The following is a 115,343-nucleotide window of genomic DNA, read 5'->3' as shown; positions in this document are numbered from 1 at the left end:
GATCGCCCAACGCGAATTGAAACTCGGAATTGCCAGCGGGCGCGGTTACCGGGCGCCAAACATCAATGTGCAGGTATCCGACAAGGACGGCAATTTCTCGTATTCCCTCGGTGCATTTTATTTTCACAATGACTTTGATGTGACATCTTCGGGAGCGGAATTTGGCACCGATTCGGCCGGTGTGCAGAACCTGTTTCGCGCCACGACCAATCACAGCAAGGGGCACTATGACGGCACTGGACTTTCTCCGCGGCTGAACTGGACACTGGCCAATGGCGATACGCTGACGTCACAGTCATTTCTCAATTTCAGCCGTTCGGTGAACAACGGCGACCGTCGCTATCTGGTGATGGAAGGTGTGCCGGTTCCATATCCGATCAGCCTGACCCGAAGCGCGAACGAAGACACGCTCCTGCGCAGTGACCTCAACTGGGTGCACAAGCTGGCTGAAGGCGCCAAACTGGACATGAAATTCGGCGTCACCGGCAGCGAGCGAAAAATCGATTTTCTTCAGCAGGGCTACACCGTCGCGAACCTGCAAAACCTCGACAGCAGCGTGCTTTCCAACGCGAAGGACAACGGCGCGACTTTCACCGGGAAATACTCCACGCCGATTGTCGAAGGCCATTCGCTGGTGGCGGGCTGGGACACTGGAATCACCAAGCGCACGGAGATCCGCGATCAGCGCGACAGGCCACTGCCCGGCGTCATTCCGGTCGTCAGTTATGAAGACTTTGCCGCCGACGTGATGCGCGCGGCGTTTTTCGCGCAGGACGAATGGAATGTGACGAAGGACTGGTCGGTCTACGTTGGCCTGCGCTGGGAAACACTGGATACCAGGAGCACAGGCAACACTTTCAGCGAAGTCCACAACCGCTCGAGTGTCGCGAGCCCGCTGTTCCAGACACTTTGGAAATTCCCGGACAAATCCGGCCGGCAGGTACGCTTCGCGCTGACGCGCACCTACAAAGCGCCCGCCACTGCGAGCCTGATCCCGCGCCGCTTCACGTCCACCAACAATGGCCCGACCGATCCGGACTACCAGGGCAATCCCGACCTGAAGCCCGAACTCGCGACCGGCATCGACGTCGCCTACGAGCATTTCTGGGGACAGGGCGCGACGATGAGCATCAGTGGCGCGTTGCGGCGGATCACCGATTTCAACCGGCGCGGGCTTGTTCTTATCAACGACCGCTGGGTATCCACGCCGATCAACGACGGCACCGCGCAAACCCGCAGCCTGGAATTCGACGCCAAGTTCCCCGTGCAATCGCTGTACAAAACCGCGCCACCCATCGACTTCCGGCTGAACCTCAATCGCAACTGGTCCACCGTGGATTCGGTGCCAGGGCCGAACAACCGGCTTGACCAGCAAACGCCTTTCAGCGCCACCGTCGGCCTCGACTATCGCATGAAGGGTGGTGAAGTGACTGCCGGCGGCAGTTACAGTTTCAAGAGCGGCGGGCCGGTGCGAATTTCAGCGAATCAGGGCCGATACCTTACGGCAAGGCGCGAACTCGATGTGTATGGACTGTGGAAATTCACCCCCAAAACCCAGTTCCGCCTGACGCTGGCCAATGTGTTGCGGCAGGACTATTCGAATGAATCGAGTTACTTTGATGCATTCGGCAGCCTGCGCCGCACCAACACGTATCCGTCCAGCATGCATGTGCGCGGGAATCTGGAGTTGAAGTTTTGAACGCCTTTTTAAATGGGCGTGGCAATCACATATTACGAAATAGCGGCATGAACGACAGACTCACCGAAAGCGTCTCAGGCCGGTTCTTGAGCTTGACAATGCCCTTGCCGGTGTCATCGCGCGCGATGGACGCAATCGCTTTCAGGTTCACGATCGTGGCGCGATGGATCTGTTTAAAGATGGCGGGGTCGAGCACATCGAGCAACTCGCGCAACGGCTTGCGCACCAGCGCCTCGCCCTGCGCGGTCATCACCACCGTATATTTATTGTCCGACTGAAAATACGCCACGTCATCAACCATGATGAGGCGCGTTTCCTTTCCGGCGCTCGCGGTAATCCACACCAGAGGTGGCACGGTGGTGGTGCGCGGCAGCGTCGCGGTCAGTTGCTTCACCAATGCGGCGAGTTCATTCGCGTCGGGTGCGGCGCGCGCTTTCAAGCGTTGCACAGTACTCGCCAGCCGTTCGCGCGAAATCGGCTTGAGCAGATAATCCGCCGCGCCTTTTTCGAATGCGTCGATCGCGTACTGGTTGTAGGCGGTCACAAACACGATTTGGGTTTTCGGGCTGGCTTCGGCCATCGCCGCTGCCACTTCGAGGCCGGTAAGACCCGGCATGCGAATATCGAGAAAAGCCACATCGGGTTGCTGGGCAGCAATCGCCTCCAGCGCGGCGCCGCCATCCTCGCACTCGGCGACGATATCGAGTTCGGGCCAGGTTTCGCGAAGCAACGCTGTCAGTGACTGGCGCAGCAGCTCCTCGTCTTCGGCAATCACACACTTAAGCATTTTTGGCTCCTTGCACAACTTGCGCGGGTACGGTGATCGTTGCGGCCACGCCGCATGGAAAATTTGCCGCGATGGCGAAACTCGCCGCGGCTCCGTAGGCCAGCTGGAGTCGTTCGCGGACATTCTTCAGGCCGATGCCGGTGCCGCCGCCCTCGGCGCTGAAACCGCGCCCATCATCGGCCACGGTCACGGCGACGCTGCCTTCATTTTCGCGCGCCAGTATCCAGATGGTGCCGCCGCCGGATTTTGGCTCCAGGCCATGCTTGATGGCGTTTTCGACCAGGGTTTGCAGCATCATTGGCGGGAATGGCACGGTCAGCATCGGCGCGGGCACTTCTATTTGCAAATTCAGGCGCGCGCCCATGCGAATTTTGAGTATGTCGAGATACGCGCGCACCCGCTCAAGTTCTTCACCGAGCGTCGAAGGCTCATCACCGGTGCGCGGCAGCGAATGACGCAGGTAGACGATCAGGTTGCCGAGCATCTCATCGGCGCGCGCCGGATCGCAGCGCGTCAGGACTTGTGCACTGGCCAGCGTGTTGTACAGGAAGTGTGGCTCCACTTGCGCATGCAATAAACTCAGCCTGGCGACCGCCAGTTCCTTTTCCGTGACGGTCTGTTTCGCCACGGCACGATCGTCGCAGCAGCGTTCAGAAACACGACGAGCCATTGCACGCGTAATCGCCTCGGCATTTTCAAGGTTGGTGCCGTCATCGACGAGGAACCAGTCAATCCACGCGGCGCCTTCCGGTTCGCATATCAGCGTGACGCTGCTGGCGCCATCGGCGGGTTTGATGGTCGCCAGGATCTGGTTGCGCCGGGCGCCGCTCCAGCTAAACAGGTCGTATACGATCTTGTTGGTGTAGGGATTGAGGCGTTTCACTTTTGCGCGCAATTGCAGGCTGTCGCGCGCCGCTTCGATATTTTCGGAACGCGGCAATTCGCGAATGGTGGCGTCAAGCATCCTGAATGCCTCATCGGCCTCGAAGGGGATTTCAATTTGCCGGCGCTGCCGATTGGCCACCGTACCGGCATCGATGTTCCCGGCAATCAGCCGCACACGCCGCAAGTGCGAAAACGCGCAAGTGACCTGCCAGGCGATGGTCAGTAACGCGGCGAGCACGAAGGGCCAGGTGGGGCGCCCGCGATTGCCGCCCTTGAGCGCCAGCCAAACAATCAGCACCAGCACGAACGCCAATGCCCAGGCAAGGGCGATGCGGGCAACAAAATAAAGACTGGTTTTCATTGTGGATGGGAATGTGGTGGAATTGAGCGAACCAATAGCAGGCGGCTGTTGCCGAGTATTCCATCTTCCGACGAAGTCGGGGGCGGGAGACGAAGTGCCCGGGTAACGGTGCGAAATGGTCCCGATGATGGCGATCTCCGTCCCGGCATGTTGAATTTATGCCGTTTGATTGCCCGTAACGAAACTTGCCAGACTGGCCGACAAACTCCTTTATCCATGCGGCTTTCCGCGCACAAATGGCTGGAAAGGCTCGCCAAATGGCGTTTTACATCCCCGGGAACGGGGAGGTATCAATTGCCCGGCGCCTTGCTGATTTTCCGGCTGAGCGCGGCAAATCCGGAATCGGGAGAATTGGGCGCGATAAGTGAGGCGAGTACCGTCAGTTGCCGCTGCGCCTTGGCCTGCTCGCCGCTGCGCCAATAGGCAATGGCCAGATAGCGGTGGACTTCGTCGAATCCCGTGGTGAGTGCCTCCGCGCGTTCCAGGGCGCTGACGGCGTCGACGTATTTCGCGCCTTGCAGGTAGTCGATGCCGCGGCCCAGCCAGTAGTAGGGGTTTTTTTCCTGGCGTGCCTGCAGCAGGTTGGCGTATTTAAGTCCTTCGTCCTCCCGTCCCTGCGCGACCAGCAACTGATGCATGGAACGCACGGGGGTATCGTCAGTTCCATCAAGCGCGATCGCGTGCAGCAGCAATTGCTCGGCGCTGTCGGCAATGCCCTTCCGTTTATAGAGTTGCGCAAGGTTGCTGTAGCTCGACGCATAGTGTTCATCTGCCTGTATTGCCGCCTTGAACCACGCATACGCCGGCACAAGATTGTCCCGCGCAAAATAATCCGCCGCGACGTTGTTGTAATAGCGGGCGAGAACACTCTCGTCCGACAAGGCGAATCCCGCCCGCAGCCAGCCGGTCTGGGGCTCAAAATCAATCACCACGTTGCCGGAAGTCATGGTGCCATTCTTCAGATGCAGACGCGCCTCATTCTTGATCAATACGTTGACGTGGCGCTCGACAAAATCAACGTTGCCGTGCCGGTTGAAATACTGGGGAACGCGGACTTCCTGCAATTGCGCCGGAAGATTCAGTGCCTTGGCGATGGAATAGGCGAGTACGCTAAGCGAGAGGCAATTACCGCGCCGGGCACGCCATGTTTCCGCCGCGATCGTGGACTCGTTGCCGGCATACGGGAAAGCATTGAGCCCGGGCCCAAACAAGAGCGAAATCAGGTAGTCCACACGCTTTTGCGTGCTGGCGTCCTTCATGCCGGACGCCTCAAGCGCGGAAAGTAGTCCGGCGTCGAGCGCGAACAATTCGCGTATCCCCACCGGAACCGGCGCCGCATCGTAGTGGAATTCCTGATCGCGCCAAAGGATATGTGCCGGCACGGCGACGATGCGCACGGACGGCGCGGATGCGCATCCTGCGAGGATCAGCACACCGATGACCGTCAGCGTTCTAAGCGTTGCAAGCGCTCCAAGCATTCCGACACTCCCACGATTTCAAAAGCCGGGTAATACAATGCTAGCCGTTTTTGTTGGATATGATCGTTGCGAAATCGTTCAGACGCTTCGCAACGCCCCGGATAAACAGATTGTTGCAACCCCCCGCTTCGGCGATACTTGCGCGTCCAATATCGCATAAAAAAGGGGAGACACCATGCTGCAACAAGGCCTGATCATGGATTGCCAGCTACTGATTTCGTCAGTCATTCAGCATGCCGAACAGCAGCATGGTGACGTGGAAATCGTCTCCCGCGAAACCCACGGACCGCTGTTTCGATACACCTACGCCGACTGTGCCCGGCGTTCACGCCAACTGGCGAACGCGTTGCGCGAATTGGGGTTGCAGGCGGGCGATTGCATCGCGACCCTGGCCTGGAGCAACCATCGGCATCTCGAAGCCTATTTCGCCGTGTCGGGCAGCGGCATGGTGATCCATACCTGCAATCCGCGCCTGCACCCGGCGCAATTGGCCTACATCATCAACCACGCCGACGATCGCGCCGTCATGTTTGACACGACCTTCGCGCCGTTGATCAAAGGGCTGGCGCCACTTTGCCCGAAGGTCACGTCTTGGATCTGCTTGTCCGATCAATCGGGCCTGCCCGATCAGGACGGGATTCCCGGCTTGCTGTTCTACGACGATCTCATCGCCGCGCAAGATGACAAATATGTCTGGCCCGAATTTGACGAACGCAGCGCCGCCGCACTTTGCTATACGTCGGGAACGACAGGCAATCCCAAGGGCGTGCTGTATTCGCATCGCGCACTGATCCTCAGCGGCATGGCGATCACCATGCCGCGCGGCATGTCGCTATGTCCGGGCGAAACCGTGCTGCCGGTGGTGCCGATGTTTCACATCAACGCGTGGTGCATTCCCTACGGCGCGGCGATGAGTGGCGCCAAACTGGTGCTGCCGGGGCCGCGCCTGGATGGCAAGAGCCTGTATGAATTGATCGAGGTGGAAGGCGTCACCGTTAGCGCCGGCGTGCCAACCATCTGGCACGCGCTGGCGCTGTATCTTGAACAAAGCGGCAACCGATTCTCGACCATGCGGCGAACAGTGGTGGGCGGCTCTGCGATGCCGGTCGCGCTGCTGACGAAATTTGTCGAGGAATTCAATGTCGAGGTGCGATGCGGGTGGGGCATGACCGAAACCGCGGCCGCCGCCACCATCAGCAGCCTCACCCCCGCGCAAAAGCTGCTGGACCGCGACGCGCAACACCGCATCAGCGCCCGCTCCGGCAAATCCGCATTTGGCATCGAACTGAAGATTATCGATGACGGCGGCCACACGCTGCCGCGCGATGGAAAATCGGCAGGCGAGTTATGCGTGCGGGGCTTGTGGGTTTTATCTGGCTACTACAAGTCGGAAGTGTCACCGCTGAAAGACGGGTGGTTTCCAACGGGCGACATCGCCTCTATCAGTGCCGACGGCGACGTGCAGATAACCGACCGGGCAAAGGACGTCATCAAGACCGGCGGCGAATGGATCAGTTCAATCGACGTCGAAAACGCCGCCATGGCGCATCCCGCGGTGGCCATGGCCGCCGTCATCGGCGTGAAACACCCGAAGTGGGATGAACGCCCGCTGATATTCATCGTGCGCAAGCCCGGGCAGGCACTGGAGAAGGACGAAGTGCTGTCCTTCCTTTCCGGTCGCATGGCGAAGTGGTGGGTGCCGGACGATGTGGTGTTTCTGGAAACCTTACCAATGAGCGGGACCGGGAAGGTGCTGAAAATGGATCTGCGCAAGCAGTACGGCGGCGCCTTTAGCTAATTCCCGGGCGAATTGAGGACGTTTCACGCACGAGGGTTGACCCAGATCAAAGGTACCGGGCCGAAGGTGGCTAGCATCTACCCTCGGAGGCCTCAATGTTTGATCAACCCATAAAATACGTCATGGAGCAGAAGAAATTTCTCACTGCTCCGCCCGAGACAACCGTCAGCCGCGCCGCGCAGCAAATGGCAGAAAAGAATGTCGGTGCCGTGCTGGTCGTCGAAAACGGCAACCTTGTCGGCATTTTTTCCGAACGCGATGCCGTTTTTCGCGTGATGGCGAAGGGTCTCGACGCCGTCACCACTCGTCTGATCGATGTCATGACCGCCTCGCCCAAAACCCTGGATGCGGCAAAGACATACGGCCATGCCCTGTTGCTGATGCAGGAAAACGGCTTTCGTCATGTGCCGGTCATGGACAACGGCCGGCTGGTCGGCATCGTCTCCTCGCGCAATGCCATGGATCCCGACATCGAAGATTTCATCTCGGAAGAGCGGCGGCGGGAACACCACCGGTAGAATTCTCCGGCCAGTTTTTTTCGCAGGCCGTTTGCCGTTCGCGGTGCACTTGTCCAACCTCTCCGTGCGTATTTGCCACGCCTCGCCATACCTCGCCACGCGTTGACAAGCGCGGCGAATGGCGCCGATCATCAATCCTATTTCCCTGCAGGGCGATACACGCGTTGAAAGCGCGCGTTGTCCACGACACCGTAGTCGCCGGGTGCATATTGCAATAGCCAGTCGTTCGGTTGCCCGCAAAGCAGATCCCCGCCTTCGCTGCGCGCAATCGAAAATGCGGTCGGTAGCTGCCTGGCCAGCACCGTCGCCGCCTGTGCCCGATACGGCCCATCCTGCCCTGCCCCGGCCGGTAAGACCGGCACATACCGGAGATCGAACCGGTCGCGCGAAACACTCCAGCAATCGCCGGTCGATCCGGTAATCAACGCATCACCGCGCCGATAGCGATTCGGACCCACGCGACTCTGTATCTCGCCGTCCTGCGAGGCAAAGACGACTTGCACGACTTCGTCTTTGACGAACACGGATGCAGCAGGGTCATTGGATAAATCGATGTTGGAAAGGAGCTGCATACGGTGCCTGAAATGAAATCACGATTGCATCAAGAACATGGCGACATCCAAACCATTTCAATCGTCATTCTCGCGCAGGCGGGAATGACGCCTTTGAAACTACCGCTTCGAGCTATCCAGCAATTCCCACAGATATTTCTTCCAGATCTCCGCCCGCGTATGGGTGCCATGCCCAAAGGTTTCCTCCGACGCCGGCAAAAGCACGAAGCGCCCCTTCTTCACGCGCTTGATTTCGCGCTCGGCGATGCCGAGTTCCGGCGGATTGATGAAGTCATCGGCGGAATTGATATGCATGACGGCGGCGCGAATGTTCTCCAGCTTCGGCGCGGGATCGTAATGGCGCGACGCACTGACGGCATAAAGCATGTCGTTGGCATCGATGCCGGCGGCCGTGCGCGCGACCGCTTCGTCGGTGAACTTGTCGGCGGCCTCGCGTGTCGAGTAGTTCTTTTGCATCTGGATCGGCGCAGCGCCGACCAGAATCAGGAAGTTCGCGATGGATTTCACCGCCGCGCGGGGCGGCGTCGCGTAATCGCCGCCCTTCCATTCCGGATCATCGCGAATGGCATTGATCAGCATCTTGCGCCAGACGCGATTGCGCCCGGCCAGTTCGACCGGCAGGCACGCCAGCGGCATCAGCGCATCGACGAAATCGGGCCAGGCCTCGCCCCACATCCAGGCGTGCATGCAGCCCATCGAGGTACCGAGAATCAGCCGCAGATGATTCACGCCCAGCCCTTCCTCCAGCAGCCGCTTCTGCGCGACCACCATGTCTTCGTAGTCGTATTGCGGGAACTTCGTGCGCAGACCGTCGCTCGGCTTGCTCGACTTGCCGTGGCCGAGCCCGTCGGGAAGGATCAGGTAATAGCGCGTTGCATCGAGCAATTGCCCCGGCCCGAACAGCACGTTGGCGAAAATCGGCCGGATCAGGCTCTGCCCGGAGCCGCCGGTGCCGTGCAACAGCAGGACCGCGTTGGTCACCTGGCCGCTGGCATCGCGGACGGGATTGCCAAAGGTGGTGTAGTGGAGCTTTACTTCCGGCAGCACTTCGCCGGATTTGAAGCGGAAATCGCGGGCGATATAGTCGCCCTGTTTGGAGGGCGGCATTTCGGTGGCGGATTGTGCGTGGCCTTGTGCAATGAACAGAGAAAGAAACGTTGCGGCGCAAACGACGTAGCGCGTGACGTAGCGCGGGGCGAGGTGCGCCAGGCAGGTCCTCGATATTTTCATGTGATGCTCCCAATTCCATTCATGTATATCCTTCGTTTTCACAAAACGCCAGCATTGGCGGGCCTTCCAGGACGAAATATCGCCACAGGCCCCACCAGTGCTTGCGTTTCACTTCCTGCCAATCGTGTCCTGCACCCTCGGCCGTCCCCTCGCCGCCGGTGCCGCGCGCCGATCCGAGAGGCCGGAAATCTCCTCGCGAAACCGCGTATCCCCCAGCGCCCACCCCTTGTGCGTGCAATCGCGGATGGACGCGAGCACGTCCGCCTCAATCTCGCCGCGGAACAGTTCACGATAGGCGACCTTGCGTGCCGCCGTATCCCGGCCAAGCTTCAGATACTCATCGTGTTCGATCAGCCAGTTCAGATTCGCGCCATCCTCGCCATAGGCATATTTGCGGTGGCTGGACCACGGATAGTCGCGCGGATGCGAAACCATACCTGCGCGCACGGGGTTCTGTTCGATGTAGCCCATCACCCGCAGGAAATAGTGTTCGGTATCCACCACCGTGGCGCGATAGCGTCCCGCCCACAGCGTGCCGCTGCGGCGGTAAGTGAAATTAAAATACTGCGCGTACTTGCGGCCGGCCGACTGGAAAGTCTTGCTGATACTGTCTTCGTACGTGGGCGTGGCCAGCAGGTGAATGTGGTTGGGCATCCACACATACGCGTGGACCGCCAGCCCGCATCGCCCCGCCGCCTCCACCAGCGCATCGCGAAAAAATTGATAGTCGGCCTCCGCGGCAAAGATGACTTGGCGGTTGTTGCCGCGCTGGATGATGTGTTGGGGCTGGCCGGGAAGAACGTAGCGGGGGAGGCGGGCCATGAGGAGTCTCGCAAAAATAGAGTTCACAGTTTAGCATGAATTAAATGGTGTCTGACCCCATTTAATTTGCCCCTCATTGAACCTTACTTTTGGCGATTAGCCACATTCCCCCCTCTTTTGCCCATAGCCAAATTGAAAAAGCCGCCGTTTCCAATACTTTTCGTGTTTCGCCTTCGAACGATTTTCCTGATTTTGCCAACTCCAGTTCTTTGTGAAGTACCCTTCGAGCCGGTTGTTGCTCCGCTGCAAAAAGCCGGTTCATCGACATTTTCTTGCCTACATTCTGAGTCCCTCCAAGAGACTTCATTGTCGCAACAACGAAGCGCGAATCCAGGTAAGCCCATAGTTGTTCTTCGCATTCAGCTCACCACACAGCGTTCCAACTAAGTACTTCTCGTTGCGAAACTGTACAGAGACGGGCCCATGCGGCGACTATCGCGCCTCTTTTGAATCTCAAATGCCCTCTGGTCCCCAAATGGGTTGCAGCCACGACACAGGGCAAACACGACAGACGCCTTGACGATAACTGAAATGATAAAAGGGGTCACCCATTTAAAAGATAAATGGGGCAGACACCAGCTACCACCATCACCAATCCGATGCCACGCTCGCGCACTCATTGTCATCCCTCCAATCATGCCCTCACCCCGCCCGACTCTCCAGCGCGGCCCGCCCCGCCGGTGTCGCCATCACCACGATGACATCGCCCGGCTGCACGCTCCGGTCCGGTGCCGGATTGAACACCGTATCCCGGCCGCCGGTCCTCAACGCCAGCACGATGTATTCATGGCTCGGCGGCGCGAAATTCTCGATGCTGCCGGACGCATTCGCCCCCACCGTGACCTGCTCGACGCGCACGTTGTCATCCGACCGCAGCATTTCATCCAGGAACGACACCACCTGCGGACGGATCATGCTGGAGACGATGCGCATGCCGCCGGTGAAATCCGGCGAGACGATCGCATCCGCGCCGACCCGCTCCATCTTGGAAAAATAGTTCACCTCATGGCAACGCGCCACCACGCGGCAGGCGGGATTCAGTTGTTTCGATGAGAGCGTAATGACGAGGTTGCGGCTGTCATCGCCAGTCACCGCGAATACGCCCGCCGCGCGCCGGATGCCGGCTTGTTCGAGCATTTCGTCTTCGGTGCCATCGCCGAGGATATACATCGCTTCCGCGTGCCGCTGCCCGTGCGCGGCGATCTGCGCGGGATCGATATCCACGACCACGTACGGCCGCTCGGTCTTATCCAGTTCATGGGCGACGTTGGCGCCGACCCGTCCCGCGCCGCAGACGATGTAATGCCCTGAAAGTTGTCCGATGCGTTTTAACATTTTGCGTCTCCGTAGCGCCTGATTTAATTCGCCTGCAACGATGAACGCCGTCAACGTTGAAAAGATATAGGTGGTGACGCCAATGCCGGCAAAGGCAATCACCATCGTGAAAATGCGCGCGCCCGGCTTAGCGGCCATGTCGATGATTTCGCCATAGCCGATGGTGGCGATGGTGATGAACGTCATGTACAGCGCGTCCACGATGGTGGTGTTCGCGCCGCCGATCACCAGATAGCCTGCGGTGCCCGCCACCAGCACGACAATCAGGGCGACCATCGGCCACAGGAATCGGCGGTAGACGTGCGTGATGATCAGGTCGGGCATGTGGCGTCAGTCATGTTGAAGGATACAAATCCATGGAAACGTTTCTCAAAACTCCAGCATTGGCGCGGATTATCAGCCATTTTCGCCCCAAACGCCGCGCCAGTGCTTGCGTTTAATGGCCTGCAACACCTGCTAACCTCATTTCCGTTCGCCCTGAGGTATCGAAGGGCATTCCGGACGTATATGAACCAATGACTTACATTGAGTGTGCTTCGATACGCGCAGCGTACCCTGTCCTGAGCATGTCGAAGGATCAGCACGAACGGGAGTTAGTAAAGGTTCCCGCGACGCCTCAATCGCATCGCACAAATTAATCACCTCGTCGCAACCCACTGCGCGCCCTCCAGCAGCACCCGCACCGCACCGCTCACCACCAGCGCGACACTCACTGACAGCGCGACGGAGAATAACGCATCGCGGCGGCCAATCGTTTTGTTCATCACGGCAAAAGTGGAAACGCACGGAATGTAGAACGTCAGGAACAGCAGCAGCGTCATGATCTGCACCCAATCGAGCACGGTGCCAACCTCGAACGTGCCGAGCGCCTGGTAAATCATCAGCAATGACAATTCCTTGCGCAGGACGCCGAACAGGATCGGCACGCCCAGCACCACCGGCAGTCCCAGCCACCAGCCCGTGACGGGTGTGAGCACGGCGTTGATAACGCGGTCCGCGCCGATGTGGTTCAGCAGCGCCAGCACCACGCTGCCGCCGACCAGCAACGGCGCAACGATGGTGAGGACATCGCTGGTGCGCTCCCAGGTTTCACGCAGCAGCGTACGCAGGCGCGGCAGTGCATAGGGCGGAATTTCCTGTATCTGCCCCGGGCCGAGTTCGCGATGATGGCGCGCCATGATCCGCCCCATCACCGCGATCAGGACGATGGTCAGCGCGAAGATGGCAAACACGCCGATGGCACCAAGGTATTTCCCCGCCAGCGCGAGAATGATCGCGGAGCGCGCGGAGCACGGCACGAAGGTGATCAGCGCGGAGGCGATGACGCGTTCGCGGCCGGTGGTGGCTTTCGCAACGCTGGAAATAGCCGGGACATTGCAACCGAGGCCGGTGAGGAACGTGACGGCCACGCCGCCATGCAAGCCGATGTGGTGGAACGCGCGGTCAACCACAAAGGCGATCCGCTGCATGATGCCGCACTCTTCGAGCGCAACCAGCAACAGCACCAGCGGAATCATGTACGGCACGACAATGCCGGTAAGCCCGATCAGCCCATCGACCACGGCGCGCCCGACGATGCCGCTGGTTGAATCCGGCTGCCATCCGGCCAGCGCATCGGTGAGCCGCGCGGTGGTCATCTGGTCCAGCCAGCCGCTGACTTCGAACACCACGAACAGCACCGCCGCAAACACCGCAAGCGAGCCGATCAGACCCCACTGCGGGTGCAGGAACAGCTCATCCAGCCAGTAGCGCCAGCCGCGCCCCTCGTGCGGCGCGCCGATGCGCGTGCCGCCTTCCGACAGCGTGGCCGCGCGGTGATGGCGATCCGCTTGCAGTTCCTCCGCGAGCTGCCGCGGCAGCGAATCCGAAGCGGCCGTGCGCAATCGCAGCAGGTCCGGCATTTTTTCCGGGAAATGATGGCGCAGTTCATCTTCGAAATATTGATTGCCCGCGGCAAACTGCATCAGGAGAAAAGCGTGCGGTACGCGGAACGCCGCGGCGATCGCAGGATGTTCGAGCGCCCCGGCAAGCGGTTCGAGGCTCCGCAGAATGTGTTTGCCCGGCAATTGCGGCAACGGTTGCAGCGCATCACGATGCACATTGACCGCGGCCTTGAACAGCGCAGCAATGCCGTGCCCCATGGTGGCAACGGTCGAGAGCACCGGCATGCCCAGCAACGCACCGAGCGCCTTGACGTTGATGTGCAGCCCCTTCTCCCAGGCCTGGTCGGTCATGTTCAATGCGATCACCATCGGCCGCCCCAATTTGCTCAATTCCAGCGTGAGCACCAGATCGCGCTCAAGGCGCGTGGCATCGACCACCTGGATCAGCACGTCCGGCGGCGCGAACGGCGCGGGCGGCTCGCCGGACTCATGCGAAGACACCAATGGGCGCTCATCGCCCCAAAGCAGGTATTTCAGCGCGGCCACATCGTCCTGTGCCAGATCAAGCAGCGACGGAATGCTCGGCAGATCGATCAGGCTTGCCTCGTCGAGCCCGATCTGCACCGTGCATTCGCCATAGGTGCGCTGGGTGCCCGCAAGTTTGCCGGTCGTCGGCGCGGTGCTGGCCACCGCATTGAAAAGTGTGCTCTTTCCGGCGTTGGGCATGCCGACCAATGCGATGCGCAACCGCCGCGCGCCGCGAAACAGCGGGGTGCGCAACGCGACGGTGGCAGGCGGTTTGGATGCTTTGGGGGAATTGGGGGAATTCGGCGACTTCACCCCGTCATTCTTGCCTACAGGGAAGCGCGCCGCAAGGGCAATCGATGGCGCGCTGCCGGACGCGCCCCCGATGAAAATCTACAGCGCCTTGATCGACCCGGAACCTTCTACCGTCCGGCTGACATTCGCCGGCGAGCCGGCATAGCGCACGTCACCCGAACCATATACGCGGGCAATCAGTTTCTCTTTCGCATGCACTACCGCGTCGCCCGAGGCCATGATCTTCACACCGGCCTCGCGCGCGACCAGCTTGCCGGTACGCACGTCCCCGCTGCCCATGATTTCAACATCGACCTTGTCCGTGTTGCCGGCCGCGGAGATATCACCGGACCCGTTCACCGAAATCTTCACCCATGAGGACTGCAGCGATGGCAGGCGGATGTCGCCCGAGCCCTGAATGCTGGCGTCCACCAATTTGCTGTCGATGGCATCGACGCTGATATCGCCGGAACCCTCGATGCCGATCTTTACCTGATCGGCACGAATCGATTTCAATTTCACGTCACCCGAGCCGGCAATCGAGATATCAAGCTTGTCACTCTTGAATTGGTCACCGAACACGTCGCCCGACCCCTTGATGGTGATGGCGTTGAGCGTTTTGACCGTGAGGCGCACCTTGATCGCATTCCTGGTCGAGAACCCGTGCGAATTGTCGCCCTCGATAATCAGCTCATCGCCCGCGACGCGCGTCGTCATTAGCGGCAGCAGGTTATCGTCGGCGGAAATGGTAAGTGATTCGGCTGGTCCTTGCGAAAGGGTGACCGTTGCCGGCAGCGCCAGCACCAGCCGTGAAAAGTTCGCGACCGCGCGCGACTCCTGTTTTACCACGCCGGAACCCTTGGTCTGGTTACCGCCGTAGTTCACATTATTGCCAAAACTCCAGTTGAACGAGAAATGACCGGACTTGGCGTCCGACCCCTCACCCGCGCCCGCCGTGGCGGCAAATGCCCCGCAAAACATCGCTGCGGCGAAGGCTGCGACCAATGGGCGGCTGCCCGATAACCGTGTGAATGTGTTCATCGTAATCTCCTGGAGTGAATGAGTTCATTCTAGGAACGTGGAACGGCAAGGGAAGCCTCAGGCGATGGAATGCAGAACGCTGGGGGTGAATGGGGCGAATGACGGATAAACCACTCGCTAACGCCTAAGCTCAAACATCATCGTTGCCGGGCAGCTTTCGTCGAGCAACACACTGCGCTTCAGATTGGCGACACGGTAAGTGCAGACCCATTCAAACTTGCCCTTGTCACTAATCGAGCGCTGGGAATTGAAAAGCGTGCCTTCCGCCACGCCGGCGGCAGACGCGGCGGTGGCAGGCGGCGGGGGCGTTGGCGTTGTGACCGGCGCGGCAGGCGTCGCGGAAGGGGGAGTGGGGGATGTTTGCGCGGATACGCCGTGGACAAACAGGCCGACCAGCAGCGTGGCGGAAATATTGTTGATTTTCATGGATTCTCCTGATTTCGCACGATTATTGGATGGCGGACGATGAATTGGCAGACGTTCGTTTGCGTCGCGGCGGACAATTTCCAAATACTTCCTGCCTACTTGTCGAATTGCAGCATACCCGAGGCCTCGCGCATCGGCCACACATGTAAACCCGAAGGCAACAAAAAAAGTCGACTACTATTTGGCCCGCGAGCGCCCGCCCCGGTTATCCTGTCGCACCTTCACCGAGACACCCCTGCCAAAAAATGACCGCTACCGCCCCCACCACCACTCCCATCCCAAACTCACCCCAGGAAGCGCGACTCTGGCGTGACGACGGCTGGACTGCCCGTGTGATCAAGAATGAGGATGATGATGGCTGGGCCGTGGAGATGATCAAGGACGGCGAACCCGAACCGGCGCTGGTTGGACCGTGGACGATGGGGCGCGACAAGAAAAATCCAAAGCCGCTCGACGCCAACGCCTTCCACACGCTGGTCAAGACCGCGTACGAAGTTCGGCGCCGTCATGAACAGCATCTGCATGCAACCTTGCACAAGAAAGTCGTCGTCCCCGTGGCGGGCACGACGATGACCGTCACGCTGGACATCACGCCGGACGAGGAGAATCCTTATGCCCTGCTGACCGCGCGGGAGGCTCGCAACCGCGAGGATCCACCGCTCGCACAGGTGCGAGTGGCGGCGTCATTCAAGCTGACGGAGGCAACTGCGACGGCGTGGATTGAAGACGGTTTTCGGCGACCGGAGTGATTAGGGAACAATCGTTGCGGCGGCAAATGAAGTAACTTGCCGCGTCATTTCGGTACAGCCTGTCGCGTTGACCACCGGCGTCCCGCCCTGCGCCCTACTCCGCCGCCATCGTATCGTTGATGTGACGCGCGGCATATTCTCCTGCGCGAATGGCCGGCTGACCTGTTGAAATTGTCCGCAGGTCCTGCGGTCGCGAGATACCGAATCCCTGCGCAAAATCCACACCGATCCCGCGCAATACTTCAAGCGTACGTTCATCTTCCACACATTCGGCAATCGTGCTTACGCCGATCGCCTGCGCAACCCGGTGAATGGCCTTGACCCGCGCCAGATCGACGGCGCTTCGCAGGACATTCAAAATCAGACTGCCATCGATCTTCAGGAAATTCACCGGCACCTGCCTGAGCAGATCGAATGAAATTCGATTGCCGTTGAAGCCGCAGATGGCACAACTGCACCCTTCCGGCTGCAACTGGGCGACAAACCGGCTCGCATCAGCCGAGCGACTCAAAATATCGTTCTCCTGGAGCTCAAAGCAAAGCAGCGAACCGGGCAGGCCAAAATCGCGCAGCGCTTTCTTGACGAACGCCGGAAACTCGTGGTCCGCCAGCGTTTGCGGCGAAATGTTGATGCTGTACATCGCTTGTTGCCGGGTCGCGTCAGCGCGTATCCAGCCGAGTACATGGCGAACCACCCACCGGTCCAGGTCCGGGAGCATGCCGTACTTTTCGGCGACGGGCAGGAATGAACCGGGCGGCAGCATGTTTTCCTCTTCCACCTTCAGCCGCAGCAGGATCTCCCGGAACGGCAACGCGCTTCGGCCTGTCGTGACAGGCACGATCGCCTGGAAGAACAGGCAAAACTCGTCGTGCGCAAGCGCATGCTGCAGCAAAACGGCGTCGTCGTCATGCTCGGGCGCCAGTTCGACGATGCGATCAGACAGCGGCGCGGGCGACAACACGACCGGCATTTCGATGGTCGGCATCGGGAAAGGCGGCAACGCAAAGTCCTGCGGCCCGGTAATGTCAGTCGACAACAGGAAAACCCCCACCACCTGACCGGTTTCATTGAATTGCGGCAGGCACTGCATCAGTAGCCGGAAGGTTTCGCCCGCCGTGGATTTATGCAAACGCTCGCGATGCGCCATGCTGCCGTCAAATGCGCGTGACAGATCGCCCTCCAGTTCACCGTAGACGACATTGCCGACAACTTCGCGCAAGTGGCGGCCATCAATGTGGCTGACCGCCGCGCCCAACCCATGGCGGAAAGCGCGATTGTGGTACTTGAGTTGGTGTTGATCATCGACATAGGCGAGCATCGCGGGCAGCGATTCATGCAGGTAAGTGATGTTGTCCGCCACGCCCGCCAGATCCTGCTCGGCACGGGTGCGCAGGCGGGCTTCATTGGCCAGGTTTTGACGCGCCTGTGACAGCTGTGCATTGCGCCGCGCGATCATCCACTCGGCATGGATGGAGCGGCTGGCGAGCGACAGGACGGCTGCGCCCAGGACGCCGCTGAAAAACGTAAACCATTGCCATTCCAGCAACGTGAAGTACATGGTGAAGAGCACCATCGCGACCAGCAGCAGCGCGCCAATGGCGCCTGCATACGGCGCAATCCGGCGAAAAACCCAGCGCATTTTCCCCCGGCGAGCAGGCGCGTCTGGTGCCGGCTTCAAAGCGGATCCGCCGCTCGCGAAGTACGCGAAAGGGCCGCCGCGGGCAAGCCAGCTCATGCGGTGAACTCCAAAATCATGGCTTTGAGCCATTCATTCATGCTGCATCGCCATCATGGCACCTTCATGGAGAAATCGCGCGGTCATGCAAGCGGTCATATACGCGGTCATGCAAACCCGGCGGGACTACGGGGCGGCTATACACATTGTTCGTCCGGCACGACGCCAATCCCATCGGGCAATCCCTTAGTCCCTTCCGCGAAAAGCCTGATAGTGGCCACGGAAAAACCGGTGGTCGTTTGGCTTGACCAGCCTATGAACGTTGCCCACGTCAGTTCTCCGCGCATCGTCTTTGGACTGGTAACCATACGTTCGCCAACATGTCCGATTTCCACCGGTTCGAACGCCAGGGTTCGCACCTCGACATCCGCGCGCGCCAATTCGGCTGGCTCCATATTCGACGCGTAGCGCGACCGGCGTGCGTCGCATGCCCGATAGTCTGCCCCGAGTCGGTTACGCGAGCACCTGGTCCAGCGATCTCGCGAGCTTGTCGATGATCTCGTCAAGCTCGGCCTCATTCACAATATATGGCGGGGCCAACATGACGTGGTCACCGCTAACGCCATCCACCGTGCCACCCATGGGATAGCACATGAGGCCGTTGTTCATCGCCTGCTGCTTCAGACGCGCATGAATTCGGCGCTTCGGGTCGAACGGTGCCTTGGTAGCGCGGTCTTCCACTAATTCGAGCGCCTGAAACAGGCCGCGCCCGCGAATATTGCCGACATGCGGGTGATTGGCAAAGCGTTGCTGCAAGCGCTGCACGAGCGTCTGCCCGCGTGCCCGCACCTGCGCAAGCAGGCCGCGTTCCTGGATCGTACGCTGCACCGCGAGCGCCGCGGCGCAACCGGTGGCGTGACCGGTGTAGGTATGGCCGTGCTGGAAGAATCCCGTGCCATTGACCACGGCGTCGTAGATGCGCCCACTTGCCAGCAGCGCGCCAATCGGCTGGTAGCCGGCGCCCAGCCCCTTGCCGATGCAGATCAGGTCCGGCGCGACGCCTTCCGGTTCACAGGCAAACAGCGTTCCGCAGCGGCCCATGCCACACATGACTTCATCGAGAATCAGCAACACGCCATATTTGTCGCACACCTCGCGAACGCCCTTGAAGTATCCGGGCACCGGCGTCACGCAGCCTGCCGTGGCCCCGCCGACGGTCTCGGCAACGAACGCGATGACCTTGCCTTCGCCGAGGCGCTGAATTTCCGCTTCAAGTTCGCGCACCAGCCGCTGCCCGTACTGCACTTCGTTTTCGGACGGTAGCTGATCGCGATAGGTGTAGCAAGGGGCGACGTGAGAAACCTCGACCAGCAGCGGCTCGAATTGCTGTCGCCGCCACAGGTTACCGCCGGTGGCGAGCGCGCCGAGCGTGTTGCCGTGATAGCTTTGCCGGCGCGCGATGACATGCTGGCGCTGCGGTTGGCCGATCTCGGTAAAGTACTGGCGCGCCAGTTTCAGCGCCGACTCGATGGCCTCCGATCCGCTGCTGCAAAAGTACGCACGTTCAATGCCCGGCGGCGCCTTGGCGATCAGTTCATCGGCCAGCGTTTCCATCGGCTGGTTGGTGAAGAAAGAAGTGTGCGCAAAGGCGAGCTGGTCCACCTGCGCCTTGATCGCAGCCACCACGCTGGCGTCGCTATGACCGAGACAGGAAACCGCGGCGCCACCCGACGCATCGAGATAACGCTTGCCGCTGGCGTCGACGATGTAGCAGCCATCACCCCTGACGGCGACCGGATAGTCCTGCTTGGGATTGCGGTGGAAGACGTGTGCCATTTTCCGTTTTGATTCTCATTGGTTAATTGACAGCCTGCCACCGCGCGACGCAGCCTCAAGCCGATGGCAATCCTCTAGCACCGACGCGCCTTTCCAGCCATAAACGCCTGGAAAGTCCCGTCAAATGGCGATCTACGCTTGATTATGCCGGGGAGCAATCTTCCGTGGCGTCGTTTTCGACTATTCCTTCAGATCATCCTGCAACGTAACCGGAGCAATGTTTTGTCAATGCGTGGCGGTGGGTTCAAATTGATCGGCAAACAAGTATAAATAGCGGCGGGCGCAATCTCCAAGCGACTTGCAACCCGTCCCCGATCCCGATTCGCAAATCCGCCAATCGGACGACTAACGCCCTTCCGCAACGCCATCCCGCCTGGGATCGGCCGCACCAATCCAGCCGCCCAGCCCATCACTCGCGCCACCCACCCCGCCCGCCACGCCAGCATTGTCGCGGCGCATCAAAAATCCCAGACCACTGGTCATCGGCAACACATCGACGTCATGCCCCTTGGCCGCGAGTGTCGCCGACTGAGACGCCACCGCAGTATCTTTTTCCAGTTGCAGCTTGCCGCGTATCGCCGTGGAGACATGACCCCGCGCCAGCGCCTCCGCAGGTGTGCGCTGATTGGCCAGCATCTCCACCAGGCTGGCACTGATGTAATCGACAATCTGACCACCACCTGCCGACCCGCCGACAATAAACGGCTTGCCGGATCGGTCAAACACAATGGTGGGCGCCATCGATGTCACGGGACGCTTGCCCGCCTGCATGCGGTTGGGCGCGGCCTGGCCCGCGCGCGGTGCGGCGGAGAAATTGGTCATCGCGTTATTCAGCACGAAACCATCGACCATCAGGCGCGAGCCGAAATTGAGATTGATCGTCGTCGTCATGCTCAGCGCATTGCCCGCCGCATCCACGATGGCAATCTGGCTCGTCGCATCCGCGGTTTCAGGCTGCGATGCCTCGACCGGCATGATCGCAGCAGCCTTCGCTTCCACTACGCCGGCGCTCACGTCCTTGGTCATGCGCGAAGAATCGATTCGCTGCGCACGATCGCGCACATACGCACCCGCAACCAGGGCATCCGCCGGCACGCTCACAAAGCCCGGATCGCCGACGTAGTGCAGTCGATCCGCCTGCGCCAGTCTTCCCGCCTCGGCATAGTAGTGGACAAACGCCGGATCATCGAAATCGAAGCGTGCCGCGCCCGGCGCGGCGGGCTTGCGCGCTTCCAGCATCTGCAACATCTGCAGTACCACCACGCCACCGAACGACGACGGGCCCATCACGCACACCGAATACGCAAGGAACGGCGCGCAAACCGGATCGCGGGGCTCGGCACGATAGGCGGAAAGATCCGCCTCGGTGATCAGCGAATGGCGATATCCACGCTGCGCAGACGCGACCAGCGCCGTGCCGGCGCCCTCTTCCCACAGGCCGGCCGGCCCGCGCGCGGCGATTCGCTTCATCGTGATTGCATACGCAGGATTTGTCACGGTCGCGCCGATCGGCCGCACCTTGCCATCCGCGCCAAAAAAAAGCGGCACCATATCCGGATGTTCGCTTGCGGCGGTCGGTGTGGAAAGAATCTTGTGCATGTACGCGGGCATCGGGAAACCGCTTTGCGCAAGTTCGATCGCCGGCGCGAACAGCGCGGACCATTGAAGCTTGCCGTAGCGTTCATGCACCATCTTCAGCACCGCCAGTGTCCCGGGAACGCCCACCGTGCGACCGCCGCGCTGCACATCTTCGCTTTTCAGTGTGCTGCCATCGACGTCAATCGTCAGCGCAGCCGTGACATTGGACGGCGCGGCGGCCAGACCATCGTAGCTGGTAAGTTTCCCCGCGGCGGCATCCCAATTCATGATGAGCGACCCACCGCCAATGCCGGACGATTGCGCTTCGACCAGACCCAGCACCATCTGCGCCGCGATCGCCGCATCGATCGGGCTGCCGCCCTGATCGAGCATCCTCAGCGCCGCGCGCGTGGCCAGCGGATGCGCGGTGACGACCGCCTGCTTCGCGGGTTGGGTGGCAATTGAACGGGACAATCCTTGGGGCGTCGGCGACAACAATTTGCCGGATGGCGACGGATAAGCGCACGCACCCAGAAGTAAGAGCGTGCCAACTTTCAAGAACGGCCGGCAACAACATGACATGAACGGTTTGATCATGAATCCTCCCAAGGCAAAGCTCCCCCGCATGACGCTACCGGCGATTGACAACGCCATGCGCCATGCCTATCAACGATTCGGCAGGCTCCATAGCCATGCCGCGACCACTGCGCAAAAGGCTGCTGGCACCCACTGAAATGGCGCCGACACGATCCACCATGACCAGGCCGCGCTCAGCACCATCATGACGGTGGCGAATTGTTTCGCGCGCAGTGGCACCGCGCGGTGTTCGCGCCAGTTTCGCACCATCGGCCCATAGCGCGGATGGTGCAGTAGCCAGCGCTCCCAGCGTTCGCTGCCACGCGAAAAACAAAACGCCGCCAGCAACACAAACGGCGTGGTCGGCAACAGCGGCAGGAAGATGCCGATGATACCGAGCAGCAACGCCAGCCAGCCGGCGACCAGCCACAGCGCGCGCTGCGAACGAATGGTCCAGTGATGTTTCACCGGTGCCGACCGGGCAGCAGCCGCGTTAACGTCAAGGTGCCCAGGTTCAGTCGCCACGAAAACTTTTTTCAGTATTGTCCACGCTCAGCTCAACAATGTCGCCGCGAGCCCCATCAACCCCAAGCCCAGCGCCGCCAACGCGTCACCCGCGATGAGTCCCCCGCCCATCAGCGAAGTCGTGCTCATGTCGCTGGGCAGCGCTGATTTGCTTTCGCCATTGCCGCTCCCATTACCGTTGCGGCTTTCCTTGCGCTTGGCAAAGGTATCCACCACGCTGGAGAAAATGCCGCCGGCTGCGAACCACGCCGAAGTCGGCAGGTTGACGAAGCCGCCGAAAGACGATGCGTACGGCGACGGCAGGATCGCGGCGTCGAGCGCGAAATCGGTGGCAAAACCTGCGCGGCTGTTCGCGATCCATTTCTGATAGCGCTCGCTCGCCTTGATCCATTGACGCAACAACTGCGTCACCAGGCCGATGGCGACGCCAAGCCAGATGGCGGTGCGCTGATAAGGCTTGTCGTCGGTCAGGCTGCGCAGCGCGCCGACAAATTTATAGGTCATCGCAGAGGTCCATTTGTCCGGCTGCTGGTCGGCCGCGAGCGTCGTCTGATCAATATTGAGGATCGGATACGCGGACATGAACAGCTTCGCGAACACCACCGCCATGACCGCCCCCATGACGATGCCGGCAACCTGATAACGGAACTGGATGACGCGATTGGTGCCGAGGCGCCAGCCGGTGGAACGATCCTGTTGCATGTCGACGCCGGTAGAAGTGGCGATCAGCAGCACGCTGGCCGCAAGCAGGCCGGCGATGGGATCTTTCAGGCCCAGTGCCGCCATCAGCACGACGGTGACGACAAAGGCAGACGAGATCGGGTTCGAGTCGGTCATGCCGGTGGAAATGCCGTTGACCATCACGAACACAAACACCAGCACCACGGCAAAGATCAGGTAGCCCACCGGGACATTCATCAGCTGAGATCCCACCACGATGATGGTCACGCCCCAGAACGCCACCCAGGCAACCAGGCGGCCCATATGGACCTTCTTCCAGTCTTCTTCCACGATCTTGGGCGCATTCGCGGTCTCACGCGATTGCTTCCAGGCGCGCCACAGGATCTGGCTCACGTCCACCAGCGCCGCGCCCATGATCATGCCGAGCGCGATCAGGAAGGTGATTTTGCGGAACGGCTCGCCCGCTTTCAGCCAGCCGATGGAAATGAAGTACGGAATCAGCGCCCAGCCGGCGAGGCCACCGGCGATGGCGGCGATACCGATGCGCGCGCCGACGATCATGCCCGCACCGAACGTCGAGGTGGAGAGATCGATTGCGCCCAGGAAAGCAGTTTTCGCCGCACCAATGCCGCCGGCAATACCCAGCGCCATGCCACCGAACAGACGCGATACCGATTGCCTCAGCAATACCGGATCGGTCAGCGCCCGCAGAATATTGGCCACAGCGAGGCCAGAGGGAAAGTTAAGCTTCAGGCGATCCACCAGGATCGGTGTGTACAACATGCCGACGCCAACCCCGAACATGCCGATGCTCATCATGTACAGGATCAGCACCCAGGTCGGCGGCTGCGGTAATCCCAGCCATACCATCGCCTGGATGACCACAGCCATTCCGCTCATGCCCGCCACCGAGGCGGCCGTAGTCTGGATGTAGTTGGCGCCGTGCTTGCCCTCGGCGCCATATCCATATGTCACCACCGAGCCCAGGATGCCCGCCAGTACCTGCCCGCCAACAAAGAAACCCAGCGAGAAATTCATGTAAGAGGCCGTCACCCCGCCGAGCGGGCCAAGTATCAGGATGCCGACAATGCCAAGCAGCGCGTAATACTTCCACGTGCCCAACGTCGGCAGCCAGCTCCAGCGGGGAGCGGTTGAGGATGCAGGAGTAGTCGTCATGATTCGCCTTTGTGGGATCGCGCCCGGGGTCAGGCCTGCAATCGGGTGCTGGGGAAACGTGCTGCATTGTAAAGCCCCGCGATGCGAAGTGACCAGCTGCCACTCTTGAATATTCATCGACGGGGTAACATTGAGTAGCACCCACGCGGCTCCTGTCAAAATGCCGGTTCCGTGCGCCTCCGCATTCGGTAGAATCTGAACGCTATCCGCAATTTGCAATTGCCCTGTATCCGTTTTACTGACCCCAACTTGCGTGCGTGCAACGCATGAATATGGCGCACCTCATCCCCGAACTTATTCAAGTGACCCGCGCCACAAAGTACCCGATCCTGCAACGCGTTGGCGCTGCGCTATTCACCTTGCTCGCCATGTGCCCGCCCGGCGTCCATGCAGAGACATGGCCGAGCAAGCCGCTGCGCTGGATCGTCGCCTATCCGGCCGGCGGCGGCTCCGACTTTCTGGCGCGCCAGCTCGCACCGCAATTGGGGAAGCAACTTGGCCAGCCTGTCGTCATCGACAATCGTCCGGGCGCGGCGGGCATGATCGGGACGGACATTGCCGCCAAGGCAGCGCCGGACGGATACACCATCGTCACCGGCGACAACGGCGCCATGGTGTTCCACGGCGCGATGTATAAGAAAGTGCCTTACGATCCGCATGAACTCGCGCCAATCGGCTTGATGGCGCGCTTTCCGCTGATCCTCGCGGTAAATACCGCCTCGGGCTTCAACAGCGCCAGACAGCTGATCGAAGAACTCAGGAAGCGTCCTGGCATGTACAGCTACGCCTCACCCGGCGTCGGCAGTCCGCATCACCTGGCGATGGAGTTGTTCATCGAACGGACGAGGACAACGATTCTGCATATCCCCTACCGCGGCACCGCGCTGGCGGTGCAGGATGTCATCGGCGGTCAGGTGCCGATGATGGTGCTGGATACCGCCGCCGGGCTGCCGCAGATCAAGGGCGGCAACGTCAGGGCGCTCGCCGTGATGTCGAAGGCACGCATTCCGTCGCTGCCCGACGTGCCGACGCTCGACGAGATCGGCCGCGATGCCGGTTTTGATGCAGGATTGAAAGATTTCGAGGTGACCGCATGGCAGGGGCTGTTCGCGCCGAAGGACACGTCACCTGCGATCATCAGCAGGCTGACCGCTGAAATGAACCAGGCCATCAACGCACCGGACATACGCGCGCGGCTGGAAGCATACGGCCTTGAAATCATGCCGACCGACGGGAAAGCGTTGGCATCGTTTATCCAGCGCGAGACGACGTTCTGGCACGCGCTGATCCGGGCGCGGAAACTGTCCGCCGAGTAACTCGCCGGACGGGGAGCTTGCGGCGTCTCGCCATGTCAGCAAACTCAAGAACTGGCGCGGCGCTCAGGGCCTTTTCGGCCTGAAACGCCCGCCAAATGGCGATCCGCGATTCACGGTGGGTGGATTCAACGCACCGGCCCACCGCGATCGCTAACGGGCTCGCCAGAATCGGAATCACAATCGCCGCGATAATCCCTAGCACGGCAAGCGCCAATGAAGCCATCAGTAAAATTCCTGCAAGCCGCCAGAATTTTTGCTGGTGCTGCAGTGCTGCCTCCGTCGATTCCGCAAGTCCATCGGCCATCAGCCGGCCGATGGCGCTCGAACATCTGACGCTCCAACACCCAGAGGATTTGCCTTCTTTAGCTGCCTGCGACTTCAGATCAACCAGCCGGGCCGCACCAGCAACACAACGCCCAGCGCCAGCATCACAAGCCCGCTCAGGAGCTTGAGCCATCGGCCTGTGTGCTCCGTCAGCTTTCGATTGCCCAAGGCTACCACCGCCACCGTGACCATCAGGGTGTCATCGGCAATGTAGCCCAGGATGTACAGCCCCAGGTAGCCGTAGTGCGCCGCCGGGCTCACGCTCTGCTGGGTCAGAACGGCGGTGTAAATGGCGGGCAGCCCCGCCGTGCACAGCAGTTCCATGAAGTTCACCACCACGGCCAGCACGGCCACTGCCAATAGCGAACCTGGGAGCGCCTCGGCGTTGAGCACGGCGCGCACACGCGCATATATGCGTGGCTTGGCGGATTCCGGAATGGAGAACGAGATGCCCTTGCCAAACGCCATGAAATCTTTCACATTGACGGCACCCACCAACAGGGCGAAGGCGGCAAGCACCCAGCGCACCTGAGTGGACAGGCCGACCGCCAGAAAGACATTCAGCCAGGCCGCCATGAACGCGTAGTACACGGCGCCGCTGACCAACACAAAGGTGCCGGCGACCAGCGCCATGCGGCGCCGGTCCTGCAGGCGCACCAGCAGGGATAGCAAGAACAGCAGCACCCACATGGCGCACGGATTGAAGCCGTCCAGCAGGCCCAGCGCCAGCGTGAAAAGCGGCAAGCCCATCTGCGACGCGCTGAGGGTGCCAAAGAGGCGCGTTTCGACCTTGCTCGGCGCCACGGTTTCCTGATCAATCAGGGCCAGGACCACCGGGCCGCTTTCACGGGCGTCGCCAAAACCAACCAGCACCCGCCCCTTGACGACAAACGTCGGAACACCTGGCGGCCCGGTGCCCGCGCTGCGGGACAGCGCCATCAGTTCGTCACGCGCGGAAGGGTCCTTGTCCACCGCCCGCAACACGATGCGCAACTGCGGCCGCTCACGCGCAAGCTGTTCGAGGAACACCTTGGCATCCGCGCAATGCGGGCAGCCGTCGCGCACGTACACCACCAAGGCGACAGACGTCTGGTTGGCGGGCGCATCGGACGGTGTCTGCGCCAAGCCCGGAGAAGACGCGCAGCCCAAAGCCAGCACCGCGGCAAGGGCGCGAAAAACACTGAGAACCCAGTAAATGAAGCCGCTCACAAAGCCACCTTAACGGACAACACGAATACCTTTCATTTTGACGTTAAAGCTGAAGTCGGACGGACCGGTGTTGGCCGAAACGAGTCCCTCAATTGTAAGCCTGCAGCCGACTAACTGCGGATATTCAGGGGTCCCGGAGGCGGGCGATAGACGTTAGCCGTAACCAGCGATGGATCCACCTGCGTGCGCGTTTCGCCTGAGTTGCATTCGCAGGGCTGTCTCGAGGCGGCCTCGCAAATAACGAAGATGAAGGATTGGATAGATGTTGAAGATTAGTTGAACCGCCACGAAGAAGGTTCCGGTGTTGTATTGGCCGGTTATGCCGAGGTAGCCAATGTATGGCGTGAACATGACTGCAGCGTAGAAATGGATTGCTTCGGCGGAAGCGGCCCGCCGATAAAGTCCGTGTAGGTCAGGCGCCTGGGGTGAGAGGTAAACGTTGGTGTTGAGGTAACGAAGGGGAGGGTTGCGAAGGAACGCCCCAAACCGCAGCACCCCAAGCCGCCGATAGATCCTCCCTGTCTGCTCCCAAACGTGAACCTTGTTGAGAGATCTTGGCATTCGAAACATGAAGATCGGCTCTGCGACCTTGGCTAGGCCCATGAAGTAGAACATCAATAGAAGCGCGAGCCATGGTGAGGTGACCCCGATGACTCGCGCAAGCATGACGAAACTGACAGCGAACGCAATCGCGGTCCCAGTGACCGCCAAGACGCGGCGCAATAGCTGCATACGGGCCATCTCTTCGCTAACGACGGAGTAAAAGGAGTCTGGTCATGGTCGCGTCGTGGGGTGTTTCAATTGGAAGTTCAAGCCGAGGAGCCGCACGTGGCCGGATGCAGAACATCAAACGCCGGATGAATAAATAGAAGCAAGAACACGCTGTATTCGTTCTGACGCAAATACCGCCCCCCAAAGACAAAGAAGGCAAAGGACCACTAACATTATTGCGGGAAGGCCAAATTCTTCGGCTTTAAGGACGACTGACGCGAACCCGCCTGAAACGGTGCTCACCGCGATTAGGTAGAAATGACAGACTCCGATAGAGGGTTTCTTGTCAACTGCCTATCCTTTGCCGAGGACGAGTATGACCATTAGTACATCGTGCCGAGATTCAAACGGAAGATCAAGTCGATCGGCTTGTGATGGCCGAAACGAGAGTGTCAATTGCAAGCTCCAATTCGTCAAAGCAAATGAAGTCGCGATTCATTGTGGCCGCCACAGAAATGTAAGCCCTGGAAGCATTGAATTCCCAAGCGTCGGAACCTGGTTTATGGAGCTTACAAGATGCGCCGCAAGCCCGGTAGGCGGCGGCCGATGTCGGCCACAGCGAAGCTGGCAGTAAGTCCGGTAAGTGTGAGAAGCGCGACAAGGGCATAAGTGTTCTGCGGCAAGGTGCGAAAGAGCATCGCCAGAGCGATTATGACTGGGGCGTGCAACACAGTAAACGCCGAAGGAACGGTCGGAAAGCCAGCGCAAGAGTTGGCTTTCGATGTTGCATTTGCGCGAAAACAACGCAAGCAAGCCGAGCGAGAGGCCAACGCCGGCGAGTTGCTCCCACACGGCGTAACCGAAAGACTGCCAGCGCCAACCTCCAAAGAACGCTTCGGGTCCCGCCGCTCTAGAACCGATGATGATGATCGCGAGCAACAGCACCGGACCGCCGAAAAGGGCCAGCCTACCAGCGGTGCGGGCGCACGAGGACGAAGCCAGTGGAAGTAGCCAACCGTGACGTGCTGCGTGCCAGCCTGCCAGAAAGAACGCGATGTATTGCACGAAGAAACACAGCTGCATGTTTAGCACGTTAGTCCCGATGGGCTGCACGAGGCGCATAGCGAATGAACCGAAACCGAGAACAAGCGCGAACAGCAAGAGGAACGCGCCGGTTGGGGCGGTAGCAGGCCGTGGATCATTGGACAAAGGTCGCATCGAGCGCCACGCTGCGAATATCAGACTAAAAAGTAGCAACGCAACTACGAACCAAAGGGGGCCTGTGGAGCCGAGGAATTTCCCCGTGCGAAGATAATTGACGTAAAACGCAGCCGGAGGGCCGAAATTGAAGTTCCACGGATTCAACACCAACAGAATGAAGGGGTGAATCACCAGCATGTAAAGCAATGCTGGAAGTCCGAGACGAAGTAGACGCTCGCGGACGAAGGCACCGACGCCGCGGCGGGCGATTGAGCCATGTGCAAAATAGGCGGAGATGAAGAACAACAGACCCATGAAAAATGACTGGAGATGAGCCTGCCAGAGAATGAACGGCACCTTCGCGGCCAGCGTGGGTTCCTGCGCACTCATGAAGTACCAATCGCCAACATGGCTATAAGTCACGCACGCATGAAGGTTGACGACCAGCACAATCAGCAACGTACGAAGATTGTCGATCCAGGGTAGACGGTCGGAAGAGGCTGGAGTAATGCGGGCACCTTGCGGGATGGTGAATATGGCTAACGTTGCGGGTAACGGGCCGAATACAAGCGGCGAAGCCGGCTGTGGGCGGTCCGGTTGACCCGCCGGTTAGGCCGCACTTTTGATGCGCACTGCATTTGCTTCGGGTTTCCAATCGCGCCTGAGAAGACCGTAGATCCAAGAGTCAGAAACTTCTCCAGCGACGATGCAGTCTTCTCGCCTCATACCTTCTCGCGCGAAGCCGAGCTTCTCAAGTACGCGCGCGGACGCGGCATTACGGGTGTCGAGTTCGGCTTCCACTCGGTTCAGATCGAGTACGTCGTAAGCCCAATGCAACATGGCTCGCACGGCTTCCGTTGCATAGCCTTTGCTCCAGGCGGGTTCGTCTAGGCAGTAGCCGATTCCGAGACTCCGATATACCGGGTTCCAGCGAAAAATGGAGCACCAGCCAATGAACAAGCGCTCCGCGCCGGTCTCTATTGCCAGCCGTGCACCGCTTCCGTCCTCTTCCATCTGTCTGCACGCTGCGATGAAGGCCTGTGCGCGGGCGCGGTCGGTCCAAGGCGGTGCATCCCAATAGCGAAGAACTCGCGGGTTGCTTTGAAGGGCGTAGATCGCCTCCGCGTCGGTCTCCGCAAAAGGACGCAGAAGTAGTCGCGAGGTTTGTAGTGTTGGTGTCCGCAGTGGCATGTATGTGCGGCTAACGATGGTGTAGGAAATGCCTGGTCATGGTTGCATCGTGCCGATATTCAAATCAATTGGGAGATCAAGCTGAAGGACCGGATGTGGCCGAATCCTGCCCGTCGACTGTAAGCCAGCGCTGGAGCCCGAGGAACCTGTCAGGTTTATCAAATCAGACCTTCAATGACTTCATGTTAATTCATTCGACAGACATGAGTCCTGGCCGACAGGCTTCATTGCTACCGTCAAATAATAACCCAGCGTGACGCATGGAACCAGTGCGATCCTTGCACGCCACAAGGAAAGTCTGGCGAGGCATGAAAGCCAATATCTCTCGCGGTCAATGCGCCAATAGCGATCAGCGGTGATACGATTGTTCTTACGGCTCACGGCACGATCGAACGCCGGTCATGCGTGGGCCGTGCATTGGTCGAACGTTGGTTTACCGCCGCGCGCAAACATCGAATCACTCCTGCCACCCCCAATGACTTCTCCGCAAACAACACCCGCTCGACCGAAACCCGACATTGACTTGCCCGAAGTCGAATTGGCCCGGTGCCTGACCTGGCTGCAACTTGGCTGGCGGGACCTGCGGCGGCATCCGGCGATCGGCATCGCGCATGGCCTGGTCATGGCGGTATTCGGCGCGGTCATCTTCGGTTTTGCACGCGATCGCTTCTGGCTACTGGCAGGCGCATTTTCCGGCTTTTTGCTGGTCGCACCGGTACTCGCCACGGGTCTGTACGCCGTCAGCCGCGCACTGGAAAAAAATGAGCCCGCCTCCTTCGCCACCGTGCGCGATGTGTGGGGGTCGGGCGATGGCTGCATGATCCGATTCGGCGTGTTGCTGGCACTGTCCGGCACCGGCTGGGTGCTAACTTCCGCCGCGATGATCACGCTGTGGGCGCCGCATCCCATCAGCGGGCCGGCGGATTTCCTGAAGTACGTCGTGATCAGCGATTCGTGGCTGTTCGAAGCCTGGGTGGTGCTGGGTGGCATTCTGGCCGCGCCGGTATTCGCCTCCAGCGTGATCGCGATGCCGATGCTGCTCGATCGCCATGTCAGCATGCTGACGGCGGTGCTGACGAGTTGGCGGGTCGTGATGACGAATCCGCTGCCAATGGCGGCATGGGCGACTGTGATCATGCTGCTTGCCGCGGTCGGCATGGCGACGGCGTTGCTGGGATTGATCGTGCTGATGCCGCTGCTGGGGCACGCCAGCTGGCACGCGTATCGCGATCTGGTCCGGGACGAAGTCTAGTGTTCAACGTCACGGAAGCGGAGTTCGCGCAGTTCGGCCTGACCTTCGGGCTGGGCGCGTTCATGTTGTACATGCTGTTCATCATCTACAAACTTGCGCAGGATTCGAAAGCCGGCAAGCTTGGCACTTTTGTGTTGTTCCTGGTGCTGGCCTTTGGCATGATCGGCTTCATTGCCAAAGGCGTGATCAAGATGGTGATGGGAATTCAATGACGCCAACCTGATCGCCCCGATGAAACCTTCATTTTCCTGAATGCCGCGGCAGGCGACGATTCCAACTTACCCGGAGAGACACATGCACCAGCTCAGTCGAAACTTTTCTCAGCACCGCGTGGTGTTATTGGCGGCATTGCTCGGCCTCGCGTCGATATTCGCGCCGGCATTACAAGCACAGGCCACCTACCCCAGCCGCCCGATCGTGATGCTGGTCCCGCAGACCGCCGGCGGCACCAATGACATTGTTGGCCGCGTCGTGGGCCAGAAGCTCGCCGAGATCCTTGGCGCGTCGATCGTGGTGGAGAACCGACCCGGCGCGGGCGGCAATATCGGCACGCAGGCAGCCGCCCGTGCACAGAAGGACGGCTACACCCTGCTCATGACCATCAGCAGCAGCCAGGCGATCAACCCGGCACTCTACAAGAATCCGGGCTTTGATCCGGTGAAGGATTTCAAGCCCATCAGCCTCATCGGCGCGGTACCGAACGTGCTGCTGGTGCACCCGTCGTTTCCGGCGAAATCCGTTGCCGAATTATTGGCGTTGGCCAAAGGCAAGCCGAACGAATATCAATATGCTTCGGCCGGCAACGGCACGCTGAATCACCTGCTAGGCGAGATGCTGGGCAGCATGGCCGGCGTGCAATTGCAGCACGTGCCTTACAAAGGCGTCGCACCCGCGCTGAACGATGTGCTGGGTGGCCAGCTGCCGATGCTGTTCGCGAGCCTGCCTTCCGCGCTTTCGCACATCAAGGCCGGCAAGCTGCGCGCGCTGGCGGTGAGCGGTGCTGCGCGCTCGCCTGTACTGCCCGACGTACCGACCATCGCCGAGACCGTCCCAGGCTACAACGGCACACTCTGGATCGGCCTGTTCGCGCCGGCCGGCGTCGCGCAAGACGTGCTGGCCAAGTTGCAGGATGGCATGGGCAAGGCGCTCGCCACCAAGGATCTGCGCGACAAACTGGAGCAACTGGGCGTGGAACTGGCGGCGCCCGCGGACAAACCTGTTACACCCGAGCAGTTTGCGGCGATCCTGAATGACGACATCATCAAGTGGGCGCGTATCGTAAAAACTTCCGGCGCCTCGGTCGACTGAAGCATGCTGTCCGATATCCGAATGAAAACGCTCGCCTGTTTGCTTGTTTTCGTCGCCGCAACCGCGCACGCGGAAACGCTCTACAAAGTCGTCGGGCCTGACGGGCGCATCACGTACACGGATCGGCCGCCTGCCGACGGCAAATCAACGACCACACTTCGTATCGTGGACGCACCCTCCTCGCCATTGCCGCCATCAGTATTGAAGTATCAGGCGGAATTGCAGAAGAGCATGCAGAACCGCCTGGCGCAGATGAAGAAAATGGATTCATCCGATACGCCGGTACTTTTCAGCGCGAACTGGTGCGGCTATTGCAAGCAGGCGAAAACGTATTTGCAATCCAGGGGAATAAGTTATCAGGAGATCGACATCGATACCCCTGACGGCGGTCGCGCATATTTTGAGGCAGGTGGCCGGCAAGGTGTGCCACTAATCGTGGCCGGCGGCAGGCGACAACAAGGATTTTCCGCGGGGTCCTATGACAGCTTCTTTGGCGCAAAGAAATAGCGGTAACGCCGCCTGACAATGAATCAAGTGAACAAGGGAAAGGGTGGAACGAATCGGCGTTTGACGGTGTGTCAATGGTGCATTGCTGCCTTGGGCATGCTTGGTACTTTCGCGACCGCGATGGTCGAAGCGGCAGCGACATTGCCGGAAGCTGAAATCCGCGCCTCCCGTATCGTCCACTACGCTCCCGGCAGCCTTCCGGATAAACCCGCCGGCATATTCACCGGCGTCGACATGATGAACCTCTTCATCGTGGTCGAGACGGGCGCCCATCATGTGACCGTGCTCGACGGCGGCAAGCTTGAACCGGTCCATCGCTTTCAGAGCCGCCTTGCGCTGCAGGGCGCGCCGCGATTCACGCCGAACGGTCGCTACGCGTACTTTGCGTCGCGTGATGGCTGGATCACGAAGTTCGACATCTGGAATCTGAAAGCAGTCGCCGAAATTCGAGCCGGTATTGAAACGTCTGACCTCGCCATCTCGCGCGACGGAAAGTTTCTCGCGATCGCCAACGACCTGCCGCACATACTGGTACTGCTGGATGCGGAACTGAACGTGCTCAAGGTACATTCCGTCAAGGCCAAGGACGGCAAAGCGAGCTCCCGCGTTTCAGCCGTTTACGATGCGGGACCACGCCGGAGCTTTGTCGCCGCGCTCACGGACGTGCCGGAAATTTGGGAGATCAGTTACAACCCCACTGCTGAAGAGTTGCCGATTGGGATGATCCATGATTTTCAATACCGTGAGGGCACGTTCGTTCCTGGTTTTCTGAACCCCCGCCGCACATCGCTTTCAGAACCGTTGAATGATTTTTTCTTTGCACGGGAATTCAGCGAATTAATGGGCGCCAGCCGCGCCACCGGACGGGTACAGGTCGTCAATCTCGATGTACGCAAAAAAATCGCCGGGGTGAATCTGCCGGGAATGCCCCATCCTGGCGCCGGCACTTCATGGCAATGGAACGGCAAGACCGTGGCGGCCGTGCCCAACATAAGTGATAGCGCGATCTCCCTCGTCGACGTGGCCCGATGGGAAACGGTCAAATCACTTCCAGTGCCCGGCCCGGGTTTCCTGATTCGCGTGCACGAAAAAATACCTCACGTCTGGGCTTATCCGGCGACGAGCAAGTCAGATGGCAAAATTCTCGTGTTCGATAAACACTCGCTGCAACCGATCGCCGAAATCAACACAGAGCCTGGCAAGACTCTCACGCATGTCGAGTTCAGCCACGATGGAAAGTACGCCTTGGCAAGCCTCGCGGAACGCCGAGCTGACGGCGGCGCGCTAATCGTCTTTGATACCGCCACATTCAAAGAAGTCAAACGCATCCCGATGGACAAACCGGCCGGCGCACACAACGTGCACAACACGATCGGGCGTTCTGACAAGGCTTTACGAGGCGCTGGCAGCAACTGATTGTCTGCTCTCCGTTCTTTGCATTCCCCCTTTTCTTCTTGAAAGAAACACCATGACCCTCGACGCCAATGCCGTCAAAACCCTTTCCGCGGTGACCACCGCAACCATCACCACGCTGCTGCTCAAGAAAGGCCTGCGCAATGTGTGGATGCGCGGCACGCGACCACTAAGGGGCGATCAGCCGCGCCTCGTCGGGCGCGCCTTCACGCTGCGCTTCGTCCCTGCGCGCGAGGATCTGGCGACACCGGCATCCTGGTCCAAGCCAATCTCGACGCGCGCGGCCATTGAAGCCATGCCGGCCGGCTGTATTGCCGTGGTGGATGCGATGGGTGTCACTGACGCAGGTATCTTTGGCGATATTCTGTGCGCGCGCATGCAAAAGCGCGGCGTCACGGCACTCATTACCGATGGCGTGGTGCGCGACGTGGCGGGTGTGCTCGCGACCAATCTTCCCGTGTGGTGCCAAGGCGCCGCGGCACCACCGTCGGTGGCGGGGCTCACGTTCGTGAACTGGCAGGAGCCGATCGGCTGCGGCGGCGTGGCGGTATTTCCCGACGACGTTGTGGTCGCCGATGCGGACGGCGCAGTGCTGATTCCGGCTGCACTGCTTGATGAAATTGTTGCCGCGGCGCCGGAGCAGGAGCGCCTGGAAAACTGGATCATGCAGGAAGTCGGGAATGGGGCCGCGCTACCGGGCCTGTATCCGCCCAATGCCGAAAACCTGGCGCGTTATGAAGCAACCAAATAGTCAGCGAGTAAGTTGGAACGATGTGGTTTCAAATAGATAAGGCAACAAGATTTGTGACAATATGAAAATTGCATCTCAATTACATTCGAGGAAAAGCAAATGAAAAAAACGCTACTCGTCGCGGTCGCGGCCGCGCTTGGCTTGACAGCCTGTGCGTCGCACCATTCCCACGGAATGAAGTCAGATCCGGCCAGCCCCCGCGTCTCCATCCTTGGCGGAAAGCAAATCGTCGTCGATCAGGAGCCGCTGTTTTTTGCAAAGGGCATACAGAACGTCAGGATCAATTGGCAATTGCCGCCTGATTCGAAATACACGTTTCCAAAAGATGGCATTGTGGTCAACGACGCGCGCGATGAGATTGCCGATTGCCGTCCCGAGAAGAATGGGCTTGCGTTTTCCTGTCTAAACAGGCACTCCAAGCCGGGAAAATTCAAGTACACCATCAAGGTGGACGGCTCGCCAGCGGTACCGCCGCTGGATCCGATCATCATCAACGACTAGTCCCGTTGGGCGGCCCGCCAGACATCAGGCGTCAGGCGTTGGCCGCCAGAAACCCGTGCGCTTTGCCCATCGCCTCCTCATAGTCAAACGCGCGGCCCGTTGTCTCGGCCGTGGCAAAGTCCACGTCTGTCATTGCCTGCCGCGTCCGCGCAATCCGCGGCGCCAGGAAAGCCTCGTCGGCAGGGTCGCGGCGAAGCCCCGTATCTGCCGCCAGCGCCTCTGCCGCGCCATAGTATTGCGCCGCCAATGCCCACTCCGTGCGCAACGCGGCGAGCCCCGCAGACACTTCCAGCACACTTTGCCCCATTCGCCTGGAACCGATTTCGTGAGCGATTGCCAGCGCCTCAAGCAACATCGGCGCTGCCACGTCAGCTGACCCGCGATCGATTGATACCATCGCAAGGTTGAGGAGGCCAATGGCAATGCTTTCGCGATCCTCAAGTTCACGGGCTAGCGCCAGGCTTTTCTCGTACAGTGGTTCCGCGGTATCAAGTTCACCGCCTACCCGAAGCATTTGCGCCAGCATGTTCAGTGCACCCGCAATTTCACGTTTATTCCCCAACTCGCTCGCCATGGCGAGCGCCTCCTGCAAATGGATCCGCGCCGCGATCATGTCCCCTTGTCCCATGCACGCCATTCCCAGCGGCTGCAATGCCACGGCGATCCTGCGCTTGTCATCGATCTCGCGCGCAATAGCCAGGCTTTCCTCCAGATACCGCTGCGCCTCGGCATAACGGCCCAACACGATGTCAAACTGCCCCGCGTCAAAGAGTCCGCGGCAACGCGCCAGGTTTCTTTGCTCCGCACCTGGCCGCGAGATCGCCTCTACCGTCATCTGCTGTCCCAGACCAAGGAAACCACGCGTAATCCAGTAGGGCCTGAGCGCCCACACCAGGCTCAATCCCAGAGTAGCGCCCATTTCCGCACGATCCGCCCACGCATGCGCGGACAAGAGATTTTCGCGCTCAAGGTCGAGCCGCGCGAGCCACTTGCCTTGTTCCGGCCCCGCAAGGGCGGGCCGCGCCCTTTCGGCAAGATCCGAGTAGAACCTGAAATGTCGCATGCGCGCGGCACTTTCCCCACCCGATTCGTGTAGCCGCCCCAGCGCATATTGGCGCACAGTTTCCAGCAGTCGATAACGTTCGCCAGTGGCGTCCATAACCACCAGCGATTTTTCGACCAGGTGAATCAGGATGTCGAGTACGGCCGATTCTTCAATGCTGTCTCCCGCGCCCACCGCTTCCGCGGCGTCCAGCGTCCAGCCACCCGCGAAGACCGAAAGGCGCTGGAGCAAGATCCGCTCCGGCTCCAGAAGCAGGTCATAGCTCCAGTCGATTGACGCGCGCAGGGTTTGCTGACGCGGCATGCTGGTCTTGTCTCCCCCGGTGAGCAATCCGAATCGGTCGCTCAGGCGCGTCGCGATCTTATCAACGGAGAGCGCGCTTACCCGCGCGGCAGCAAGCTCAATGGCCAAAGGGATGCCATCGAGACGGCGGCAGATATCCGCTATCGCCGTCACGTTCTGGCGCGTCATTTTGAATGCCGGCTGAGCAGCCACCGCGCGGTCCATAAAAAGTCGCACCGCACCGTACTGCATGAATGCGTCGAGTTGGATGGCCCCGGTGGGCGCGTTGCCGGCGCCCGGGAGAGGGTCGGGAACAGCCAGCGAGGGCACAGGATAGGTTGTCTCGCCCATCACATGCAGGTGTTCGCGGCTGGACGCCAGGATCTGCAGGCCGCGTCCCGATCGCAGCAGTTTTTTTGCGAGGTCGGCGCAGGCCTGCACCAGATGTTCGCAGTTGTCGAGGATGAGCAGCAGTTGCCGGTCCCTGACAAATCTTTCCAACGCCTCCAGCACGGGACGCCCGGCGACTTCCTTCACACCAAGCACTGATGCCACCGCCTGCGGCACCAGCCGTTCGTCGCCCAGAGGCGCCAGTTCCACGAACCACACGCCATCCGGGTAGTCCTCCGTCACTTCGGCCGCGACCTGCAACGACAGCCGCGTCTTGCCGGTCCCGCCCATGCTGGTCAAGGTCACCAACCGCGTGGTGCCCAACAGCTCCGTAAGCTCACTGATTTCTCGCTCGCGCCCGACAAAGCTGTTGAGTTGCGCCGGCAGATTGTGCATGCGCAACGCCTGCGCAGGAGAGAGTGACTCCCCTGTATCGCCGTCCAGCTTGAGCGTGAACCGATATCCACGACCGGGAATGGTGGCAAGCGCATGGGCGCCGAGCAACTTGCGCAGCGTGGAGACCTGGACCTGGAGATTATTTTCCTCGACAACGAGGCCGGGCCAAACGAGTTCGAGCAACTCATCCTTGCTGACCACGCGTTCACGGCGCGCGATCAGCGCCAGCAGCAAATCAAAGGCGCGGGCGCCGACGCTGACGGGCTGGCCATCGACAAGTATCCGGCGTTCGGCGGGCCGGATCTCAACCTGACCGAACCGATAGTTGTGTGGCAAGTGTGCTCCAGGGACCAAGTGTCGTCGCACCGCCGACGCAACGGGCTTTCCGACAGCCAAATTCTAGCCGTTTCAGAACGTTTAAGGGCCGCTTAAGGACTGAACGCCCCCTTCTGGCAGACAGTACACACATCGCCCGGGCAGCCCTGATTTGCTCAGGCACAAGAGAAGGAGACGCAGCATGAACATGACACTCGAAAGCGATCAACGGCCTCATTTGACTGGCATTCCATGGTTTCAAAAGACGCGGCCCGGTGTTCGTACGAACCGGGCAGTCACGCCGCTGCACTCGTCCGGGAACCCGCATTCATCCCCGGCGGACACTGCCTCAGCTTCGATCATAGCCAGTCCGAAGGTGGCAGCCGCGCCAGACAAAGCCGTCGAACCGCGTCTCAATCGTGAAGCCGGCATCGACGCCGATGACGAGATCCCTCTCAAGGAAATCGCCTGCCTGTCCATCGTCGTTACGGCGCTCATTCTTTTCGCCGCCATTGCATTGTCCGGCTGCAACTGGGACGAACGCAAGATCGTGGTGGTATCCGCAGGCGACCGTGTTGTACCCATCGTGGCGACGGTCGACCGGCGCTGAGCGCGGGGACTTTTCGACGCGAGCCCTAACCCTTCTAACTCCCTAACCCTTCGCGTCAAACTGTCCGGCGTTCTTACCTTTGAAGGGCGCATAAAACGCCTTGATGACTTGCATGTCGGCATCGATGTCGCCGGTGGGGTGAAACACCGGCCCGAGTCCTGACAGCTTCCGGTGGTAGTCCATGTAGGCCATGACGATCGGCACGTTGGCGCCCAATGCAATGTAGTAAAAACCGGTCTTCCAGTAGCGCTCCTTGCTGCGCGTGCCTTCGGGCGGCACCACCAATTGCAGCGGCCGGTCGGCATTCCGGATCGCCTCGGCCGAGGCGGCGACCAGATTCGTCGAGCGTTCCCGATCGACAGGAATACCCCCCAGCCACATCATCAGGCCACGAAACGGCGGCGAAAATATCGATTGTTTGCCCATCCAGTAAACATGCAATCGCAACTCGAACGCAACCATCAACGTGAACGGCAGATCCCAGTTGCTGGTATGCGGCGCCGCAATCAAAACGCACTTGCCAACGCCCGGCGGAAGTGCGCCGGTCACTTTCCAGCCGCCAAGTTTCAGAAAGGTAACTGAAAACCAGCGCAGGACTGTGTTGATGACGGGCGTATCAAAGATAGTGGTGTGCATATTTGGCGCATCAATCGCTAAGCTTTGGCGCTCGCGGATTTTCTTGTAAGTTGAATGGCGACTATAAACCTGCGAGCATCGCAGTGATTCCGCTCGCCTTCTGGTTCATGTGTCAACCACGGTCGATGGACGCAAACTCAAGAACTGGCGCGGAATTTGAGCCATTTTAGCCCCGGAAAGCCCGTCAAATGGCGATCCGCAACTTTGGCCGACGTTGAACGCACAATTTCACCCAAACGACCGCCGCCGCAGATATTGCGCGCCTACCGCAGGACATATTCCGCGTTTGTCCATTTACACGATCTGACGGTAGAGCGCCACGTACTTCGCCGCACTGGTTTGCCAACCAAAGGATTGCCGCATGGCACGGGTGGCAACCGCATTCCATTCTCCCGCACTCGCGTACAAGGCAAATGTGCGGCGCATGGCGCCGGCAAATCCCTGTGGGGAAAACTCCTCAAATACAAAGCCGTTCGCGTTCTGTGCACGCAATCCCTCCGTTGTGCAGTCGATCACCGTATCCGCGAGGCCGCCCACGCGATGCACCAGCGGCAGGCTGCCATATTTGAGGCCATACATCTGCGTTAGCCCGCAGGGTTCAAAGCGCGACGGCACCACTGTCACATCGGTCGCGGCAAAGATGCGGTGAGCCAACGCTTCGTCGTAGCCCAGGCGCACCGCCACCGATTGAGGATGGCGGCCGGCCTGTTCACGCAAGGCAAATTCCAATCCACCTTCACCACTGCCCAGCACCACCAATTGGCCGCCGCTTGCGATCAACTCGTCGATCGCGGCGATCACCAAATGCAGGCCCTTTTGTTCCGTCAACCGGCTCACTACCCCAAACAACGGGGCACGGCTCGTAATGGCCAACCCCATTTCCTGTTGCAGTGCCGCCTTGCAGCGCGCCTTGCCGGCATTATCGGTGGCGGTGTATTTGCGGGGAATTTGCTTGTCGGTGGCCGGGTTCCACACCGCCTCATCCACCGCGTTTAGAATACCCGACAGCACAGCGCTTCGCGCGCGCAACAAGCCGTCGAGTCCGCAACCCTGTTCCGGCGTTTGAATCTCCTTTGCGTAGGTGGGGCTGACCGTAGTGATGCGGTCGGCATAGACGAGCCCCGCCTTCATGAATGAAATCTGTCCGTAATATTCCAGCCCATCCATCGCAAAGGCCGCGTCCGGCAGGCCGAGCTCAGCGAAGTGCTGCCCCGGAAACACGCCTTGGTAGGCGAGGTTGTGCACGGTATAGAGGCTGGCCACGCGCTTCGGTTGCCGCTCACGCGAGAAGGCCAGGTAAGCCGGCGCCAGCGCGGCGTGCCAGTCGTGGCTGTGCACCACTTGCGGATGCCATTGCGTATCAACGCCCTGCCCCAATTGCCCCGCCATCCAGCCCAGCAACGCAAAGCGCCGGTAGTTATCAGCGTACGGTTGGCGCTGCGCGTCTTCATACGGGCTACCCGGGCGCGCGTATAACCCCGGCGCGTCGATCACATAGGCTTGCAGACCGAGAGCATTCAGGCGGCCCTTCTGCAGCACCACCGATTCCCCCCACGGCGTGACGAGTTGCGCGAGCGCGGTTATGTCCTTCAGGTCCTGCAATATCGGCGGAAAACCCGGCAACAGCAAACGCACTTCACAGCCTGCCGCGGTCAGGGCGAGCGGCAAGGCACCGGCAATATCCGCCAAGCCGCCAGTCTTGAGTAACGGAAATATTTCGGCGCTGACCTGTAGCACTTTCATTTGACCGGCGCCATCGTCAGTTTTTCCAGCATTCCCCGGGTGATGAGAACCACCCCGTTCTCCGTGCGCTCAAAGCGCTGTGCATCCAGCACGGGATCCTCGCCGACCACCAGTCCCGCTGGCAGCACACAGTTGCGGTCGATCACCACCTGCCGCAAGCGGCAATGGCGATTCACGGTCACATTCGGCAAGAGCACCGCTTGTTCAACGTGGCAGAACGAATGAATACGCACCTCCGAGAACAGCACCGAATGCGCCACGTAAGAGCCCGAGACAATGCAGCCGCCCGAGATCACTGTATTGACGGTGACACCGGTGGCGCCATTGGTATCCGGAACGAACTTTGCCGGGGGAAGCTGGCGCTGGTAAGTCCAGATCGGCCAGTCGGTGTCGTAAATATCCAACTCCGGCGTGGTCGAAGCGAGGTCGAGGTTGGCCGCCCAGAATGCTTCGATGGTGCCCACATCGCGCCAATACGGCGTGGTGGTTTCCACTCGAGATACACAGCTCATGCTGAATGGGTGTGCCAGGACTTTGCCCTCGGACACGCAGCGGGGAATCACATCCTTGCCAAAGTCGTGGCTCGAATCAGGATTCAAAAGATCCTCCTCGAGCACGCGGTAAAGATACTCGGCATCAAACACATAAATGCCCATGCTCGCCAGCGACATTTCGGGCTTGCCGGGCATCGGCGGCGGATCGGCGGGCTTTTCCACAAATGCGGTGATCTGCCGGTGCGGGCCTACCGCCATCACGCCAAAACCACTGGCCTCAGCGCGTGGCACCTCGATGCAGCCGACGGTGCAGCCGGCGCCGCTTTCCACGTGATCCCAGATCATCAACGAGTAATCCATCTTGTAGACGTGATCCCCCGCCAGGATGATGATGTAGTCCGGTTTGCTGGAACGGATGATGTCGAGATTCTGAAACACTGCGTCCGCAGTCCCGCGGTACCAGTGTTCTTCTCCCACGCGCTGCTGGGCGGGGAGCAAGTCCACCATTTCATTGAGTTCAGCCCGCAGAAAACTCCAGCCGCGCTGCAGGTGGCGCAGCAGCGAATGCGACTTGTACTGCGTCAACACCGCCATGCGCCGGATCCCGGAATTCAGGCAATTGGACAGCGCGAAGTCGATGATGCGGAACTTGCCACCGAAGTAGACCGCCGGTTTGGCGCGGCCATTGGTCAATTGCTTCAGACGCGAGCCCCGGCCCCCGGCCAGCACCAGTGCCACGGTGCGCCGCATCAGTTGGTGGACCTGCATGTTCTTGTTGCTGGTATTGCGGTCAACGTTGGCGGGCATGGCCGTTCCTTTTCGAGGGTGGGTTCCGGCATTGCTCATCACGACAAAAATACCGGATCATTCTGTGCCTTACCTTATTTTGACCGCACCGGGGTTGGTTGCGATCTGAGCGAGGTCAAACAAACCGAAAATAGTGACCCCGATATACGCCATATACGCCGTGAATTTCCCGGTTCACCACGGGTCCGTCAGAAGCGACGTCCTCTGCAGATAGCCATCCTTCCGGCTCCGCTTCAGCCTGGTGGCGAACTTCGGAAAGTCGAGTCCATAGTGCTTGTGCATGGCTTTGGCCTGCCCCTCGATCCATCGCCAGCGGGGCTCGAAGGAGGCATTTCTAAATGCAAACACCAGATAATTGCCATCATCTTCGATGGGCAACGCGATGATATTGCCGCCGAACACGTCGGCAATCATCTCAAGATGGGCGTTGCGCTCCGCCTTCGGTCCAACCATGTTTGCCACCATCACTCCCTCCGGGGCGAGCGCATCGCGAACATCCAGATAGAACGCAGGGGTACATACCGAAGCGGAAAATCCGTCGCGATCAAAGGCGTCTATGATCATCACGTCCGCGGGCGCCTGCCCGTCATGCATGCGCAGGTAAAGGGCCGCATCACCGAGCCGGACCGTGAGCCGGGCATCGTCGGGCGGCATCAGAAACTGTTCGCGGAAGGCAAGAATTTGCGGATCGATTTCAAGCACCGTGATGTGCGCAGAGGGCAGGTGACGATGGCAATATTTCGCGAGTGATCCGCCACCCAGACCGAGCATCAGGATGTGCCGCGGCGCATGCACAAACAACAGGAAACTCATCATCTTGCGCGTATAGGCAAACTCCAGCGCGTACGGATCGCTCAGACGCATGCCGCTTTGCGTGAGCTCCCTTGAGAAATACAGCGATCGTGTATCGCTTTCTTCAATCACGAACGGCTTGTCGTAGATGCCGGCCAGAATCCGCGTGGCGAGTTGCTCGCGATCGCAATCTTCCGGCTCGAGTAGACGGATGACACCGCTCTCGCCTGGAAAAGGATTGGGCAGTTCAAGCATCGCGGAAGGCGCAATCCGCGCCGCGCCGTGGCCGCCACGGGACAGGCACCCGCGCATCCATTGGATTCAAACCAGCACCTGCCGCGTATGCGCCAGAAAATGCTGGATTTGCCGGTCGAGGCTCGGATCGATCATTCGCTCGGGCCGCATGCCGCGCGGGCAGGCCAGTCGTGGCGTGCTGCCAAACACCCGGCAGATCAACGGTCGCAATGTGTAGACATTGCATCCCTGAGCGCCGAGGTGCGGGCAACTGAAATTGGCCAGCGCTGCCGCATGATCGGCATCGCTGATCACGGGCAACTCGAACATCTCCTCGCTGGACGCTGTCACCGGTCCGCAGCAATCATGGCATCCCGGAATGCAGGCAAAGGTTGGAATGCGTTCCCGGAAAAACCGGATTTTCTGCAAGTTTCCAGTCACTGGCACTATTCCCAACGGCACGACAACAATTGGCCCGGCTTACGCGCGGCGGCATGTACCGCGCACGCTGTACGCCATGATTTCTGGATCATCTCCGGAAATGGCGCGACGAAAGTCATATTATCAACTCTGCCGCACGGCGAACGAAAAAGACTGAAACACTGTTTTCCGAAGGTACCGCGCGCGCCACTTCGCTTTCATCCCATGCAAGGCGCAACGCAAACCTCGCGTGGCATCCGCGAAAGCGGTGTGGCGCGGCGCACTGAATTTGGCGGGAACTGCACCATCTTTGTCCCTTGTCAAATACCCGAATCGCTGTTTCTGGCACCGTGAATTTTATGGAACAGGAATTGCCACCGCTCATCCGCGCCCTGCTCGAACCGCGGCGTTATCCACATCTTCCCGACGCGGTGGAGCGGGTTGAACTCGTGCAGACGCATATTTCCTGGGTACTGCTCGCCGGCGACTTTGCCTACAAGATCAAGAAACCGCTGAAACTGCCATTTCTGGACTTCAGCACGCTGGAGCGGCGCCACGACCGTTGCGAGGACGAATTGCGTTTGAACAGTCGCTTTGCCCCCGATATTTATCTGGACGTTGTCAGCATTACCCATACAGTGCAGGACCCGCGAATTAGCGGCCCGGGTACGCCGATTGAATACGCGGTCAGGATGCGGCGTTTTGACGAGGCAGGCAGGCTGGACCGCGTCTGTGCCCGCGGCGAGCTGACCGCCGCGCATCTCTCCGATCTGGCCGACGCGGTGGTTTCCTTTCATGCGGGCGCGTCGATCATGCCGCCGGCGTCACGTTTCGGAATGCCCACCGAAGTGCTGGCACCGGCGCTCGATAATTTCCATGATCTTTCGCGCCTGCTGCGACATGGGCATGTCCAGGCCCGGCTGAATGCGTTGCGCGCGTGGACCGAGGCGCAATTCAAACACCTGTCGCCGTTGATGGAAGCGCGCAAGCGCGCTGGCCGGGTGCGCGAGTGTCACGGCGACCTGCATCTGGCCAATCTCGTCATGATCGGCGGGCGTGTGAGGATGTTCGACTGCCTCGAGTTCAACGAAGATCTGCGCTGCATCGATGTCGCCAGCGAGATTGCCTTCACCTATATCGACCTGCTCGATCACGGTCAGCCGGGGCTGGCCAACTGGTTCGTCGACGAGGTTTTCAGTCGCAATGGCGACTACGAGGCCGTGCACGTCCTGCGGTTTTACGCGGTCTACCGGGCGCTGGTACGCGCGAAGGTTGAGGCCATACGTACCGGGCAGACTCAGGACGATAGTGGTGAAGCGATGACCTCAATGACATATATCGCGCTGGCGGAACAACTGGTCCGCCCACCCCCTGTCAGGCTCATCATCACCCACGGTCTGGCCGGCTGCGGGAAGACCGCCGATTCCAGCCGGTTGCTGCAGAGTGATCTCCATGCATGCACGCTGCGATTGCGATCAGATGTGGAACGTAAGCGACTGTTCGGCCTCGTGGGTACGCATAAGAGCGGCTCGGGCATGGATTCCGGTATTTACTCGCCCGATGCCCACGCCCGCACCTACGCCCACCTGCGTGATCGCGCCGGCATGTTGCTGCGCGCGGGTTGGTCGGTGATCGTGGACGCGGCATTTCTGAAACGCGCCGATCGCGACAGCTTTCACGCCCTTGCCGGCGAGCTCGGTGCAGCCTTCGGCATCCTGGCGCCGCAAGCCACGCCGGCGCTATTGCGAGAGCGTATCCATGCGCGCAGGGATCTTGGCCGCGATGCCTCCGAGGCGACAATTGAAGTGCTTGAGCAACAAATGCGCAGGGTAGAGCTGCTGGATGCGGAAGAGCGAAACCATCTGCTCGCCGGATAGCTTATGCCTCCCGCAGCGCCCGCCCGAAGGATTCCGCCCCCAGGCTGAACGCCTGCGCAAATCCGCCGACGACACGCACGGTCACCGGCGCAATCCTGAATATCGAGAAATCCGCAAACTCAAATATGTCGGCGGATTGCGGAAAGCGGGCGATGTAGGATGCCTTTGCCGCCGCATACTCCGATGATTCCCGGTCGAGTGGCTGCGCATCGCCCTGCACCGTAATGCGTGCCCGGCTTTGCGGCAAGTCCCCGTCCTGCGCGATGATCAGCAGACTCACGCGCGGATGGGCAATCATGTCTTTGGTGTGGGTGGCAAGGCGGCTGACGTGGATGAAAAAATCCGCGCCGCCCGCGTGTTGCGCATAGGGAACCATCGACACAAACGGATCGCCGTCGTGCAAGGTACCGAGCGATGCGATGGTTTGCCCGCGCACCAGATTGCGTAGTGCCTGCACCTGATCTTCATTCATGATGCAAGTTTAGCAGGGAGGGTCGCGCGGAGGCGCAAACAGGTTCGCAAACAGATTTGCGCGCGATTGCACAATGCAATCTGGTTCCCGCTAATGCTCGTCATGCTCCAGCACAAATCCCGCGCCTGAATCCCGTCCCAGTATTTTCACCAGATACGGCATCACGCCCTGCAGCGTTTTATGCAGCGTCCACGGCGGGTTGAGGATGAACAGGCCGCTGCCGCGCATGCCGAATCCATCTTCGGGCGGCGCGCTGACCGAGAGGGAAACATGCAGCCAACTCTTGGCGGGCAGTAATTTCAGTGCCGCCGGCAGGCGCTGGCTATCGATGCGCGACAACTGTGGGTACCACAGGACATATGTGCCGGTGGCAAAGCGCGTCAACGCATCCTTCAGCATCAGCGGAATGGCGCGGTAGTCATCCTTGTCCTCGTAGGAAGGATCGATCAGCACCAGCCCGCGGCGCGGCAACGGTGGCAACAGCGCCTTGAGGCCCGCATAGCCGTCCGTTGGCTGAATGATGGTACGCCGCTCCACGCGGGTGCCCAGCGAACAAAAGTTCTCCTGCAGCAAAGCGCTGTCACTGCTGTGCAGTTCGAACAATCGCAGGCGGTCCTGATCCCGCAGCAGGCGTTGCGCGAACCACGGGGACCCGGGATATGCGTGCAACCCGCCGTCGGCATGGAGTTCCCGGTTGAATGCGCGCACCAGGTCAACGTATTCCGCCAATGCGGCGGGCAAGTCTTTGCGATTCCACAAACGCCCAATGCCGTCAACGTGTTCGGCGAGCTTGGTCGCGTAACCCGTATCGAGCGCGTATACGCCGGCGCCCGCGTGCGTGTCGACATACCAGAACGGCGTCTCCTTCAGGCAAAGGTGCCGAATAAGTTCAACCAGCACGAAATGTTTCAGCACGTCCGCGTGATTGCCGGCGTGGAAGGCGTGGCGGTAGCTCAGCATGTTATTGACGGTAAGCGACGTGGATCGACAGACACAGCAAAACTACGCCTTCCAGTGCGGTGGAACCGTCTTCTCGAAATACGGCAACGATTCAATGCGCTTCATCCATGCGGCCACCTTCGGCGGCGCCAGCGCGAGCAAGTGGTAGCCGGGTATGCGCGTATCAACACGGCCCAGAAAAGCCAGGTAGGGATACAGCGTAAAGTCCGCGCCGCTCAATTTCCCGCCGGCAAGATAATCTTCGTCCAGCCAGCCTTCGATGCGCGCGAGTTCTTCGGTCAGCGCCTGCTTGCTGGCGTCGATGGACGCGACATCGGGAATCTTGCCGGCTGGACCGAACAGCTCGGTAAAGAGCTTGTCGTTGATCGGATCGACATACGCCACCACTTCCGCCGCGCGTCTGCGCGCGATGGCGCGGGCTTGCACGTCGCGCGGCCACAAACGCTCACCGCTGTCGGGATAGCGGTCTTCCAGGTATTCGAGGATGGCGGCCGATTCGTACATGGCGAACCCGTTGTCCACCAGCGCGGGCACTTTCTGCCGTGGATTGATGGCGGTAAATTCAGGCGTCTTCAGGTCCCCGTTATCAAAGGACATGCGCTTCGCTTCATAGGGCAGCTTCTTGTGCTCCAGCGCCAGCCAGACTTTCCACGCGTAAGGCGAACCAGAACCGAAATAGAACGTGATGATGTTGGACATGTGAATTTCCTGAAGAGAATTTGATCCGATTTGAACGATGATACTTTCGCGACATTCGTTTCAAGCCCTTTGCCAGGCGAGCAGCCTGTCGAACGGCGCGAAGCGAACGCGCATTGTGTCCTGAGAACTTGAAGCAGGCAAAGTCATTCACTGGCGCGGCTTCCTGGACATTTTCGGCCTGCGAAGCCCGTGAAATGGCGATCTACGTGTTATGTTTCAGGACGTTGTCCGGGGAATTCGCGTGCGCTTCTACTGAGTCAATTCGGTATGTGCGGTGCCAGTGTCGTGACACTAGCCGGCACTGCCCTGCACCAGTTCAATGCGCCTGCGCAACCGCTGCACGTCGTCGCCCGCCCCCGCCTGCTCGGCGCGCTGCAATTGCACTTTCAGCCACGCCAGTAGTGGTCGCCGCCAGCCCTGCGACGACGCGGCGTCGATCGCCAGCGCAATGACGCTGGGATCCGCACGACCTGTCTTGAATAACACACCCGCCGCCACCAGCCGCGACAGCGGATCAGCAATACCGCTCAATGCCGCAGTATTCGCCACATCGTTCGGCCCGCCCGCCGCGACCGCTCGATGCGACTCGGGGAGCAACGCAATATCTGCCGGCCCCAGTTTGATCCGCAGGTAGTCAGCATAGACTCGTTCGGGCGCAGCCGCATCGGCGCGTAGTGGCTCGAACCCTTCACAGGGGCCGAATACGAGGCTCGCCACCTGAGCCGCGCAATGCGTCAGCTCGACCCGGGCCAACAGGTCAGCGCGCCCGGTGCGTGCGACTTCAGTGCGCGCGCGCGACAATTCCGCGGCCTCGACCCGGGTATTGCCCACAAGATAGGCTGCGATGGCGCGTTCAGTGGATTGCTTCGTGTTGGCCTGCCAATCCGGTGGCGGCGGGTTGCCGGCGCACGCAGCCAGCAATAGCGCAATCGCGCTGCCGGCAAACAGCTTCAAGCAGCGGCCCGGCGAAATGTTCGTCATGGCAGTTTCAACTCGCTGTCGCGCGCGAAAGGCCACTTGCGATTCAGCTCGTTAATCAGGTAATCAACGTGCCGCAAACTGGCGTCGACTTCCGCGCGCAGCACACCGAGGTCGGTGCTGGCGACGCGTGCGTTCGCGCCAACAACCTTTGCATCGTCGAGCAGCGCATCGACACGTTTCAAGCTGGCGCGCGCCTCAACGAGCATCGCGTTGAGCTGCTGGACCGTGCTTTGCGCATCGCGCATCATGCCATCCGCACCGAACACCTGTGTATCGGCCTTCGCGGCCAGTCCATCGAGGCGAGCCAGCAGCGTGTTGGTACGATCCAGCGTTGTGCGCAGCTTGGCGGCTTCCGCGTCACCGCCGAGCAACGCGCCCATCGCGCCGCCGCGTCCATTGAGTTTTTCAGTGAACGTTTTGACGTTGGCGAGGCTCTCGTTGATGGACGAGCCATCGGCCGTCATTGCGTTCAGGTTCTGCAGCAATTGGTGCGCCTCATTCATCAGGCGCGGAATCTCGGCGCTCGCGTCACCGCCCAGAACCATACGCTCCGCGCCATCCGGCAATGGCGGATCATTCAGGATGCCGCTGAAGGCGCGGATATTGGTGCTGCCGACCACGCCGTGCGAGAGCGTGAACACGCTGGACGTACGCAACCAGTGCGCATCTTTCAGCGGCACATCGACGAGGATGCGTGCGTTCCCGTCCGATCCCAGTTCGATGCGGCGCACACGGCCGATCGGAAAACCGGCGAACGTCATGCTCATCCCGACGCTCACGCCCTCCGCATCTTCAGCGATCAGCACCAGCCGCTGCGTGCTCTCGAACGCGCCGCGGGCGTAGCTCAGGTAGAGTGCGGCGCCGCCAATCAGCAGCGCAAGGGTGAGTAACAGGATCGAGGCCTTCAACTCGACGTGTGCGGGCGCCGCAACCGGCGCGGTGTCTGGCGATGGCGGAGGGGATGGTGATGCGCTCATGGCGGAATCAGTGTCAATAATAGCTACTCATCAGTGAAACCACCTCGATCAGCAAAAGTGTGGCGAACAAACGCACCAGGCTATCGAGTTCCGGGCTGCCGTGCACGCCCGCCGTGCTGCGACCGCGAAGATATGCGGCCACCGGGATCAACGAAACCGCAAAACTGAAAAACAGCGTCTTGAGCGCGAAGATCAGCGCCACTGCCGGATTGAATATATGACCCATCGTGCGCGTAAAGCCGGCGAAGGCGCTGAAGGTGGCGCCATAAACCGCGAAATACGCCAGCACCATCGCAATCACGCCGCTGACGGCGGCCAGCATCAGCACCGCAAATACGCCCGCCACCACGCGCGGCAACAGCTCGTGGCGCAGCGGATCATTGCCCGCGCGGCGCAGCGCCTCAACCTCGCCGCGAGCGTGCATCCGCACGAGATCCGCTCCGCTCGGCACGGTGATTCGCAGCGCGACAAACAACGCAGCCGACAGCGGGATCAATTCCAGCACCAGCACCCGCACCATCATCTCGAAGGCGTAATGTGAGAGGCCATAGGCCATCGCGGTGACGATCACGATCCGGATCAGCACCACGCTGATCAGCGCCGACAGAAACGCAAACCACGGCAGGATCGGTGCCGTGCCGAGAACCACATGCCGCGCCAGCAAGGCGCGGTTGCCGCGCCGATAGGTCGATGGCGAAAGTGCCAGCACCAGAATCAGCGCGCCAACCCAGACGACATGCCACCAGCTTGCCGACCAGCGCGCACCACTTCGGCCAATCTGGCCGACACGATCCTGCAGGGAAGGTAGCGTTGTCATGAATAGATGATAAGCGCGCGTCGAAGCGGTGGTCAATGTTGGGTTGCCAAGTCCGATTCGTTGTAGCCAGGAACGAGCCATGACGCAGACGTGGCGAACATGCGTTGTCACTTTGCGAATGACTACCGAAGCCAGATTTTGCTGACATAAAAAGCGCCGTTCGGTACCGGGTGCAAGGCAAAAATGGCGAGATTGGCAATCGCATCGAGATTCAGCAACCTGCGTTTGGGGCCATGCTGCAATTCCTGCAACGGGACCATGATGGTGGTGCGGGTTCTCGCGCCAATAATGATAGAGCGATTGAAGCGATCGTCGTATTCGAAATTGTGCGGTCGATCGTGCACGCGAATGACAAGCTCCATTTCGCTCTCACCGGGATTGATGATATCCACGGCTAGCGCCTGATACCCGCTCCATTTCGGGAACGGCTCGGTGATTTGAAGGCCGGGGTATCGCCCTTTGTCGATGGCGACTTTCAGGACCGGCGCCTCGTTTACATCATTTTGTTGCGCTCCACCGCCTTCGCCGATGCCGGGCAACCTTGTTATGGAAACGTTACCGGCATCGGACGAAACGAAAAACATGCCGAGCGCGGATGGATTTTGCATCATGATCGGAAACCGCGCATCGCGCTCCGCGTAGGCGGCCAGGCACCAGATCAGAGGCCCCAGCGCGACTGCCGTCGCCAATAACGCCACCGACAAAAGCCCCAGCCACAAGCCAAGCGGCTTCGGCACGATTCGACCGCCAAGAATTCCGGCGTGACCGGCGAGGCAAGCTATCGCGCCAACGGCATCGTACATCACGTCCACGACTGACGCGCCTCGATGGGTAAATAGTTGACCGATCTCGGTCACTGCCCCGACCACTACGGCCGCGATGAACGCCGCAAGATACCGAATCCAGGCAGGCCTGGCGAGCAGGCCTTTGCGCTTCGTCAGCAAAGTTAAAACGAGCAACGCAATCAATCCAAACGCCAAAGGGTGCCCGGTCTTGTGCAGCACGTGCATGAATTTCGTGGAACTAGGCAAACCCGCGAACACCACGAGGGCGGCCAGCAGGCCAATCGCGACGGCGACAATAATCGTGAACGCAATGTCTTTGCTTCGGATGTTGTTTTGGCGAAAACTCATGTGCGCGTGGAAAAAGAGCCCGAGCTAGATTTTATCTTCAGGCAACACTACCGCGCAGGGAAACATGGAAGGCAGACTCGAACAAATTCTTCAGGAATCAAAACGCGCTCAATGTGATCGTGAACGGAGGACCCAGTGAATACCGTAGCGGGAGGCGCGATCCGCAATCCACGGCTCATTTCGATTCCAGACAGTACTTTCGCCACGACCGGGCTGAAGCGTGTCATTGAATCCTGAACGCGCAGAACCTGGGCACTGGCCTGCGGCGGTACGACAGAGGCACCAGCCATTCAACTGAGCTACGAATCGCCCAGAGCGCGCTCACGCACTTACCTGAATCTGCCCCTCACAACTTCCGCAGTACCCCGTCCGCTTCCCTCCAGGCTTTTTCCCATTGCGCCTTGACCGTCGCGGCTTCAGTGGACTTGCCTTGGCGGGTGAGCGATTGGGTCAGGCCGCGCAACGCCCAGCCGCTGCCGGGCTGGTCGGCCAGGTCGTCGCGAAAAGCTTGTTCCGCGCCGCCCCAGCGTTTTGCTTCGAGCATCACGTGCCCGAGCAAATTGCGCGAGCCCGCCGCCAGCAGTGGCGGCTCACGATCCTCGATCGCATCCTCCAGATCCACACCCCGTTGCGCGGCACGTTGCGCGGCATCGGCATCGCCCGCGGCCAGCGCCAACTCGGCCTGTTGCCACGTCAGCAAAACGTCGAGCAAGGTCAACGCAAAGCTTTCATCACCCGATGGATTCCGCTCACGTTTCAGGATGGTCACCGCGTTCTCGACAACATCGCCCGCCTCACGCGCCTGCGCGAGCTGGCCGGTGCGCGCCAACGCCACGGCGCGCGCATGCGCATGGACCGCGGTCCCGAAACGCTTGCCCGCGTCCGCGGCAGGCGCGGGCTCGGCCAACACATCTGCCCAGCGTTGCAATCGAATCAACGTCAGCAGCGGCAAGCTGCGATTGTATTCGGCATAGACATGCTTGTCCTCGGCACTGCGTTTCGCCGCGCGCCGGGCAGTCTCCAGCGCCAGTCCGGCGCGCCCATCCATCAAGGCCGCGAACCACAGGAAATGCAGGTTGTGGCCATCCCAGTCCTTGACGACCTTGAACTGCTGGCGCTTGATCAGTTCGGCGAGACTGACTTCGGATTCAAGCGCGCTCTGGTTCACGCGCACCGCATCACCAAAGCGGGCGATGCGCGCGTAGATGTGCGCGGGCATATGCCGCAGGTGTGGCGATTGCGGCGCCAGCACGCCCAGCCGGTCGGCCGCGGCTTCCGCGCGCTGTGGTTGCGGCGAGGCATCGACGGCATGGATCAGGTAATGATTCAGCCCGGTGTGATCCGGCGCGCTCTTCAGCAGCCGCTCGATATGCGCGGTGACCGCGCCGATCTGTCCCGCCGCCACACCGGTCTTGCGATCCCACCAGTCGCCCGGCGTGGCGATCATCGCCGCCTCCGCATACAGCGACGCGATATCCGCATCATCCGGAAAAGCCTTGGCCAGCTCGCGCATGTGCGCGAGATAGGCGAGGTCCAGCGGATCGGGCGCCTTGGTACTTTTCACGCCGCAGATATCGCTCGGCAACGTGGGCACCTCGCGCACCGGCACCCCGAGGCCGGCATAGCGCGCGGTCATCGCTTCGATCAGTCCGCGTTCACGTGGCGTCACGCGCGACATGTGCTCGCGGGCGAGCGCGGCATAGCGCCGCATCTCGGTCTGGTCGCCGCGTTCCGTCGCATTGATATTCGGCCCGAGTTGCCAGGCCACGCCCCACGCGCACATCGCGCACGCCGGGTCGGCGGCCAGCGCGGCCTTGAAAGCGCGCACCGCCTCGTGTTCATTGAATGCATACGCCTGCAACACGCCCTGGTCAAACAGGCGCTGCGCCTCCGGCTTTGACGTGGTGATCGTCTGCGTGGTCTTGCCGAAATTCTCCAGCACCGGCGCCGTGGCGGCCAGGTCCGGCACGATCGGGGTGACACATGAAGCCAGCAACAGCGCGGCGCCAATGCGCAGTACATGCCTCAATGGCAGCACCGTCCGCAATGGCAGGGCCGTCGAACATGAACGGGAAAGGCGGCGCATCGTTTCCTCACTTTCAGGCGACGGCGACTTCGGCTATGCGCGCGGGCGAGGCGCGCCGCGACAGAAGCGCCAGCGGGGGATGATTGGAAGTGCCGATTCTATCCGGGGCCGGTCATCACCGATAGGGTCCCGAAAAAGTTGTCGGCGCGCCCCGGGCGAAAGGGTTTACCGTAAACGATCCGCAGCCTGCCCAGTAGTGGTATTTCGAGCTAGATCCCCTCATTCACTTCCTTTAACTCCCGCAATTTCAGCCAAGAAATGCTCAGTACGTAACCACAATGCAACCCATACTCTTACCGCGCGGCATCAGCATACAATCACACCATCACCAGACTCAGGAGCCACCGATGAACGATCAGTCGACGTTGAGCCACGGCGTACAAACGGAATCCGCCGCACGAACGAACGCAATCCACCCTTCGTCCCGTCACTGGGCAGTGCGTGCCGCCATGGCCCTGGCGCTGGCCGGCACCGTCGCTGCAATACACCCCGCCTTTGCACAGACGCTGCCCTACCCAAATAAACCAATCCGGCTGGTCGTGCCGTTCACGCCCGGCGGCGTAACCGATACGAGCGGCCGGGTGATCGCCGAGCAGCTTTCGAAACGGCTCGGTCAACCCGTCATTGTCGACAACAAGCCCGGCGCCTCGGGCAACATCGGCACGCAGCTCGTCACCACGGCGGACGCGGACGGCTACACGCTGCTGCTTGGCTTCGATGGCACGCTGGTCATCAATCCGCACGTGTTTGAAAAAATCCCGTTCAACACTGAAAAGGACTTCGTCCCGGTGGGCAAGATCGGCGATGCCATTCTCATCCTGGTCGCCAACCCCTCCGTGCCCGTGAAGAACTTGCGCGACGTCATCGCGCTATCGAAAAAAGAGCCCGGCGGATTGTCCTATGGCACATCGGGCACCGGTGGTACGCCGCACATCGCCGGTGAGCTGTTCAAGCAGCGGTCCGGCGCCAACCTGGTTCACATTCCCTACAAAGGCGGCGGGCAGGCGCTGATCGATGTGCTCGGTGGCAGCGTGCCGCTGGTGTACACGGCCGTCGCGGGCGCATTGCAGCACATAAAGTCCGGCAAGCTCACGGCGATTGCCGTATCGAGCATGCAACGATCTTCCGCATTGCCGGATGTGCCGACATTCATCGAAAGCGGTATCGCCGATTTTGAAATCAACTCCTGGGTCGGGTTGCTCGCGCCGGCCAAAACCCCCAAGGCCATCATCGACCGGTTAAGCACCGAACTGAACGCGGTGCTCACGGATCCTGACACGCGCGCGCGGCTCGACGTGCTCGGCATCACCGCCACACCCGGAACACCGGAAAAATTTGGTGCGGAAATCAAGCGTGATCTTGCCCGCTACGGCGAAGTGGTGAAGTCTGCGGGTATCAAGGCCGGCGGGTAGCGAGATCGCCATTGGGCGCGGTGTTTCAGGCTTTTTCCTGCCGGGAGGCTCATGAATGCTGGGATTTTGCGTCGTTATCCCATGAAGAAATCGCCATGGCGCCCGGATCAGTCATCCCGCATTCCAGCGCCGCCAGCCCTACCCGGCTTTCGTTTCACCGTCACGACCGGACTCTTCGTGTTAGCGAATTCGCAAACGTAAGAACGTGCCGGTGAACGTGGGGACGCACGAAGTGGATTGCCGGTGATGAGCGAATACGAGCGCGGCCGTCGTGACCCATTCTTCTCTGTTTAGTGCATTCAGCTCTTTTAGAGGCACTCAATAAGGGAGGTGAACTCCCGTCTTATGCGCAATTTGCCCACCTACCGCCTTTGGCACCATGTTCGCTCAAACGAACCGTATCCGCCATTCAACATCCTATATTCGTGTCTGCCCTCGTTACGCATTTCAAGCGGCGGCCGGGAATTCCATGTATCCCCGGCGATGAAAGTACCGAGCCTGGCACGGTGCAGCTTTAACGGCCTGATGGCCTTGCCGGCCATCAAGTTGCCAGCATATCCATCATCGAATGATGGCAACGCTCGCAAATCCCATGGGTTATTCCGGGAAGCACCGAGCGCTCGAAAAGCTGCAAGTGCGTGATGGCGTCTTCCACTTCCAGCCAGCCGTCTTCGACCTTAACCTTCTTGCACCACCCACAGACAGACAGCAGATCTGCGGAACGGGTCGTGCCAGGGTCGAACAGCGGCTGGCATACCCGGTCTTCCTCTGAAATCGTGCGAACTCGAAACTCGATAATTCGATCTTCGCCTTTGCAAACCTTCATCTGCAGCAGCCGCCGGCAGGTGGGCGAATCGCAGCGCAGGCTGAATTGAATCGCGCGGCCGCCACGCACGCGGCTTAACACATCGCGGTAAATCTGCCGCGTGCTCGGATCGGTGATGAAATCCCACAACGGACGATGAAGAACCGCCTCTGACGTGACTGCCACCCCGGCATTTGCGCCCGCGAATTCGTCGTATTCGCTGTTCACGAAACAGACTTCATCCCGATCATTCAGCCAATAGACGATGTCACCCTTCGTACTCATCTCACCGCCCTTGCGCCGCTCAAGCCGGTGTTGACATACAGCGGGAAACGCATGTCCGTCCACCCGGCACAGGGCGCGCCCGCGATGACGACAATGTCGGGTTTCTGCACTAACACGATACGGATTGTATTTCAAACATGCGGTAAGCAAGCATAGCGGAATCCAGCGCCATGGCGCAATTGGCCGCATGTGCGAATGTGCGCACATGCAATTGCGCGCCTGCTACCCGACATGACTCCTTCGATCGCCACCTAGCCTCCCCAGGCGCCGCCAACGGCAACACCAACTCCCGCTTTTCTGCGCAATGACACCAGATCGCGCCAGCGCTTCAAAAGATAAGAATGCAATGGGGCGCACTTAACACGACATCGATTGTCGCAGCCGGCTGCTGCCCTTCCTGAAGGCTTCTGGCGGGTCCGATTCCCAAATACAAAGGACGCTATTTCCAGTAACCCTGTCCCGATCCATTTTCCGATCCCTATCCGTTGCCATTTCGATCTCGCTCGCGTCGTCGCACGGCGCGCTCGGGGCCTCGGGCGACCTTGATCCGACTTTCGGCGTCAATGGCGTCTCGTCGGTCAACATGGGGCAGGCCGCGCATACGCCAACCGGATTCGTTGCACAGGCGGATGGTCGATACCTGGTCTCCTTCGAGGCGCCGGTTGCCAATGGCGGCGGCGCAATAGGCGGCACCCCTGCAGGCAGCGTGCCCTTCGGCGGTGGCGTGGCCCGATTCAACACGGACCACACACTCGACACCTCATGGGGATATCAGGGCATCGCCGGGCGCGGCACGACGATCAACGGCATCACATTGAGCAACGGGCAACTCCTGACAATCGAGAATGGTGTATTGCCCTCTACTGTTCCGAGTTTGTATAACAGCATCGAATTCCCCTTTGTGACCCGCTACAACGCCGATGGCATTCCGGACCTGGGGTTCGGCAGCGACAGTGGCCGGACATTGCCGGTGCTGACCGACAACAATGCCGGTTATCAACAGCGGTTCAATGCGATCGCAATCGCCCCGGACGGAAAAATCATCGTCGCGGGTAGCGATCAGGGCCAGGTATTTGTCGCGCGATTCCGTGCCGACGGAACGCCGGACGCCGCATTCGGGTCAATCTCCCGCCTCTCAGTGGAGGCTGGATGCGTTTTACCGTTGGAGCGGGCCTAATGCCGCCAATGCGGTCGCCATACAAGCTGATGGAAGAATCGTGGTAGCAGGAAGTTATGGTCCCGATGTTTCCACCACGCGGGCGTTTGTCGCCAGGCTCACCGCCAGCGGCTCCCCTGATCCGGATTTTGCATTCGGCGGCACCCTTTCCTTTCCGACACCCGGTGACCCGAGCGATTGCCGGAGCGTGACGATTGACGCTATCCGGATTGTCGCCGGCTGCACCACCGGCATTACCGGCGGGAAAGACCTGTACATATGGGGTATGACATTGTCCGGCGCCACCGATCCGACCTTTGCGTCCACTCTGATCGACCTTGGCAGCACGCAGGACAAAATGTTCGCCATGTTCAAGCATCCCGATGGACGTTTTATTGCCGCCGGCCGAGGCGGCGCGGGCAATAGTCAGCTGGCGGTGATCGCGGTCGACGCAAATGGTGGCCGCGCAAGCGCTTTCGGCACAAACGGCGTTTTTCTCGCACCCGAATCCGACACGGGTGACGGCGGCGCAATCGGCTGGAACGGAAATGAAATTGTTGCTGTCAGCCGGCGAACCGTGGCCGTCAAAGACGATGCGGTAACTACCGCCCTCTCGATCACAGGCGCGCGCACGTCGGTGACGTACTCGACGTTGTCGTTTTCCTATGGCGACTACATTCGCCCCAAGGTTTTGGCCGATGGCCGAATCCTCGCGATCGGCAATATGTCATTCGGCACAAAAGGCGCGTTTCGTGTTTCGCGATTTCTTCCCGGCGGCTCGCTGGACGCGACCTTTGGAGGCGGCGGGCACACGTCCTTTTTTACCGAAGACAACTGGACATGGGGCGCGCGCGATTTTGTGTTGCAGCCGGACGGCAATATTGTCCTGACCGGCGGATTCGGCGCGCAGCCGCCACTCTCGCCAGAGCAGACGCTCGGTGCAGCGCGAGTATTGGGTAATGGTGGCCTCGATCCCGCATTCAATGCCGGCCCCAGTGCGGGCCAATCGTCCTTTGTCGTTCCGAATACTTTCAATGCCAGCGCCGGTCGTGCCGTGCGATTGCAAGGCGACGGCAAGATACTGCTGGCGTCCCGCTATGTCCCGGCAAGCGCAGCCGGCAGGGAAATGCTCGCGGTACGTTTCAATGCGGACGGGACACGCGACACGGGCTATGGGATCAATGGCTTGGCAACGAGTGCTTTCGTCATTGGAGCGACCCAGTGCCGCGCCATGGACCTCGATGGCAACGGCCGCGCGGTGCTGATGGGCGATGGCGCGGGCGAAGTGAGGTTGACGCGGTTCACCACCAGCGGCACGCTGGATCCGAGTTTCGGGACGGGCGGCATGGCGGCGTTTCCACTCCCTGCCGGGCACAGCCTGCTTTTTGCGTCCGCAATGGGCTTTGTGCTGCCCAACGGAAAAATACTTGCCGTGCTCAACGCAAGCAAAGGCACTGATGGCGAAGTGGGCCTGATGCAGGCGAATGCCAACGGCACACTGGATACCACGTTTGGCAACGGCGGATTCAGTTTTGTGACGGTGTCGGCGGGAACAGCCAACAATGGCAACGCCTTTCATGCGGCCATCGCGCCCAATGGCCGCATTGCCATCGTCGGATTTGGTAGCTTGGGCACCGTGACATACGTGCCCATGCTGGCGCGTTTCATGCCCGATGGCCGACCGGATAGCAGCTTTGGCAGCGGCGGCGTCCGCTTCTATGCGTTGCCAGCCGACAGCTGGCTGATCGGCGTCGCGTTCGCGGCGGACGGCTCGATGATCCTGACGGGGAGCACCAGCGCCGGCGGAAGAATCTTCGCCAACGTCATCAAAACCGTGGCCGACGGCAACGCGATCGGCCCCAACCTGGTGAACGCGTTTTCACGCAAACATCACGCCGGACAGAGCGGAGCGTTCGATCTCAGGCTCGACCCCGTCGCGGGAATCTCCGGCCCCATTTTCGTGGAGCCGCGCGCAAGCGGCATGGGCCATACCATCGTCTTTCGGTTCGACACCACAATTGCTTCCGTTGGATCGACAACGGTTGAAGATGCCAACGGCATATCGTTGGGAAATCCGACGCCAGTTTTTTCCGGTAATGAAGTCAGCATCCTGCTACCGCCGATTGCCGATATGACACGCGCAAAGGTCCGAGCCACCGGCGTCAATGGATTGACCTCTGTCGAGGTCAATGTCGGCTTTCTTTTCGGCGATATCACCGGTTCGCGCAAAATAAATGCGGCCGACATCAGCGCCATAAAACGCCGGATGGGACAGTCGATTACGGCGGGCGATAACTTTGCCTATGACGTCAACACCAACGGCAGCATCGATGGCGTAGATTTGTCGATTGTCAAATGGCGGTCTGGAAAGTTGCTTCCCTTACTTGCGGTTGACTAATGAGGGTAGACCCTGATAGTTCTTGCGTGGTGCCTGCTTTGATCGGCGCATTGATGGTCTTGCCATCGGGCAACGTGAATTTCGTGTGTCCATCGGTCAGGAAGATGGCGACGACGTTCGGATGTTCGTGCATGACGGGTTTTCATTGACGCCGTAGTTGATGTGTAGCACGCGCACTTGGTCGTTCTCGCATTCCACTTTGTCGTGCTTGGCATCGACCTTGATGGGGCTCTCCGCTGTCGCGCAATTCCTCGAATGCGCCGCTACCCCGCGCGATCAATGGTAAAAACATTGTCAGGTGGGTTGGTCGCCTTGCGGTAGTAGTAGGCGCACCACGCTGCGCGGGATTCGCTGCAGGGCGGGATGTACAGCAGCACCTGTCCGCCATCTTTCAGTTCATAACCGCCGCTGGACGAGCGGGCCAGCAAAACCGGATCGCCGGCGCGTTGCATGGCGTCGTTGAAATTGGCGATGTCATGTAGCGCGGCGAGCCACGCGGCCTCTTCGCGGTGGTCGGCCCGCAGGTCTTCGACCGCGCCCGATTGGGAAATGGCCCGGTGCAATTCGGCGAGCTTCGCTTCGGCTTCGCGGTCAAACAGATGATCCGGTTGATCGAAGAGCGTGAAATCGATTTCCGCGAGCTCATCGTGACTGAGCCGCTTCAGCGCCAGAGGAAAGAAACACTTTTCTTCCGTCGCCATGTGCAGATGGTAGGCGTCCAGATAAGTGGTCAGTTGTTCGGCCAATGGTGTGTTGACCGTCGGCAATTGATGCTGCACGACCGCGATGCTGCGCCGCAGGTTCCGCGTGAAATACGCAAGCGTCTCGTGCTCATCGACCAGGTCCCTGAGCGAATCCACGATATCCGGGCAGTTGCTGCGCAATTTCCGGTAGACCAGGTCTTCCTTCGGGTGATGGCATTTCTCGGGATAACTCGACAGATACTGGAAGCAACTCTCCAGCAAACGATAGTTCACCGGCGCGCGGCTGGCCAAATTGGCCGCTTGCCGCTGGATGAGGTCCAGCACCCGGGAAATATTGCGATGCTCCTGCAGCAGGATATTGATGACGTCCGACATGTTGGCCTCCTTTCTTGAACAGTTTTCTGAACTGATTCGGGAATTGTGACTTATATCAAAAGATCGTGGTTAACATTCTGCTCGCGCCAGCGGGGTGGCTCCCGTCTTTGCGGTGTCAATATCCCGGTTTTCCGTGGCCTGCGCTTGCGTTGCCCCGCGCGCCACCGCACGTAACTGCGACTACTTACACGTGATTACGTGCGACAACTACGCCCCATACGGCACCCAGATATTCTTCACCTGTGTGGCCTCGCGAAGGACGTCGTCCACATTCGGCAGCGCGCCGCCCGCCTCCATCACCCACGTGCGTTTCATGTTGGCGGCACTGGCTTTCTGCACGGCGGCCTGGCCTTCTGCAGCACCTGCATACCAGATCGCATCCACGTCGTCGTGTTCGCTCAACGTTTTGGCCAGTTCGTCACGGTCGCCGGTGACGATGTTGATGGTGCCGTGCGGCACGTCGGAGGTTTCCAGCACCTGGTAGAGATCGGTGGCGCTGAGCGGGTGTTTGGGCGAGGGCACGATCACCAGCGCATTGCCCATCGCGAGCGCGGGTGCGGCGAGCGCGGCCAGTGCCAGCAGCGGGTGCTCATCCGGCATGACGATGGCGAGCACGCCCATCGGCTCCGGCATCGCCAGCGTGACGTTGCGTTGCGGCACGCCGTGGATGTGGCCGTCGTATTTGTCGGCCCAGGCGGCGGCGGTGAAGAGCTGCTCGATGGATGCTTCGACTTCCGCGTTGGCCGCGATCGGTGATGCGCCCGTTTGCTGACTGATGCGCTGCGCGAATTCGCCGGCGCGGGCGGCGAGGTTTTCGGCGAGGTAGTAGATGATCTGCGCGCGGTTATGGCCGGTGGATTTGGCCCAGCCATTTGCGGTCGCGCGAGCGGCTTCGACGGCGTTACGGATGTCCTTGCGGTTGCCGGCGCCGACGTCGCCGATTCTGGTTTTGTCCGGCGCGTAGATGGCAAGGGAGAGGCCGCCGGCGGGGCGCGTTTGTTTGCCATTGATGAAGAGTTTGGCGGTGCGGTCGATGGGGGGCAAAGCCGGAAGTGAACGTCCAGCACTGGCGCGCTTCTCCGAGGCTTTTTGGCTGGAGAGGCGCGCGGGCGCTTGGGTTTTGCCTTGTGGCGCGGACTTGCGTTTGACGTATTCGTAGAGCCCTTCCTTGCCTCCTTCCCGCCCGAAACCCGATTCGCGATAACCGCCGAAGCCACTCGCTGCGTCGAATTGATTGGTGCTGTTGATCCAGACGGTGCCGGCCTTTACTTGCGTGGCGAGATCGAGAGCGAGGTTGATGTCCTCACTCCAGATGCTGGCGGCCAAACCATAGCGCGTGTTGTTGGCGAGCTTGACGGCTTCTTCGGGCGTGCGGAAGGTCATCGCGGCAAGCACGGGGCCGAAGATTTCGACTTGCGCGATGGTGGACGCGGGCGAGACGTTGGTGAAGAGTGTGGGCGGATAAAAGCAGCCGCCTTCGGGGCCGCATTTTGTGTGGGCCCAGCTCGGTTGCCACAAGGTCGCGCCTTCATCCGCGCCCTGCTTCACCAGCGCTTCAATTTGTTTCAACTGAACCGGGGCGACGATGGCGCCGATGTCGATGCCTTTGTCCAGCGGATCGCCGACGCGCAGTTTTTCCATGCGCGCGCGGAGTTTCTTGTACATTTTTTCCGCGACACCTTCCTGCACCAGCAGGCGCGAGCCCGCGCAGCACACCTGCCCCTGGTTGAACCAGATCGCGTCGACCACGCCTTCGACGGCGCTGTCGAGATCGGCATCGTCGAACACGATGAAGGGCGATTTGCCGCCAAGTTCGAGCGAGAGTTTCTTGTGCGTGCCGGCGGTGGCTTTGCGGATGATGCGACCGACATCGGTGGAACCAGTGAAGGCGATCTTGTCCACGTCCGGATGCTCAACGAGCGCGGCGCCGGTGCGACCATCGCCGGTGATGATATTGACCACGCCCGGCGGCAGGCCGACGGATGCGCAGATTTCGGCGAACAGCAGCGCGGTGAGCGAGGTGAATTCGGCGGGCTTCAGCACCACCGTGTTGCCCATCGCGATCGCCGGCGCAATTTTCCACGAGAGCATCAGCAGCGGAAAATTCCACGGGATGATCTGGCCGACCACGCCGAGCGATTGGTGATCGGGCAGTGAGTGGTCCATCAGTTGCGCCCAGCCGGCGTGATGATAGAAGTGGCGCGCTACCAGCGGGATATCGATATCGCGCGTCTCGCGGATCGGCTTGCCGTTGTCCATCGTTTCCAGCACGGCGAACAGCCGCGCGTGTTTCTGTATCTGGCGCGCGATCGCGTACAGGTAGCGCGCGCGGATGTGGCCCGGAGTGGCGGACCACGCGGGGTAGGCCTTGCGCGCAGCTTTGACGGCGGCGTTCACGTCGGCCGTGGTGCCTTGCGCGATGCTCGCGAGTTTCTTTCCAGTGGCCGGATTGATGGAGTCGAACCATTCCCTGCCAGAAGGATTCTTCCACTCGTTCCCGATGAAGAGCTGGAATTTCCCGGCGTGTTCGGCGATCCAGTCGAGCGCGGGTTTCGCGGCTTCGGGTGCGAGGCCGTAGGCGAGGGTTTTGGTGAGGTCTGTGACTTTCATTATTTTCCGCTCAATAATTGTTCTTGATCGTTGCACACTGGAAAAAACACGTTTGGAACGTCAAGGCAGTCAATCGACGATGAAAAGTTTGGCGCCAATATCCGTATAGGAACGATGGGACTCTTCGTTATCCGCCACTTGATAGCTCATTCCCGGCTTCAGCAAGAATTTGCGACCGTCTTCCAGTTCGGTATGCAATTCCCCTTCCATGCACAAAAGTACATGGCCCTTCACGCACCAATGATCGGCGAGGTAGCCGGGTGTGTATTCGACCATGCGCACACGGATATTGTTGAATTTCTGCGTGCGCCAGAAGGCTGAACCGCTGAAGCCCTTGTGTTCAGTTCTTTCGATCAAGGACCAATCGGTGGTGCCGAATGGAATGCCTGTCATTTGCATGATGGATGGTTGGCTTAACCGAGCGGTTGGTACTGCATCGACGCATACCGTCCATACGCAAAATGCTCCAACTGCCGCTCGATATCATTGGTCAGCGCCGACGCCCCGAGTCGGAACAGATGCGGCTGCATCCACTCATCCCCCAATTCCTCCTTCATCAATATCAGCCAGTCCAGCGCCTGCTTCGCGGTGCGAATCCCGCCGGCAGGTTTGAAGCCGACTTTCACCCCCGTCTGTTCGTGGTATTGGCGGATCGCGCGCACCATCACCAGTGATCCGGCCAGCGTGGCGTTGGTCGGCTCCTTGCCGGTCGAGGTCTTGATGAAGTCCGATCCGGCCTGCATGCACACGATGCTCGCTCGCATGATGTTCTTCAGTGTGCCGAGTTCGCCGGTGGCGATGATGGCTTTCATGTGCGCGCGGCCGCAGGCTTCGCGGAACGCTTTGACTTCGTCATAGAGCGCGCGCCAGTTGCCATTGAGCACGTGCTCACGCGAAATGACGATATCGATTTCAGCTGGCGCCGTCTTTCACGCTGGCTTTGATCTCTTCAATCTTTTGCGGAAAAGGATTGAGGCCGGCGGGGAAACCGGTGGAAACGGCCGCCACCGGAATACCGGCGCCTTGCAGCGCATCCACGGCGGTCGCGACGAAGTGGTGATATACGCACACGGCGCCAGTGTGCAGCGGCTCGATGATGCCCATGTCGTTCAGCAGTTCAGCGCGAATCGGCTGCCGGGCCTTGGCGCACAGGCGCCGCACGGTGCCAGGCGTGTCGTCGCCACTCAAGGTGGTGAGGTCGATCGTCTTCACGGCATGGATCAGCCACGCGGCCTGGTGCTCTTTTTTGACGGTGCGGCGCGTCGACATGGTGGCGGCGCGCCGTTCCACCGCGCTGCGATTGACGCGCACATCCTTCACGGGGCCGAGATCGAATTTGGTGCCGGGATTGCGCCCTTCTTCTTCAGTCGAATGCGGCGCGCCGGAGACGTTCAGGTGGGTGACTTTGGCCATGGTTCGCGGGTACTCAGGTAAGAAATGAGAAGGAAGGAACGTCCGCAAAATTATACGCTGCAAAGTTGACCGGAGCCCTTGTGTGCCGGCCACTTGGTCATGCCAGGTTGATGTGTAACAGAACGTATCGGGCGCGGCGTATCGGCCCAGTGCAACCGCAAAATAACCTGATGAAGGGATTCCACTGGCTGCCCCAATTAGAGTAAATTGAACGCATGTCTACTCTTCGAATGATTCTTTTCGGGCTGGCGCTGGCATTGGCGGCAGCGCCTTTGCTCTGGTTTGATCTCGACCCGAAGGCAGGTGACAAGCTGCTGCAACTCATGAGCAAGAAAGCGTCTCCGTCGCAAACTCGCTGAGTGCGTTGGTGGCCAGGTGGTTGGCGTGACGCCGAGTTCACCCAACGGTGCATTGGGGCGCTCGCGCATTAATCCTTGCTGCGCCTTGAAACAACTTGAGGCGCGCGATTCTTCCAGTACGCATCGCCTGGATGCACGGCGGGGCAAATTGTTTGCACCTGCCGTACGGCGATTGATGCCCTACTCTTCCGTGCCCACAATCACCTGCTTAATGATCGCAAAACCGAAACCGCGAGATTGCAGGTAGCGTATCTGTTTCGCCTTCGCGCTGGCATCGGCGGGCGGCTCGCGGAACTTGCGTGTCCAGATTGCCCGCGCCTGCGCCAATTCGTTTTCCTTCAGATCGGGCACGACCTCGGCGATGGCTTCTTCCGTGGCGCCTTTGCTGCGCAGCGTCTGCGTGACGCGGCTCACGCCGTATTTGGCGGACAGACGGCGGGCCGCACCTTCCACGTAACGGGCTTCATTGAGAAAGCCCAGCGACACACACCAGTCGGCGGCGCCCTCCACTTCCATTTTCTCGAAACCTGCCGCAACCAACTTCGCGACAAACTCCGCGCGTGACGCATCGCGCCGCGAGAGAAATCCCAACGCGCGGGAAAGGAGTTCCTTGTTTTCCGGTTTGGCCGTTTCGATGATGTACTTTCTTGCCGGCCCGCTATGGGATTTGCCGGCTCATGAATGCTTTCGAAACAGCCGCCAGCCCAGGCTCTGGCAATGCATGCACACCATGCCGGTATGCCACCCTGTGCCATTGCATGCTGTGCAGGCTTGCCATGCATTGCCGGCGAGCACACTGGTCAGCACACCCGAACAAGGCTTGCCGTGGCTGATGCGTTCACAGGGTTGATCGATGGCGCTGAACGTAAAGGAAAACGCGGCGCAACGGGTACAGACCGCCGCCGGTCGTTGGCGCTGCGGATGAAGCATCGGTCGGTGGGCAAGGAAGTCCTGCGGATTGCGGAAAGAATGCGATGCGAGTGATGACGAGGTAGCGGATTGCATGAAGGTCTCCGGAGACGTGTTGCCCTGTCTAGCCGTCTTGTGCCGACCCTCACCTTTCGGGCGCGGCGACATAGGACGGAAATTAGCTTGGGGCAGTGTGATACAGAATAAAAAAGAGCCGCTGATTTCAAGTTACCTTGGTCCGGCGGCCCAACCATCAATTCTTTTGCTGTTACTTCGGCAACGAATACTGAAAATCGTAGAAGTGCTTCTTGTCGACAATGTCAATCTTGAATGAACCCGCGAGCCCTACCAGATCACCTGTAGCCGAATCCGGCACGACAGTAACGGACAACTGCGGCAAGCCGCGCGTCATGACGCCGTTGTGCTGCAACACAAACGACCCTTTGCGCCCGTTGAGTGATCCGTCGACCCGCTCAATGGCAACGTAACCGGCCGAGCCCTTGGTGTCCGTCATGGCGCTCAGCATTTCGCCTTTGCTGTTACCGATGAGATCACCGGAAAAGCGTTTGTCGATGGCCATGCGGCCAAGTTTTTCGTTCGCCGCGGCATCCGCCAGCGATTGCGCGGTCAGCGAGACTTCGAATGTGCCCTTCGCCTGAAAGCTCATCTGCGTAACTCCGGTTTTCCTGGTTTCTTCAAGCTGTTGCGCATGGGCCACGCCCAAAGCGAGCGCTGTCATGGCAAAACAGATCGTGATTCGAACGGCACTATTCATGACGCTTCACTCAATCAGGAGGGTGGCAAGACAGACACGCGCGCGAACGCTATGCGAACTCTGCGCGTGCGCCGCGACGAAGCCGCGCACGCGGGAGGATGATTACTCTTCGACTTCTTCGCTCTCGTCACTGCCGCCGCCGGGGGTGCCGCTCACGCCGACAGCTGCGCGAATCCGGGCTTCAATTTCCTTGGCCATAGCGGGATTTTCTTTCAGAAACTTGCGGGTGTTGTCCTTGCCCTGGCCGATTTTTTCGCCTTTGTAGGCATACCACGCGCCGGATTTATCGACGATCTTGTGGATCACGCCGAGCTCGATAATTTCACCTTCGCGTGAAATGCCTTCGCCATACAGGATGTCGAATTCGGCGATGCGGAACGGCGGCGCGACTTTGTTCTTGACAACTTTCACGCGGGTCTCAGAACCGATCACCTCTTCGCCGTTCTTGATCGCGCCAATGCGGCGGATATCGATACGCACCGAAGCATAGAACTTGAGCGCATTGCCACCGGTGGTGGTTTCGGGGCTGCCAAACATGACGCCGATTTTCATGCGGATCTGGTTGATGAATATGACCAGCGTGTTGGAGCGTTTGATATTGGCAGTGAGCTTGCGCAGCGCTTGCGACATCAGGCGCGCCTGCAGGCCGGGCAACTGGTCACCCATCTCGCCTTCGATTTCGGCGCGCGGCGTGAGCGCCGCGACAGAGTCAATGACCACGATATCGACCGAGCCGGAACGCACCAGCATGTCAGCGATTTCCAGGGCTTGTTCGCCGTTATCCGGTTGCGAGATCAGGAGGTCATTGATGTTCACGCCCAGCTTGGCGGCATATTGTGGGTCGAGCGCATGTTCGGCATCGATAAAGGCAGCCGTGCCACCGGTCTTCTGCATCTCGGCGATGACTTGCAGCGTGAGCGTGGTCTTGCCGGACGATTCCGGCCCGTAAATTTCGCACACGCGACCGCGCGGCAGGCCGCCGATGCCCAACGCGATATCCAGGCCCAGCGAGCCGGTCGATACCGGAATGATGTCGGGGATGACATTGCCGTCGCCCATTTTCATGATCGAACCCTTGCCAAACTGCTTCTCGATTTGTGAAAGCGCGGCCTGCAGGGCTTTGGATTTGTTTTCGTCCATAAAGGATTCTTTCATCATGTTCATGGTTTGCTCCCGGTGGTTGGAAATTCGATGGAGGTGGACTCGAATGACTGTAAATGAATACAGCCTGTATTTCCGTACAGTACCGAAAAGCTAAACCGATTGCAAGTTTTTTTTGGGGGGGTGTGCGACGTTGCGTGATTGCTGGGTGCAACCTGCCGAACGGCGGGTCAACTGAGATTATGCAGCAACTTGCTTAGCGCATGAACGACCGTCTGGTTTCTGACGGCGGTCCGGTCGCCTGAAAAATGGCAAACCTCTGTAATGACAGGCTTTTTTGGGAATTTCCAGGCAAACCAGACCGTGCCGACCGGCTTGTCGGCCATGCCGCCCTCGGGACCGGCAATGCCGGTGACCGCCACGGCAACCTGCGCGCGGGAACGGGAAATGGCGCCATCCGCCATTTCGCGCGCCGTCTCCTGCGACACGGCGCCGTAGTCGACCAATATGTCACGGTGGACGCCCAGCATGGAGGTTTTGGCTTCATAGCTGTAGGTCACGAAGGCACAGTCGAACCACGCCGATGACCCGGGGATGCGGGTGACCGCCTCGGCAATGCCACCGCCAGTGCATGATTCCGCCGTGGTCAGCATCAGGCCGCGGCCTTTCAGCGCGGCGCCTAGCTGGGCGGCAAGCAATGTAATGTCTTTGTCGTTCATGAGTGTTGTGATCAGGCGCCGAAGTGGTGGTGGAGTAGTCCGGTGTGCAAATGTTCGAGTTGTTCGAGTGTTTTCAATTTCACATGCAAATTCGAATGGCGGTGCATGGCGGGAAGATTGGAAAGCGTTGGGAATTTGCGCAAGAACTTGAGATTGCTCGCCTGCCACTTGAGATCATACCCGCCAGTGGAGAAATGAATCAGCAACAGGTCCATGGGTACCGCGAGGCGATAGCCGGCAAAGTGCGCGCGATAGGTGAAATCGATATCGTACCCATGAAAGCCATCGAAGGTCGTCTCGTCATATCGCACCGCTTCCCACACCTCGCGATGCATGCCGATGAAGACGCCGTCGAGTGCGTGGATATGCTCCACCACCGGCGCCTGCATTCCTGCACAGAAATAAAGGTAGCCCTCCTGCCCTGGTGGCCGGTGGATGATCTGGCCATGCACATACGGCACGCCCGCGTGCCCCCAGTCGGCGTTCACCAGTTTGCTGGCCCCCGCGACACCGGCCAAGTCGCACGACGCGAGATGACGCAACAGCCGTTCACCGAAATCGGCGTGCACAATATCGATGTCGTCGTGGCAAAAGATCAGTATTTCTCCCGTGGCCCTGGCCGCGCCGCGGTTATAGGCTTCACAAAGCGATTTCGCGTCATGGATACCAATCAATTCAAATTGATGACGCATAAACTGCCCGCTGAGCTGGCGTTCGATGTTGGCGAAATACGCCGGACGGTTACTACAGACGATGGCGGAGACTTTGCACCGCTTCTCCACGAAAGCAATCGGCTCTTTCCATGCGGCAGCGATTCGTGGATTCGCGCGAGACCACGCCATGCAGGCACGCGCCATCTCGCGCTTGGCGAGTTCCCAATGCGGGCGGCATTTCATCAGCGGTTGCAGCAGCGCAAGCGCGTCGTCATGCCGCCCGGAATCGAGCGCGGCGCGGGATTGCTGTAACGCTGTTTCGCTTCCGGCAAAGCGATCCGGCCGGCCATTCGCCTCGATACGCTGTTCGCACCAAAGTTGCCACGTTTGCTGATACAGGTGCTCAAGATCGCGCGTGAAACTGACGGTATCCAATATCGGACTCGTCCGCATCCGCTGCCGCATCGATGCGCGCAATTCAACCAATCCGCCGATGTCGGCAGCCAGCCGGTTTGCGCGCGCGAGGAAATCCGTTTCGCCGGTCGCGATCAAGTCGGGCAAATTGAGCGTGGTGAGCAAACTGGCCGTTGAACGGGAACAGGACCGCTGCCCCGGAAGCGTCAACACCGGCACGCCTTGCCACAACGCATCAAGCGTCGTGGTTGCCCCAGAAAATGGAAATGGATCAAGCGCGATATCGACTTCGGCAAATGCGGCGCGGTAGTCTGCCACGCTCAGGCGCGCCAGGAACGTCACGCGCGAAGCGTCGCACGCAAGGCCCGCCAACACGCGGGCACGCGCCACGCCCTCGGGAATGCCGGCAACACGCATATGCACGTCAGGCAGAATTTCCAGCAGGCGGCGCCACAATTGGAGCGTGGCGTCGGTGAGCTTTTGCGCATTGTTGAATGAGCCAAACGTGATATGGCCGCGCCGCATCGCCGGCAGGTCCGACACGGGCGGCGCGGCATCGTCTGGCTGCCAGCACCACTGCGCATGCGGCAATCGCAGCAGCGCCTCGCAATGAAACGCTTCACTGCCCGGCGGATCGGCGATGGGATCAGTGATGCGATAGTCCATCGCTTGCAGACCCGTGGTGCAGAGGTAATCCAGCCACGTCATTTGCACGGGCGCGGGCTTGCGCGCAAACACGCCGAGGCGATTGTGGCCGGTGTGCCCGGCGATATCGATGAGGATATCGATGGCGTCTTCGTGAATCTGTGTGGCAACCTGCTGGTCATCGCGGCCGCGCATGATTCGTGCAGTGTCGGCAATGCCAAGGATTTTCAATTTTTCCGGATCCTGCGGATTATTGAAATAGCAGAACACGTCGAACTGCCGGCGATCGTGGCATGCGATAACCGGATCAAGGAACGCCGGCACCGCTGTATGGCAATCCGGCGAGACATAGCCCACGCGCAAGCGCCGCGCCGTCTCCGGTGAATTCACGAGCAACGGCGCATGCGTCGACACAGCTTCAAACCAGTTCGACCACTGGCGGTGTTGATCGAGAATTTGCGAGGGCGTCAGCAATGCATCGACCTTCAATGCGGCCAGGCGGTTGCTGAATACCTGCTGCATCATCGGGTTCAGCTCCAGCGCACGCTGATAGCATGCGAGCGCTTCCACGAGCCGGCCCTGATCCTTGAGAAAATTGCCGAGGTTGTTGAGCAGTTCCGCAGAACCAGGCTGGCGCACCCGCGCGCGCTCAAGCGCGGCAACGGCTTCATCAAGCCGGCCCAGCGCATGCAGCGCGTTGGCCATGTTGATCAGCGCGCTGGGCAATTCCGGTGACATCGACAACGCGGTTTCGAACGCGGCGACTGCCGCTGCGTGTTGCTGCTGAGCGGCCAGCGAATTGCCACGGTTTACGTGGGCGGCAGGTAACGAAGGATTGACCGAGATACTGCGATCAAACAATGCCAGCGCCGCCGCAAAGTGGCCCGTCTGATGCGCGACGACGCCGAGGCCGAGCAACGCCTGTGCATCGCGGGCATCGCATGCCAAGGCATCCCGCAATCGCCGCTCGGCTCCACGCAAATTCCCTGCCTGCAGGAGGGCCATGCCTTCGGCCGAGGCAGAGGTAGATTCAGCAGGAACGGGCGTCGCGCCAGCGGGCGTCTTTATCATGGCGCGTATGTTAACCCGCTCGACGATTCCGATCCGGATTGGCGCGAATTCGAGCGTTCCCGTCAAAAATGCGCTGGTTGGCTTTCAATGACAAGAAAGTGTGGCATTGGCGTCATGCGTACAGCAGTGTTCATACGACTTCTTCCATCAGTTCCGCCCGCAACCACAGCTCAACCCGTACGAATTCCGCCTCCAGCGCGGCGACCTGGGTCAGCGACATCGCCGGGGGCGTGGCCTTGCCCGCGACCTCGATCTCCCGGCACAGGCTACCCAGCCGGGTCGCGCCCACGTAAAGGCTGCTCGGCCGCAGCGTATGCGCCGCCCGGCTGACCGCCGCCACGTCGCCCGCATCCGCCGCCGCCCGTATCGCCTGCACCAGCGGCGGTGCGCTCTTCTGGTAAATCCCGATCAGACGCGCCAGCACCGCGTTGCCGCCCGCCTTGTCCAGCGCACGAATACTGTCCAGCACCCGCCGGTCCAGCCCCTCGACGACGTTCTCGTCGCCCATATTGGCTGCCGCCGTCGTGTTCGTTGCGGCGCCTGCTGTGCCGGTCGCAGCTGACGCCGCATTCGCCGATTGCGGCGCGAGATGGCTTCGGATCGCCGCCTCCAGCTGCTGCTGACCATAAGGCTTGGCGAGGTAGCCATCCATGCCGGCGGCAATACATTGCGCCTCGTCGCCCTCCATGGCGTGCGCGGTCAAGGCGATCACCCGCAAGCGCGGTGCGCCGCTGGCGGCCTCCCGCGCGCGCAGCGCCCGGGTGGCTTCGAAGCCATCCATCTCCGGCATCTGGCAGTCCATCAGCACCACGTCATAGGCATCCTGCGCCATCGCGGCGAGCGCCTCGCGCCCGTTCGCGGCGATCCGGCAGGTGCAGCCCAGCGCCGCCAGCATCTCGATGGCCACCGCCTGATTGACCAGGTTGTCTTCGGCGACCAGTACGTGCAGGGCACGCGGGCCGGGCACCGATGCTCCCGCAGTCGAGGTCGCGGTCGGCACCGAGGACGCCGTCAAGATTGCCGCCGGGCCGGATACGGATGCGTCAATGGCCGTGCAGGCGATCAGGCAGTCGCTCAACTGCGAACGGCTGACCGGCTTGGTCAGCCAGGTGCGCACGCGCAATGCATGCAGGGTCGGCGTGGGCACATCGAGGCCGACCGAGCTCAGCATCAGCAGCTCGACATCCTTGATCGCGGGGTCGCGACGGATGAGTCGCGCCAGTTCCAGTCCGTCCATGCCCGGCATGTGCATGTCGAGGATGGCAATGCGATAGGGGTCGCGGCCGGCAGCCCCGAGGAGGGCGCGCAGCGCTTCCTGCCCGCCGGCGACGCTGTCGGCGCGCAGGCCCAGTCCGGCGAGCTGGCTGCAGAGGATTTCCCGGTTGGTGGCATTGTCGTCGACCACCAGCACCCGCAGGTGATGCAGCGAGGCCGGCCGCGGCGGGGCATAGGGGACGGCGTCCTGTTGCGTGGCAAACGGCACGGTGAACCAGAACGTGGCGCCGTGGCCGAGTTCGCTGGTGACGCCGATTTCGCCGCCGAACAACCCGACCAGCTCCTTGCTGATGGCGAGCCCCAGGCCGGTGCCGCCGTATTTGCGCGTGGTGCTGTTGTCGGCCTGGGAAAAGGCGCTGAACAGCCGTGCCTGGGTGTCGGCATCGATGCCGATGCCGGTGTCGCTGACCTGGAAGCGCAGTACCACGCGCTCGCCCTCGTGCGGCGCCATGGCCGATGCGCACCGCGACTTCTCCCTGCTCGGTGAACTTGATGGCGTTGGTGATGAGGTTGGTGAGGATCTGCCGCAGCCGCCCGCAATCGCCCCGCAGCGCCGGCGGCACGGTTTCGTCCACGTGCAGGATCAGTTCGATCCCCTTGGCCTGGGCCGGCTCGGCGAACAGGCCGACCAGTTCGTCGAGGGTGCGGCGCAGGTCGAAGTCGACATGCTCCAGTTCGAGCTTGCCGGCTTCGATCTTGGAGAAGTCGAGGATGTCGTTGATGATCTTGAGCAGGGCGGTGCCGGACTGGCGCGCGGTGTCGGCGAGGCGCCGCTGGCGTTCGCTCAGTTCGGTGCCGAGCAGCAGCTCGGTCATGCCCAGCACGCCGTTCATCGGCGTGCGGATCTCGTGGCTCATGTTGGCGAGGAACTGGGATTTGGCGCGGTTCGCCGCTTCGGCGGCTTCCTTGGCCTGCAAATACTCCGCCGTACGCGTCTCGACCTTGTGCTCAAGCTCGAGGCGGTTTTCCTGCAGCGCCTGGTCCCGCGCCGTGATTTCGCCTAGCATTTCATTGAATCGATCGACCAGTTCGCCGAGTTCATCGTTGCTGTGCTTGATGACGCGCTGGTTGTAGGTCCTGTCTGACGACAACGCGCGTGCCGATGCCGCGAGTTGCTCAATGGGCATCGTGATTGCGCGTTGCAATCTTGAGGTAAGGACGATGGCGACGCCAAACGCAAGCAGCATGCCGAGGGCCGCCATGGCCAGGCTATCAAGCATACGCCCCCACATTCCGGAGAGATCCGCGCGGATGCCGATGCGGCCGATCGTCTCGTTATCGTATTGAATCGGGCGCGAAACGGTGAGTTCGGAGAGTGACTGCCAATCATCGGCGGTCGATTCACTTGGTGGCGGCGCATTCGCGCCAGCCGGTCCGGCGCCGCGCGACGCGAATGCCGCAACCACGGCGCCGTCAGGACGCTGAATCCAGGCAGCGGTGATTTCCTTGCGCGTATGCAGCGCCGAGAGGTTTTTTTCTGCGGCACGCGAGTCATCGAAGAATATCGCCGCCGCGCAGTTGTTGCCGATCAATTCCGCAAAACTTTCGAGTTGCGTGCCGGCCGCTTTGCGTTGCGTGCGGATCTCGTTGACCGCGAACAAGGCGAAACTCACCAGCAACCCGACGCCGACCGCGGCCATGGTGATGGCCGTGAGCTTGCGCGTAATGGGCAGGTCGCGAAAACGCATTTTCAGTTCCTGCCCTTGCCGCCGCTCACCGAGCGTGCAAGGCTGAGCAACTGCGAGCTGACTTTCAGGTTGACGCGATTGGCCGGCGCAAGATTGATGTCGAACTGGATCCGGCTGTCCGCCACCACCAATCCGATCATTCCGCCGGCATCGGTAAAGCCCTCGATATCGCTAACCGTCAGCACCGGATGCTGCTGCACGGCCTTGAGAAATACCGGTGCCCGACGTTCCTCGGACTCGGACACGAACAACATGTGGCAACCCGAGATCGTCTCGGGCGATACGCCCAGGCGAATGCGCAGGCGTTGTCCCTGCACGAGCTTGCCCTCGATGGCCGCCAGCGCGGAACCGAAAGGATCCTTGCCCGCGACACAGAGCACAAAGCCACCCTCTTGCGATGCCGCGATCGCGGGGTTGCTACTGCCCCAATCGGTGAACTTGGCGAAGTTATAAAGGAAGGCCGCCTTGATCTGGTACTCGGTAGGCTTGTCCGGCTGGGCGCGGACGACCGTAGTCAGCGCTAGCGCCAGCAGCAGGGCCCCAAGCAGAAGGCGAATGGCGTATCTCGACACGGTCAGATTTCCCGATGGCTTAGTGACTTAGAACTGCCATTTCGCATTCAGTTGGGCACTTCGCTGAACCTGAAGCTGTATCGACGCCAAATTGTCGCTTTTGAACTGCGGGAGTTGCTTGTGCAGAAGATTCTGCCCGGTCACTGCCAGTTCCAGGTCCTTGCGCGGCCGCCACGCATAGCGAATATCCAGATCCCAGCGGCCCGGAATATTGGCATACGTAAGGCTGCTGACATAGTGGAGCCACAAATCAAGTCGCTGGCGCTCCGCCACATCGAACTGCGAGCGCAACGAAAACTGATGGCGCGGGCTGTTCCCGGCAATTCTTTCGCCGTCGGAATCGCGCACCGGGTCACCCGTCACGGGCGCTGTCATGCGAAACCACGCATAGCTGGGCTGCAAGCGCCACCATGAGTATGGACGCCAGTCGAGCGCGAGTTCGATGCCACGGGTCTCAGCCGACGCGAGGTTGTCGACCGCGATAGTCGTGACCAGGTATGGCGCAGGCGCGAACTCAAGCCCTGTCGAGACAATGCTCGCGGATCGCAAGCGGCGATAGCGGTTGGCAAACAGGGCGGCGTCAAGCGATAGCCGTGTGCCTAGTTGCGCGCGGTAGCCAAACTCGAGTGAGTCGACATGCTCGGACACCAGCCCCTGCGCCACGTTGGGTACCGAACGGAGCAACATCGGAAACGGCGTCGGGTTTTGCGGCGACAAGGGTGGCGTCACGCTGAGCTGCACAATCGCGTCCGTTTCGCCTCGCGACGGCGTCCGGGTTGCGCGCGAAGCGGCTGTCCAGAGACTGTGCATCGCATCAGGCCGCCAGAACACGCGCACGTTAGCCTGCGGTTCGCTGCCGGAAAAGTTGTTGTGCTCGAACCTCGCGCCGACGGTCAGCCGCAATTTATCCGGGACAATCGTGATCTCATCCTGCACGTAGACACTGGCGAGCCTGAAGGTGCGGCTTGGCACGGCAAAATTGATATAACCGCCGCCCGTCAGGCTGTCACGCGAGTTCCGGACATTCAGGCCCCAGATGATGTCATTGCGTTCGCCCGCATGAAGCCGGTGCTGAAAATCGAAATCGATGGTATTGCGGCGCTCGCCCACGGATCCATCGATATCAAGTTCGGAATGATCAACGAAGGCCTGGAATGTGATCGCGGAACCCTCTTCGAGATTGCGCTCATAGCGCCCAAGAAGATTGGATCCGGAGTTGAATTGGCGAACGGCTTTGTTAAGGCTGTACGGTGCCGTCAAGACCGGCGTGGCCCAGGTATCCCCGCCGCGGCTTTTGCGCGATTCACCTGAAAAGGTGAGGCGCGAGTCATCGCGCAGGCGGCTGTCGATGCGAAATCCGGCGAGGTCCGAGCCCGAGCTATCGTTGGCACGCTCACCGTTCATGTCGACCATCGATGAGCGGTCCACTGCCTTCGCGTAAATCCGGAAGCGCGTCTCATCGCCCATCATGCCACCGTAGCGCGCGGTCAATGCGGCGCGCTCCAACGTGCCGACGCCAGCCGATACCATCGCGCCCTGCGTGTCCTTTGCCTTTTTGGTAATGATGTTGATCACGCCATTGACCGCATTGGCGCCCCACAATGCCGCCCCGGGCCCGCGAATTACCTCGATGCTATCGATATCCTCAAGGTTCATGTCCTGCTCTTCCCACAGGACACCGGAGAACAGCGGCGAATAAATGCTGCGACCGTCCCGCAGCACCAGCAATTTGTTGGCGAAACGCCCGTCGAAACCGCGCACCGTCACTGCCCAGCGATTGCTTGCGAGCCGCCCGACCTGCACGCCAGGCACCATCTGCAAAATCTCCGGTATGGAGGATGCACCGGACCGGCGAATATCGTCGCCGGTGATGACGAACACGGCGGCAGCGGTGTCCGACAGCCGCTGCGCTTTGCGCGATGCCGAAGTTACCTCGATATTCATGAGGTCCTCGAGACTGAGATCCGCGACGTTTCTGGCGGATTCGGCATACGCAGCCAAGCTACCGCACGTCAGTGCTAAACCAATGGAAGCCCTCCACAGACACACGAGGTAATGCGGGAGTATTGAATTGGACATGGTTGCCTGTTCCCTTCGGCGGAGCGTTTTTTAAACTGGCGCGATTGTTGTCGTCGATTGAGCCAAGTAACGGCATTTGACGTGGATTCTTTAGTGTCGCAGTGGTTTTATTGCATGCGTAGCCAGTGCTGCGGGCCGGATAGCCGTACGCAAATCGTAGCGTGCGAACGGGGTTCGCCGTCCAGGGAACAGGACTGGAATTACCCCCTATTTCCCTTTGCCGGCGCCGGTGCGCTGAGTCCGTGGAATGACGCGCGGCGCCCCGGCTATGCAGACTGCGGACACCGGCCGAACGAGCAACTACCTGTATTTGCAATGTTTCACGAACAGTTTTCGCCGGCATGCTTGCCAGTGTTTGCGGGTTTCCGTTTCGCTATCGGCCCGCTCGGGGGCGATGGGGCAAGATCAGGCGCAGTATCGCGGTGGCGTTTGCCGAACGCGGTCACGCTGCCGGATCAACTGGTTCCGGTTGCCGGTACGGCCGGCTGCACGCGATGCCAATAGGTGTACGCCGGCGAAAAACCGAATTTGCGGTAAACCGCGATGGCCGCTTCATTTGCCTGATCAACCTGCAGAAAAGCAGTGGAAGCGCCCTGCTCCAGCCCCCATGCCAGCAGATACGCAACCAGAATTGTCGCGTAACCTTTGTCGCGCGCCTTGCTCGCGGTACGCATGTTGAAAATGCCGAGGTGGCCGGCTTCCAGTCTGGCCATGCCCGTGGACGCGATGCCGTGGCTGGTTTTCAAGGAAAGAAAAACCTGTGGCCCTTTCCACAGTGCCTGTCGCTTCAGATCTTGCGTGTGCAGCGCGGCGCTCACAGCCTTCATGCGATGAATGTCATCAAGTCCTTCATCTTCGCTGCGCTCAAGCAGCTTCGCGCTCTCGGGCAGGTGATAGTCGCCCGGCGGAATCCCCCGCGAGAGATCCTTGGTCATTACCCAGGTTTCGACTTCCCGCGAGTAGCCTCGCTTGGCTAACAATCCATCCAGCTCAGGAGGCGCCAGCGCTTCCGTCAGACGAAACATTGCCGGCTGCCCGTAAGTGCGGTACCACTCCTCGGTACGGTTAATTTTCTCCTCAAGCGGCAGCGTCGACGGCTGCATCGCCGTCGCGCTGTTGGCGCGGCGAGTGTCGGTCGCGGACGCGCGCAATAGCCAGCCATCGTAGAGTGCCTGATGGATCGCGGGAGACGTGTTAAGGGTAAGTTCTTCGAGGCGGCGAGTTAAGACAGCGAGGGCAGCGAGATCAGACATTGCGCAATTCTAATGGCAGGCGACAGGTACCGATTTGATTGAGATCAACCAATGAAACTCCAGTACTGAAGCGGCTCCCGGCTGTTTTTTGCCCTGCAAGGCGCGCCAGTGCTGGGGTTTTGATTTCAAACCCGATGTTTCCGCACGACTCACCTATAGCCGCTTGCCGCTCGCCGAATCGAAGAAATAGTATCTTTCCGGCATCGGCGTGACGGTCAATCGCGCGCCATTGTCATGCTTGATGTACCCATCGGCACGCACCACCACCATGTGCGCGCCCATTTTGCCGTGTATCAGCGAATCCGATCCCAGTGCTTCGGCGCTCTCGACAACCAGTCCCATGCCGTTGGGCCCAAGTTCCAGATGTTCGGGACGAATACCGAACGTGACGGCATCGCCGCTTTTCACTTTATCCTTCACGCGCGCGGGCAGGGGCACACCCAAGCCATCGCCCATTTCGAGCATTCCGCCATTGACCTTACCCGCCAGGAAATTCATCGCCGGAGAACCGATAAATCCCGCGACAAAGATTGACGCGGGGTTGTCGTAAACCTCCATCGGCGCGCCGATCTGCTCGACCAGTCCCGCATTCATCACGATCATGCGGTGCGCGAGGGTCATCGCCTCCACCTGATCGTGGGTGACAAAAATGCTGGTGGTTTTCAATTCACGCGAGAGCTTCTGGATTTCCAGCCGCATCTGCACCCGCAACTTGGCGTCGAGATTCGACAACGGCTCATCGAACAGAAACAGCTTCGGCTGGCGCACTATGGCGCGGCCCATCGCCACGCGCTGCCGCTGGCCGCCGGAAAGCTCACGCGGCTTGCGCTGCAGCAACTCACCCAGTTCCAAAATTTTCGCCGCCTTCTGCACGCGCGCTTCGATATCGTCCTTCGACAGCTTGCGAATCTTCAATCCGTACGCCATGTTTTCGTACACCGACATGTGCGGATACAGCGCGTAATTCTGGAACACCATCGCGATGTCGCGGTCCTTCGGTTCCAGATTGTTGACCAGCTTGCCGCCGATCCATACCTCGCCCGCCGTGATGATCTCCAGCCCGGCGATCATCCGCAGCAACGTGGATTTCCCGCAACCGGAAGGCCCGACGATGACGATGAATTCGCCATCGGCGATTTCGGCATCAACCCCGTGGACCACGGCCAGCTTGCCGTAGGATTTCTTGACGTCTTTGAGAGTGATGTTTGCCATGGACAATCTAAGTCAAATTAGGCCAAGCCGCTGCATCGGCTTGGCGTTCGCCGGGCGTGGCGCATGCGCCACGAATTCCCCGCCTCACCCCCGGACTAAATCCAGGGCGACAGCAGTGATGGGTTAATCGGGTCCCCATGAGAGTCGCCGAGCAGCAGAGCAAACGCGGGGGAAGTCCGCGAGGACTGTCTGAGGGTGAGCGCAAACAAAACCCCTTGCGAGATACCCATTCGAGCCCGAGTTCCGCAGCGGCCCGCGTTTGTGAGCAGCGCAGGGAACCCGAAGGGCGACGAACCTGGGGTCGCCTTTCTTTGGTTACTTTCTTTGGCGAAGCAAAGAAAGTGAGTTGCCGCCGGGCAACCCCCGGCAAATCAATAGGGCGATAGGAAACCGATTCCAAATCCGAAGCCTCCAAAGAACAACACGAACAAAGCAACATTGAATGCGTGACGTCTGCTTGATCTGCCAATACGCACGACAAAATAGCTCGCGCACGCCAAGATCAATGTGCATATCGCACCACTCAGAAAATACTTCCCCATTCGCGCAAGGGCACCTAAATAGAGGCCACCACCCGCCAGAAATGGCACCATGCCGGGACGTCCGATTAGGCGATCACAAAGGCAAAGAAGCTTATTCCAAACCCCCTTCCCCATATCCACTTGTCGCGGATTAACCATCACTATTTTTCCGTCTCCACCAACCCCTTAACAAACCACCTCTGCATCAAAATCACCACCATCGCCGGCGGAATCATCGCCAATATCGCCGTCGCCATCACCAGATTCCATTCCGTCGCCGCATCCCCGCCGGCGATCATGCGCTTGATGCCGATCACCGTCGTGTACATCGATTCCTGCGTGGTGATAAGCAGCGGCCACAGATACTGGTTCCAGCCGTAAATGAACTGGATCACGAACAACGCGGCGATGGATGTCTTCGACAGTGGCAGCACTACGTCGAAGAAGAAACGCATCGGCCCGGCGCCATCCATGCGCGCCGCTTCGGCAAGCTCATCGGGAATGGTGAGAAAAAACTGGCGGAAAAGAAATGTCGCGGTCGCGGAGGCGATCAAAGGCAATGTCAGCCCGACGTAGGAATCGAGGATGCCGAGGTCCGACACGACTTTATAGGTCGGCAGGATACGCACTTCCACGGGCAACATCAGCGTGACGAAAATCATCCAGAAGAAAAAATTCCTGAGTGGGAAGCGGAAGAAGATGATGGCGAAGGCCGAGATGATGGAGATGGCAATTTTGCCGAAGGCAATGACCAGCGCCATGATGAGCGAATTGATCATCATCTGCCCGACCGGCGCCGACGATCCACGGGTGGAACCGCCAGTCAGCACCTGCGAATAATTGGCCCAGAACTGGTCGCCTGGCACGAGTGGCATCGGTACTTTCAGCACCTGCTCCAGCGTCAGCGTCGAGGCGACAAAGGTCACGTAGAGCGGAAAAACGACGATCAGCACGCCGAGCGTGAGCACCGCGTAGTAAAACACCTTCATCCATGGACGGTTCTCGACCATCTAGTACTGCACTTTCTTTTCGATGAAGCGAAACTGGATCACCGACAACGTGATCACGATGATCATCAACACGACGGACTGTGCCGCGGAGCCACCCAGATCACCGCTCTTGAAGCCGTCGTTGTAGACCTTGTAGACGAGGATCTGTGTCGCCGTGGATGGGCCGCCCTGGGTCGTCGCGTCGATCACACCGAACGTATCGAAGAACGCATAGACGATGTTGACCACCAGCAGGAAAAAAGTGGTGGGCGACAAGAGCGGAAATACGATCGTCCAGAATCGGCGGAACGGCGAGGCGCCATCAATGGCCGCGGCTTCCATCAGCGATTTGGGAATCGACTGCAGGCCCGCGAGAAAAAACAGGAAGTTGTAGCTGATCTGCTTCCAGACAGACGCGATCACCACCAGGATCATGGCGTGGTCGCTATCGAGCACGTAATTCCAGGGAACGCCGTTCTGTTTCAGGACATAGGCAATGATGCCGATCGAAGGCGCAAACAGGAAGGCCCACAGCACACCGGCAATGGCGGGCGCCACCGCATAGGGCCAGATCAGCAGCGTCCTGAAAATGAACGAGCCACGCACGATTCTATCTGCTGCCACCGCCAACATCAGCGAAATCGACAACCCGAGCGAAGCTACCAGCAGGCTGAACACCGCCGTGACCTTGAATGAGGCGAGGTACCGCTCATCACTGAAAAGCGCCTTGAAATTCTCGAACCAGACAAATTCAGTTTGGAGTCCGAACGCATCCTGCAACTGCATCGACTGATAGACGGCTTGAAATGCCGGCCAGAAAAAGAATATGACCGTGACGGCGATCTGCGGGGCGACCAGCACATAGGGCAACCATGCGGAGCGGAAGACGACGCGTTTTTCCATCTGACTCAGTGACGGGTGAGGCGTGGCAGGATTAGCGAAACGGGTAACAGGTGCATGCTTTTCACCCGTTACCGGTCATCGTGACGAATTATTGCTTGTTGGCCGCCTGAAACTTGCGCAGTATTTCATTGCCGCGTTTCACCGCCTCGTCGAGCGCGGTTTTGGCGTCTTTCTTGCCGGCGAACACGCCTTCCAATTCCTCTTCAATCACTTCGCGGCCTTGCACGAAGTTGCCAAATCGCAGGCCCTTGGAGTTGGCGGTGGCGGCCTTGTTGTTCAGCGACCTGGTGGCCAAGTCCATGCCGGGATTCTTTTCGTAGAACCCGGATTTCTTCGTCATTTCGGCGGCGGCCAGCGTGATCGGCACATAGCCGGTGCTGGTGTGCCAATCCATCTGCACTTCCGGCCGGGAGAGGAAGGCAAAGTACTTGGCGACGCCTTTGTATGCGTTGTTGGTCTTGCCACCCATCACCCAAAGCGAAGCGCCGCCGATGATGGTATTTTGCGGCGCGCCCTTGACGTCGTCGTGATACGGGATCAGGTTGATGGACCAGTCGAACTTGGCGTTGCGCTTGATATTGGCAATTGCGCTGGTGCTGCCGGTGAACATGGCACATTCGCCGCTGTAGAATTTCGAGTCACCCTGTGTGGTGCGGCCGGCGTAGGTGAACGTGCCTTTTTTCGACATATCACCCAGCATGGTGATGTGCCTCACGTGCAGAGGCGAATTGATCTGGAACTGTGTGTCCAGTCCGCCAATGCCGTTTTCCAGCGTGCCGATCGGCACGTTATGCCAGGCGCTGAAATTTTCGATATGCAGCCATGACGGCCAGCTGGTGGTGTATGGGCAGGCGTGTCCTGAAGCCTTGAGTTTTTCCGCCGTGGCGACAAACTCCTTCCACGTTTTCGGGACTTTCGAGGCATCGATCCCGGCTTTCTTGAAGGCGTCCTTGTTGATGTAGAAAGCGACCGAGGAACTGTTGAACGGGAAAGACAACATATTGCCCTTGCTGTCGGTGTAATAGCCCGCAACGGCCGGCAGATAAGCCTTGGAATCAAATGGTTCGTCGGCGTCCTTCATCAATTGGTACACCGGTTTGACTGCGCCCTTGGCTGCCATCATTGTCGCGGTTCCGACTTCGAACACCTGCAGTATGTGTGGTGCATTGCCGGCACGGAAAGCGGCGATTGCGGCGGTCATGGATTCCGGATAGCTGCCCTTGAACACCGGCACCACCTTGTAATCTTTCTGGGAGGCATTGAACTTCGTCGCCAACTCGCCCACCTTGTCGCCCAGCGCACCAGTCATCGAATGCCACATCTGGATTTCGGCCTGGGCATGGGCAGCGGTCGCCACTACGGCAAGTGTGACACTGGCAATCAGACGCAACGAAGCAGTTCTTAACATGCGGATCTCCTCAAGTTCTTGGTGGATTGTTCAGGGGATGGGAAAGACGGTGCAAAGGCGGAGCAAAGATGCAGTAATGGAGGCCGCTATTGAGATAGGCCAAATGATCGGGAAATAGCGTCAATCGCCAATTTACTTGTTGTTTATTACTGTAACTTTACTCCAACATTCCATTAGTCACGAAATTATCCTCCCGAAAGTGCGGCGACAATGAGGACCTCATCGCGCGGTTTCAGGCGCGCTGCCAGTGATCGCTCCAACTCGGCATTGACGAACAGCTTGATATGCGCGCGAACGCTTTCCTGTTCGTCGATCATGCGAAAGCGGATGCCGGGATGTTGCCGGTCGAGATCATGCAGCAATGCGTCCAGAGTCTGCCCGACGCCTGTCACCTCGCGCACCCCGCCTGTGTACTCGATCAAGGGCGTGGGTAAAGTCACTTTCACAGGGTATATGCCTCTACCGAGTAGATATGCGGCAGGTGCAGCATCAGGCAGTGCCATTGGCTGCCCTCGTCAAAACTCGCCCAGACCTCGCCGCATGTGGTGCCGAAATACAACCCAACTTTCTGTTGCTGGTCGGCACTCATGGCCTGACGTTTGACGGTGAACCACGCGTGTGCGGCGGGTAGTCCCCTGGTTTGACGTTTCCAGGTGGCGCCTGCATCTCGAGAACAATAAACCGCCGGTTTGCCGGCCACCGACATGCGCGGCCAGACAGTTGTGCCGTCCATGGGAAATACCCACAATGTCTTCGCATCACGCGGGTGCAGGGTCATCGGAAATCCAATATCGCCGACCTCTTTGGGCATATGTTCGCCAATGCGCTGCCACCGATTGGCGGCGCGATCCAGCTTGTAAATGCCACAATGGTTTTGCTGGTACACCACATTTTTTACGGAAGGGTGCATGCGCATGCAATGCGGGTCGTGGCCCCACTCGGCGTTCGGGTCCGGCAGAAAGTCCGCCACGCAGCCGCGGTTTAACGGCCTCCACGTTTCACCCCGATCGAAGCTTTCGAACACACCACCCGCGGACATGCCGATCATCAGGTGTTTCGCATCGAACGGATCGACATTGATGGAGTGCAATATTGCCCCATCCGGCGGCGCTTCCTGCGAGCCACCCAGCCATTTTGGTCGGTCTGGATGCAAGTTAAATCCATCGACGCTTTGCCACGTCACCCCATCGTCTCCAGAACGGAACAGTCCGTGCGGCGAGGTACCGGCATACCAGACTTGGGGTTCCGATGAATGTCCCGGCGTGAGCCAGAACACATGCGCCACGGACCAGCCGTAATCGGGCTGTTCGCGCTTCGGAAACGCCGGCGGGGATGCCGCTTCCTTCCACGTCTTGCCGGAATCGGTCGAGCGAAACACAGTTGGCCCCAGGTGCCCTGCTCTTGCCGCCGCCAATATCGTGCCGGTGCGCGGGTTCATCACCGCATGATTGACGATCTGGCCAAGGAAATGCGGCGCATCACCTGTATTACCATTAACGCGCCACTTTTCGCGCTTGCCATCCCCTTCAAGAATGAACAGGCCTTTGCGCGTACCGACCAGCAAAAAAGTGCGTCCCGGTCTGCCGGGTCTGGATGAAGTAGCCATGTCGCCTTCCTCCTCTGTCATGAAGTGTTGCGGAAATTATTTTACGCGCGCACCGCCTGGTATACCGTCGGGTTTGGCATCACTGCCGTGTCACCAATCGTGATTGCCTGCTGCAAGGCGACGACCGCAGCTTCCGCGGCAGCTGTCGTGCTCGCATGGATGAACGCCAGCGGCGCGCCTGCCTTGACCGTCTCGCCCAGTGATACAAAATCGGTGAGTCCGACAGCGAAATCGATGGCATCTTCCGCACGCCGCCGTCCGCCACCAAGACCGACGACGGCCATGCCGAGCGCGCGCGCATCCATGTCGGCAACGATGCCATCGCGCAGCGCCGGTACCGGTACAGTTACCGGCGCCTGCGCAAGATGCTTGTTCGGGTTCGTCACCAAGTCCGCCGGACCACCAAGCGCGGCGACCATGCGTTCAAACACTTCGGTCGCACGACCGTTCTCCAGTACGCGCATCAGCGCCTGTCTGGCGAGCGCATCGCCGGCGAACAAGCCGCAATGCACCAGCAGCTCAACAGAGAGCGCCAACGTAATCTCATGCAGGCGCGTCGGCCGCGATTTTCCTGTGAGATAGTCGATCGCGCAGCGCACCTCGATTGCGTTGCCCGCGCAGGGCGCCAAGGGTTGGCTCATGTCGGTCAACAATGCAGAGGTCGTCACACCGGCACCGTTGCCGACGGCAACAATGCTTTCCGCTAGTGCGACCGATTGTTCAAATGTCGGCATGAATGCGCCGGAGCCGACCTTGACATCCATCACCAGCGCGTCAAGTCCGGCGGATAGTTTTTTGGAAAGGATCGAGGCGGTAATGAGCGGGATCGATTCCACCGTCGCCGTCACGTCCCGGGTCGCGTATATTCGCTTGTCGGCGGGCGCCAGATCGGATGTTTGGCCGATGATCGCCACACCGACATCCTTGACCACCTGCTGAAATTTTTCGATGGGAACACTGGTCTGGTAACCAGGAATGGCATCGAACTTGTCGAGCGTGCCGCCGGTGTGTCCCAGGCCGCGTCCCGAGATCATCGGTACGAATCCGCCGCATGCCGCCAGCATCGGTCCCATCATCAGCGATACCACATCGCCGACGCCACCCGTGGAATGCTTGTCGATCACCGGGCCGGAGAGATTCAACGATTTCCATTCGAGCACCCGGCCGGAATCGCGCATGGCGAGGGTCAAAGCCACCGCCTCATTGCGCGTCATGCCATTGAAGTACGTCGCCATCGTGAAAGCCGCAATCTGGCCTTCCGTGACTGACTCGTCGGTGACGCCGCGAATGAAGTCGCGAATATCTTCCACGGTCAATGCATGGCCGTCGCGCTTTCTGCGGATGAATTCCTGGGGCAGTAGCATGTTCTTCAGTATTTCAAACTGAGGAAGATACCGGCAATCGTCGCACTCATCAGGTTTGACAATGTTGCGGCCGCGACCACACGCAGCCCCAGTCGCGCCACATCGCCACGCAGATGTGGCGCGATGCTACCGAACGCACCGGCCAGGATGGCAATCGACGTGAAGTTGGCAAACCCGCACAGCGCGAAGGAGACAATGGCCAGCGTGCGCGGATCGATGACTGTGAGCCCGGCAGCAATCACCTTGGCCTCCGGTTGCAGATAGGGCGCGAGGCCGACATACGCAACGAACTCGTTCAGGATAAGCTTCTGGCCGATGAGATTGCCCGCAAAGGCCGCGTGATCAGCGGAAACACCGAGCATGTAAGCCAGCGGTGAAAACGCCTTGCCGAGCAAGGTTTCCAGATTCACCCCGCTGAAACCCATCCAGCCGGCAACACCACCCACTGCACCATTCAGCAGGGCAATGAGGCCGATGAACGCGAGCAACATCGCGCCGACGTTGACCGCGATCTTGAGGCCCAGCGCCGCGCCACCGGCCGCGGCTTCAATCACGTTGGCCGGACGCTTTTCTTCAAACTCAAAACGGTCGAATCGAATGTCGGAGGTCTCGGTGCTGGGATAGATGAGTTTGGCAAAGAGCAGCCCACCGGGAATGGCCATGAACGAGGCGGCCACCAGATATTCCACTTTGACGCCGAGCCCGGCGTAGCCCGCCAATGCCGCGCCGGCCACACTCGCCATGCCGCTGGTCATGATTGCAAATAACTCCTGCCGCTTGAGCTGGCTGATGAACGGCTTCGCTGCCGCACCCATCTCGTTCTGCCCAAGGAAAATTGTGGTCACCGCGCAAAAAGATTCGATCTTGGATACGCCCAACAATTTTTGGAAAATCATGCCAAGAATGGTGATGATCCAGCGCATGATGCCCAAGTAATACAGTACGGCGATCAGCGCCGTGACAAAAATAATGGTGGGTAGCACGCGCAACGCGAAGATGAATCCGCCGCCGCCAAATACTTCAAACATCTTGCCGGACACGAGCCCGCCAAACAGGAATTCCGTTCCCTTGAAGCCGAACTCGAGGACGTGGGTCACGCCGCCAGCAATGCCGCCGAGAATGTCCTTGCCGATCGGCACAAACAGCACGAACGCACCGATGGCCATTTGCACGGCGAGCGCGGCCAGCACCGTGCGCCAGCTGATGGCCTTGCGATTGTATGAAAGCAGGAATCCGATCAGCACCAGAATGCCTACACCGATCAGACTGCGGAATGTCTCCGTCATTGTTATTGCTCCTCCACGTTGATGCGGAATATTACAGCAGGGAGGAGTTACGGCATTTGATAGAAAAACTCCAGCACTGGCGCGGCGTTCGAGGCTTTTTTGGCCTGGAAAGCGCGCCAGTGCTGGTGTTTGTAGAATTCAGTTAAGCAAGTCAAGGAAAGGAATTTGCTGGTTTCGCATGCGAAAACAGTCGAAAGAAATTCGCCGTCGTCGCCTCCCCCACTTCCTCCACCGAAATACCCCGCAACTCCGCAATATGTTCCGCCACAAACCTTATATACCCCGGCTGATTCATCTTGCCGCGAAACGGCGTCGGCGCCAAGTACGGCGAATCGGTCTCGATCAGCATCCGGTTCAGAGGTACATGCTTCGCAACCTCTTTCAAATCCTTGGCACTCTTGAAGGTGACGATGCCGGAAAATGAAATATGGAAATTCATCGCCATCGCCGTATCGGCAATTTCCTGGGATTCTGTAAAGCAATGCATCACACCTCCGACCTCGGCGGCGCCCTCTTCCTTCATCAGCTTCAGGGTATCGGTCGATGCATTTCGCGTGTGGATTATGAGGGGCTTGCCGGATTGCTTTGCCGCACGGATATGAATACGAAAGCGCTCGCGCTGCCATTCCAGCGGCTCAGGCAAGCGGTAGTAATCAAGCCCGGTCTCGCCGATGGCAACGACCTTCGGGTGATCGGCCATTTGCAGCAACTCTTGCAGCGTGGCTTCGTGATCGTCCACTTGCTCATCTGGATGCACGCCGGCAGAGCACCACATGTTCTCATGGGCTTCAGCGACAGCACGCACCGCCGGAAAGGTTTTCAGCGTGGTTGAGATGGTCAGCGCATGCGTGACGCGATTTTCCTTCATCAGGCGCAGGACGGCGTCGCGATCCGCGGCGAGTTCAGGAAAATCCAGGTGGCAATGGGAGTCGATGAACATGCCGCCATTATCGCAGCACAATCCTCCGTCGTAGTTGCGCATCATATTTCGACGCATACCGGGAACTTCAGTTTCGCTTGGCGCCCCAGTCGCAAACGACGATCCGCAAGGAAATTTTGCATCGGATGTTCACGGACTCGGGAAAAGGGTTACCCTAATCACACCGTATCGTATTCTATTGCGACCACCCACCCGAAAGGAACGCCAATTGGCCAAACCTAACTACGACTTTGCAAAACGCCAAAAAGAACTCGCCAAAAAAGCGAAAAAAGAAGAAAAACGCCTGCGCAAATTGGCCGCCGGCGAAGCACCGGACGCAGAAGATGCCCCGGAGTCACCCGACGCACCTCCCGACGAAAGCACACCTGCGCCTCAAGCCTAGGGGAAAATCGGCGTTACCGCCGCCCGGTATAATCGAGCCATGAGAAAACTCGACTCCCTCTGCCTTTTTTGCGGCTCCAGTTCCGGGGCCAATCCGGTTTACAAGTCCGCCGCCCACCACTTCGGCAAAACACTTGCCGAACGTGATATTCGCCTGGTTTACGGAGGTGGGAGCGTAGGTTTAATGGGAATCGCCGCCGACGCCTGCATGGCGGCGGGTGGAAAGGTGATCGGCGTTATCCCGAAATTGCTGATGGAAAAGGAAGTCGGTCACAAGGGCATCACCGAAATGCATCTGGTAGCCAATATGCATGAACGCAAAGCCCTGATGACCGAGCTGTCCGACGGCTTCATCGCCCTCCCCGGCGGGTACGGCACACTGGATGAACTGTTCGAAGCGCTTACCTGGCTACAGCTTGGCTACCATCGAAAACCCGTCGGGCTGTTGAATGTGGATGGTTTCTTCAACCATCTCGTCAGCTTCATCGATCATTCGCGTGATGAACGTTTTTTGCGCGATGTGCATCGCGATTCATTGTGCGAGGATGCGGACCTCGGCCAGTTGATCAACAAGCTGCGCGCTTCGGAAGTGCCTGATGCGGGCAAATGGCTCGATCAGGCGAAATTCAATTTGAGCGCGACCTGAACGCGCGGCATTAGAGTGTGGCGGTCGGCCGGTCAGACTTGGCTACCGGCGCCAGGAGCCCTTCAATTTTCTTTTTCAATTCCTTGCCGACGTCATTATCCGGCAGGCGAATGCCGATTCCCTGCGGTCGATTGCCCTGCGCGTGCGGCGGATTGATCCATGCCACGATCCCCGACATGGGAATCTTGGTTGGCTCTTCAAGGAATGTCAGGACCACCAGGATTTCATCTCCGAGTTGATGCGGCTTGGTGGTCTGAAGGAACAGTCCACCGCCCTTCAGCAAGGGCATCCACGCCGCATAGAGCGCGCTCTTTCCCTTCAAATTGAGGGAAATGACGTCTGGTCGCTTGATCGGCGAGACGCTACTGGATCCGGTGGTGGCGCGGTCTGCACTCATTTTGCGATGCTATCGAATGGCATTTGAGTAGGATATTAGCAACTGTTCCAGCAAAAGTCTCGCATTCAGCGGGTGGTGAATGCTACGCCGGGCCTGGCGCAATTGCGACTCATAGCGAAAAAGTGCCGGCAAATTCACCCGCGTCGCGATTCGGGAAAGCGCCGTTTTCTGGTCGCGATGATGCCGCACGTCACCGGTAAATCGCGACAACACCAAATCGCTTACCCATGTCTGCAACCAGGTAAGGACACTCACGGGATCGGCTTTCTCAAACGCCTGCGCGGCAGCGAGATAGTCGGCATTGCTGTCGGACAACACGCGCACGAACGCAATGCGTTCTGCCTGGTAGTTGTTGTCCGCGAACGCAATGGCATCCAGTGGGGCGCCGCCGGCTTGCGCAAGCGCCGTGGGAGCGTCGGCAATTCCTTGCGCCTTCAGCCATTGCAGCGCCGTTGCCTCGTCGGGTGACGGCACCATCAGCCGCTGACATCGGCTCCGGATTGTCGCCAGCAGGCGGCCAATGCGGTCGGTGACTAGCAGAATGACGGTGTGCGGTGGTGGCTCTTCGAGCGTTTTCAGCAATGCATTGGCGGCGGCGGGATTCATCGCCTCGGCCGGGTGCACCAGCAGGACGCGAAATCCGGCGCGGTGTGTCGTCAGCGTCATGAATGCGGCGATATCGCGAATCTGCTCGATCTTGATTTCCTTGCTTTTCTTCTTTTCCTTTGCTTCGGGATCCACTGGTGCGTCGGTGTCAATGTCGTCGTCACTCATTGACTCCGGAAGCAACTCGCGAAAATCCGGGTGATTGCCTTCGCGAAACCAGCCGCAAGCCGGGCATTTTCCACACGCAATGCCGCTTTCCGGCGATTCGCACAACAGCGACTGCGCCATCGCGCGCGCGAATTCGATCTTGCCGATGCCTTGCCTGCCGTAGACCAACATGGCGTGCGGGAGCGTCTCACGGCGTGCCAATAACTCCGTCAATGCCGCGCGATGCCAGGGCAGGATATCGATACTCATGCGGCGGCTTGCGACGCCAGAAGCGCCAAGTATGAAGCGAGTTCTGCCTGGATTTCCACAAGGCCGCGCGCCGAGTCGACGACCTTTATTCTCCCCGGAAATCGTGCTGCCCGTTGCAGGTACGCGCCGCGAACATTCGCGAAAAATTCATTTTGCTCGCGCTCAAACTTGTCGGGGTGGGCGGTGCCTTTTTCCAGGCGCTCGCGCGCGACGTCCAGTGGCGCATCAAAAAGGAAAGTCAGATCCGGTTGCAGATCCCCGTGCACCCATTCCTCAAGTGTCGCCACCCGCACTTCCGAAAGGCCGCGCCCACCGCACTGATAGGCGTAGGTGGAATCGGTGAAGCGGTCGCACACCACCCACGTGCCCTTTTGCAGAAGCGGTGCAATGACCTCCAAAAGCTGCTCGCGTCGCGACGCAAACATCAGCAGTGCTTCGGTATCACCGTGCATTTTTTCATTCAGCAGCAGGGTGCGCAGCTTCTCTCCGAGCGGCGTTCCGCCGGGTTCGCGCGTGGTGTGGGTTGCGTGCCCGAGCGTCTCGATGTGGTCGGCGATAAATTTCAGATGCGACGATTTACCGGCACCGTCAATACCTTCCAGAGTGATGAATTTGCCGGCCATCCAGTTTTTCCGTTGAATCTAGCGTCGCAGCTGGTATTTGGCGACAGCGCGATTGTGTTCGTCCAGCGATCGCGAAAAATAGTGGCTGCCATCGCCCTTCGCAACGAAGTATAGCTTGTCGGATTGTGCAGGTCTGACGGCGGCCAGCAACGAAGCCTGGCCCGGCATCGCAATGGGCGTTGGCGGCAGGCCGTCGCGGGTATAAGTGTTGTATGGTGTATCCGCGGAAAGGTCGCGTTTGCGAATATTGCCGTCGAAGTTCTGGCCCATGCCGTAGATCACGGTCGGATCAGTCTGTAGACGCATCGGAATCTTCAGGCGGTTGGTAAACACGGATCCAATCAGTGGCCGCTCCTCCGCCTTGCCAGTCTCCTTTTCGATGATCGAGGCCATGATCAGCGCCTGGTATGGGCTGCCGTAGGGCAAATTGGCGTCACGTTGCGCCCATGCGTCGGCGAGTTTCTTCTGCATCGCCAGATAGCTTTTCTTGAACAATTCGAGATCGCTGATGCCCGCGGCAAAACGGTAAGTGTCAGGAAAAAACAATCCCTCCGGGTGCCCCTCCGTGGCACCGATCCGTTTCAGCACCTCCGCATCCGGCAAATCTTTCAACGTGACCTTGATATCTTTGGTCGACTCAAGTTGACTGCGCATTTCCGCAAACGTAATACCTTCGACAAAGGTCACGGTGACGGGAATGACGTCACCGTCTATCAGCTTTCGCAGCAGTTCAACCGGCGTAACCGGCTTCTCCAGACGGTAGTTGCCGGCCTGAATACCGGTGGCCTGGGTGATGCGCCCCAGCAACCAAAGGCTCTGCCCATCTGGCAGCAAACCGGCCTCCGCCAGCTGGCGCGAAAGGGCCTTCAAGGATGCGCCGGGGCGGATGGTGAATTCAAACGGTGCAACAGGCAACGGAAGGTGATAGTTGGCAAAAACATACAGCCAGCCCGCTGCAGCAATGGCAGCCGCGAACACGAGCCCAGTGACCACGAGCAAGGAGCGCTTCATCGTTTCCGCACGGCCACGTTCAAGAAAAGCCTAAGCGAATTTCTTGACGACAATTGTGCCGTTTGTGCCGCCGAAGCCGAATGAATTCGAAAGCGCCACGTCGATCTTCATTTCCCGTGCCATATTGGCGCAGTAATCGAGATCGCATTCCGGATCCTGATTGACGATATTGATGGTCGGTGGCGAAATCTGGTGATGAACCGCGAGCGTAGTGAATACCGCCTCGATTCCTCCCGCGGCACCCAGCAGATGCCCGGTCATGGACTTGGTTGAATTCACCACCATTTTGTACGCGTGATCGCCAAAGGCGGCCTTCAAGGCATCGGTTTCATTCTTGTCGCCCAGCGGCGTGGAAGTGCCATGTGCGTTGATGTACTGAACCTGATCGGCGTTGACGCTGCCGTTACGCAACGCCGCCAGCATGCCACGACGTGGTCCATCCATGCTTGGCGAAGTCATGTGATAGGCGTCGGCACTCATGCCCATGCCGGCCAATTCGCCATAAATGCGCGCACCACGAGCCGTGGCGTGTTCATACGATTCCAGGATCAAAATGCCCGCGCCTTCGCCGAGCACGAAACCATCACGGTCCCGATCCCAAGGCCGGCTGGCGGTTTCCGGCGAATCGTTACGCTCCGAGAGCGCTTTGATCGAGCAGAATCCACCGATGCCGGACATGCTCACACAAGCCTCAGCCCCGCCGGCAATCATCACTTCCGCATCACCGTATTCAATGAATCGTGCCGCCTCACCGATACAATGCGTCGATGTTGAGCAAGCCGACACCATCGACACGTTCGGCCCCTTCAAGCCGTAGTGAATGGAGATCATTCCGGCGACCATGTTGACAATCGAGCCCGGCACAAAGAATGGAGAAATACGGCGCGGCCCCTTGTCAATCATCTCGCGAATATTATGTTCGATCATCGGCAAGCCACCGATCCCCGAACCCACGTTCACACCGATTCGCTCGGCATTTTCGTCGGTTATGACCAGGCCCGCATCATCGATTGCCATTTTGGTCGCCGCGACGCCGTAGTGGATGAATGCATCCATGCGTCGCACTTCCTTGGCAGACATCCAGTCGGCCGGATTGAAGTTTTTCACTTCACCGGCAAAGCGGGTTGGCAACATGGACGCATCAAAATGCGTAATGGGCCCGATTCCGTTACGACCATTGATCGCGTTATCCCACGCCTCCGCAATACCATTTCCTATGGGCGAGACAATACCGAGACCCGTGATAACTACGCGTCTTTTTGACATGGCTGGTGAGGGAGAAGTTAGGGTGCGAAAGAATAAAATGGCCGTCGCGCTGGCGAACGGCCAATATGAGGCAAGCTATTTCTTCAGGTTCGCGCTGATGTAATCAACCGCTTGCTGGACGTTTGTAATTTTTTCGGCAGCCTCGTCGGGGATTTCGGTCTCGAACTCTTCCTCAAGCGCCATGACGAGTTCAACGTTGTCGAGCGAGTCCGCGCCCAGGTCTTCCACGAACGACGAATCGTTCTTGATGTCGGCTTCGGCGACGCCGAGTTGTTCCGCCACGATTTTCTTGACGCGCGCTTCGATGTTATCCATTTACTGCTTCCTCCAACAGGGGTGAAAAATTGAACAGCGTTATTTTACCAAATACTGCGACTGCAATTTACGATTCGGCAGGTCGGACAAATTCCCCACCGCAATGCCTAACCCATATGCATGCCACCATTGACGTGAATGGTATTGCCGGTTACATACGATGCGCCCGGCGATGCAAGATAAAGCACGGCTTCGGCGATATCCCTGACGTTGCCCAGTCGGCCCAGCGGCACATTCTCCACTAATTTTGCCACCTGCGCTTCTGCGAGCGACTTGGTCATGTCGGTTTCAATAAAACCGGGTGCCACGCAGTTGACGGTGATATTGCGGCTTCCGACCTCGCGAGCAAGCGCCTTGGTAAAGCCGACCATCCCCGCTTTCGCCGCGACATAATTTACCTGGCCTGGATTGCCCATGAAACCGACCACGGAACCAATATTGATTATGCGGCCGCCTCGCGCCTTCATCATGCCCTTGATCACCGCACGTGACAGGCGAAATACGGAGGTCAGGTCGGTATCAATAACCTCCTGCCAGTCTTCATCCTTCATGCGCATCAACAGCGTATCGCGAGTGATGCCGGCGTTATTGACCAGGACGCCTACAGCGCCGAATCTTCCTTCAATCGCCTTGATGACCGCGTCGCATTGCGCCGTGTTGGTTACGTTCAACACCATACCCGCGCCCTGCCAGCCAGCGTCATCAATCAGTCTTTGAATGGCCGTTGCCCCCCCCTCAGAAGTCGCTGTGCCGACAATAGTGGCGCCTTCCGCGCCAAGCGCATGCAGGATAGCCGCGCCAATGCCGCGCGAAGCGCCGGTAACCAGCGCGATTTGTCCTTCGAGGAGTTTCATGGCGGCTCCGTGTTAAAGATTATTGACGCGTTGCCGCGATCGCCGCTATCAGCGAGACGGAATCGGTGACGGCGAGGCAGTTCAGGTTCCTGTCGATACGCTTGTTCAGGCCGGTCAGAACCTTGCCGGGCACGCATTCGACAACGCTACTCACGCCCTCGGCCGCGATGACCTGAATCGTTTCGATCCAGCGGACCGGGTGAAACAACTGCTCGAACAGCGCGTATTTGATGTCGGCGGCAGTCGCGAATGACTGCACATCCGCATTCTGGATGACCGGCGTTGCGGGGACGTTGCAAGGCACACTCTGCAGGTAGGCGGCCAATTTTTCCGCCGCCGGGCGCATCAAGGTGCAATGCGAAGGCGCGCTCATCGGCAACATCAGTGCGCGCTTGGCGCCATGTTCCTTGGCAAGCGCCATGCCGCGTTCCACTGCCGATTTGTGGCCGGCAATGACGATCTGCCCGGGCGCATTCAGATTCACCGCTTCCAGCACCTCGCCATGGGCGGCATCCGCACAAACAGCGCGAATCTGCTTGACGTCCAGGCCCAGTATTGCCGCGATGCCACCCGTGCCTTCCGGCACTGCTTCCTGCATGGCCTGCGCGCGATAACGGACCAGTGGCAGCACATCTGCAAAGGTCATCGCGCCGGCTGCGACCAACGCGGTGTACTCGCCCACGCTGTGGCCGGCATATTGGGCTGCCTGACCACCTCCCGCTTCCTGCCAAGCGCGGAATGTGGCCACGCCAGCCGTGAGCATCAGCGGCTGGGTATTGATCGTTTGATTCTGTGCTTCAGCCGGCCCTTCGGTCGCCAGCTTCCACAAATCGACGCCAAGAATGTCCGAGCCTTCCTCAAACGTCCGCTGCACGACAGGCATGTCCGCAAAACCCGCCATCATGCCAATCGATTGCGATCCTTGGCCCGCAAAGACAATGGCGAATTTGGACATTTGTCGCGTTACCATTTCAACAAGGCCGCGCCCCAGGCAAAGCCGCCGCCAAGCGCTGCAAGCAGGACGTTATCACCCGCCCGGATTTTTCCTTCGCGCACTGTAACGTCCAGCGCCATCGGGATCGACGCGGCAGACGTGTTGCCGTGGCGATCCACGGTTACCACCACTTTTTCGTCCGGTAAATCGAGTTTCTTCGCCGCGTGCATGATGATGCGACGGTTGGCTTGATGGCAGATGAACCAATCGATCTCGTCGGGCTGCATACCGTTTGCGTTCAAGGCCTCCCAAGCGACTTCTTCAAATGCCTTGACAGCGAACTTGTAAACGCCGCCGCCTTCCATGGTCAACATCGGACTTCCGCGCACTTTTCCGTTCTCGACGGTCCCCGGTGTGCACAACATATTCCGGTAGCTGCCGTCAGTGTGCAGATGCGTCGTCAGGATGCCGGGTGCGTTGGAGGCTTTCAGAACAACTGCACCGGCGCCATCCCCAAACAGCACACATGTGCTGCGATCCTGCCAGTTCATGATGCGCGAAAATACCTCGGTGCCAACCACGAGCGCGCACTTGTACGACCCGCCGCGAATGAACTGGTCTGCCGTCGCCAGACCAAACACAAAGCCTGAACAGACCGCCTGGATATCGAATGCAACACTGTGCTTGATTCCCAGTTTGTCCTGGAGAATGCAGGCCGTTGAAGGAAACACCATATCGGGCGTGGACGTCGCAACGATGATCAGATCGATCTCGCTTGCGTGCACGTGCGCCGCATGCAGGGCGCGCTTGCAGGCCTCCAGCGCCAGATCGCTCGCGTTCTGGTCATCTGCCGCGTAATGGCGCTCACGGATACCTGTGCGAGAGACGATCCACTCGTCATTGGTGTCGACGACCTTTTCGAGATCGTGGTTGGTGACCACGCGATCCGGCAAATAACTACCGGTACCGATGATGCGAGAAAAGCTCATATGGCAATCGCTTCCATCATCGGTTTTTGCGGCACCATCAAACCTTCCGCGTGGAGGCGTTCGATCTCTGTGGTAATCAAGCCCAGCAACCCATGCTCAACCTCAGTCGCAGCGCGGCTTAACGCATGGGAGAAAGAAAACGCGTCGGCAGAGCCATGACTTTTCACCACCACGCCCCGCAAACCCAACAACGCAGCGCCATTGTATCGCCGGTGATCCATGCGATGGCGGAATCGCCGGATGACGGGAAGGGAAATCGCGGCGGCCAGCTTGCTATAGAGGCCGTTCGCATATTCAGCTTTGAGAAAGTCACCCATCATCTTGGCCATGCCTTCGGATGTCTTCAGCATGACATTGCCAACAAACCCATCGCATACCACGACGTCTGTAGTGCCTTTGTAGATATCAGTGCCTTCAATATTGCCGAAAAAATTGAGGTGGCTGGCCTTGAGCAGTTCGCCCGCCGCCTTGACACTCTCATTGCCTTTGATGTCCTCGGATCCAATATTCAGGAGGCCTACCGTGGGATTCTCTTTGCCTTCGACTGCGGTGCACAGCATTGCGCCCATAATCGCAAATTGCAGCAGGTGCTCGGATGTGCACTGCGCGTTGGCGCCAAGGTCAAGCACGTAAACGACACCGTGCCGCGTCGGCAGCGCCGCGCAAATAGCGGGCCGGTCGATGCCAGGCAGGGTCTTGAGCACAAATTTGGCGGTACCCATCAGCGCGCCAGTGTTGCCGGCCGATACGCATGCGTGCGCATCGCCGGATTTCACCAAGTCAATTGCAATGCGCATTGAGGAATTTTTCTTATTGCGAATTGCCGAGCGAATATCTTCGTCCATACCGACAACTTCGGTGGCTTCGACGATCTTCAGCCGCGCCGACTGCCGCCCCACCACATCATCGGAGTGGGCGCGCTTGAGTTCGGCTTGAATGACCTCCGGCTTGCCGACCAGCAACACCCGGCAGTCGTTTGAACGACCGAGAAATTGCATTGCCGCCGGAATGGTTGCCGATGGGCCGTTGTCGCCGCCCATCGCATCGATTGCTATGGTGGTCTGCATAGATTAGAAAAGCCTCCTCCTCAGACTTTTCTTGCAGTTTACCTTTTGATATTTGACGCTGCGCGACGCGGCTTATTCGTCAGCCTTGGTCTTGATGACCTTGCGACCGCGATAGTAACCAGTCGGGCTGATGTGATGACGCAAATGTGTCTCGCCCGTGGTAGGTTCGACTGCCAGCGCCGGCATGGCCAGGAAGTCATGCGCGCGATGCATGCCACGCTTGGACGGGGATTTTTTGTTCTGTTGGACTGCCATGATGTTTCTCCTTAATCAAAATACGTCAAATTTAATCTATCTGATTCGTCTGTTGTCGCGCTATTTTCGTTTCAACTCTGCAAGGCCAGCAAAGGGGGAAACTCTCGCATTTGGTGCATTGTCTGGTGTGCCTGCATTGGCGCTTGCAAACCCTTCCCGTTTGCCAGGTGGCTGTGGACTTATAGCCAAAGCAGATGGCAAATCGAGCAGAATCTCTTCTTCAACCCGTTCCATCACATTCATCTCGGGCCAACAAACGATGTAATCTTCATCTTCGGATTCCAGTTCCAGCGGAGGTAACCCGGATTCGTCCCTGACCACCACCAAACTGCTTTCAATCGCCAGATGATGCTTTGTCGGCTTCAGGTTGGCCGGATCAGTCACCAAAAACCAACCTGAAATTATACACTTAATGCACCGCTTCTGGCTACCACCAAGCTCCGAGACTTCGCGGCCGGACAGTGCATACCGGATTTCACCGTCCGCACCTGCCAAATATTCTGCCAACCGCGTGAGTTGTCCGGGGGCGTAAGTACCCGAAATAGACTGCATTTGACGGGTAAATCGTTCAACCTGGATGATCTCGGACATTCGGAATATGGCTCTCTGGTGGGTCGCCATGATATGATTTTGCCGACAAAAAGTCAAAAAGTGATTGATTTTGAAGAAGAAAATTATCCTGGCATCGACCTCACGCTACCGCGCGGAATTACTGCATCGGCTGCAAATCCAGTTCGAAGTTGCCAGACCGAACGTCGATGAGTCACCCCTGCCGAATGAAAATCCTGCGCAAACAGCGGAACGACTCTCAATGGCAAAAGCCCGTAGTGTCGCGAAAGCGTTCCCCGGAGCGCTGATAATCGGTTCGGACCAGGTCGCTGAGTTGGATGGTGCGCCCATCGGCAAACCCGGCAATGTTTCGACTGCCCGCCTGCAACTACGCCTTATGCGCGGAAAGTCACTGGTTTTTCACAGCGGAATCGCGCTGCTCAATACCGAAACCGGAAACGTGCAGTCATCGATTGTCCCGACCACCGTGCGCTTTCGGCAGTTCTCGGACGCAGAAATCGAACATTATCTCAAACACGAGGACGCGCTGGATTGCGCCGGAAGTGCCAAGTCGGAAGGACTCGGCATTGCCTTGATAGCGGAAATGCACAGCGCTGATCCAACGTCTCTTGTCGGTTTGCCGTTGATTACACTCGCCAACATGCTCGATAACGAAGGCTTTGGTGTTCTGACATGAACACAAACAAGCGCGGTACCTTGTTTCTCATTCCGGTGAACTTGTCCGAACCCTTCGCACCCGGCGTGATCCTGCCTGAAGAAGTGATCGCCATTGCTTTGCGGCTGGACTTCTACATTGCCGAAAATGCGAAGACGGCCCGTGCATTTCTGAAAGCACTGGGTGTCGCACGACCGCTACAGGAAGTGTCGATACGGGAGTTGAACACCCGCACAGACAAGAGTGAATTAGCCGAATTGCTCCATCCCCTGCTGGCGGGAAACGATGTTGGTCTGGTATCGGAGGCTGGCGCACCGGGCGTCGCCGATCCCGGCGCCACGATTGTTGAATTGGCGCATCGCCAACACATCAACGTCATGCCGCTGGTGGGGCCTTCGTCCATTCTGCTCGGACTCATGGCCTCCGGTCTCAATGGCCAGAAATTCGCCTTCCACGGCTATCTGCCACAGGAAAAGGTCGCGAGAATCAAGGCCATCCAGGAACTGGAACAGGAGTCCCGGCGCCGCAACATGACCCAGATGTTTATTGAAACGCCATATCGCAATCATGCCTTGCTGGGGGATTTGATTGCTACGTTGACACCGGCGACGCGGCTATGCGTCGCAAGCGATCTGACAGGGCCAACGCAAACCATCATTCAGCAACCGGTTGCCGCGTGGCGCAAGGCACCAATCGATGCGCGCAGGACTCCAGCGATGTTTCTGTTGCTAGCCTAACAGCCTGCGGGGCCAGGCGGAATACCTGAATCACAATGAAACCGGTAGCGCTTTTGCGCGTCGGCACGCGACAATTTCGCCGTTGCGTATGTGATGCATGTGAACCAGCGCTGTTTCGCGCAAATAGTCGCCCTATCCCGGGGGCCGGACCGCCGCTACTTCAAGTAGCCAGCGCGGCCGCTGATTGCTCGAAAATCGATTTCTTCGCAAGAATTGGCACGAGATCATCCGCCGACATCGGCACGCTGAAATAGAACCCCTGGCCCACGCTGCAACCTTTGGCGCGCAATAGCGTCAATTGCCCGGACGTCTCAATACCTTCGGCAATGATATCGAGGTCCAGACTTCGGGCCATGCTGATGATGGCGACCACGATGGCCGTGTCGTTTGGATCGACAGTGATATCGCGGACAAAACTCTGATCAATTTTCAACTTGCCGATGGGCAAGCGTTTCAGATACGAAAGGCTGGAGTATCCGGTGCCAAAATCATCCACCGCGAGATGCACGCCCATTCCGGCAATTTCATTGAGCAGCATGACGCTGACTTCACCCTGCCGCATGACCTGGCTCTCGGTGATTTCCAGTTCAAGCGAGTCTGCGTCCAGTCCCGTTTCCGCGAGAATTCCAACCAGCAATTCGACGAAACCCTTATCGGTCAATTGGCGCGCAGAAAGATTTATTGCCATTCTTCGTTGCGGATAGCCCTCCTTCCGCCAGGCAACAGCTTGCCGGCAAGCCTCCCGCAGCACCCATTCGCCGATTTCATTTATTAGCCCGGTTTCCTCGGCAAGAGGAATGAACTCGCCGGGCATCATGGTGCCGCTATCCTCGGACACCCATCGCACCAGCGCTTCAAACGCGATAATTTCACCGGTATTTAGATCAATCTGCGGCTGGTAAACAAGCGTGAAATCGCCATTCTTGACGGCGGCCCGCAGGCTGGATTCCATGGCCGCACGACGCTTGACGACAATGTTCATTTGCGGCGTGAAAAACTGATAGGTGTTCTTCCCCAGGGCTTTGCCATGGAACATCGCGGTATCGGCGTTCTTGAGCAGCGTGGGCGGGTCGCGACCATCATCAGGATACAAAGCGATACCGATGGAGCCCGACACATGTTGGTCCGCTCCGCCAATCTGGAATGGCGCACGCAGTGCCTCCAGGATTTTTTGCGCTACACGGGTCGCGCCCTGGTGTCCTTCAAGTTCATCCAGCAGCACAATAAATTCATCCCCCCCTTGGCGTGCGATGGTGTCATGGGTGCGCACCGAATCGATCAACCTTTCCGCCACCTGGCGCAACAACTCGTCACCCACATCATGACCGAGCGTGTCGTTGATATTCTTGAAGTTGTCAATATCGATGAACATCACCGCAAACCGCTTGCCGGAGCGCTCCGCGCGGCCAATCGCCTGCGAAACGCGATCCTGCATCAACGATCGGTTCGGCAGTCCAGTGAGCGCATCGTGAAACGCCAAATGCTGGATACGCTTTTCAATATTCTTGCGATCGGTGATGTCGCGCGTGTTAACGATCACTCCCCGCACCTCGGGCACGTCGAGGCAGTTCTTGCCAATCGCCTCCAAAGTGCGCCATTCACCGTCGCTTCGGACGACACGAAATTCGATGGCACGATCCATCTGACCGCGCGTCAGCAATTCGCGAAATGTATCCCGCATGGCCTCGGCGTCATCGCGATGCACCAGATCGAATTGTGAAACGCCGATCATTGCCTCGGGTGCATAGCCCAGCAAGTGTTTCACCGATGGACTTTGGTATCGGATCACGCCATCCGCGTCCAGCACGGTGACAATGTCCATTGCGCTCTCGGTCAACGCCTTGAAACGCCCTTCCGAAGCTTCCAGCGCTTCCGCAACCTGTTTGAAATCGGTGATATCGGTCAACACGCCAATCACGCCAGCGGGGCGACCACCCGCATCGGTGAACTGGCTTATGTGCCTGACGATATGACGCTCCATGCCGCGTCCGTCTTTCACGACATCTTGCGTGACCAATGTCCTGCCGGTAGAGATTACTTCGCGATCCTCGATCTCCGCCACCGTGGCAACTTCGGCTCGAAGCAAATCGTGCGGCCGCTTGCCGATCCATTCTTCGCGCCTCTTGGAAAAGAACAGCTCCCACGCGCGATTGAAACCCAGATACGCACCTTCCGCGCGCCGATAGAAAATCGGCGAGGGCATGACTTCCAGCAACTCCTGGGTGAAATGCAGCTGCTGATCCAGCGCACGCGACGTTTCCTTGAGGCTTGTGATGTCGCTGCAAATAACCAGCACACCAATAATCTCCTGCGATGCACCACGCATCGGTGCGGCCGAGATACTGATTTCCACTTCGGCGCCATTGCTTCGCTTGCGGGTGATCTCGTAGTTGAAAATTGTCTCACCCGCCATGACTCGCCGACGCAATTCCAGCGCCTTGTCGGCGTTGCCCTGGGCGACAAGCGGCGAGCCATTACCAAGCGCCTGTTCGGTACTTACTCCGAACATCGTCTCCGCAGCCGGATTCCAGAGCGTGACAACGCCTTTGGGCGTCACCGAGTAAATGGCGAGAGGCGATGTTTCGACCACCGCCTTCAGTGATTCGTTGAGCGTCTGCAGCGTTTCCTGGGATGCGCGATATTGCGAGATATCTTCAATCGAGCCCAGTGCGTATATTGGCTCGCCGGCGGCATCGCGCACGATGACACCGGATCGCTGCGCCCACATTACCGACCCATCTTTGCGCACATAGCGCTTTTCTTTCGCAATCGGCGCGGCTCTCCTGAGTTCGACGGTATTGTGGATCAACGCCTCATCGTCGCGCTGATCGTCAGGGTGAGTGACGTCAACAAATCGTTTGCCGATAAGTTCTTCCCGGGTGTAGCCAAGCATTTCACAAAAACGTCTGTTGACCAGCGTAAAGCACCCATCGCGATCTATCTGCGTCAATCCGACGCCGACGAGATCAAACGCCTCCCGGAATTTTCGTTCACTTTCGGATAGTTCAGCCTCTCTTGCCGCCACGGATTCCGCCAGCCGGCGAATAGTGCGGCTGAGGTGCTCGAGTTCGGCATACTCGCGGTGCTTGCCGGTGCCCACGGCGAAATCGCGAAAGTCCTCTTGCTGCAGGCGTTCAGTCAACCTGCGAATTGGTTCACCTATTTGACGGGCAAAGATCGCTCCAAGCAGCGCCGACAGCAACACTGCGCCGAATCCCCACCAAAGCAACTCACCGCGCATGCGATCGGCGACGTCAACGGGCAGGCCGCTGTCCGCGCCAATTCGAACTGCAACGAGACCGATCAACAGGGCAACCACGAGTGTGATCGCTGCAAAGCAGGCGATGATTCGCAGGTTCATGCTCGACCATGCAACGCCCGGCGCATTTACAGAATCCGGCTCCCCCATTTTCGATGAACGATCGTTCGTCAATCCGTCTGCCACGATTTGTTCGGATGGAAGATTCCGGGCCATATAGAAGTAATTCGCTTTCGATTCACTTTTGTTCGGAAGCTGGATTATCAGTTGATTTGACAAAACTGGCGAGGCGCACAGACCATCGCCACACAAGCGACAACTCAGCGCAAAGCGTGCCCGAAAGATGCACCCACCGTCAGCAGCTTGCTCCAGATCGTTTCTGCCGCGGATGCTCCCAACTTGCGCGCAAGTTGTTCAGAAAAAGTGTCATCCGGTGTGTAATCGACCACCTGTTCGGCTTTGATGACTTCACGCGCCACATAGTCGAGACTTCCGAGCCCGTCCGCAAGCCCAAGTTCGACACTCTTCTCGCCCGACCAGACCAACCCCGAAAAAGTGTCCGGTGTCTCCTTGAGACGCTTGCCGCGACCCTCCTTCACCACCTTGATGAACTGCTGGTGAATCTCAGCCACCATCTCACCCGCGAGTTTTTGCTGTTCCGGATTCGCCGGCGAAAACGGATCAAGAAATCCCTTGTTCTGGCCGGCGGTAATCAGCCGGCGCTCAACACCAAGCTTGTCCATGACCCCGGTAAAGCCAAATCCATCCATGAGTACGCCGATCGAACCGACAATGGATGCCTTGTCGACAAAAATCTTGTCTGCCGCTGCCGCCACGTAGTAGCCGCCTGACGCGCATACATCCTGAACCACCACATAAAATGGAATGTCCTTGTGCTTCGCGCGCAGACGCCTGATTTCATCATTGATGTACCCCGCTTGCACGGGACTGCCGCCCGGGCTGTTGATGCGGAGCACGACGCCCTGGGTATTCTTGTCTTTGTAAGCCTGCTGAAGGGCACCAATGATTTTATCGGCCGACGCCTTGGAGTCAGCCGCGATCACGCCCTTGAGCTCAATTAGCGAGGTGTGTTTTTCCAGGGTGCCTGCTTCGTGCTTGCCCCCCGCCCAGCCCATTGCGACAAATAGCAGCAGGAACATGAAAGACAGCCATCCCAGGCTCAGGATGACTTTCCAGCGGCGGCTGCGCCGCTGTTCCGCCAAGGATTCAAAGGCCAGCTTTTCCAGCACGCCGCGTTCCCAATTGCCATTGTCTTGTGGTGTATCCATTTGCCTGCTTCAGGTGTCCGTAAGATTGCACAGGATATCGTGCTGCAGCACGACATGGTCCGCCTCAATTCGCAAGGGGATTTTTTGCAGATGGGCGCCTTGACACGGCCCGGCGATGCAAAGTCCGGTATCCGGTTCGAACAGGGCACCGTGCGTCGCGCAGACCAAGTATAAGCCAGTTTCATCGAACACCTCCCCTGGCTGCCAGTCCAATGACGTGCCACGATGGGGGCAAACATTGACGTAGGCGTGAACGTCGCCATTGTGGGCTATCGCAAAAGCGGGCAATTCCCGCCCGTGACGCTTGATGTCGAAGCGCACGGCTTTGCCACTGTCGGGAAGCTGCTCGCGCCGGCACACGCGGCGGATCTGATCTATGCGTTTGTCCGCATCCATGCCGTCAACTCGCCAACGCTATCGAACACACCCAATGCCGGCATGCCGGCCAGCGCGCCACGCGGATGCGCGCCATAGGTCACCGCGAGCGCATCCACTCCCGCATTGCGCGCGAGTTCAAGGTCGTGTGTCGTGTCGCCGATCATCAGCGTGCGCACCGGATCCACCGCAGTGAAGTCCATCAGTTTGAGCAACATGTCGGGATGCGGTTTGGGGAAGCCTTCGTCGGCGCACCGCGAATAGTGAAAATGCGGCTTCAATCCCGTATGGCCGAACGCCCGCTCCAACCCCGCGCGCGGTTTCCCGGTGGCGACCGCGAGGAAACGCTCAGGCGCCGCCAGGCTTGTAAGCAATTCGCGAATGCCGGCAAACACAGGTGCCTCATGATCACGCGCCACAAAATGCTTGCGATACGTCAGTGCGTACTGTGTTTGCGCGGCGACATCGAGTTGCGGAAAAAGCCTTTGCGTTGAATCCCTGATGCCGAGACCGATGATGGATTTCGCCTGCTCAAGCGTCGGAATCGGCAGTTCCATATCGCGGGCGGCCAGTTGAATGCAATCGGCAATCAAGCCGGTTGAATCCATGATGGTGCCATCCCAATCGAAAACAATCAGGTCATATCGCTGGTCACGCATTGCCGTTTTTGCCATCAGGTTTGCCGCAGGTAATTGAGGTACTTTTCAAGGTCCGCGGACAATGGCGCCTCAATGGTCGTTTTCTCGCCCGACAGCGGATGGGGAAATGCCATGCGGCGCGCGTGCAGGAACATTCGTTTCAAACCGCCATGCTTGATCGCGGCGACGTGTTTGTTAAGTGTGAAATCGCCGTACTTGTCATCGCCGATGATCGGAAAACCCGTAGAACCCAGATGCACACGTATCTGGTGAGTGCGGCCCGTCATGATCTGGCAATCCAGCAACGTTGCACCAGTCAATTTCTCCACGCGAGTTACGATGGTGTGAGACTCCTGGCCATCATCTTCATCCACCGAGACACGCCGTTCGCCGCCCGCCGTCACATATTTGGCGAGCTTGGTGCGAATATGCCGGCGCTCATCCAGCCAATTTCCCTTTACCAGCGCGAAATAGTGTTTTTCGATGCGTTGGGCGGATTCGCCGCGCAACATCGCATGCATGGCCGTAAGCGCGCTGCGTTTCTTGGCAATCAGCAATACACCCGATGTCTCACGGTCGATGCGATGAACCAGCTCCAGGAATTTGGCCTCGGGCCGCATCGCGCGCAGGCCCTCGATCACGCCAAAACTGATGCCGCTGCCACCATGCACCGCCATGCCAGCCGGTTTATTGATGGCCAGCAGCGCATCGTCTTCAAACAGAACATCCAACGTCAAGCCCCGCGTATTTCCTGACTTTCCGGCCGAAAATGCTCGCGAAGCCGCCTCAATGCTGGGGTTTTGTGATTTTTCCGCAATTCGCACCGGCGGAATCCGCACCACGTCATCTTGTTCCAGTCGGTATGCGGCATCGACCCTCCCCTTGTTTACCCGCACTTCGCCGGAGCGCACGATGCGGTAAACGTGACTCTTGGGGACGCCTTTCAAGTGCGTTGCGAGGAAATTATCGAGGCGCTGCCCCGCAGAACTCTCGTCGACCGTGACAAAACTGGCGGCGGCAGCCATTGCCTCAACGTTGCCCGGCTTTCCCGCTGGAGAATCTTTTCCGCGATGCGGCATGTTAGGTTATACTCATATCTCGTTGATTTTGAAGCGAGTCCCAACCAGTTGCAGGGAATCTGCCAGTCATCCGCGCCTCAGGCCAAAAGCCTGAAAAAAGCCGCTGACCGCAACTTGAGGATGTCGTGCCGAATCACCGTTTCGCCGGACGTTTCGCTTTCCCGCGCAGTTCCCAAGACCTACTGCCAGCGCAAGCCAAGCCCTGCCGCAAACGGAAAACGGGCGGTCGTTTTTTGCTCACCGCCGGCCTCAATTTCATTGGGCCAAACAAGTAGCGATACTAAACGATTTACGCGCACCGTCCGCGAAGCGGATAGCAGCACCGGGTGGCGTGAAGATGAACAATTCGGTGGTTTCGCGGTGCAGTACAAAACATCGCGGGCAAATCACCACGGGTACTTCGCAGCTTGCGGCGGAACATTGCATCCGCAAGCCGAAACACAAAACAGTCGACGCAACGCACGCTCCTCATGAAATCTGGACATCACCTCAATCAATATCTGATGCCGCTCGATCCATTGATCGCAGCGGGTGAGTCTGGCCGTTTCATGCAAGCCGCGCGCCAGTAGCTCTCGTCGCCGACTGAGCGCCCCGCTCTTCACGGGTGGCGCGTCCCGTTTTGTTCATCTTCCTCCGCTCGTTTGCTGAATAAGCGCGCTATAAGCAATCGAGGAAGAACTATGAAACGCATGCTATTTAACGCAACCCAGGCCGAAGAGCTTCGGGTTGCCATCGTCGACGGGCAAAAGCTCATCGATCTGGATATCGAACACGCTGGCCAGGAGCAGAAGAAAAGCAACATCTACAAGGCGGTCGTCACGCGTGTCGAACCCTCCCTCGAAGCAATTTTTGTCGACTACGGCGGTGAACGCCACGGCTTTTTGCCCTTCAAGGAATTGACCCGCGAATATGTGCAGGGCGAAAGCGGCGAAGGTACGCGTGCCCGAATCGCGCAGAACCTCAAGGTCGGCAACGAGATTCTGGTTCAGGTGGAAAAAGATGAGCGTGGCAACAAGGGCGCGGCACTGACGACCTATATTTCGCTTGCGGGCCGCTATCTGGTACTGATGCCCAACAACCCGCGCGGCGGCGGCGTCTCGCGCCGGGTCGAAGGTGAAGACCGCACGGAATTGCGCGAAACGCTCGATCAACTTGAGATCCCCGAAGGCATGAGCGTCATTGCCCGCACCGCCGGCATCGGCCGCAACGCGGAAGAGCTCAAGTGGGACATGAATTACCTGATTCAATTGTGGGAAGCCATCGAGGGCGCAGCCAAGGAAGTCAAAGGCCCGGAACTGATCTACCTCGAATCGAGTCTCGTCGTTCGCGCGATCCGCGACCTGTTCCAGCCGGACATCGGTGAAATCCTCATCGACACGCCAGAAATTTTCGAACAGGCGCAGTCGTTCATGTCGACCGTAATGCCGGCCAACGTCGGCAAGGTCAAGCTGTATCATGACGACGTTCCCCTGTTCTCGCGCTTCCAGATTGAGCACCAGATTGAAACCGCGTATCGCCGCGATGTCACGCTGCCATCGGGCGGCGCCATCATCATCGACCACACCGAAGCATTGGTGTCGATCGACGTCAACTCGGCGCGCGCCACCAAGGGCCACGATATCGAAGAGACCGCGTTCCGCACCAATTGCGAAGCGGCCGACGAAATTGCCCGCCAGTTGCGCCTGCGCGACCTCGGTGGACTGGTGGTCATCGACTTCATCGACATGGAGTCAACCAAGAACCAGCGCGAAGTGGAAAACCGTTTGCGTGATGCCTTGCATCACGACCGCGCGCGCGTCCAGACCGGCAAGATCTCGCGCTTTGGTCTGCTCGAACTCTCGCGCCAGCGCCTGCAACCGGCGCTGTCGGAATCGTCATACATTCCCTGCCCGCGTTGTCATGGTCTCGGCCATATCCGCGATACCGCGTCGTCGGCGCTGCACATCTTGCGCATCATCCAGGAAGAGGCCATGAAGGAAGGCACCGGCGCGGTACACGCCCAGGTGCCGGTCGACGTTGCCACCTTTCTGCTGAATGAGAAGCGCCAGGACATTCACCAGATCGAGATGCGTTTCAAGGTCAACGTTCTGCTGATCCCCAACATCCATCTGGAAACACCGAACTACGAGATGGAGCGTCTGCGTAGTGATTCGGAGAAACTGGATCTGGCAACGCCAAGCTACGAGATGGTCAATCGCCCGGTCGAAGAAGTGGCCGCAAAGGCCGCCGAGGTCGAAGCCAAGCCAAGCCGCCCGGAGCCGCTGGTCAAGGGCATTACGCCATCGCAGCCGGCACCAATGGCCGCGGACCCGTTGCCCGAGCGCCATCGCGCAAACGCCACCGTCCAACCCGCAGCGGCCGCCGCACCGTCTTTGTGGAAACGCTTCATGAGCATGTTTGATGCGGAACCCGCACCAGCGCCGCAACCGATCGCCGAGACGCGTCCGGCAAAACGTGAAGGACGCAATGACCGTGGGGAGCGAAGTGAACGCAATGACCGCGGCGGACGCGGTGGTCGTGGCGGCAGCGGCGACGGTGACCGCAAGCGTAGCGACCGTGGCGAGCGCAAGGACCGCGGGCCAAATCAAGCGGCCGGGCAACAGGATCGTGGCGATCGTCCGCCCCGCAGCGATGGCCGCAAACCAAACGAGCCACGTCGCGACGCGCGCAATGAATCACCCGTCGATTCAAAAGAGCCACGCACGCCGGAAGCAGCAACGCAAAAACCGCGTCAGCAGCAACCTGCCAAGCCGGCATTGGAAGCCCGTCCCGTTGAAGGCGCTGAAGAAGGTGAAGGTCGTGGACGCCGGCGTCGTGGTCGCGGTGGCCGTGGCGGACGCGATGGACGCGAAGGCCGGGAAGAGCGTGGAAGTACAACGCAGGCAAATGCACAACCAGGCGCGCAACCGAATGTTCAACCTGGCGATTCGCAAGCCATGCCCGCGGTGACTGGAGCAGAAGCAGCGCAAACCAGCTCGGCTATGCTTGCCGCACCCCAGGCAGCAGGTAAATTTGACGTTGTGCCAGCTGCCGCGGTGTCGGCATCGGTTGCAACAGCGATAATGGTGCAGGAATCCGTCCCGGCGGCATTGCCCCCTTCTGTTGATGTGCCAATGGAACGATCCACACCTCCATTACCACCTGTGGTCGTCGCCGCTGTCGAGCCAGCGCAGCCTTCGCCAGCCATCCTCGCTCCGCAGCAAGCGCCGGCACCCGCATTTGCGCCGGTCATTGCCGCGCCAGTCGATCAGATTGCGGACGAACAACCTTCTGCGCCGCGTCAGGCGCGCCAACGACCACGCCAGAACAGCAGCGCAGAAAGTGCGCCGCTGGTGTTTATCGAGACCGCCGCGGACAAAGTGCAAAGCATGCTGCCGGCGGCGGAGGAAGAAGCACCGCGCCGCCGCACACCGCGACCGCGCAAGCCGCGCGACACGGTAACGGAACCGCTGGTGTTTGTCGAAACGCAGCCGGTCAGCAAACCCGAACAAACAACGCCGTAAATTTCGAATGCATGCCGAAAAACCCTGTCCCCGCGGACAGGGTTTTTTCTTTTGGAGATTCGATTATGATTATTCAAACGGAGGACATATGCCCGACACCAAAACGCCAATAGATTTTTATTTCGATTTCTCCTCCCCCTATGGCTACCTCGCCGCAACCCGCATCAACGCACTGGCCGCGCACCACCAGCGGCGCGTGAACTGGCGTCCCATTCTGCTTGGCCCCATGTTCAAGGCCGCGGGTACCGCACCGCTGCTCGGCATTCCCCTCAAGGGGCCCTATGCCAGTCGCGACATCCCGCGCACGGCGCGTTTCATGAAAATTCCGTACAAACATCCAGAAATATTTCCCATCGGCACGCAGAATGCCGCGCGCGCCTTCTACTGGCTCAATGATCGTGATCCAGTGAAGGCGCATCAATTCGCGATGGCCTGCTACGCCACTTACTTCGCGCAGGGCATCGATATTTCCTCAGCGGAAAAAGTCGCGGATATTGCTGCGTCCCTCGGCGAAGATCGCGCGCAGGTGCTGGCCGCCTTGTCCGACCCCACCGTCAAGGAACGATTGAAGAATGAAGTTGATGCCGCGTTGGCCAAAGGCGTATTTGGCTCGCCGTATTTCATCGTCGATGGCGAGCCATTCTGGGGGAACGACAGGCTGGATCAACTTGATGCATGGCTGGCGACGGGCGGATTCTAGGCGACACAAACTCAAGCACTGGCGCGGCCTTCCGGGCGAAAACGTCTTGACACCCCCGCCAAATGGCGATCTTCGTTTCGTAGTGCTATGAAAGCTTCCGCCCCATCGGATAAAACTCATCGTTCGCGCGCATGCCGGTGAGATTGGCCATGCGGTTCGACAGCGCGAAAAACGCGGCGATCGCGCCGATATCCCACACGTCCTCGTCGTTGAAGCCATGCGCGTGCAGCGCCGCAAAATCGGCGTCGGCAATCCGGTGGCTTTCTGTTGCGACCTTCACGGCGAAATCCAGCATCGCCTTCTGCCGGGCGCTCAGGTCGGCCTTCAAGTAATTTGCCGCAACCTGATCGGCGATCAGCGGATTCTTTGCGTAGATGCGCAGGATCGCGCCGTGAGCGACGATGCAATAGATGCAGTGATTGGCCGCGCTGGTGGCGACCACAATCATCTCGCGCTCCGCCTTGGTCAGCGCGCCCTCCTTCAACATCAAGGCATCGTGATACATGAAAAATGCCCGGCATTCATCCGGCCGATGCGCAAGCGCCAGAAACACATTCGGCACAAAGCCAGCTTTTTCCTGGACCTTTTCGATGCGTTCACGCAGGTCGGCGGGAAGGTCACTTAATGCGGGAATGGGATATCGGCTGATGGGTTTTGTGTTTGCGTTCATGTCATTTTCCATATCGAAATAAATCCGGCGCGCCCAATGCAGGAATCAACTCAACGATGCCGCCCGCGAAAATCTCCACAGCCAGCGCGGCCAGCAACAAGCCCATAATGCGTGTGGCAACGTTGACAGTCGTGGTACTCATGCGGCGGCCAATACGAATGGCCAAACGCAACGCCAGCCACGTCGCCAGCGCAACGCCGATGGCCACGGCGGCCACCGCCAACAAGTGCAATGCCGATTTCTTTTCGCTGGCGTAAATGATGATGGTCGACATCGCACCCGGTCCCGCCAGCAGCGGAATCCCCAGCGGCACCACGGCAATGCTGGCCTTGTCCTCGGCCTCGAGTGCTTCCTCGGGTGTTTGCTTGTCGCGCGCCGGCATCGCCTGCATCATCGCTACCGCATTCAGCAGAATGAGGATGGCCCCGCCGACCTTGAAGCTCGCCAGCGAAATACCGAAACCTGCCAGCACGCGTTCGCCCAGCAGCGCGGAGATCAACAGCGTCGCGGCGACGGTGATCGCGGCGATGCGCGCGATGGTCTTGCGCTGGAAATCATTCTGCGAAGCCGTCATCGCCACGAACACCGGCATGATGCCGAGCGGATTGACGATGACGATCATCGCCACAAAAATCTTGACGTACGCGGCGAGCGACAACAGTCCTTCCATGATCAGCCTGCGTGCTTCCGTGGTGGTTTCGGCCGGGCGGCGTGCGGATGGGTGATATGCCGAAGCAGGCCTTTGCAGCCGTGCTCGATCAACTCGAGCGCATGCTCAAAATCCGCCGCGCTCCCGTAATACGGGTCTGGAACCTCCAGCGCGCCGGCATCCGGCGAAAATCCCAGCAGCAACTCGATCTTGTGCGCCTGCTCCGGCGGGCACACCGCTTTAAGGTGCCGGAAGTTCTGCACATCCATCGCGATCACGTAATCAAACTTCAAAAAATCCGCCTCCGCCACCTGTCTGGCGCGCAGCTTTTCCAGCTCGTAGCCTCGACTCGCGGCGAGCGCGATGGCGCGCGGATCCGGCTTTGCACCGGCGTGCGCGCCAAGCGTGCCGGCGGAATCGATTTCCATCTTGCCGGCAAGTGGACTTTCGCCAACCAGTTTGCGGAACACCCCTTCGGCAGTGGGAGAGCGGCAGATGTTGCCCATGCAAATGAAGATGACGCTGGTTTTTTTCGTATACATTCAGAGGTGAAGAGTTTTATGGCCCGCGTCTTTTTGTGACATTTCTGACGCAGGACAGGTGTGAAAACGTCCCATCTCGTCATAATACAATCAATCACTTACACCGCCCAAGTGTGGGAGTATTAATCCTTGTAGCGCGGCAGGCAGGCTCCTGTTAAATTCACTTTGCGAAGGGCTCGTTTCGGCCAGGAACGGAAAGGCACAAGTTTGTGCAATTGGTCAATTCCTACCTGAACAGGTAGGTTACGCCAATCCAGAATTGGGACAGAATACGGACCAGACTGCATTGTCTTGAGAGAAAATACATGCGACATTGGATAAAGTTGGTGGTACTTGTTTCAGGGCTTTTGGGCGGCGTCGCTGAAAATGCATTTGCCCAGTCCCCGCCCCGCGGAAACACCGGTTTATGCGATTCTTTCGTTGATCGGCGACCAGCTCGATATCGTGATCCGGCAGTTGCAAACGGGCACACGCCTCGACAGCAACATCCACCAACCTCTGCCGATCACCGACCCGATATTCGATGAAGCGGCAGTGACGGCGGCAGGAAATGCGATTCGCGAGGCCGTACCGAAGGTCGAAGTCGCCGCGCTCCGTACGCGCAGCCAAGTGCTATTCGACAAGCAGGCCACGCTCTTCGAGGTCAAGGGCGAGACAATGGCAATCCCGGACGCGATCAAAGATGCGTTGCGTGAACAGGGCGCCACAAAACTCGTGCTGATCGGCAAACGTCGCGACGATGCATCCTTCATGTTTGCGAACGGAACTTACGATGGCGCAGGCAAGCTTGAAGGTCTCGGCTTCTATCTGGATGGCAGTTGGAGTACACATACTGTCGATCCGAAAACGGGTGCAACAAGCCAGGGAGGCATAGGATTCATTGCCCCATTTGCATTCATGGAAGTCACGCTGGTCGACTTTCCTTCTTGCCGCATCCTTGGCAAGAAAAAAGTGGCTGCCTATTTCATGGCAGGTTCCGGTCGAGCGGAGCAAGACATCGGCGAGCCGTGGCGCGCACTGACGTCGGCCGACAAGGTCCGCCTGATCAATCAACTTGTCACACGCGATGTCGCGGTGGCTGTTAAGGGATTGGTTGCTGGAATAGGCGCGGTGAAGTAGGGACGAGATTTTTGTGGGAGCGCGGGATGGTTGATGTTTCAAACGCAGTGTAGGCATACAGTCAAAAGCATACAAATTGAGTCCAATTTAGCGACTTGAACGAATTACATATAGCAGCGCAAAGCTTCGATTCGTCAAGAAAAAAGGGAAAATCGTGCGTGTCTCAATTGTATTGGTATTGATAACCATAGCTCTCGCCGGATGTGCAAACACTGAAATTCTCAGGGATCCGCATGCCTGCTGGCAGCATCATCTTAGCGAAAAGAACTATCACAATGTTGTGACTTTCTGTGTGGCCGCCGATAAAGCCGCGAAGAGTGTCTTTTTTCCGAATGCGTCGTTTCCGGGCATCAAAACCAATGCAGACAAGCTGGTGTAATGGTGATTGCGCCAAGTGGAGGGATGAATCTAGATTTTCAGAGCGGCTCTTGCGAAAACGGTCGGACGTTCAGCGCCGGCAGATTGACCTGTCTGGCAAATGAAAATCGATCGTTGTCTTGCAGGTTCAGTGAAGAAAGTCTTCCAGACATCTATGTATTTTCGCCGCTGCCAGCCGGCACAAAACTCCCGTGAACAAAGG

General features: G+C 59.3%; 104 protein-coding genes and 4 pseudogenes (1 of these 108 running past the window's edge). 26 read left to right on the top strand and 82 right to left on the bottom strand.

Going from position 1 to position 115,343, the window contains the following annotated elements:
* Positions 1-1,699: the 3' portion of a TonB-dependent receptor gene (locus tag IPP88_06800; protein MBL0122440.1), read on the top strand. It extends 551 nt beyond the left edge of the window; only the last 1,699 of its 2,250 coding nucleotides appear in the window; its start codon lies off the left edge, out of view; its stop codon occupies positions 1,697-1,699.
* Positions 1,700-1,724: 25 nt separating this feature from the next.
* Here the strand turns inward: IPP88_06800 and IPP88_06795 are convergent, their stop codons facing one another.
* The 3 genes from IPP88_06795 to IPP88_06785 all read right to left on the bottom strand — a co-directional run bounded on the left by IPP88_06795 (position 1,725) and on the right by IPP88_06785 (position 5,210).
* Positions 1,725-2,486 carry a response regulator transcription factor gene (locus IPP88_06795; protein ID MBL0122439.1) on the bottom strand — a complete coding sequence of 254 codons (762 nt, stop codon included), beginning with the start codon at positions 2,484-2,486 and terminating at the stop codon, positions 1,725-1,727.
* Positions 2,479-3,732 (bottom strand): histidine kinase, encoded by a 1,254-nt coding sequence (locus tag IPP88_06790; GenBank protein ID MBL0122438.1) that lies wholly within the window; start codon positions 3,730-3,732, stop codon positions 2,479-2,481. Before IPP88_06790 ends, IPP88_06795 begins: the two co-directional genes overlap by 8 nt.
* Before the next feature lie 290 nt (positions 3,733-4,022).
* The gene (locus IPP88_06785; GenBank protein MBL0122437.1) at positions 4,023-5,210 is read right to left on the bottom strand and encodes a hypothetical protein; all 1,188 of its coding nucleotides are present in this window, start codon (positions 5,208-5,210) and stop codon (positions 4,023-4,025) included.
* 175 nt (positions 5,211-5,385) lie between these two features.
* On the opposite strand from IPP88_06785, the gene IPP88_06780 reads away from it, so the two are divergent.
* The gene (locus tag IPP88_06780) at positions 5,386-7,008 is read left to right on the top strand and encodes a long-chain-fatty-acid--CoA ligase (protein MBL0122436.1); all 1,623 of its coding nucleotides are present in this window, start codon (positions 5,386-5,388) and stop codon (positions 7,006-7,008) included.
* A gap of 95 nt (positions 7,009-7,103) precedes the next feature.
* The gene (locus tag IPP88_06775; protein MBL0122435.1) at positions 7,104-7,526 is read left to right on the top strand and encodes a CBS domain-containing protein; all 423 of its coding nucleotides are present in this window, start codon (positions 7,104-7,106) and stop codon (positions 7,524-7,526) included.
* Positions 7,527-7,663: 137 nt separating this feature from the next.
* Here the strand turns inward: IPP88_06775 and IPP88_06770 are convergent, their stop codons facing one another.
* The 8 genes from IPP88_06770 to IPP88_06735 all read right to left on the bottom strand — a co-directional run bounded on the left by IPP88_06770 (position 7,664) and on the right by IPP88_06735 (position 15,654).
* On the bottom strand, positions 7,664-8,098 hold the full coding sequence (locus tag IPP88_06770) for a PGDYG domain-containing protein (GenBank protein MBL0122434.1): 435 nt from the start codon (positions 8,096-8,098) through the stop codon (positions 7,664-7,666).
* 99 nt (positions 8,099-8,197) lie between these two features.
* Entirely contained in the window at positions 8,198-9,328 is a 1,131-nt protein-coding gene (locus IPP88_06765) for an alpha/beta fold hydrolase (protein ID MBL0122433.1), read from the bottom strand.
* A gap of 108 nt (positions 9,329-9,436) precedes the next feature.
* The gene (locus IPP88_06760) at positions 9,437-10,150 is read right to left on the bottom strand and encodes a transposase (GenBank protein ID MBL0122432.1); all 714 of its coding nucleotides are present in this window, start codon (positions 10,148-10,150) and stop codon (positions 9,437-9,439) included.
* A gap of 73 nt (positions 10,151-10,223) precedes the next feature.
* Positions 10,224-10,418: a hypothetical protein gene (locus tag IPP88_06755; GenBank protein MBL0122431.1), complete on the bottom strand. Its 195-nt coding sequence runs from the start codon at positions 10,416-10,418 to the stop codon at positions 10,224-10,226.
* A gap of 374 nt (positions 10,419-10,792) precedes the next feature.
* Complete coding sequence (locus IPP88_06750; protein MBL0122430.1) at positions 10,793-11,809, bottom strand: potassium channel protein; 1,017 nt, start codon at positions 11,807-11,809, stop codon at positions 10,793-10,795.
* A gap of 314 nt (positions 11,810-12,123) precedes the next feature.
* Complete coding sequence (locus IPP88_06745; GenBank protein MBL0122429.1) at positions 12,124-14,094, bottom strand: ferrous iron transporter B; 1,971 nt, start codon at positions 14,092-14,094, stop codon at positions 12,124-12,126.
* A gap of 192 nt (positions 14,095-14,286) precedes the next feature.
* A complete protein-coding gene (locus tag IPP88_06740) occupies positions 14,287-15,228 on the bottom strand; it encodes a DUF2807 domain-containing protein (protein ID MBL0122428.1) in 942 nt (313 codons plus the stop codon).
* Positions 15,229-15,345: 117 nt separating this feature from the next.
* On the bottom strand, positions 15,346-15,654 hold the full coding sequence (locus tag IPP88_06735) for a hypothetical protein (protein MBL0122427.1): 309 nt from the start codon (positions 15,652-15,654) through the stop codon (positions 15,346-15,348).
* Between the two features lie 245 nt (positions 15,655-15,899).
* On the opposite strand from IPP88_06735, the gene IPP88_06730 reads away from it, so the two are divergent.
* Positions 15,900-16,403 carry a hypothetical protein gene (locus tag IPP88_06730; protein MBL0122426.1) on the top strand — a complete coding sequence of 168 codons (504 nt, stop codon included), beginning with the start codon at positions 15,900-15,902 and terminating at the stop codon, positions 16,401-16,403.
* Positions 16,404-16,497: 94 nt separating this feature from the next.
* Here the strand turns inward: IPP88_06730 and IPP88_06725 are convergent, their stop codons facing one another.
* The 5 genes from IPP88_06725 to IPP88_06705 all read right to left on the bottom strand — a co-directional run bounded on the left by IPP88_06725 (position 16,498) and on the right by IPP88_06705 (position 24,450).
* Positions 16,498-18,138, bottom strand: coding sequence for an EAL domain-containing protein (locus IPP88_06725; protein MBL0122425.1), 1,641 nt, complete (start codon positions 18,136-18,138; stop codon positions 16,498-16,500).
* Positions 18,139-18,591: 453 nt separating this feature from the next.
* Positions 18,592-19,914 carry an aspartate aminotransferase family protein gene (locus IPP88_06720; protein ID MBL0122424.1) on the bottom strand — a complete coding sequence of 441 codons (1,323 nt, stop codon included), beginning with the start codon at positions 19,912-19,914 and terminating at the stop codon, positions 18,592-18,594.
* Between the two features lie 345 nt (positions 19,915-20,259).
* The gene (locus tag IPP88_06715) at positions 20,260-22,146 is read right to left on the bottom strand and encodes a gamma-glutamyltransferase family protein (GenBank protein ID MBL0122423.1); all 1,887 of its coding nucleotides are present in this window, start codon (positions 22,144-22,146) and stop codon (positions 20,260-20,262) included.
* A gap of 12 nt (positions 22,147-22,158) precedes the next feature.
* The gene (locus IPP88_06710; GenBank protein MBL0122422.1) at positions 22,159-22,536 is read right to left on the bottom strand and encodes a YbaN family protein; all 378 of its coding nucleotides are present in this window, start codon (positions 22,534-22,536) and stop codon (positions 22,159-22,161) included.
* 84 nt (positions 22,537-22,620) lie between these two features.
* Complete coding sequence (locus IPP88_06705; GenBank protein MBL0122421.1) at positions 22,621-24,450, bottom strand: OPT/YSL family transporter; 1,830 nt, start codon at positions 24,448-24,450, stop codon at positions 22,621-22,623.
* A 266-nt stretch (positions 24,451-24,716) separates the two neighbouring features.
* On the opposite strand from IPP88_06705, the gene IPP88_06700 reads away from it, so the two are divergent.
* On the top strand, positions 24,717-25,766 hold the full coding sequence (locus IPP88_06700) for a tripartite tricarboxylate transporter substrate binding protein (GenBank protein MBL0122420.1): 1,050 nt from the start codon (positions 24,717-24,719) through the stop codon (positions 25,764-25,766).
* Positions 25,767-26,144: 378 nt separating this feature from the next.
* Here the strand turns inward: IPP88_06700 and IPP88_06695 are convergent, their stop codons facing one another.
* From IPP88_06695 to IPP88_06680, 4 genes are all read right to left on the bottom strand, one after another.
* The gene (locus IPP88_06695) at positions 26,145-27,245 is read right to left on the bottom strand and encodes a glutaredoxin family protein (GenBank protein MBL0122419.1); all 1,101 of its coding nucleotides are present in this window, start codon (positions 27,243-27,245) and stop codon (positions 26,145-26,147) included.
* Between the two features lie 207 nt (positions 27,246-27,452).
* Positions 27,453-28,031 carry a hypothetical protein gene (locus IPP88_06690; protein ID MBL0122418.1) on the bottom strand — a complete coding sequence of 193 codons (579 nt, stop codon included), beginning with the start codon at positions 28,029-28,031 and terminating at the stop codon, positions 27,453-27,455.
* Between the two features lie 474 nt (positions 28,032-28,505).
* Entirely contained in the window at positions 28,506-29,669 is a 1,164-nt protein-coding gene (locus IPP88_06685) for an acyltransferase (protein ID MBL0122417.1), read from the bottom strand.
* Positions 29,670-29,819: 150 nt separating this feature from the next.
* On the bottom strand, positions 29,820-30,401 hold the full coding sequence (locus tag IPP88_06680; GenBank protein ID MBL0122416.1) for a GNAT family N-acetyltransferase: 582 nt from the start codon (positions 30,399-30,401) through the stop codon (positions 29,820-29,822).
* Positions 30,402-30,876: 475 nt separating this feature from the next.
* Between IPP88_06680 and IPP88_06675 the strand changes: the two genes are divergently transcribed.
* The 7 genes from IPP88_06675 (at position 30,877) to IPP88_06645 (ending at position 36,133) form a co-directional block, all read left to right on the top strand.
* On the top strand, positions 30,877-31,653 hold the full coding sequence (locus IPP88_06675; GenBank protein ID MBL0122415.1) for a DUF2189 domain-containing protein: 777 nt from the start codon (positions 30,877-30,879) through the stop codon (positions 31,651-31,653).
* Positions 31,653-31,865, top strand: coding sequence for a DUF2788 domain-containing protein (locus tag IPP88_06670; protein ID MBL0122414.1), 213 nt, complete (start codon positions 31,653-31,655; stop codon positions 31,863-31,865). The genes IPP88_06675 and IPP88_06670 overlap by 1 nt, the downstream gene beginning before the upstream one ends.
* A gap of 82 nt (positions 31,866-31,947) precedes the next feature.
* Entirely contained in the window at positions 31,948-32,961 is a 1,014-nt protein-coding gene (locus IPP88_06665) for a tripartite tricarboxylate transporter substrate binding protein (protein ID MBL0122413.1), read from the top strand.
* A gap of 21 nt (positions 32,962-32,982) precedes the next feature.
* Positions 32,983-33,468 (top strand): glutaredoxin family protein, encoded by a 486-nt coding sequence (locus IPP88_06660; protein MBL0122412.1) that lies wholly within the window; start codon positions 32,983-32,985, stop codon positions 33,466-33,468.
* Between the two features lie 18 nt (positions 33,469-33,486).
* On the top strand, positions 33,487-34,884 hold the full coding sequence (locus IPP88_06655; protein MBL0122411.1) for a PD40 domain-containing protein: 1,398 nt from the start codon (positions 33,487-33,489) through the stop codon (positions 34,882-34,884).
* 52 nt (positions 34,885-34,936) lie between these two features.
* Positions 34,937-35,632: a ribonuclease activity regulator RraA gene (locus IPP88_06650; protein MBL0122410.1), complete on the top strand. Its 696-nt coding sequence runs from the start codon at positions 34,937-34,939 to the stop codon at positions 35,630-35,632.
* A gap of 99 nt (positions 35,633-35,731) precedes the next feature.
* On the top strand, positions 35,732-36,133 hold the full coding sequence (locus IPP88_06645; GenBank protein MBL0122409.1) for a hypothetical protein: 402 nt from the start codon (positions 35,732-35,734) through the stop codon (positions 36,131-36,133).
* A 31-nt stretch (positions 36,134-36,164) separates the two neighbouring features.
* Here the strand turns inward: IPP88_06645 and IPP88_06640 are convergent, their stop codons facing one another.
* Positions 36,165-38,600, bottom strand: a complete 2,436-nt coding sequence (locus IPP88_06640; GenBank protein ID MBL0122408.1) for a tetratricopeptide repeat protein — start codon at positions 38,598-38,600, stop codon at positions 36,165-36,167.
* A gap of 181 nt (positions 38,601-38,781) precedes the next feature.
* Between IPP88_06640 and IPP88_06635 the strand changes: the two genes are divergently transcribed.
* A complete protein-coding gene (locus IPP88_06635) occupies positions 38,782-39,189 on the top strand; it encodes a hypothetical protein (GenBank protein MBL0122407.1) in 408 nt (135 codons plus the stop codon).
* A 42-nt stretch (positions 39,190-39,231) separates the two neighbouring features.
* Here the strand turns inward: IPP88_06635 and IPP88_06630 are convergent, their stop codons facing one another.
* From IPP88_06630 to IPP88_06610, 5 genes are all read right to left on the bottom strand, one after another.
* Positions 39,232-39,825 (bottom strand): lysophospholipid acyltransferase family protein, encoded by a 594-nt coding sequence (locus IPP88_06630; GenBank protein ID MBL0122406.1) that lies wholly within the window; start codon positions 39,823-39,825, stop codon positions 39,232-39,234.
* A gap of 294 nt (positions 39,826-40,119) precedes the next feature.
* A complete protein-coding gene (gene glgA / locus IPP88_06625; GenBank protein ID MBL0122405.1) occupies positions 40,120-41,568 on the bottom strand; it encodes a glycogen synthase GlgA in 1,449 nt (482 codons plus the stop codon).
* Positions 41,565-42,869: a glucose-1-phosphate adenylyltransferase gene (gene glgC, locus IPP88_06620; protein ID MBL0122404.1), complete on the bottom strand. Its 1,305-nt coding sequence runs from the start codon at positions 42,867-42,869 to the stop codon at positions 41,565-41,567. Before glgC ends, glgA begins: the two co-directional genes overlap by 4 nt.
* Before the next feature lie 174 nt (positions 42,870-43,043).
* Positions 43,044-43,973 (bottom strand): fused MFS/spermidine synthase, encoded by a 930-nt coding sequence (locus tag IPP88_06615; GenBank protein ID MBL0122403.1) that lies wholly within the window; start codon positions 43,971-43,973, stop codon positions 43,044-43,046.
* A 9-nt stretch (positions 43,974-43,982) separates the two neighbouring features.
* Complete coding sequence (locus IPP88_06610; GenBank protein ID MBL0122402.1) at positions 43,983-44,336, bottom strand: YkgJ family cysteine cluster protein; 354 nt, start codon at positions 44,334-44,336, stop codon at positions 43,983-43,985.
* Between the two features lie 338 nt (positions 44,337-44,674).
* Here IPP88_06610 and IPP88_06605 point away from each other — a divergent pair, with 338 nt between their 5' ends.
* Positions 44,675-46,192, top strand: coding sequence for an AAA family ATPase (locus IPP88_06605; protein MBL0122401.1), 1,518 nt, complete (start codon positions 44,675-44,677; stop codon positions 46,190-46,192).
* A 1-nt stretch (position 46,193) separates the two neighbouring features.
* Here IPP88_06605 and IPP88_06600 read toward each other — a convergent pair whose 3' ends face one another.
* The 8 genes from IPP88_06600 to IPP88_06565 all read right to left on the bottom strand — a co-directional run bounded on the left by IPP88_06600 (position 46,194) and on the right by IPP88_06565 (position 54,317).
* Entirely contained in the window at positions 46,194-46,664 is a 471-nt protein-coding gene (locus IPP88_06600; GenBank protein MBL0122400.1) for a pyridoxamine 5'-phosphate oxidase family protein, read from the bottom strand.
* Between the two features lie 90 nt (positions 46,665-46,754).
* Positions 46,755-47,624 (bottom strand): 23S rRNA (adenine(2030)-N(6))-methyltransferase RlmJ, encoded by an 870-nt coding sequence (locus tag IPP88_06595; GenBank protein ID MBL0122399.1) that lies wholly within the window; start codon positions 47,622-47,624, stop codon positions 46,755-46,757.
* A gap of 42 nt (positions 47,625-47,666) precedes the next feature.
* Entirely contained in the window at positions 47,667-48,323 is a 657-nt protein-coding gene (locus IPP88_06590) for a glutathione S-transferase family protein (GenBank protein ID MBL0122398.1), read from the bottom strand.
* Positions 48,324-48,614: 291 nt separating this feature from the next.
* Positions 48,615-49,304 (bottom strand): hypothetical protein, encoded by a 690-nt coding sequence (locus IPP88_06585; GenBank protein MBL0122397.1) that lies wholly within the window; start codon positions 49,302-49,304, stop codon positions 48,615-48,617.
* The gene (locus tag IPP88_06580) at positions 49,301-50,281 is read right to left on the bottom strand and encodes a mammalian cell entry protein (protein MBL0122396.1); all 981 of its coding nucleotides are present in this window, start codon (positions 50,279-50,281) and stop codon (positions 49,301-49,303) included. Before IPP88_06580 ends, IPP88_06585 begins: the two co-directional genes overlap by 4 nt.
* A gap of 13 nt (positions 50,282-50,294) precedes the next feature.
* On the bottom strand, positions 50,295-51,098 hold the full coding sequence (locus IPP88_06575; GenBank protein ID MBL0122395.1) for an ABC transporter permease: 804 nt from the start codon (positions 51,096-51,098) through the stop codon (positions 50,295-50,297).
* Positions 51,099-51,220: 122 nt separating this feature from the next.
* Entirely contained in the window at positions 51,221-52,231 is a 1,011-nt protein-coding gene (gene vanZ / locus IPP88_06570) for a VanZ family protein (GenBank protein MBL0122394.1), read from the bottom strand.
* A 346-nt stretch (positions 52,232-52,577) separates the two neighbouring features.
* On the bottom strand, positions 52,578-54,317 hold the full coding sequence (locus IPP88_06565; protein MBL0122393.1) for a hypothetical protein: 1,740 nt from the start codon (positions 54,315-54,317) through the stop codon (positions 52,578-52,580).
* Positions 54,318-54,766: 449 nt separating this feature from the next.
* Here IPP88_06565 and IPP88_06560 point away from each other — a divergent pair, with 449 nt between their 5' ends.
* Positions 54,767-55,729, top strand: coding sequence for a tripartite tricarboxylate transporter substrate binding protein (locus IPP88_06560; protein MBL0122392.1), 963 nt, complete (start codon positions 54,767-54,769; stop codon positions 55,727-55,729).
* Between the two features lie 541 nt (positions 55,730-56,270).
* Here IPP88_06560 and IPP88_06555 read toward each other — a convergent pair.
* Complete coding sequence (locus IPP88_06555) at positions 56,271-56,954, bottom strand: hypothetical protein (protein ID MBL0122391.1); 684 nt, start codon at positions 56,952-56,954, stop codon at positions 56,271-56,273.
* Positions 56,955-57,402: 448 nt separating this feature from the next.
* On the opposite strand from IPP88_06555, the gene IPP88_06550 reads away from it, so the two are divergent.
* Both IPP88_06550 and IPP88_06545 read left to right on the top strand, forming a co-directional pair.
* Positions 57,403-57,996: a hypothetical protein gene (locus tag IPP88_06550; protein ID MBL0122390.1), complete on the top strand. Its 594-nt coding sequence runs from the start codon at positions 57,403-57,405 to the stop codon at positions 57,994-57,996.
* Between the two features lie 40 nt (positions 57,997-58,036).
* Positions 58,037-60,373: a hypothetical protein gene (locus IPP88_06545; GenBank protein MBL0122389.1), complete on the top strand. Its 2,337-nt coding sequence runs from the start codon at positions 58,037-58,039 to the stop codon at positions 60,371-60,373.
* Here the strand turns inward: IPP88_06545 and IPP88_06540 are convergent.
* The 5 genes and pseudogenes from IPP88_06540 to deoC form a co-directional block, all read right to left on the bottom strand.
* The gene (locus IPP88_06540; GenBank protein MBL0122388.1) at positions 60,327-60,506 is read right to left on the bottom strand and encodes a hypothetical protein; all 180 of its coding nucleotides are present in this window, start codon (positions 60,504-60,506) and stop codon (positions 60,327-60,329) included. The two genes, IPP88_06545 and IPP88_06540, sit on opposite strands and share 47 nt — an antisense overlap.
* A 130-nt stretch (positions 60,507-60,636) precedes the next feature.
* Complete coding sequence (locus IPP88_06535; protein ID MBL0122387.1) at positions 60,637-61,452, bottom strand: hemerythrin domain-containing protein; 816 nt, start codon at positions 61,450-61,452, stop codon at positions 60,637-60,639.
* Between the two features lie 207 nt (positions 61,453-61,659).
* Positions 61,660-64,062 (bottom strand): aldehyde dehydrogenase family protein, encoded by a 2,403-nt coding sequence (locus IPP88_06530; GenBank protein ID MBL0122386.1) that lies wholly within the window; start codon positions 64,060-64,062, stop codon positions 61,660-61,662.
* A 69-nt stretch (positions 64,063-64,131) separates the two neighbouring features.
* Positions 64,132-64,461 (bottom strand): DHCW motif cupin fold protein, encoded by a 330-nt coding sequence (locus IPP88_06525; GenBank protein MBL0122385.1) that lies wholly within the window; start codon positions 64,459-64,461, stop codon positions 64,132-64,134.
* Positions 64,462-64,475: 14 nt separating this feature from the next.
* Positions 64,476-65,475: pseudogene (gene deoC, locus IPP88_06520) on the bottom strand (deoxyribose-phosphate aldolase).
* Between the two features lie 215 nt (positions 65,476-65,690).
* On the opposite strand from deoC, the gene IPP88_06515 reads away from it, so the two are divergent.
* Positions 65,691-65,834: a hypothetical protein gene (locus IPP88_06515; protein ID MBL0122384.1), complete on the top strand. Its 144-nt coding sequence runs from the start codon at positions 65,691-65,693 to the stop codon at positions 65,832-65,834.
* A 180-nt stretch (positions 65,835-66,014) separates the two neighbouring features.
* Here IPP88_06515 and IPP88_06510 read toward each other — a convergent pair whose 3' ends face one another.
* From IPP88_06510 to IPP88_06405, 22 genes and pseudogenes are all read right to left on the bottom strand, one after another.
* Entirely contained in the window at positions 66,015-66,425 is a 411-nt protein-coding gene (locus IPP88_06510; GenBank protein MBL0122383.1) for a regulatory protein RecX, read from the bottom strand.
* A gap of 84 nt (positions 66,426-66,509) precedes the next feature.
* The gene (locus IPP88_06505; protein MBL0122382.1) at positions 66,510-66,839 is read right to left on the bottom strand and encodes a hypothetical protein; all 330 of its coding nucleotides are present in this window, start codon (positions 66,837-66,839) and stop codon (positions 66,510-66,512) included.
* Between the two features lie 172 nt (positions 66,840-67,011).
* Positions 67,012-67,410 (bottom strand): DUF3224 domain-containing protein, encoded by a 399-nt coding sequence (locus tag IPP88_06500; GenBank protein ID MBL0122381.1) that lies wholly within the window; start codon positions 67,408-67,410, stop codon positions 67,012-67,014.
* Between the two features lie 210 nt (positions 67,411-67,620).
* Positions 67,621-68,658, bottom strand: a complete 1,038-nt coding sequence (gene recA / locus IPP88_06495) for a recombinase RecA (GenBank protein MBL0122380.1) — start codon at positions 68,656-68,658, stop codon at positions 67,621-67,623.
* A gap of 191 nt (positions 68,659-68,849) precedes the next feature.
* Positions 68,850-69,338: a CinA family protein gene (locus IPP88_06490; protein MBL0122379.1), complete on the bottom strand. Its 489-nt coding sequence runs from the start codon at positions 69,336-69,338 to the stop codon at positions 68,850-68,852.
* Between the two features lie 11 nt (positions 69,339-69,349).
* A complete protein-coding gene (locus IPP88_06485; protein MBL0122378.1) occupies positions 69,350-72,121 on the bottom strand; it encodes a tetratricopeptide repeat protein in 2,772 nt (923 codons plus the stop codon).
* 130 nt (positions 72,122-72,251) lie between these two features.
* Positions 72,252-73,847, bottom strand: coding sequence for a response regulator (locus tag IPP88_06480; GenBank protein ID MBL0122377.1), 1,596 nt, complete (start codon positions 73,845-73,847; stop codon positions 72,252-72,254).
* A gap of 232 nt (positions 73,848-74,079) precedes the next feature.
* Positions 74,080-74,403, bottom strand: a pseudogene (locus IPP88_06475) (hybrid sensor histidine kinase/response regulator).
* Positions 74,389-74,628: pseudogene (locus IPP88_06470) on the bottom strand (HAMP domain-containing protein). The pseudogenes IPP88_06475 and IPP88_06470 overlap by 15 nt, the downstream one beginning before the upstream one ends.
* Before the next feature lie 21 nt (positions 74,629-74,649).
* Positions 74,650-75,084: pseudogene (locus IPP88_06465) on the bottom strand (hypothetical protein).
* Positions 75,085-75,086: 2 nt separating this feature from the next.
* Complete coding sequence (locus tag IPP88_06460) at positions 75,087-75,656, bottom strand: YfiR family protein (GenBank protein MBL0122376.1); 570 nt, start codon at positions 75,654-75,656, stop codon at positions 75,087-75,089.
* A gap of 27 nt (positions 75,657-75,683) precedes the next feature.
* On the bottom strand, positions 75,684-77,600 hold the full coding sequence (locus IPP88_06455) for a TonB-dependent receptor (GenBank protein MBL0122375.1): 1,917 nt from the start codon (positions 77,598-77,600) through the stop codon (positions 75,684-75,686).
* Between the two features lie 590 nt (positions 77,601-78,190).
* A complete protein-coding gene (locus IPP88_06450; protein ID MBL0122374.1) occupies positions 78,191-78,988 on the bottom strand; it encodes a GNAT family N-acetyltransferase in 798 nt (265 codons plus the stop codon).
* A 153-nt stretch (positions 78,989-79,141) separates the two neighbouring features.
* On the bottom strand, positions 79,142-80,200 hold the full coding sequence (locus IPP88_06445) for a sn-glycerol-3-phosphate import ATP-binding protein UgpC (GenBank protein ID MBL0122373.1): 1,059 nt from the start codon (positions 80,198-80,200) through the stop codon (positions 79,142-79,144).
* A gap of 682 nt (positions 80,201-80,882) precedes the next feature.
* The gene (ugpE, locus tag IPP88_06440; protein MBL0122372.1) at positions 80,883-81,731 is read right to left on the bottom strand and encodes a sn-glycerol-3-phosphate ABC transporter permease UgpE; all 849 of its coding nucleotides are present in this window, start codon (positions 81,729-81,731) and stop codon (positions 80,883-80,885) included.
* Positions 81,732-82,613, bottom strand: a complete 882-nt coding sequence (ugpA, locus tag IPP88_06435; protein MBL0122371.1) for a sn-glycerol-3-phosphate ABC transporter permease UgpA — start codon at positions 82,611-82,613, stop codon at positions 81,732-81,734. It abuts the gene before it with no gap.
* An 88-nt stretch (positions 82,614-82,701) separates the two neighbouring features.
* Positions 82,702-84,021, bottom strand: coding sequence for a sn-glycerol-3-phosphate ABC transporter substrate-binding protein UgpB (gene ugpB, locus IPP88_06430; protein MBL0122370.1), 1,320 nt, complete (start codon positions 84,019-84,021; stop codon positions 82,702-82,704).
* A gap of 185 nt (positions 84,022-84,206) precedes the next feature.
* On the bottom strand, positions 84,207-84,467 hold the full coding sequence (locus IPP88_06425; GenBank protein ID MBL0122369.1) for a MoaD/ThiS family protein: 261 nt from the start codon (positions 84,465-84,467) through the stop codon (positions 84,207-84,209).
* A complete protein-coding gene (locus tag IPP88_06420) occupies positions 84,464-85,627 on the bottom strand; it encodes an exo-alpha-sialidase (protein MBL0122368.1) in 1,164 nt (387 codons plus the stop codon). Before IPP88_06420 ends, IPP88_06425 begins: the two co-directional genes overlap by 4 nt.
* Before the next feature lie 41 nt (positions 85,628-85,668).
* Positions 85,669-86,991: a thymidine phosphorylase gene (gene deoA / locus IPP88_06415; protein MBL0122367.1), complete on the bottom strand. Its 1,323-nt coding sequence runs from the start codon at positions 86,989-86,991 to the stop codon at positions 85,669-85,671.
* A 5-nt stretch (positions 86,992-86,996) separates the two neighbouring features.
* Entirely contained in the window at positions 86,997-88,277 is a 1,281-nt protein-coding gene (locus IPP88_06410; GenBank protein ID MBL0122366.1) for a NupC/NupG family nucleoside CNT transporter, read from the bottom strand.
* Between the two features lie 151 nt (positions 88,278-88,428).
* Positions 88,429-89,217, bottom strand: coding sequence for a TatD family hydrolase (locus IPP88_06405; GenBank protein ID MBL0122365.1), 789 nt, complete (start codon positions 89,215-89,217; stop codon positions 88,429-88,431).
* A gap of 208 nt (positions 89,218-89,425) precedes the next feature.
* Between IPP88_06405 and IPP88_06400 the strand changes: the two genes are divergently transcribed.
* Positions 89,426-89,599 (top strand): hypothetical protein, encoded by a 174-nt coding sequence (locus IPP88_06400; protein ID MBL0122364.1) that lies wholly within the window; start codon positions 89,426-89,428, stop codon positions 89,597-89,599.
* Between the two features lie 39 nt (positions 89,600-89,638).
* Positions 89,639-90,244: a TIGR00730 family Rossman fold protein gene (locus IPP88_06395; protein MBL0122363.1), complete on the top strand. Its 606-nt coding sequence runs from the start codon at positions 89,639-89,641 to the stop codon at positions 90,242-90,244.
* Between the two features lie 10 nt (positions 90,245-90,254).
* Here IPP88_06395 and IPP88_06390 read toward each other — a convergent pair whose 3' ends face one another.
* The 12 genes from IPP88_06390 to IPP88_06335 all read right to left on the bottom strand — a co-directional run bounded on the left by IPP88_06390 (position 90,255) and on the right by IPP88_06335 (position 99,569).
* A complete protein-coding gene (locus IPP88_06390) occupies positions 90,255-90,641 on the bottom strand; it encodes a pilus assembly protein PilZ (GenBank protein ID MBL0122362.1) in 387 nt (128 codons plus the stop codon).
* Positions 90,642-90,650: 9 nt separating this feature from the next.
* Positions 90,651-91,664, bottom strand: coding sequence for a DNA polymerase III subunit delta' (gene holB, locus IPP88_06385; protein MBL0122361.1), 1,014 nt, complete (start codon positions 91,662-91,664; stop codon positions 90,651-90,653).
* Positions 91,661-92,287 (bottom strand): dTMP kinase, encoded by a 627-nt coding sequence (locus IPP88_06380; protein ID MBL0122360.1) that lies wholly within the window; start codon positions 92,285-92,287, stop codon positions 91,661-91,663. Before IPP88_06380 ends, holB begins: the two co-directional genes overlap by 4 nt.
* Before the next feature lie 18 nt (positions 92,288-92,305).
* Positions 92,306-93,298, bottom strand: coding sequence for an endolytic transglycosylase MltG (gene mltG, locus IPP88_06375; protein ID MBL0122359.1), 993 nt, complete (start codon positions 93,296-93,298; stop codon positions 92,306-92,308).
* A gap of 30 nt (positions 93,299-93,328) precedes the next feature.
* Positions 93,329-94,564: a beta-ketoacyl-ACP synthase II gene (gene fabF, locus IPP88_06370; protein MBL0122358.1), complete on the bottom strand. Its 1,236-nt coding sequence runs from the start codon at positions 94,562-94,564 to the stop codon at positions 93,329-93,331.
* Between the two features lie 75 nt (positions 94,565-94,639).
* On the bottom strand, positions 94,640-94,879 hold the full coding sequence (gene acpP / locus IPP88_06365) for an acyl carrier protein (GenBank protein ID MBL0122357.1): 240 nt from the start codon (positions 94,877-94,879) through the stop codon (positions 94,640-94,642).
* Between the two features lie 107 nt (positions 94,880-94,986).
* Entirely contained in the window at positions 94,987-95,733 is a 747-nt protein-coding gene (gene fabG, locus IPP88_06360) for a 3-oxoacyl-ACP reductase FabG (GenBank protein MBL0122356.1), read from the bottom strand.
* A 19-nt stretch (positions 95,734-95,752) separates the two neighbouring features.
* Positions 95,753-96,688, bottom strand: coding sequence for an ACP S-malonyltransferase (gene fabD, locus IPP88_06355; protein ID MBL0122355.1), 936 nt, complete (start codon positions 96,686-96,688; stop codon positions 95,753-95,755).
* Between the two features lie 8 nt (positions 96,689-96,696).
* A complete protein-coding gene (locus tag IPP88_06350; GenBank protein ID MBL0122354.1) occupies positions 96,697-97,656 on the bottom strand; it encodes a ketoacyl-ACP synthase III in 960 nt (319 codons plus the stop codon).
* On the bottom strand, positions 97,653-98,723 hold the full coding sequence (gene plsX, locus IPP88_06345) for a phosphate acyltransferase PlsX (protein MBL0122353.1): 1,071 nt from the start codon (positions 98,721-98,723) through the stop codon (positions 97,653-97,655). Before plsX ends, IPP88_06350 begins: the two co-directional genes overlap by 4 nt.
* A gap of 72 nt (positions 98,724-98,795) precedes the next feature.
* Entirely contained in the window at positions 98,796-98,978 is a 183-nt protein-coding gene (gene rpmF, locus IPP88_06340) for a 50S ribosomal protein L32 (GenBank protein MBL0122352.1), read from the bottom strand.
* Positions 98,979-99,038: 60 nt separating this feature from the next.
* Entirely contained in the window at positions 99,039-99,569 is a 531-nt protein-coding gene (locus IPP88_06335) for a hypothetical protein (GenBank protein MBL0122351.1), read from the bottom strand.
* A gap of 70 nt (positions 99,570-99,639) precedes the next feature.
* Between IPP88_06335 and maf the strand changes: the two genes are divergently transcribed.
* Both maf and IPP88_06325 read left to right on the top strand, forming a co-directional pair.
* Positions 99,640-100,224, top strand: coding sequence for a septum formation inhibitor Maf (maf, locus tag IPP88_06330; protein MBL0122350.1), 585 nt, complete (start codon positions 99,640-99,642; stop codon positions 100,222-100,224).
* On the top strand, positions 100,221-100,940 hold the full coding sequence (locus IPP88_06325; protein MBL0122349.1) for an SAM-dependent methyltransferase: 720 nt from the start codon (positions 100,221-100,223) through the stop codon (positions 100,938-100,940). The genes maf and IPP88_06325 overlap by 4 nt, the downstream gene beginning before the upstream one ends.
* Before the next feature lie 160 nt (positions 100,941-101,100).
* Here the strand turns inward: IPP88_06325 and IPP88_06320 are convergent, their stop codons facing one another.
* From IPP88_06320 to IPP88_06300, 5 genes are all read right to left on the bottom strand, one after another.
* Positions 101,101-104,301: a PAS domain S-box protein gene (locus IPP88_06320; protein MBL0122348.1), complete on the bottom strand. Its 3,201-nt coding sequence runs from the start codon at positions 104,299-104,301 to the stop codon at positions 101,101-101,103.
* A gap of 218 nt (positions 104,302-104,519) precedes the next feature.
* Entirely contained in the window at positions 104,520-105,488 is a 969-nt protein-coding gene (locus IPP88_06315) for a S49 family peptidase (GenBank protein ID MBL0122347.1), read from the bottom strand.
* Positions 105,489-105,497: 9 nt separating this feature from the next.
* Entirely contained in the window at positions 105,498-105,884 is a 387-nt protein-coding gene (locus IPP88_06310; protein ID MBL0122346.1) for a Rieske 2Fe-2S domain-containing protein, read from the bottom strand.
* Positions 105,863-106,522: an HAD-IA family hydrolase gene (locus IPP88_06305; protein ID MBL0122345.1), complete on the bottom strand. Its 660-nt coding sequence runs from the start codon at positions 106,520-106,522 to the stop codon at positions 105,863-105,865. The genes IPP88_06310 and IPP88_06305 overlap by 22 nt, the downstream gene beginning before the upstream one ends.
* Positions 106,523-106,536: 14 nt before the next feature.
* The gene (locus tag IPP88_06300) at positions 106,537-107,526 is read right to left on the bottom strand and encodes an RluA family pseudouridine synthase (GenBank protein ID MBL0122344.1); all 990 of its coding nucleotides are present in this window, start codon (positions 107,524-107,526) and stop codon (positions 106,537-106,539) included.
* A gap of 734 nt (positions 107,527-108,260) precedes the next feature.
* Between IPP88_06300 and IPP88_06295 the strand changes: the two genes are divergently transcribed.
* Entirely contained in the window at positions 108,261-111,083 is a 2,823-nt protein-coding gene (locus IPP88_06295) for an Rne/Rng family ribonuclease (GenBank protein MBL0122343.1), read from the top strand.
* 88 nt (positions 111,084-111,171) lie between these two features.
* Positions 111,172-111,783 (top strand): 2-hydroxychromene-2-carboxylate isomerase, encoded by a 612-nt coding sequence (locus tag IPP88_06290; protein MBL0122342.1) that lies wholly within the window; start codon positions 111,172-111,174, stop codon positions 111,781-111,783.
* A gap of 85 nt (positions 111,784-111,868) precedes the next feature.
* Here IPP88_06290 and IPP88_06285 read toward each other — a convergent pair whose 3' ends face one another.
* The 3 genes from IPP88_06285 to IPP88_06275 are packed head-to-tail and all read right to left on the bottom strand — an operon-like array spanning position 111,869 to position 113,644.
* The gene (locus IPP88_06285; protein MBL0122341.1) at positions 111,869-112,453 is read right to left on the bottom strand and encodes a peroxidase-related enzyme; all 585 of its coding nucleotides are present in this window, start codon (positions 112,451-112,453) and stop codon (positions 111,869-111,871) included.
* A gap of 1 nt (position 112,454) precedes the next feature.
* On the bottom strand, positions 112,455-113,123 hold the full coding sequence (locus tag IPP88_06280) for an NAAT family transporter (GenBank protein MBL0122340.1): 669 nt from the start codon (positions 113,121-113,123) through the stop codon (positions 112,455-112,457).
* A 2-nt stretch (positions 113,124-113,125) separates the two neighbouring features.
* Positions 113,126-113,644 carry a low molecular weight phosphotyrosine protein phosphatase gene (locus IPP88_06275; protein ID MBL0122339.1) on the bottom strand — a complete coding sequence of 173 codons (519 nt, stop codon included), beginning with the start codon at positions 113,642-113,644 and terminating at the stop codon, positions 113,126-113,128.
* A gap of 366 nt (positions 113,645-114,010) precedes the next feature.
* Between IPP88_06275 and IPP88_06270 the strand changes: the two genes are divergently transcribed.
* Both IPP88_06270 and IPP88_06265 read left to right on the top strand, forming a co-directional pair.
* On the top strand, positions 114,011-114,763 hold the full coding sequence (locus tag IPP88_06270) for a hypothetical protein (GenBank protein MBL0122338.1): 753 nt from the start codon (positions 114,011-114,013) through the stop codon (positions 114,761-114,763).
* 154 nt (positions 114,764-114,917) lie between these two features.
* The gene (locus IPP88_06265; GenBank protein ID MBL0122337.1) at positions 114,918-115,142 is read left to right on the top strand and encodes a hypothetical protein; all 225 of its coding nucleotides are present in this window, start codon (positions 114,918-114,920) and stop codon (positions 115,140-115,142) included.
* The last annotated feature ends 201 nt before the right edge of the window (positions 115,143-115,343 follow it).

This window comes from Betaproteobacteria bacterium, assembly GCA_016720925.1.
Taxonomy (GTDB): Bacteria; Pseudomonadota; Gammaproteobacteria; order Burkholderiales; family Usitatibacteraceae; genus UKL13-2.
This window is presented reverse-complemented; position numbering and strand designations above follow the sequence as displayed.

Coding starts and splice junctions, on each gene's coding strand:
- IPP88_06795 (MBL0122439.1), bottom strand. CDS start 2,486: ATGCTTAAGTGTGTGATTGCCGAAGACGAGGAGCTGCTGCGCCAGTCA.
- IPP88_06790 (MBL0122438.1), bottom strand. CDS start 3,732: ATGAAAACCAGTCTTTATTTTGTTGCCCGCATCGCCCTTGCCTGGGCA.
- IPP88_06785 (MBL0122437.1), bottom strand. CDS start 5,210: ATGCTTGGAGCGCTTGCAACGCTTAGAACGCTGACGGTCATCGGTGTG.
- IPP88_06780 (MBL0122436.1), top strand. CDS start 5,386: ATGCTGCAACAAGGCCTGATCATGGATTGCCAGCTACTGATTTCGTCA.
- IPP88_06775 (MBL0122435.1), top strand. CDS start 7,104: ATGTTTGATCAACCCATAAAATACGTCATGGAGCAGAAGAAATTTCTC.
- IPP88_06770 (MBL0122434.1), bottom strand. CDS start 8,098: ATGCAGCTCCTTTCCAACATCGATTTATCCAATGACCCTGCTGCATCC.
- IPP88_06765 (MBL0122433.1), bottom strand. CDS start 9,328: ATGAAAATATCGAGGACCTGCCTGGCGCACCTCGCCCCGCGCTACGTC.
- IPP88_06760 (MBL0122432.1), bottom strand. CDS start 10,150: ATGGCCCGCCTCCCCCGCTACGTTCTTCCCGGCCAGCCCCAACACATC.
- IPP88_06755 (MBL0122431.1), bottom strand. CDS start 10,418: ATGTCGATGAACCGGCTTTTTGCAGCGGAGCAACAACCGGCTCGAAGG.
- IPP88_06750 (MBL0122430.1), bottom strand. CDS start 11,809: ATGCCCGACCTGATCATCACGCACGTCTACCGCCGATTCCTGTGGCCG.
- IPP88_06745 (MBL0122429.1), bottom strand. CDS start 14,094: ATGCCCAACGCCGGAAAGAGCACACTTTTCAATGCGGTGGCCAGCACC.
- IPP88_06740 (MBL0122428.1), bottom strand. CDS start 15,228: ATGAACACATTCACACGGTTATCGGGCAGCCGCCCATTGGTCGCAGCC.
- IPP88_06735 (MBL0122427.1), bottom strand. CDS start 15,654: ATGAAAATCAACAATATTTCCGCCACGCTGCTGGTCGGCCTGTTTGTC.
- IPP88_06730 (MBL0122426.1), top strand. CDS start 15,900: ATGACCGCTACCGCCCCCACCACCACTCCCATCCCAAACTCACCCCAG.
- IPP88_06725 (MBL0122425.1), bottom strand. CDS start 18,138: ATGAGCTGGCTTGCCCGCGGCGGCCCTTTCGCGTACTTCGCGAGCGGC.
- IPP88_06720 (MBL0122424.1), bottom strand. CDS start 19,914: ATGGCACACGTCTTCCACCGCAATCCCAAGCAGGACTATCCGGTCGCC.
- IPP88_06715 (MBL0122423.1), bottom strand. CDS start 22,146: ATGGCGTTGTCAATCGCCGGTAGCGTCATGCGGGGGAGCTTTGCCTTG.
- IPP88_06705 (MBL0122421.1), bottom strand. CDS start 24,450: ATGACGACTACTCCTGCATCCTCAACCGCTCCCCGCTGGAGCTGGCTG.
- IPP88_06700 (MBL0122420.1), top strand. CDS start 24,717: ATGAATATGGCGCACCTCATCCCCGAACTTATTCAAGTGACCCGCGCC.
- IPP88_06690 (MBL0122418.1), bottom strand. CDS start 28,031: ATGCAGCTATTGCGCCGCGTCTTGGCGGTCACTGGGACCGCGATTGCG.
- IPP88_06680 (MBL0122416.1), bottom strand. CDS start 30,401: ATGCCACTGCGGACACCAACACTACAAACCTCGCGACTACTTCTGCGT.
- IPP88_06675 (MBL0122415.1), top strand. CDS start 30,877: ATGACTTCTCCGCAAACAACACCCGCTCGACCGAAACCCGACATTGAC.
- IPP88_06665 (MBL0122413.1), top strand. CDS start 31,948: ATGCACCAGCTCAGTCGAAACTTTTCTCAGCACCGCGTGGTGTTATTG.
- IPP88_06660 (MBL0122412.1), top strand. CDS start 32,983: ATGAAAACGCTCGCCTGTTTGCTTGTTTTCGTCGCCGCAACCGCGCAC.
- IPP88_06655 (MBL0122411.1), top strand. CDS start 33,487: ATGAATCAAGTGAACAAGGGAAAGGGTGGAACGAATCGGCGTTTGACG.
- IPP88_06650 (MBL0122410.1), top strand. CDS start 34,937: ATGACCCTCGACGCCAATGCCGTCAAAACCCTTTCCGCGGTGACCACC.
- IPP88_06645 (MBL0122409.1), top strand. CDS start 35,732: ATGAAAAAAACGCTACTCGTCGCGGTCGCGGCCGCGCTTGGCTTGACA.
- IPP88_06635 (MBL0122407.1), top strand. CDS start 38,782: ATGAACATGACACTCGAAAGCGATCAACGGCCTCATTTGACTGGCATT.
- IPP88_06630 (MBL0122406.1), bottom strand. CDS start 39,825: ATGCACACCACTATCTTTGATACGCCCGTCATCAACACAGTCCTGCGC.
- glgA (MBL0122405.1), bottom strand. CDS start 41,568: ATGAAAGTGCTACAGGTCAGCGCCGAAATATTTCCGTTACTCAAGACT.
- glgC (MBL0122404.1), bottom strand. CDS start 42,869: ATGCCCGCCAACGTTGACCGCAATACCAGCAACAAGAACATGCAGGTC.
- IPP88_06615 (MBL0122403.1), bottom strand. CDS start 43,973: ATGCGCGGGTGCCTGTCCCGTGGCGGCCACGGCGCGGCGCGGATTGCG.
- IPP88_06605 (MBL0122401.1), top strand. CDS start 44,675: ATGGAACAGGAATTGCCACCGCTCATCCGCGCCCTGCTCGAACCGCGG.
- IPP88_06600 (MBL0122400.1), bottom strand. CDS start 46,664: ATGAATGAAGATCAGGTGCAGGCACTACGCAATCTGGTGCGCGGGCAA.
- IPP88_06595 (MBL0122399.1), bottom strand. CDS start 47,624: ATGCTGAGCTACCGCCACGCCTTCCACGCCGGCAATCACGCGGACGTG.
- IPP88_06590 (MBL0122398.1), bottom strand. CDS start 48,323: ATGTCCAACATCATCACGTTCTATTTCGGTTCTGGTTCGCCTTACGCG.
- IPP88_06585 (MBL0122397.1), bottom strand. CDS start 49,304: ATGACGAACATTTCGCCGGGCCGCTGCTTGAAGCTGTTTGCCGGCAGC.
- IPP88_06580 (MBL0122396.1), bottom strand. CDS start 50,281: ATGAGCGCATCACCATCCCCTCCGCCATCGCCAGACACCGCGCCGGTT.
- IPP88_06575 (MBL0122395.1), bottom strand. CDS start 51,098: ATGACAACGCTACCTTCCCTGCAGGATCGTGTCGGCCAGATTGGCCGA.
- vanZ (MBL0122394.1), bottom strand. CDS start 52,231: ATGAGTTTTCGCCAAAACAACATCCGAAGCAAAGACATTGCGTTCACG.
- IPP88_06565 (MBL0122393.1), bottom strand. CDS start 54,317: ATGCGCCGCCTTTCCCGTTCATGTTCGACGGCCCTGCCATTGCGGACG.
- IPP88_06560 (MBL0122392.1), top strand. CDS start 54,767: ATGGCCCTGGCGCTGGCCGGCACCGTCGCTGCAATACACCCCGCCTTT.
- IPP88_06550 (MBL0122390.1), top strand. CDS start 57,403: ATGGGGCAGGCCGCGCATACGCCAACCGGATTCGTTGCACAGGCGGAT.
- IPP88_06540 (MBL0122388.1), bottom strand. CDS start 60,506: ATGCACGAACATCCGAACGTCGTCGCCATCTTCCTGACCGATGGACAC.
- IPP88_06535 (MBL0122387.1), bottom strand. CDS start 61,452: ATGTCGGACGTCATCAATATCCTGCTGCAGGAGCATCGCAATATTTCC.
- IPP88_06530 (MBL0122386.1), bottom strand. CDS start 64,062: ATGAAAGTCACAGACCTCACCAAAACCCTCGCCTACGGCCTCGCACCC.
- IPP88_06525 (MBL0122385.1), bottom strand. CDS start 64,461: ATGCAAATGACAGGCATTCCATTCGGCACCACCGATTGGTCCTTGATC.
- IPP88_06515 (MBL0122384.1), top strand. CDS start 65,691: ATGTCTACTCTTCGAATGATTCTTTTCGGGCTGGCGCTGGCATTGGCG.
- IPP88_06505 (MBL0122382.1), bottom strand. CDS start 66,839: ATGCAATCCGCTACCTCGTCATCACTCGCATCGCATTCTTTCCGCAAT.
- IPP88_06500 (MBL0122381.1), bottom strand. CDS start 67,410: ATGAGCTTTCAGGCGAAGGGCACATTCGAAGTCTCGCTGACCGCGCAA.
- recA (MBL0122380.1), bottom strand. CDS start 68,658: ATGGACGAAAACAAATCCAAAGCCCTGCAGGCCGCGCTTTCACAAATC.
- IPP88_06490 (MBL0122379.1), bottom strand. CDS start 69,338: ATGAACGACAAAGACATTACATTGCTTGCCGCCCAGCTAGGCGCCGCG.
- IPP88_06485 (MBL0122378.1), bottom strand. CDS start 72,121: ATGATAAAGACGCCCGCTGGCGCGACGCCCGTTCCTGCTGAATCTACC.
- IPP88_06480 (MBL0122377.1), bottom strand. CDS start 73,847: ATGGCGCCGCACGAGGGCGAGCGCGTGGTACTGCGCTTCCAGGTCAGC.
- IPP88_06455 (MBL0122375.1), bottom strand. CDS start 77,600: ATGAATATCGAGGTAACTTCGGCATCGCGCAAAGCGCAGCGGCTGTCG.
- IPP88_06450 (MBL0122374.1), bottom strand. CDS start 78,988: ATGTCTGATCTCGCTGCCCTCGCTGTCTTAACTCGCCGCCTCGAAGAA.
- IPP88_06445 (MBL0122373.1), bottom strand. CDS start 80,200: ATGGCAAACATCACTCTCAAAGACGTCAAGAAATCCTACGGCAAGCTG.
- ugpE (MBL0122372.1), bottom strand. CDS start 81,731: ATGGTCGAGAACCGTCCATGGATGAAGGTGTTTTACTACGCGGTGCTC.
- ugpA (MBL0122371.1), bottom strand. CDS start 82,613: ATGGAAAAACGCGTCGTCTTCCGCTCCGCATGGTTGCCCTATGTGCTG.
- ugpB (MBL0122370.1), bottom strand. CDS start 84,021: ATGTTAAGAACTGCTTCGTTGCGTCTGATTGCCAGTGTCACACTTGCC.
- IPP88_06420 (MBL0122368.1), bottom strand. CDS start 85,627: ATGGCTACTTCATCCAGACCCGGCAGACCGGGACGCACTTTTTTGCTG.
- deoA (MBL0122367.1), bottom strand. CDS start 86,991: ATGCTACTGCCCCAGGAATTCATCCGCAGAAAGCGCGACGGCCATGCA.
- IPP88_06410 (MBL0122366.1), bottom strand. CDS start 88,277: ATGACGGAGACATTCCGCAGTCTGATCGGTGTAGGCATTCTGGTGCTG.
- IPP88_06405 (MBL0122365.1), bottom strand. CDS start 89,217: ATGTTCATCGACTCCCATTGCCACCTGGATTTTCCTGAACTCGCCGCG.
- IPP88_06395 (MBL0122363.1), top strand. CDS start 89,639: ATGAGAAAACTCGACTCCCTCTGCCTTTTTTGCGGCTCCAGTTCCGGG.
- IPP88_06390 (MBL0122362.1), bottom strand. CDS start 90,641: ATGAGTGCAGACCGCGCCACCACCGGATCCAGTAGCGTCTCGCCGATC.
- holB (MBL0122361.1), bottom strand. CDS start 91,664: ATGAGTATCGATATCCTGCCCTGGCATCGCGCGGCATTGACGGAGTTA.
- IPP88_06380 (MBL0122360.1), bottom strand. CDS start 92,287: ATGGCCGGCAAATTCATCACTCTGGAAGGTATTGACGGTGCCGGTAAA.
- mltG (MBL0122359.1), bottom strand. CDS start 93,298: ATGAAGCGCTCCTTGCTCGTGGTCACTGGGCTCGTGTTCGCGGCTGCC.
- fabF (MBL0122358.1), bottom strand. CDS start 94,564: ATGTCAAAAAGACGCGTAGTTATCACGGGTCTCGGTATTGTCTCGCCC.
- acpP (MBL0122357.1), bottom strand. CDS start 94,879: ATGGATAACATCGAAGCGCGCGTCAAGAAAATCGTGGCGGAACAACTC.
- fabG (MBL0122356.1), bottom strand. CDS start 95,733: ATGAAACTCCTCGAAGGACAAATCGCGCTGGTTACCGGCGCTTCGCGC.
- fabD (MBL0122355.1), bottom strand. CDS start 96,688: ATGTCCAAATTCGCCATTGTCTTTGCGGGCCAAGGATCGCAATCGATT.
- IPP88_06350 (MBL0122354.1), bottom strand. CDS start 97,656: ATGAGCTTTTCTCGCATCATCGGTACCGGTAGTTATTTGCCGGATCGC.
- plsX (MBL0122353.1), bottom strand. CDS start 98,723: ATGCAGACCACCATAGCAATCGATGCGATGGGCGGCGACAACGGCCCA.
- rpmF (MBL0122352.1), bottom strand. CDS start 98,978: ATGGCAGTCCAACAGAACAAAAAATCCCCGTCCAAGCGTGGCATGCAT.
- IPP88_06335 (MBL0122351.1), bottom strand. CDS start 99,569: ATGTCCGAGATCATCCAGGTTGAACGATTTACCCGTCAAATGCAGTCT.
- IPP88_06325 (MBL0122349.1), top strand. CDS start 100,221: ATGAACACAAACAAGCGCGGTACCTTGTTTCTCATTCCGGTGAACTTG.
- IPP88_06320 (MBL0122348.1), bottom strand. CDS start 104,301: ATGAACCTGCGAATCATCGCCTGCTTTGCAGCGATCACACTCGTGGTT.
- IPP88_06315 (MBL0122347.1), bottom strand. CDS start 105,488: ATGGATACACCACAAGACAATGGCAATTGGGAACGCGGCGTGCTGGAA.
- IPP88_06310 (MBL0122346.1), bottom strand. CDS start 105,884: ATGGATGCGGACAAACGCATAGATCAGATCCGCCGCGTGTGCCGGCGC.
- IPP88_06305 (MBL0122345.1), bottom strand. CDS start 106,522: ATGCGTGACCAGCGATATGACCTGATTGTTTTCGATTGGGATGGCACC.
- IPP88_06300 (MBL0122344.1), bottom strand. CDS start 107,526: ATGGCTGCCGCCGCCAGTTTTGTCACGGTCGACGAGAGTTCTGCGGGG.
- IPP88_06295 (MBL0122343.1), top strand. CDS start 108,261: ATGAAACGCATGCTATTTAACGCAACCCAGGCCGAAGAGCTTCGGGTT.
- IPP88_06290 (MBL0122342.1), top strand. CDS start 111,172: ATGCCCGACACCAAAACGCCAATAGATTTTTATTTCGATTTCTCCTCC.
- IPP88_06285 (MBL0122341.1), bottom strand. CDS start 112,453: ATGAACGCAAACACAAAACCCATCAGCCGATATCCCATTCCCGCATTA.
- IPP88_06280 (MBL0122340.1), bottom strand. CDS start 113,123: ATGGAAGGACTGTTGTCGCTCGCCGCGTACGTCAAGATTTTTGTGGCG.
- IPP88_06275 (MBL0122339.1), bottom strand. CDS start 113,644: ATGTATACGAAAAAAACCAGCGTCATCTTCATTTGCATGGGCAACATC.
- IPP88_06270 (MBL0122338.1), top strand. CDS start 114,011: ATGCATTTGCCCAGTCCCCGCCCCGCGGAAACACCGGTTTATGCGATT.